112 protein-coding genes, 1 tRNA gene and 1 other annotated feature (2 of these 114 cut by a window edge) are annotated in these 115,343 nt (G+C 37.0%); of the genes, 38 read left to right on the top strand and 75 right to left on the bottom strand.

Features of this window, described 5'->3' with window-relative positions; genetic code table 11:
* Positions 1–18: the 5' end (the start) of a YwpF family protein gene (locus OSO01_RS13960; protein ID WP_147211054.1), read on the bottom strand. 384 nt of this gene lie to the left of the window's left edge; the window shows 18 of its 402 coding nt (coding positions 1–18); the start codon lies at positions 16–18; its stop codon lies off the left edge, out of view.
* 279 nt (positions 19–297) lie between these two features.
* Between OSO01_RS13960 and nfsA the strand changes: the two genes are divergently transcribed.
* Positions 298–1,044, top strand: coding sequence for an oxygen-insensitive NADPH nitroreductase (gene nfsA / locus OSO01_RS13955; RefSeq protein WP_147211053.1), 747 nt, complete (start codon positions 298–300; stop codon positions 1,042–1,044).
* A 214-nt stretch (positions 1,045–1,258) separates the two neighbouring features.
* Here the strand turns inward: nfsA and OSO01_RS13950 are convergent, their stop codons facing one another.
* Positions 1,259–1,582, bottom strand: a complete 324-nt coding sequence (locus OSO01_RS13950) for a hypothetical protein (RefSeq protein ID WP_147211052.1) — start codon at positions 1,580–1,582, stop codon at positions 1,259–1,261.
* A gap of 266 nt (positions 1,583–1,848) precedes the next feature.
* Here OSO01_RS13950 and OSO01_RS13945 point away from each other — a divergent pair, with 266 nt between their 5' ends.
* The 7 genes from OSO01_RS13945 (at position 1,849) to OSO01_RS13915 (ending at position 5,574) form a co-directional block, all read left to right on the top strand.
* Positions 1,849–2,052 (top strand): DUF1657 domain-containing protein, encoded by a 204-nt coding sequence (locus OSO01_RS13945; RefSeq protein ID WP_147211051.1) that lies wholly within the window; start codon positions 1,849–1,851, stop codon positions 2,050–2,052.
* Positions 2,053–2,137: 85 nt separating this feature from the next.
* Positions 2,138–2,581: a hypothetical protein gene (locus tag OSO01_RS13940; RefSeq protein WP_147211050.1), complete on the top strand. Its 444-nt coding sequence runs from the start codon at positions 2,138–2,140 to the stop codon at positions 2,579–2,581.
* Between the two features lie 63 nt (positions 2,582–2,644).
* A complete protein-coding gene (gene spoVAC / locus OSO01_RS13935; RefSeq protein WP_147211049.1) occupies positions 2,645–3,124 on the top strand; it encodes a stage V sporulation protein AC in 480 nt (159 codons plus the stop codon).
* Positions 3,124–4,140: a stage V sporulation protein AD gene (gene spoVAD / locus OSO01_RS13930; RefSeq protein ID WP_186813667.1), complete on the top strand. Its 1,017-nt coding sequence runs from the start codon at positions 3,124–3,126 to the stop codon at positions 4,138–4,140. Before spoVAC ends, spoVAD begins: the two co-directional genes overlap by 1 nt.
* Positions 4,137–4,487, top strand: a complete 351-nt coding sequence (gene spoVAE / locus OSO01_RS13925; protein ID WP_147211047.1) for a stage V sporulation protein AE — start codon at positions 4,137–4,139, stop codon at positions 4,485–4,487. Before spoVAD ends, spoVAE begins: the two co-directional genes overlap by 4 nt.
* 11 nt (positions 4,488–4,498) lie before the next feature.
* Positions 4,499–4,702, top strand: coding sequence for a DUF1657 domain-containing protein (locus OSO01_RS13920; RefSeq protein WP_147211046.1), 204 nt, complete (start codon positions 4,499–4,501; stop codon positions 4,700–4,702).
* 14 nt (positions 4,703–4,716) lie between these two features.
* Positions 4,717–5,574 (top strand): DUF421 domain-containing protein, encoded by an 858-nt coding sequence (locus tag OSO01_RS13915; protein WP_147211045.1) that lies wholly within the window; start codon positions 4,717–4,719, stop codon positions 5,572–5,574.
* 81 nt (positions 5,575–5,655) lie between these two features.
* Here the strand turns inward: OSO01_RS13915 and OSO01_RS13910 are convergent, their stop codons facing one another.
* From OSO01_RS13910 to citZ, 6 genes are all read right to left on the bottom strand, one after another.
* A complete protein-coding gene (locus OSO01_RS13910; RefSeq protein ID WP_147211044.1) occupies positions 5,656–6,201 on the bottom strand; it encodes a GNAT family N-acetyltransferase in 546 nt (181 codons plus the stop codon).
* Positions 6,202–6,226: 25 nt separating this feature from the next.
* On the bottom strand, positions 6,227–7,207 hold the full coding sequence (locus tag OSO01_RS13905; protein ID WP_147211043.1) for a zinc-binding dehydrogenase: 981 nt from the start codon (positions 7,205–7,207) through the stop codon (positions 6,227–6,229).
* A gap of 204 nt (positions 7,208–7,411) precedes the next feature.
* On the bottom strand, positions 7,412–8,824 hold the full coding sequence (locus OSO01_RS13900; RefSeq protein WP_147211081.1) for a hypothetical protein: 1,413 nt from the start codon (positions 8,822–8,824) through the stop codon (positions 7,412–7,414).
* Between the two features lie 209 nt (positions 8,825–9,033).
* Entirely contained in the window at positions 9,034–9,972 is a 939-nt protein-coding gene (gene mdh, locus OSO01_RS13895) for a malate dehydrogenase (RefSeq protein ID WP_147211042.1), read from the bottom strand.
* A 149-nt stretch (positions 9,973–10,121) separates the two neighbouring features.
* A complete protein-coding gene (icd, locus tag OSO01_RS13890) occupies positions 10,122–11,396 on the bottom strand; it encodes an NADP-dependent isocitrate dehydrogenase (protein ID WP_147211041.1) in 1,275 nt (424 codons plus the stop codon).
* 61 nt (positions 11,397–11,457) lie between these two features.
* On the bottom strand, positions 11,458–12,576 hold the full coding sequence (citZ, locus tag OSO01_RS13885) for a citrate synthase (protein ID WP_147211040.1): 1,119 nt from the start codon (positions 12,574–12,576) through the stop codon (positions 11,458–11,460).
* Positions 12,577–13,329: 753 nt separating this feature from the next.
* Here citZ and ytvI point away from each other — a divergent pair.
* Positions 13,330–14,436 carry a sporulation integral membrane protein YtvI gene (gene ytvI, locus OSO01_RS13880; RefSeq protein WP_147211039.1) on the top strand — a complete coding sequence of 369 codons (1,107 nt, stop codon included), beginning with the start codon at positions 13,330–13,332 and terminating at the stop codon, positions 14,434–14,436.
* Between the two features lie 4 nt (positions 14,437–14,440).
* Here ytvI and OSO01_RS13875 read toward each other — a convergent pair whose 3' ends face one another.
* The 7 genes from OSO01_RS13875 to dnaE all read right to left on the bottom strand — a co-directional run bounded on the left by OSO01_RS13875 (position 14,441) and on the right by dnaE (position 25,512).
* Positions 14,441–14,836 carry an FxsA family protein gene (locus OSO01_RS13875; RefSeq protein ID WP_147211038.1) on the bottom strand — a complete coding sequence of 132 codons (396 nt, stop codon included), beginning with the start codon at positions 14,834–14,836 and terminating at the stop codon, positions 14,441–14,443.
* A 301-nt stretch (positions 14,837–15,137) separates the two neighbouring features.
* Positions 15,138–16,898, bottom strand: a complete 1,761-nt coding sequence (gene pyk / locus OSO01_RS13870) for a pyruvate kinase (protein WP_147211037.1) — start codon at positions 16,896–16,898, stop codon at positions 15,138–15,140.
* A gap of 43 nt (positions 16,899–16,941) precedes the next feature.
* Positions 16,942–17,901, bottom strand: coding sequence for a 6-phosphofructokinase (gene pfkA / locus OSO01_RS13865; RefSeq protein ID WP_147211036.1), 960 nt, complete (start codon positions 17,899–17,901; stop codon positions 16,942–16,944).
* A 357-nt stretch (positions 17,902–18,258) separates the two neighbouring features.
* Positions 18,259–19,215 carry an acetyl-CoA carboxylase carboxyl transferase subunit alpha gene (gene accA, locus OSO01_RS13860; protein ID WP_147211035.1) on the bottom strand — a complete coding sequence of 319 codons (957 nt, stop codon included), beginning with the start codon at positions 19,213–19,215 and terminating at the stop codon, positions 18,259–18,261.
* A gap of 6 nt (positions 19,216–19,221) precedes the next feature.
* The gene (gene accD, locus OSO01_RS13855) at positions 19,222–20,076 is read right to left on the bottom strand and encodes an acetyl-CoA carboxylase, carboxyltransferase subunit beta (RefSeq protein ID WP_147211034.1); all 855 of its coding nucleotides are present in this window, start codon (positions 20,074–20,076) and stop codon (positions 19,222–19,224) included.
* A gap of 555 nt (positions 20,077–20,631) precedes the next feature.
* Positions 20,632–21,870 carry an NADP-dependent malic enzyme gene (gene ystJ / locus OSO01_RS13850; protein ID WP_147211033.1) on the bottom strand — a complete coding sequence of 413 codons (1,239 nt, stop codon included), beginning with the start codon at positions 21,868–21,870 and terminating at the stop codon, positions 20,632–20,634.
* Positions 21,871–22,194: 324 nt separating this feature from the next.
* The gene (gene dnaE, locus OSO01_RS13845; protein WP_147211032.1) at positions 22,195–25,512 is read right to left on the bottom strand and encodes a DNA polymerase III subunit alpha; all 3,318 of its coding nucleotides are present in this window, start codon (positions 25,510–25,512) and stop codon (positions 22,195–22,197) included.
* Between the two features lie 353 nt (positions 25,513–25,865).
* Here dnaE and ytrH point away from each other — a divergent pair, with 353 nt between their 5' ends.
* Together ytrH and ytrI are read left to right on the top strand one after the other, a co-directional pair.
* Positions 25,866–26,198: a sporulation membrane protein YtrH gene (gene ytrH / locus OSO01_RS13840; protein WP_147211031.1), complete on the top strand. Its 333-nt coding sequence runs from the start codon at positions 25,866–25,868 to the stop codon at positions 26,196–26,198.
* Positions 26,198–26,704: a sporulation membrane protein YtrI gene (ytrI, locus tag OSO01_RS13835; protein ID WP_147211030.1), complete on the top strand. Its 507-nt coding sequence runs from the start codon at positions 26,198–26,200 to the stop codon at positions 26,702–26,704. Before ytrH ends, ytrI begins: the two co-directional genes overlap by 1 nt.
* A 280-nt stretch (positions 26,705–26,984) precedes the next feature.
* Here ytrI and OSO01_RS13830 read toward each other — a convergent pair whose 3' ends face one another.
* The gene (locus OSO01_RS13830; RefSeq protein WP_147211029.1) at positions 26,985–27,929 is read right to left on the bottom strand and encodes a DHH family phosphoesterase; all 945 of its coding nucleotides are present in this window, start codon (positions 27,927–27,929) and stop codon (positions 26,985–26,987) included.
* A 247-nt stretch (positions 27,930–28,176) separates the two neighbouring features.
* Here OSO01_RS13830 and OSO01_RS13825 point away from each other — a divergent pair, with 247 nt between their 5' ends.
* A complete protein-coding gene (locus OSO01_RS13825) occupies positions 28,177–28,470 on the top strand; it encodes a YtpI family protein (protein ID WP_147211028.1) in 294 nt (97 codons plus the stop codon).
* Between the two features lie 162 nt (positions 28,471–28,632).
* On the opposite strand, the gene OSO01_RS13820 is transcribed toward OSO01_RS13825, so the two are convergent.
* The 4 genes from OSO01_RS13820 to OSO01_RS13805 all read right to left on the bottom strand — a co-directional run bounded on the left by OSO01_RS13820 (position 28,633) and on the right by OSO01_RS13805 (position 31,782).
* Complete coding sequence (locus OSO01_RS13820; RefSeq protein WP_147211027.1) at positions 28,633–29,940, bottom strand: DRTGG domain-containing protein; 1,308 nt, start codon at positions 29,938–29,940, stop codon at positions 28,633–28,635.
* A gap of 72 nt (positions 29,941–30,012) precedes the next feature.
* A complete protein-coding gene (locus OSO01_RS13815) occupies positions 30,013–30,240 on the bottom strand; it encodes a hypothetical protein (RefSeq protein ID WP_147211026.1) in 228 nt (75 codons plus the stop codon).
* A 100-nt stretch (positions 30,241–30,340) separates the two neighbouring features.
* Positions 30,341–31,024: a metal-dependent hydrolase gene (locus OSO01_RS13810; protein ID WP_147211025.1), complete on the bottom strand. Its 684-nt coding sequence runs from the start codon at positions 31,022–31,024 to the stop codon at positions 30,341–30,343.
* A 92-nt stretch (positions 31,025–31,116) separates the two neighbouring features.
* The gene (locus OSO01_RS13805; protein WP_147211024.1) at positions 31,117–31,782 is read right to left on the bottom strand and encodes a PspA/IM30 family protein; all 666 of its coding nucleotides are present in this window, start codon (positions 31,780–31,782) and stop codon (positions 31,117–31,119) included.
* A gap of 184 nt (positions 31,783–31,966) precedes the next feature.
* On the opposite strand from OSO01_RS13805, the gene OSO01_RS13800 reads away from it, so the two are divergent.
* Positions 31,967–33,064 (top strand): M24 family metallopeptidase, encoded by a 1,098-nt coding sequence (locus OSO01_RS13800; protein WP_147211023.1) that lies wholly within the window; start codon positions 31,967–31,969, stop codon positions 33,062–33,064.
* 236 nt (positions 33,065–33,300) lie between these two features.
* Positions 33,301–33,729 (top strand): universal stress protein, encoded by a 429-nt coding sequence (locus tag OSO01_RS13795; RefSeq protein ID WP_147211022.1) that lies wholly within the window; start codon positions 33,301–33,303, stop codon positions 33,727–33,729.
* Positions 33,730–33,838: 109 nt separating this feature from the next.
* On the opposite strand, the gene OSO01_RS13790 is transcribed toward OSO01_RS13795, so the two are convergent.
* The 6 genes from OSO01_RS13790 to OSO01_RS13765 form a co-directional block, all read right to left on the bottom strand.
* A complete protein-coding gene (locus OSO01_RS13790; RefSeq protein WP_147211021.1) occupies positions 33,839–34,684 on the bottom strand; it encodes a DUF2785 domain-containing protein in 846 nt (281 codons plus the stop codon).
* A 255-nt stretch (positions 34,685–34,939) separates the two neighbouring features.
* Positions 34,940–36,124, bottom strand: a complete 1,185-nt coding sequence (locus tag OSO01_RS13785; protein WP_147211020.1) for an acetate kinase — start codon at positions 36,122–36,124, stop codon at positions 34,940–34,942.
* 22 nt (positions 36,125–36,146) lie between these two features.
* Positions 36,147–37,139: a class I SAM-dependent methyltransferase gene (locus OSO01_RS13780; protein WP_147211019.1), complete on the bottom strand. Its 993-nt coding sequence runs from the start codon at positions 37,137–37,139 to the stop codon at positions 36,147–36,149.
* 299 nt (positions 37,140–37,438) lie between these two features.
* Complete coding sequence (gene tpx / locus OSO01_RS13775) at positions 37,439–37,939, bottom strand: thiol peroxidase (protein ID WP_147211018.1); 501 nt, start codon at positions 37,937–37,939, stop codon at positions 37,439–37,441.
* 93 nt (positions 37,940–38,032) lie between these two features.
* A complete protein-coding gene (ytfJ, locus tag OSO01_RS13770) occupies positions 38,033–38,584 on the bottom strand; it encodes a GerW family sporulation protein (RefSeq protein ID WP_147211017.1) in 552 nt (183 codons plus the stop codon).
* On the bottom strand, positions 38,584–39,141 hold the full coding sequence (locus OSO01_RS13765; RefSeq protein ID WP_147211016.1) for a DUF2953 domain-containing protein: 558 nt from the start codon (positions 39,139–39,141) through the stop codon (positions 38,584–38,586). The genes ytfJ and OSO01_RS13765 overlap by 1 nt, the downstream gene beginning before the upstream one ends.
* A 279-nt stretch (positions 39,142–39,420) precedes the next feature.
* On the opposite strand from OSO01_RS13765, the gene OSO01_RS13760 reads away from it, so the two are divergent.
* Entirely contained in the window at positions 39,421–40,218 is a 798-nt protein-coding gene (locus tag OSO01_RS13760; RefSeq protein WP_147211015.1) for an NAD kinase, read from the top strand.
* Positions 40,219–40,383: 165 nt separating this feature from the next.
* Here OSO01_RS13760 and OSO01_RS13755 read toward each other — a convergent pair whose 3' ends face one another.
* The 5 genes from OSO01_RS13755 to refZ form a co-directional block, all read right to left on the bottom strand.
* The gene (locus tag OSO01_RS13755; protein WP_040979745.1) at positions 40,384–40,581 is read right to left on the bottom strand and encodes an alpha/beta-type small acid-soluble spore protein; all 198 of its coding nucleotides are present in this window, start codon (positions 40,579–40,581) and stop codon (positions 40,384–40,386) included.
* Positions 40,582–40,704: 123 nt separating this feature from the next.
* Positions 40,705–41,907 (bottom strand): tRNA uracil 4-sulfurtransferase ThiI, encoded by a 1,203-nt coding sequence (gene thiI / locus OSO01_RS13750; RefSeq protein ID WP_147211014.1) that lies wholly within the window; start codon positions 41,905–41,907, stop codon positions 40,705–40,707.
* Positions 41,908–41,912: 5 nt separating this feature from the next.
* Entirely contained in the window at positions 41,913–43,058 is a 1,146-nt protein-coding gene (locus tag OSO01_RS13745; RefSeq protein ID WP_147211013.1) for a cysteine desulfurase family protein, read from the bottom strand.
* Between the two features lie 218 nt (positions 43,059–43,276).
* A complete protein-coding gene (gene ezrA / locus OSO01_RS13740; RefSeq protein WP_147211012.1) occupies positions 43,277–44,971 on the bottom strand; it encodes a septation ring formation regulator EzrA in 1,695 nt (564 codons plus the stop codon).
* Positions 44,972–45,145: 174 nt separating this feature from the next.
* The gene (gene refZ / locus OSO01_RS13735; RefSeq protein ID WP_147211011.1) at positions 45,146–45,769 is read right to left on the bottom strand and encodes a forespore capture DNA-binding protein RefZ; all 624 of its coding nucleotides are present in this window, start codon (positions 45,767–45,769) and stop codon (positions 45,146–45,148) included.
* 143 nt (positions 45,770–45,912) lie between these two features.
* Here refZ and msrC point away from each other — a divergent pair, with 143 nt between their 5' ends.
* Together msrC and rpsD are read left to right on the top strand one after the other, a co-directional pair.
* The gene (gene msrC, locus OSO01_RS13730) at positions 45,913–46,392 is read left to right on the top strand and encodes a free L-methionine (R)-S-oxide reductase MsrC (protein ID WP_147211010.1); all 480 of its coding nucleotides are present in this window, start codon (positions 45,913–45,915) and stop codon (positions 46,390–46,392) included.
* A 368-nt stretch (positions 46,393–46,760) separates the two neighbouring features.
* Positions 46,761–47,363, top strand: a complete 603-nt coding sequence (rpsD, locus tag OSO01_RS13725; protein ID WP_147211009.1) for a 30S ribosomal protein S4 — start codon at positions 46,761–46,763, stop codon at positions 47,361–47,363.
* Between the two features lie 168 nt (positions 47,364–47,531).
* Here rpsD and OSO01_RS13720 read toward each other — a convergent pair whose 3' ends face one another.
* From OSO01_RS13720 to OSO01_RS13660, 13 genes are all read right to left on the bottom strand, one after another.
* The gene (locus tag OSO01_RS13720; protein ID WP_147211008.1) at positions 47,532–48,767 is read right to left on the bottom strand and encodes a dicarboxylate/amino acid:cation symporter; all 1,236 of its coding nucleotides are present in this window, start codon (positions 48,765–48,767) and stop codon (positions 47,532–47,534) included.
* Positions 48,768–49,131: 364 nt separating this feature from the next.
* Positions 49,132–50,226, bottom strand: a complete 1,095-nt coding sequence (locus tag OSO01_RS13715) for a zinc-binding dehydrogenase (RefSeq protein WP_147211007.1) — start codon at positions 50,224–50,226, stop codon at positions 49,132–49,134.
* A 62-nt stretch (positions 50,227–50,288) separates the two neighbouring features.
* Positions 50,289–51,863 (bottom strand): FGGY-family carbohydrate kinase, encoded by a 1,575-nt coding sequence (locus tag OSO01_RS13710; RefSeq protein WP_147211006.1) that lies wholly within the window; start codon positions 51,861–51,863, stop codon positions 50,289–50,291.
* Between the two features lie 116 nt (positions 51,864–51,979).
* The gene (locus OSO01_RS13705; RefSeq protein WP_147211005.1) at positions 51,980–52,966 is read right to left on the bottom strand and encodes a sugar-binding transcriptional regulator; all 987 of its coding nucleotides are present in this window, start codon (positions 52,964–52,966) and stop codon (positions 51,980–51,982) included.
* Positions 52,967–53,345: 379 nt separating this feature from the next.
* Positions 53,346–53,771 (bottom strand): GNAT family N-acetyltransferase, encoded by a 426-nt coding sequence (locus OSO01_RS13700; protein WP_147211004.1) that lies wholly within the window; start codon positions 53,769–53,771, stop codon positions 53,346–53,348.
* A 7-nt stretch (positions 53,772–53,778) separates the two neighbouring features.
* Positions 53,779–54,291, bottom strand: coding sequence for a YjcG family protein (locus OSO01_RS13695; RefSeq protein ID WP_147211003.1), 513 nt, complete (start codon positions 54,289–54,291; stop codon positions 53,779–53,781).
* A 92-nt stretch (positions 54,292–54,383) separates the two neighbouring features.
* Positions 54,384–55,109, bottom strand: a complete 726-nt coding sequence (locus OSO01_RS13690; RefSeq protein ID WP_147211002.1) for an alpha/beta hydrolase — start codon at positions 55,107–55,109, stop codon at positions 54,384–54,386.
* Positions 55,110–55,183: 74 nt separating this feature from the next.
* Complete coding sequence (locus tag OSO01_RS13685; protein WP_147211001.1) at positions 55,184–56,989, bottom strand: ABC transporter ATP-binding protein; 1,806 nt, start codon at positions 56,987–56,989, stop codon at positions 55,184–55,186.
* Positions 56,979–58,706 (bottom strand): ABC transporter ATP-binding protein, encoded by a 1,728-nt coding sequence (locus OSO01_RS13680; RefSeq protein ID WP_147211000.1) that lies wholly within the window; start codon positions 58,704–58,706, stop codon positions 56,979–56,981. The genes OSO01_RS13685 and OSO01_RS13680 overlap by 11 nt, the downstream gene beginning before the upstream one ends.
* A 178-nt stretch (positions 58,707–58,884) precedes the next feature.
* Entirely contained in the window at positions 58,885–59,349 is a 465-nt protein-coding gene (locus tag OSO01_RS13675) for an NUDIX domain-containing protein (protein WP_147210999.1), read from the bottom strand.
* Between the two features lie 131 nt (positions 59,350–59,480).
* Positions 59,481–60,026 (bottom strand): DUF2441 domain-containing protein, encoded by a 546-nt coding sequence (locus tag OSO01_RS13670; RefSeq protein WP_147210998.1) that lies wholly within the window; start codon positions 60,024–60,026, stop codon positions 59,481–59,483.
* 76 nt (positions 60,027–60,102) lie between these two features.
* Positions 60,103–61,374: a serine hydrolase domain-containing protein gene (locus OSO01_RS13665; RefSeq protein ID WP_147210997.1), complete on the bottom strand. Its 1,272-nt coding sequence runs from the start codon at positions 61,372–61,374 to the stop codon at positions 60,103–60,105.
* Positions 61,375–61,527: 153 nt separating this feature from the next.
* Positions 61,528–61,600 (bottom strand) — tRNA-Val (locus tag OSO01_RS13660).
* A 628-nt stretch (positions 61,601–62,228) separates the two neighbouring features.
* On the opposite strand from OSO01_RS13660, the gene OSO01_RS13655 reads away from it, so the two are divergent.
* The 3 genes from OSO01_RS13655 (at position 62,229) to OSO01_RS13645 (ending at position 65,019) form a co-directional block, all read left to right on the top strand.
* Positions 62,229–62,984, top strand: coding sequence for an SDR family NAD(P)-dependent oxidoreductase (locus OSO01_RS13655; protein WP_147210996.1), 756 nt, complete (start codon positions 62,229–62,231; stop codon positions 62,982–62,984).
* 29 nt (positions 62,985–63,013) lie between these two features.
* Positions 63,014–63,955, top strand: a complete 942-nt coding sequence (locus tag OSO01_RS13650) for a DUF7973 family transport facilitator (RefSeq protein WP_147210995.1) — start codon at positions 63,014–63,016, stop codon at positions 63,953–63,955.
* Positions 63,956–64,305: 350 nt separating this feature from the next.
* Entirely contained in the window at positions 64,306–65,019 is a 714-nt protein-coding gene (locus tag OSO01_RS13645) for a YetF domain-containing protein (protein ID WP_147210994.1), read from the top strand.
* A 106-nt stretch (positions 65,020–65,125) separates the two neighbouring features.
* Here OSO01_RS13645 and OSO01_RS13640 read toward each other — a convergent pair whose 3' ends face one another.
* Positions 65,126–65,374, bottom strand: coding sequence for a hypothetical protein (locus tag OSO01_RS13640; protein WP_147210993.1), 249 nt, complete (start codon positions 65,372–65,374; stop codon positions 65,126–65,128).
* A 224-nt stretch (positions 65,375–65,598) separates the two neighbouring features.
* Here OSO01_RS13640 and OSO01_RS13635 point away from each other — a divergent pair, with 224 nt between their 5' ends.
* Complete coding sequence (locus OSO01_RS13635) at positions 65,599–66,069, top strand: CotY/CotZ family spore coat protein (protein WP_147210992.1); 471 nt, start codon at positions 65,599–65,601, stop codon at positions 66,067–66,069.
* 139 nt (positions 66,070–66,208) lie between these two features.
* Here the strand turns inward: OSO01_RS13635 and OSO01_RS13630 are convergent, their stop codons facing one another.
* Together OSO01_RS13630 and mgtE are read right to left on the bottom strand one after the other, a co-directional pair.
* Positions 66,209–66,655: a CotO family spore coat protein gene (locus OSO01_RS13630; protein WP_147210991.1), complete on the bottom strand. Its 447-nt coding sequence runs from the start codon at positions 66,653–66,655 to the stop codon at positions 66,209–66,211.
* Positions 66,656–66,803: 148 nt separating this feature from the next.
* Complete coding sequence (mgtE, locus tag OSO01_RS13625; protein ID WP_147210990.1) at positions 66,804–68,183, bottom strand: magnesium transporter; 1,380 nt, start codon at positions 68,181–68,183, stop codon at positions 66,804–66,806.
* Between the two features lie 573 nt (positions 68,184–68,756).
* Between mgtE and prpE the strand changes: the two genes are divergently transcribed.
* The gene (gene prpE, locus OSO01_RS13620) at positions 68,757–69,503 is read left to right on the top strand and encodes a bis(5'-nucleosyl)-tetraphosphatase PrpE (protein WP_147210989.1); all 747 of its coding nucleotides are present in this window, start codon (positions 68,757–68,759) and stop codon (positions 69,501–69,503) included.
* On the opposite strand, the gene OSO01_RS13615 is transcribed toward prpE, so the two are convergent.
* The 3 genes from OSO01_RS13615 to yjbM are packed head-to-tail and all read right to left on the bottom strand — an operon-like array spanning position 69,490 to position 71,838.
* On the bottom strand, positions 69,490–70,404 hold the full coding sequence (locus tag OSO01_RS13615) for an RluA family pseudouridine synthase (protein ID WP_246145166.1): 915 nt from the start codon (positions 70,402–70,404) through the stop codon (positions 69,490–69,492). The two genes, prpE and OSO01_RS13615, sit on opposite strands and share 14 nt — an antisense overlap.
* 1 nt (position 70,405) lies before the next feature.
* Positions 70,406–71,209, bottom strand: a complete 804-nt coding sequence (locus OSO01_RS13610) for an NAD kinase (protein WP_147210988.1) — start codon at positions 71,207–71,209, stop codon at positions 70,406–70,408.
* Positions 71,210–71,229: 20 nt separating this feature from the next.
* On the bottom strand, positions 71,230–71,838 hold the full coding sequence (yjbM, locus tag OSO01_RS13605) for a GTP diphosphokinase (RefSeq protein WP_147210987.1): 609 nt from the start codon (positions 71,836–71,838) through the stop codon (positions 71,230–71,232).
* Positions 71,839–72,156: 318 nt separating this feature from the next.
* On the opposite strand from yjbM, the gene OSO01_RS13600 reads away from it, so the two are divergent.
* From OSO01_RS13600 to OSO01_RS13585, 4 genes are all read left to right on the top strand, one after another.
* Entirely contained in the window at positions 72,157–72,738 is a 582-nt protein-coding gene (locus OSO01_RS13600) for a CYTH domain-containing protein (RefSeq protein WP_147210986.1), read from the top strand.
* 157 nt (positions 72,739–72,895) lie between these two features.
* Entirely contained in the window at positions 72,896–73,285 is a 390-nt protein-coding gene (locus tag OSO01_RS13595; protein ID WP_147210985.1) for a globin domain-containing protein, read from the top strand.
* Positions 73,286–73,300: 15 nt separating this feature from the next.
* Positions 73,301–74,164, top strand: a complete 864-nt coding sequence (locus OSO01_RS13590; protein WP_147210984.1) for a ClpXP adapter SpxH family protein — start codon at positions 73,301–73,303, stop codon at positions 74,162–74,164.
* Between the two features lie 375 nt (positions 74,165–74,539).
* Positions 74,540–74,719, top strand: a complete 180-nt coding sequence (locus OSO01_RS13585; RefSeq protein WP_077600936.1) for a hypothetical protein — start codon at positions 74,540–74,542, stop codon at positions 74,717–74,719.
* Positions 74,720–74,849: 130 nt separating this feature from the next.
* Here the strand turns inward: OSO01_RS13585 and pepF are convergent, their stop codons facing one another.
* The 4 genes from pepF to spxA form a co-directional block, all read right to left on the bottom strand.
* Positions 74,850–76,661, bottom strand: coding sequence for an oligoendopeptidase F (gene pepF / locus OSO01_RS13580; RefSeq protein ID WP_147210983.1), 1,812 nt, complete (start codon positions 76,659–76,661; stop codon positions 74,850–74,852).
* Between the two features lie 96 nt (positions 76,662–76,757).
* Positions 76,758–77,957 carry a competence protein CoiA family protein gene (locus tag OSO01_RS13575; RefSeq protein ID WP_147210982.1) on the bottom strand — a complete coding sequence of 400 codons (1,200 nt, stop codon included), beginning with the start codon at positions 77,955–77,957 and terminating at the stop codon, positions 76,758–76,760.
* A gap of 204 nt (positions 77,958–78,161) precedes the next feature.
* Complete coding sequence (mecA, locus tag OSO01_RS13570; RefSeq protein WP_147210981.1) at positions 78,162–78,860, bottom strand: adaptor protein MecA; 699 nt, start codon at positions 78,858–78,860, stop codon at positions 78,162–78,164.
* Between the two features lie 526 nt (positions 78,861–79,386).
* Complete coding sequence (gene spxA / locus OSO01_RS13565; protein ID WP_077600932.1) at positions 79,387–79,782, bottom strand: transcriptional regulator SpxA; 396 nt, start codon at positions 79,780–79,782, stop codon at positions 79,387–79,389.
* Positions 79,783–80,207: 425 nt separating this feature from the next.
* On the opposite strand from spxA, the gene OSO01_RS13560 reads away from it, so the two are divergent.
* Complete coding sequence (locus tag OSO01_RS13560; RefSeq protein ID WP_147210980.1) at positions 80,208–80,549, top strand: P-II family nitrogen regulator; 342 nt, start codon at positions 80,208–80,210, stop codon at positions 80,547–80,549.
* 18 nt (positions 80,550–80,567) lie between these two features.
* Complete coding sequence (locus OSO01_RS13555; RefSeq protein ID WP_147210979.1) at positions 80,568–81,938, top strand: ammonium transporter; 1,371 nt, start codon at positions 80,568–80,570, stop codon at positions 81,936–81,938.
* A 111-nt stretch (positions 81,939–82,049) separates the two neighbouring features.
* Here OSO01_RS13555 and OSO01_RS13550 read toward each other — a convergent pair whose 3' ends face one another.
* Both OSO01_RS13550 and OSO01_RS13545 read right to left on the bottom strand, forming a co-directional pair.
* On the bottom strand, positions 82,050–82,646 hold the full coding sequence (locus tag OSO01_RS13550) for a GNAT family N-acetyltransferase (RefSeq protein ID WP_147210978.1): 597 nt from the start codon (positions 82,644–82,646) through the stop codon (positions 82,050–82,052).
* Between the two features lie 196 nt (positions 82,647–82,842).
* Complete coding sequence (locus OSO01_RS13545; RefSeq protein ID WP_147210977.1) at positions 82,843–84,069, bottom strand: putative glycoside hydrolase; 1,227 nt, start codon at positions 84,067–84,069, stop codon at positions 82,843–82,845.
* 758 nt (positions 84,070–84,827) lie between these two features.
* Here OSO01_RS13545 and trpS point away from each other — a divergent pair.
* A complete protein-coding gene (trpS, locus tag OSO01_RS13540; protein ID WP_147211079.1) occupies positions 84,828–85,817 on the top strand; it encodes a tryptophan--tRNA ligase in 990 nt (329 codons plus the stop codon).
* Positions 85,818–85,895: 78 nt separating this feature from the next.
* Here the strand turns inward: trpS and OSO01_RS13535 are convergent, their stop codons facing one another.
* The 6 genes from OSO01_RS13535 to OSO01_RS13510 form a co-directional block, all read right to left on the bottom strand.
* Positions 85,896–86,657 carry a DUF3603 family protein gene (locus OSO01_RS13535; RefSeq protein ID WP_147210976.1) on the bottom strand — a complete coding sequence of 254 codons (762 nt, stop codon included), beginning with the start codon at positions 86,655–86,657 and terminating at the stop codon, positions 85,896–85,898.
* A gap of 412 nt (positions 86,658–87,069) precedes the next feature.
* The gene (locus OSO01_RS13530) at positions 87,070–87,276 is read right to left on the bottom strand and encodes a YuzI family membrane protein (RefSeq protein WP_147210975.1); all 207 of its coding nucleotides are present in this window, start codon (positions 87,274–87,276) and stop codon (positions 87,070–87,072) included.
* 285 nt (positions 87,277–87,561) lie between these two features.
* Entirely contained in the window at positions 87,562–88,803 is a 1,242-nt protein-coding gene (gene fabF, locus OSO01_RS13525; RefSeq protein ID WP_147210974.1) for a beta-ketoacyl-ACP synthase II, read from the bottom strand.
* Positions 88,804–88,994: 191 nt separating this feature from the next.
* Positions 88,995–89,933, bottom strand: a complete 939-nt coding sequence (locus OSO01_RS13520) for a beta-ketoacyl-ACP synthase III (protein ID WP_147210973.1) — start codon at positions 89,931–89,933, stop codon at positions 88,995–88,997.
* A 132-nt stretch (positions 89,934–90,065) separates the two neighbouring features.
* Positions 90,066–91,022: a BMP family ABC transporter substrate-binding protein gene (locus OSO01_RS13515; RefSeq protein ID WP_147210972.1), complete on the bottom strand. Its 957-nt coding sequence runs from the start codon at positions 91,020–91,022 to the stop codon at positions 90,066–90,068.
* 19 nt (positions 91,023–91,041) lie between these two features.
* On the bottom strand, positions 91,042–91,644 hold the full coding sequence (locus OSO01_RS13510) for a hypothetical protein (RefSeq protein ID WP_147210971.1): 603 nt from the start codon (positions 91,642–91,644) through the stop codon (positions 91,042–91,044).
* Positions 91,645–91,883: 239 nt separating this feature from the next.
* Between OSO01_RS13510 and OSO01_RS13505 the strand changes: the two genes are divergently transcribed.
* Both OSO01_RS13505 and OSO01_RS13500 read left to right on the top strand, forming a co-directional pair.
* A complete protein-coding gene (locus tag OSO01_RS13505) occupies positions 91,884–92,060 on the top strand; it encodes a DUF2929 family protein (protein WP_147210970.1) in 177 nt (58 codons plus the stop codon).
* A gap of 296 nt (positions 92,061–92,356) precedes the next feature.
* Entirely contained in the window at positions 92,357–93,178 is an 822-nt protein-coding gene (locus OSO01_RS13500; protein ID WP_147210969.1) for an undecaprenyl-diphosphate phosphatase, read from the top strand.
* Positions 93,179–93,279: 101 nt separating this feature from the next.
* Here OSO01_RS13500 and OSO01_RS13495 read toward each other — a convergent pair whose 3' ends face one another.
* Together OSO01_RS13495 and OSO01_RS13490 are read right to left on the bottom strand one after the other, a co-directional pair.
* Positions 93,280–93,591: a metal-sulfur cluster assembly factor gene (locus tag OSO01_RS13495; protein WP_147210968.1), complete on the bottom strand. Its 312-nt coding sequence runs from the start codon at positions 93,589–93,591 to the stop codon at positions 93,280–93,282.
* A 208-nt stretch (positions 93,592–93,799) separates the two neighbouring features.
* Positions 93,800–94,585, bottom strand: coding sequence for an alpha/beta fold hydrolase (locus OSO01_RS13490; protein ID WP_307725848.1), 786 nt, complete (start codon positions 94,583–94,585; stop codon positions 93,800–93,802).
* A gap of 132 nt (positions 94,586–94,717) precedes the next feature.
* On the opposite strand from OSO01_RS13490, the gene OSO01_RS13485 reads away from it, so the two are divergent.
* Both OSO01_RS13485 and OSO01_RS13480 read left to right on the top strand, forming a co-directional pair.
* Positions 94,718–95,560: a Cof-type HAD-IIB family hydrolase gene (locus OSO01_RS13485; RefSeq protein ID WP_147210967.1), complete on the top strand. Its 843-nt coding sequence runs from the start codon at positions 94,718–94,720 to the stop codon at positions 95,558–95,560.
* Positions 95,561–95,675: 115 nt separating this feature from the next.
* The gene (locus tag OSO01_RS13480; protein WP_077600915.1) at positions 95,676–95,939 is read left to right on the top strand and encodes a NifU N-terminal domain-containing protein; all 264 of its coding nucleotides are present in this window, start codon (positions 95,676–95,678) and stop codon (positions 95,937–95,939) included.
* Positions 95,940–96,104: 165 nt separating this feature from the next.
* On the opposite strand, the gene OSO01_RS13475 is transcribed toward OSO01_RS13480, so the two are convergent.
* Together OSO01_RS13475 and OSO01_RS13470 are read right to left on the bottom strand one after the other, a co-directional pair.
* Positions 96,105–96,536 (bottom strand): putative periplasmic lipoprotein, encoded by a 432-nt coding sequence (locus tag OSO01_RS13475; protein WP_147210966.1) that lies wholly within the window; start codon positions 96,534–96,536, stop codon positions 96,105–96,107.
* A gap of 15 nt (positions 96,537–96,551) precedes the next feature.
* Complete coding sequence (locus OSO01_RS13470; protein WP_077600913.1) at positions 96,552–97,394, bottom strand: YitT family protein; 843 nt, start codon at positions 97,392–97,394, stop codon at positions 96,552–96,554.
* 256 nt (positions 97,395–97,650) lie between these two features.
* Here OSO01_RS13470 and OSO01_RS13465 point away from each other — a divergent pair, with 256 nt between their 5' ends.
* A complete protein-coding gene (locus OSO01_RS13465; RefSeq protein WP_147211077.1) occupies positions 97,651–98,508 on the top strand; it encodes a DegV family protein in 858 nt (285 codons plus the stop codon).
* Between the two features lie 99 nt (positions 98,509–98,607).
* On the opposite strand, the gene tyrS is transcribed toward OSO01_RS13465, so the two are convergent.
* The gene (tyrS, locus tag OSO01_RS13460; RefSeq protein ID WP_147210965.1) at positions 98,608–99,885 is read right to left on the bottom strand and encodes a tyrosine--tRNA ligase; all 1,278 of its coding nucleotides are present in this window, start codon (positions 99,883–99,885) and stop codon (positions 98,608–98,610) included.
* Between the two features lie 168 nt (positions 99,886–100,053).
* Positions 100,054–100,276: a binding site (T-box leader), on the bottom strand.
* 124 nt (positions 100,277–100,400) lie between these two features.
* On the opposite strand from tyrS, the gene OSO01_RS13455 reads away from it, so the two are divergent.
* The 4 genes from OSO01_RS13455 to OSO01_RS13440 all read left to right on the top strand — a co-directional run bounded on the left by OSO01_RS13455 (position 100,401) and on the right by OSO01_RS13440 (position 105,528).
* Positions 100,401–102,899 (top strand): transglycosylase domain-containing protein, encoded by a 2,499-nt coding sequence (locus tag OSO01_RS13455; protein WP_147210964.1) that lies wholly within the window; start codon positions 100,401–100,403, stop codon positions 102,897–102,899.
* A gap of 168 nt (positions 102,900–103,067) precedes the next feature.
* Positions 103,068–103,700, top strand: a complete 633-nt coding sequence (locus OSO01_RS13450) for a GNAT family N-acetyltransferase (RefSeq protein ID WP_147210963.1) — start codon at positions 103,068–103,070, stop codon at positions 103,698–103,700.
* A 29-nt stretch (positions 103,701–103,729) separates the two neighbouring features.
* A complete protein-coding gene (locus OSO01_RS13445) occupies positions 103,730–104,377 on the top strand; it encodes an acetoin utilization AcuB family protein (RefSeq protein WP_147210962.1) in 648 nt (215 codons plus the stop codon).
* Complete coding sequence (locus OSO01_RS13440) at positions 104,374–105,528, top strand: acetoin utilization protein AcuC (protein ID WP_147210961.1); 1,155 nt, start codon at positions 104,374–104,376, stop codon at positions 105,526–105,528. The genes OSO01_RS13445 and OSO01_RS13440 overlap by 4 nt, the downstream gene beginning before the upstream one ends.
* Before the next feature lie 105 nt (positions 105,529–105,633).
* On the opposite strand, the gene ccpA is transcribed toward OSO01_RS13440, so the two are convergent.
* The 8 genes from ccpA to OSO01_RS13400 form a co-directional block, all read right to left on the bottom strand.
* Positions 105,634–106,629 carry a catabolite control protein A gene (gene ccpA, locus OSO01_RS13435; protein WP_147210960.1) on the bottom strand — a complete coding sequence of 332 codons (996 nt, stop codon included), beginning with the start codon at positions 106,627–106,629 and terminating at the stop codon, positions 105,634–105,636.
* Positions 106,630–107,322: 693 nt separating this feature from the next.
* On the bottom strand, positions 107,323–108,399 hold the full coding sequence (locus tag OSO01_RS13430; protein ID WP_147210959.1) for a bifunctional 3-deoxy-7-phosphoheptulonate synthase/chorismate mutase: 1,077 nt from the start codon (positions 108,397–108,399) through the stop codon (positions 107,323–107,325).
* Positions 108,400–108,695: 296 nt separating this feature from the next.
* Complete coding sequence (locus tag OSO01_RS13425; protein WP_147210958.1) at positions 108,696–109,292, bottom strand: YtxH domain-containing protein; 597 nt, start codon at positions 109,290–109,292, stop codon at positions 108,696–108,698.
* A gap of 19 nt (positions 109,293–109,311) precedes the next feature.
* Positions 109,312–109,725, bottom strand: a complete 414-nt coding sequence (locus OSO01_RS13420; RefSeq protein WP_147210957.1) for a DUF948 domain-containing protein — start codon at positions 109,723–109,725, stop codon at positions 109,312–109,314.
* Positions 109,726–110,241: 516 nt separating this feature from the next.
* Positions 110,242–111,537 carry a UDP-N-acetylmuramate--L-alanine ligase gene (gene murC, locus OSO01_RS13415; RefSeq protein WP_147210956.1) on the bottom strand — a complete coding sequence of 432 codons (1,296 nt, stop codon included), beginning with the start codon at positions 111,535–111,537 and terminating at the stop codon, positions 110,242–110,244.
* 382 nt (positions 111,538–111,919) lie between these two features.
* Entirely contained in the window at positions 111,920–114,478 is a 2,559-nt protein-coding gene (locus OSO01_RS13410) for a DNA translocase FtsK (protein WP_246145165.1), read from the bottom strand.
* Positions 114,479–114,610: 132 nt separating this feature from the next.
* A complete protein-coding gene (ytpR, locus tag OSO01_RS13405) occupies positions 114,611–115,216 on the bottom strand; it encodes a YtpR family tRNA-binding protein (RefSeq protein WP_147210955.1) in 606 nt (201 codons plus the stop codon).
* Between the two features lie 11 nt (positions 115,217–115,227).
* A protein-coding gene (locus OSO01_RS13400) for a DUF1444 domain-containing protein (RefSeq protein WP_147210954.1) crosses the window boundary here: on the bottom strand, positions 115,228–115,343 show its final stretch. Its footprint extends 694 nt past the window's final position; 116 of the gene's 810 nt are visible here — the last part of the coding sequence; its start codon lies beyond the right edge, outside the window — the gene reads right to left on this strand; it ends in the stop codon at positions 115,228–115,230.

Below are 115,343 nucleotides of genomic sequence, written 5' to 3'. Positions count from 1 at the left end.
CAGTTTAAATGTTTTCATACAATTCACTCCCCAGTATGAATCCTAATAATTTTACAACACTTCTCTTTGACAGTCCATCTCATTTTAATGTGAGGGCTTATGCTGCCCTTATAATAACACAGTTTTTATATTTCTTTCATGTAACAAAAATAATATTCTTTTCTGCAGCATATATGGAAGCAAGATTATTGGAATCAAAGGTAGTCCCATGATACACTTACTAGCAAATATTGTTTTTTTACAGGTTAGAAAATTTTAAAATTCATTTTTACAATATAGACGAAGGAGAGCAACTACATGAATCAAATCATTGAAACAATAATGAATCACCGATCTATTCGAAAATTTGCAGATAAACCTTTAAATAATGTTCAAATAAAAACAATTGTAGAATCTGCACAACGCGCATCGACTTCCAGTAATGTAATGGCGTATAGTATTATCGGCGTGTCAGACCTCGCGATAAAAGAAAAACTCTATGCAGTTTCCGGACATGCTCATGCGAAGAATAATGGTCATTTGCTGATTTTTTGTGCTGATTTGCACCGAATTAATCAATTAGAAGGAATTGAACATACAGGGACTTTTCAAAATAATATTGAAAGCACGGAACAATTTATAGTTGGCACAATTGATGCTGCTTTAGCTGCCCAAAATGCTGCCATTGCTGCAGAATCTTTAGGGTTAGGTATTTGCTACTTAGGAAGCCTGCGTAATGATATTCAGGCTTTTAACGATATTCTTCAATTACCGGCTCATGTTGTCCCGTTGTTTGGGATGGCAATCGGCTATCCAAAAGAAATACCGGATATCAAGCCGCGCCTCCCTCTTGCCGCAATCTATCACGAAAATCAATATATTCCTTTTGAAAAACAAAAGCACTTTATTCAGGAATATGATCTAACTATGAAAGATTATTATGAAACACGAAATTCCAATAACAAACAGGAAACATGGACAGAGCAAATCCGCCAAAAATATGAAAAACCAACTCGGATGGATGTAGGTCCATTTGTAAACGCAAAAGATTTAAACAAACACTAGAAACTGAATATATCCTTGGAGAAATTAATAAATCCCTCCATCTTATATCAAAAAACGACAGATAGCTGAACTGCACCTCCAATTGTTAATACATTTTACATTTGGAGTGAGGTTTAATAAACTGTCGTTTTTTATACATCAAAATTCAATTTTTCTTCAAACGTAAACTTTATTTTCCCCATCCAATTGATAATAAACTTGAAAATAAATGATATTAATCCCAAAAATCAACATCTTCTATCTCAAATGCAGGCTGATAATAAATATAATTACTGTCTAAAGTTCGATAAACATATCCGCCCGATAACCGATGTACACCCTTATATGCAGATATGGAAACTAATGGTGTCTGGTGACGGATAGTTATATCCTCTTTTCCAATATACTGAAGAGAAGATTCCATATGAATATGTAATAAAAATAAATCATCAAGAGGAATTGTCTCTGTCCAATCAATGTTGTCAAAAAACCATAGGATTATTACTGCTGTTATGATGGTAAAAGCCGATATACTTCCCCAAATCGTAAAACGTTTCATAGCTAATCCCTCCTGCACTGCCACTTTTCTATTTAATGCTCTTATCTTTTTTTATTCAAAAATTTTTTCCATTATTATCAAATAAAAAATACTTAAACAGCAGCTAACCTTTTTAACTTTATTTACCTCTACTTATCCGTTTTCTTATTTCTTTACTAATCCTTGACTCCGTGTATATAGGCAGGTTTTTGGAAATTGTTTACAAGCATAAATAATGGCTTTTTTATCAAAATAATAAGTGCAAGATATGAAAAGGAGTGAAGGTAATGACAGTAGGTACGCAAGTTCAACAAACTATTTCAGGTTTAAAAAGTGCACAGGCAAGCCTTGAGCAGTTTGCACTTCAAACAGATAATAAACAGGCCAAGCAGCTGTATAAAAATGCAGCACAACAAACACAAGGTATTTTAGATCAATTAGAACCAAGAATACAACAAGTAATGCAGGAAGAGCCTCAGTACAAACAGTAATAAGATATGTTAGACAGTACAGTAAAACCGGGGACTATTCATACAGTCCCCTCTACATATCAGATAAAGAACAGGATGTGAGTATATGAATTCCAGAAAAATTACACTGTTGTTATTCTTTATTATTTTTTTAGCCGGTTGTAATCATAATGAATCTTCTTATTCCGATAATCCCAATATAACGCATTTATCCACGAGTTCTAATCAAGAAGCCGCTATCCAGGCAAAAGAATTATTTACGGATAGAGAGGATATTGAAGCTGTTCATGCAGTAAATACAAAAGACACACTGCTGGTCACTATTGAAATCCCTCATCATGAGCGATTTTCACTGGAAGAAAAAAGTAAAACTTATCAAAAAGAACTGGAACGGGCTTTTCCCGATTTCACCATAGAATTGTCAACCGACAAAAAGATAATCATTGAAACAGCGAAGCTCGAGGAAAAAATAGTAAAAAATAATTTAATTGAAGACGAAATAAAGAAACAGATGGAGAAAATAATCCATTTATCCAAGGAACAGACTTAATAGGAGTGAATGCTTCAGCAGCCCTCCGTTTGTTTCATATAAACCCGAAAAGGAGTGTCTTAAATGGGAGATAAAAAGAAACAAAAATTACAGCCAAACCAGCAGCAATATCAAGCTTTCCAACAAAAACGTGAAATAAAACGGCCCATCTTTAAAAATTGTATTAAGGCTTTCCTTATAGGCGGTTTAATCTGTCTTATCGGCCAGCTTATTTCTACCTTTTATATTTATCAATTTAATTTCACAGAAAAAACCGCCGGGAATCCAACCGTTGCCACATTAATTTTTATCACGATGCTGTTAACCGGTTTCGGTGTTTATGATCGTATTGCACAATTTGCAGGAGCTGGTTCTGCAGTTCCTGTAACAGGATTTGGAAACGCCGTTATCTCTTCAGCAATTGAGTACCGATCAGAAGGATTTATTCTCGGTGTAGGCAGCAACATGCTCAAACTAGCCGGACCTGTCATTGTTTACGGTGTGTTTTCTGCATTTATCGTAGCCCTCATTAAAACGATTCTCACGCAATGGGGGGGATTTTAATGCTACAAGGACACCAATCCTGGATTTTTGAAAATCGTCCATCTATTCTATCTACAGGAACTGTCGGCGGGCCTTTTGAAGCAAAAGGAAAAATTCCAGAAGCATTTGATATTCTTCATGAGGATATGTGGATTAATCAGGATTCCTGGGAGAAAGCTCAGCAAAAAATGTTGGAAGAAGCAATACAGACTACTTTGAAAAAAGGCCGTATTGAAAAGGAAAAAGTGGAATTTTTAATTGCCGGTGATTTAATTAACCAAATGACCCCGACCAGTTTTGCCGCAAGTACAAGCAGCATCCCTTTTTTAGGGACCTTCAGCGCTTGTGCCACCTCTATGGAAAGCCTGGCACTCGCTGCTTCTATTATTAATGCTAAGGGGGCAAATTATATTCTTTGCGCAGCTTCCAGTCATAACGCAGCGACAGAAAAGCAGTTTCGTTACCCGACAGAATATGGCGGACAGAAGCCTCCTACCTCTCAATGGACAGTTACCGGGGCAGGATGTGCGCTTGTTACTCAAAATGGGGCCGGACCCTCTATAACATCTGCCACAATTGGAAAGGTAGCTGATATGGGAATGACTGATCCATTTAATATGGGCGGAGCTATGGCTATTGCTGCCGCTGATACGATTGAAGCTCACTTTCGAGATATGCAAATTGATCCATCTTATTACGATTTGATAATAACTGGTGACCTTGGTCATGTTGGAAGGGAAGTTTCTCTGGATTTATTACACGACCGTAATATCCCGATTGATGCAGAAAAATATGTTGATTGCGGCATCGCTATATATCGTGAGGATCAGCCGGTACTTGCCGGGGGAAGCGGGGCAGCTTGTTCAGCCATTGTGACCTATGGGCACTTTCTTCAAGAAGTAATGAAAGGAAATTTAAAAAGAATTCTTGTCGCAGCAACCGGATCTCTTCACTCTACACTAAGTATTCAGCAAAAAGACCCCATCCCATGTATTGCACACGCTGTGTCAATCGAAGCAAGAGGTGAACACATATGATTTTTTTCTGGGCATTTGTTGTAGGAGGTCTTATCTGCGTTATCGGGCAAATTATGTTTGATGTATTTAAGTTATCTCCTGCACACACATTATCGATTTTGGTTATTGCCGGGGCTGTTTTGGATGGAATTGGCTGGTATGAACCGCTTATTGATTTTGCCGGAGCAGGAGCAACAGTACCAATCACAAGCTTCGGGAACTCTTTAGTCCACGGAGCAATGCAGGAAGCGGAAAAGCACGGGTTAATTGGTGTGGTAACAGGAATGTTTGAGGTAACAAGTGCAGGTATTTCTGCTGCGATTATATTCGGTGTCATCGGTGCTATTATTTTTAAACCAAAAGGATAGGGAGATGCTTTATGACAGTAGGATCACAAGTAAAAACATGTTATGCTACCTTAAAATCCATTGAAGCTGGATTAGATCTTTTACATGCCTCAACAACAGAACAAGATTTAAAAACAACTATAGACGAGACTTCTCAGTTAATTAAGATTGCACGTCAGGATATACATCAGCAAATTATTCATATTGACAAACAAGAACCGCAATATAAATCCTAAAGGGAGGGAAAAGCATGCCTGAATGGATATCTATTATTATTCGGTCCATTATTTTAATCACAGTCTTATTTTTCTTTGTAAAATGGCTGGGTGCAAAGCAATTATCTCAGCTCAATATATTTGAAACCATTTCTGGAATTGTACTCGGAGGAATCGCCGCCTTCCATACTGTTGATCCATACAATAGCTTTTATTATGCATTATTAGCCATGTTTGTCTGGTTTATTGCTGCATTCACAATTGAAAAGTTATCCTTGAAAAGCAAGCGTATACGGGACTTCACAGATGGAAAAAGTACTGTTTTTATTCAAAATGGGAAGGTGATGGAGGAAAATTTAAAAAAAGAAGGCTATTCTACCGATGACCTGTTAGAAAAGCTCAGGAATAACGATCAATTCCTTGTTTCCGATGTAGAATTTGCTGTTTTAGAGCCGACTGGAGAATTAAATGTTCTGCCAAAACGGGAAAATCGGCCAATAACCTTAAAAGACTTAAATATCGCTCCAGCACCTGACAAAGAACCGCAAACCGTTATTGCAGACGGTAATATACTGCTGGAGCCTCTGGCTAATGCTTCTTTAAATCCAACCTGGCTTGAAGCTGAATTAGAGAAACAAAACGTCACAATAGATAACGTTTTTCTCGGTCAAGTTGATCATCAGGGACAGCTTTTCCTTGATCTGTATGATGATCATATTGCCGTGCCTGAACCTGCACAGTCTGCTCTTTTATTAGCCAGTATGAAAAAATGTCAGGCAGATCTAGAACTGTTTGCTTTAGCTACAGATAACCCTCAAGCCAAGGAATTATACGACCGGAACCAAAAACGGCTTCAGGAAGCAATAAGACGAATAGAGCCTTATTTAAAATAATAGGAGCCCAATATTAAATAAGCAACAAAAATAGGCAGTGAGACTTTTTCAGCTATATGAAAGCCTCCTGCCTTTATTGTTTTATCTTTGCTCCCATTCCTCTTTTAAAAATGAATAAATACAGGTATCCTGAGAATACTCCGGCAGATTAATATAACTTCTTAACAATCCTTCTTTTTGAAATCCAAGCTTGTCTAATAACTGATTAGATGCCTTGTTTTCAGGATAGGTAATGGCGCCGACTCTTTTTAAATTCAATTGCTGAAAGCTATATTCCAGTATTTTTTTAACAGCCTCACTTGTATATCCCATTCTCCAAAAATCAGGATGCATATCAAACCCAATTTCAGCCCGTTTATTCCATATCTGCAAATTATTTAATCCGATAGTGCCTGCTAACTCTTCCGTATCTTTCGGTACTATCCCCCAACGAACAGCTCTATTTTCCTGAATATGTTTTTGGAAGGAATCAATCATTTTTTCGGCTTGTTCTATTTTTTGAAATGGCTCTATTCCATAATAGCGGGTAACTTCTTCCTTAGAAAAAATCTCAAATATCTTCTGTTTATGCTCCTGATTGATTTCGATTAAGCGCAGCCGCTCCGTCTCCATACTTGAAAATTCCATAGGCCTGCCTTCTTTCTTATTGGATTTAAGAAATACGAATAATTACCTTTCCAAATTGCTTTCCTCCGTCTAAATAGCTGAGTGCATCTAAACTTTGATCGAGAGAAAAAACACGATCGACCACCGGATGTAATTGGTATTGTTCAGCATGCTCAAGAGCAGCAATCAATTCTTCTCTGCAGCCCATCGTGGATCCAATAAGCTTGTACTGCCCATAAAAGAAAGAACGCAGATCAAACTCCACAATATCGTCCGTAGTTGCACCGAACGTTACAAATCTTCCTCCCTTCTTCAAAATAGTTAAAGAACGGCTAAAGGTTGCTTTTCCGTTACTATCAATAACCATATCGATTGTTTCATTCCCCAGTCTTTCCTTCCAGTCATCAGCTGTATCAATAACAACATCTGCTCCAAGTTTTACAGCCTTTTCTCTTTTCTCAGCACTTCTTGATGTTGTAATAACCCGCGCACCAATATTTTTTGCAAATGCAATTAGATAAGTTGCCACCCCTCCGCCTGCTCCAGGAATAAAAACAGTCTCTCCTTTTTGAAGCTGACCTTTTGTAAACATCGCCCGATAGCCTGTCAAGGCAGCCAATGGGAAGGCCGCTGCTTCTTCCCAGCTCATAAAGGATGGCTTGGGCTCTACCTGATCTTCGGAAATAACAATTTTTTCAGCAAACGTTCCATGATCCGGCATCCCTAAAATATCAAATTCTACCGGTGGAGCTTCATTATTTTTTACCCAGCGTAATGCAGGATTAATAATTACTTCATCTCCAACCTTTACATCTGTAACGTTTCTGCCTACTTTTTCAACAATTCCGGCCCCATCTGAACCAAGTATCAGAGCCTTGTCTGTTCCCTTTCTGCGATTAGGGATACCTAAATCTCGCCGGTTAAGGCCTGCTGCCTTCAGGCTAATAACTACTTCTGATCCCCCAGGCTCCTGCAATTCCATTTCTTTCATTTGTAAACTGCCGTTTTCATGTACAAGCGCTCTCATCAATCTAACCCCTCTCCATTATTCATATAATATTGTGATAGTTCTGCTGGTTTTGGAATATTATTTTTTCACAAAGAGATAATATTCAGCCTATATATTCATTTTAAAATACTAATGATTCTTTTACCCAATTATAAGCTCACGAATTTATTATGTACAAGAGCTCTCTTTATAATAAAAAAGAAAGCTCTTTATCTTAAAAGCCTAAAATATAAAAACAGCTGCAATTGTTGCAATAACTAAACCAATAACTACTGGAAAGAAATTTTTCCTCACTAATTCAATTGCAGAGACACCACAGAATCCTGCTACAGCAATAAGAGATGACCAAGCGATTAGTGCACCTCCGCCTGACCAAATTGCCCCAAGCTGACCAATTGCAGCTAATGTACTTGCATCTATAGAAGAAGATTGTAATGATGCAGCCAAAGCTCCTGTTAAAGGTAAGCCAGAAAAACCAGATCCATCTAAACCAGTGATAATACCAACTAACAATAAACTAAAAGCAACAAAGACCGTACTTTCTGGAAGAAAAGACTGGATAGAGGTAATAATTTCAAATAAAAAAGATGGCGCTTCTTCTACAAGCAGGATATCCTTGGAAAACTCAGCACTTCCTAAAAAGAAAAATCCGGCAATAGGAATGACTGGTCCCATTGCTCTAAAAGCAAAGACAAACCCATTCGTAATGTGATTACCAACATAATCCAATGCATTTCGTTTTCCGAATACACCTGTAGCGAGTAATAATAAAATAACCGCTACTCCTCCTACAAGAGCAGCACCTTCTCCGCCTATTAAATCACTGGATCCAAAAAATTTATTATAGAGCATATACCCAACTACGGCCAGTAAAACAACAGGCACCAGCCAAGCAAAAATACGGCTCCATTTGATCAGATGCTTTGAAGCTGCTTTATGCCCGGAAGAATCATAGTCTTGAATTTGTTCTGCTTCTACCTGATTTCTCGGGTCTTCTTTTGAACGGATAGATTTCCGATAAAATAAATAGGCTAATACAGAAGCAATTACTCCAGTAATAAGAGATAGAACCAAAGACCGGTCTGCAACTACTGAAGTTTCTACACCGGCAGCTTTCGCGGATAACGCCGGAGCTACCTGAACAATATAATCAGAGGACAGCGCCATCCCTTGGCCTGCAATGGTAATTGCAACTGCAGCTGTAATAGCGGGAAGCCCGGACCTTATTGCCGCAGGAACAAGTAAAGCGCAAATAAGCGGCACGGCTGGTGTTGGCCAGAAAAATAAGGAGATACAATACGTAACAATAATCAAAACAAAATAAGAAAGGTGTCCATTAGTCATGACCTTTTGAATCGGCTGAATCATAAGCACATCTGCCCGTAAATCCTTTAGTGCGTTTAACAATGCAAGCATAAAAGTAATAATCAAAAAGATGCTGAAAAGCTCTTGGGCAGCAACTAAATTAGCGTAAAAAATAGCCATAAACCCACTGACTATGCTTCCCTTATAGACACACGCAATAACAAACGTTCCCAGCAAGCTTGGAAGGACAATCCCTCTCCGAAAAATCATTGTCACCAAAATAAGCAAAGTGAAAAATCCATACAGTAAATGCGGGATAGTTAAACCCATCTTATTCATATCCTCTCCTTCAATGTGTACAATAGCCTATGCAGCAATGAAGACAGAGGGTACAAAAATAATAGAAATAGATGTAAGGGCTGTTTTATCATAGTAAAGAACAGAAAATCATGCGTAATAAAGTTTCGTTGTATAATATCTTACTTACTAAGGAAAAAACGCAGTGGTTTTGGAATTTACCACTGCGTTTTAACTGAAATTTATTCTAGAATATCTATAACTTTTTTTACTGAGTCTGCAGATTTATCTAATTGTATTTTCTCTTCATCTGTTAAATCCAGCTCGATAATTTCTTCCATTCCTTTTCCACCGAGAACAGTAGGAACTCCCAGATAAATCTCCTGATATCCATATTCTCCTTCTAAGTAAGCAATGGATGGCAAAATACGCCGCTGATCCTTGAGAATTGCCTCTGCCATCACTGCTAACGATGCAGCAGGTGCGTAATAAGCACTTCCGTTTCCTAAGAGATTTACAATCTCCCCTCCGCCAGTCCGGGTTCGCTGTACAATTTCTTCCAGCCGTTCTGGAGAAATAAGTTTTTCAAGCGGGATCCCTCCAGCATAGGAATAACGGGTAAGCGGCACCATATCATCACCGTGTCCACCAAGAACAAACCCGGTTATATCTTTTACAGAAATATTTAATTCCTCTGCAACAAAAGCTCTAAAACGAGCTGTGTCCAGCACACCTGATTGTCCTATTACACGTTCTCTAGGAAAGCCCGATGCTTTATAAACTGTATATGTCATTGCATCAACAGGATTAGTCAGAACAACAATAATTGCATTCGGGGAATACTTCACAATTTCTTTTGTAACCGACTTCATTATTTTTGCGTTTGTATTTACTAAATCATCCCGGCTCATTCCTGGCTTACGTGCAATTCCGGCAGTAATAATTACTAAGTCAGAATCTTTTGTATCGGCATAATCCGACGTTCCAGTTACTCTCGCATCAAAACCTTGAACCGGAGCTGCTTCCGCCATATCCAATGCTCTTCCCTTTGTTGGGTTCTCCATATCCGGGATATCAACGAGAACAACATCTCCTAATTCCTTTTGGGCAACCATTAATGCAGTAGTTGCTCCTGTAAAGCCAGAACCGATAACGGAAATCTTTTTACGTACAGAAACCATCAAACTACCTCCTACTATTTGTTCCTTTATTTGAAGAAAATGTTTGCAGCAAATGATAATTTATATCGTTGCTGCAAACATTTTCTCAAGATTAACAGAATTAATTACTCTGTTTCAATATTCTTTTTTAGAATAGAAAGCTGTCTTTTTTATGCTTCCATATTTTTAATAAGTTCATCAGCAAACTCAGAGCATTTCACTTCTGTTGCACCATCCATAAGACGGGCAAAGTCATAAGTCACCACTTTAGAACCAATTGTTTTATCCATTGATTTTGTAATTAAGTCAGCTGCTTCTCTCCATTCTAAATGCTCAAGCATTAATACAGCAGAAAGAATAACAGAAGACGGGTTAACTTTATCTAATCCTGCATATTTCGGAGCAGTACCGTGAGTTGCTTCGAAAATTGCATGTCCAGTATCATAGTTAATGTTTGCTCCCGGAGCAATACCAATACCGCCCACCTGTGCAGCAAGTGCATCAGAAATGTAATCACCATTCAGGTTCATTGTTGCTACTACGTCAAACTCTTTTGGACGAGTAAGAATTTGTTGTAAGAAGATATCTGCAATAGAATCTTTTACAAGGATTTTACCTGCTGCTAATGCATCATCCTGAGCTTTGTTTGCTGCATCTTTACCTTCCGCCTCAACAATACGGTCGTATTCAGCCCAAGTAAATACTTTATCACCAAATTCTTGTTCAGCAACTTCGTAACCCCAGTTTTTGAAGGCTCCTTCAGTAAATTTCATAATGTTACCTTTATGTACTAAAGTAACACTTTTGCGGCCTTCACTTAATGCATAATCAATAGCAGCACGAACAATACGTTTTGTACCTTCTTCAGATACCGGTTTAACACCAATGCCTGATGTTTCAGGGAAGCGAACATTTTTAACGCCCATTTCATTTTTTAAGAAGTTAAGAACCTTCTTAACCTCGTCAGTGCCTTCCTGCCATTCAATACCAGCATAGATATCTTCTGTATTTTCACGGAAGATAACCATATCAACATCTTCCGGACGTTTTACTGGAGATGGAACACCTTCAAAATAACGTACAGGACGCAGGCAGGTAAATAAATCTAATTCTTGACGTAAAGCTACGTTCAGAGAGCGAATACCGCCACCTATTGGTGTAGTTAATGGACCCTTGATAGCAATCTTATATTCATTAATTTTATCAAGCGTATCCTTTGGTAACCATTCACCTGTCTTATCAAAAGCTTTTTGCCCAGCATATACTTCTAACCAATCAATAGATTTTTCACCATTATAAGCTTTCTCTACAGATGCTTCGATAACACGGCGGGCAGCAGCCCAAATATCCGGGCCAGTCCCATCTCCTTCAATAAATGGGATTACTGGTTTATTTGGTACATTCATTTCGCCGTTTTCTACTACAATTTTTTCACCTTGTGTCATAGATAAAAACCTCCTATTAATGATTCCTATTACATTCTACTACATTTTAAAGATATTATCATTATCCTCTATCTTCAATAGCAACATAATCCTGTAAATCCGGTCCGTTATATTCAGCACGCGGGCGGATTAAGCGGTTGTCAGCATATTGCTCTAAAATATGCGCTATCCAGCCGGAAGTTCTGCTGACAGCAAATATCGGTGTAAATAAATCCTCATCAATTCCTAAGCTGTGGTAAACAGAAGCGCTGTAAAAATCAACATTTGCAGGAAGACCTTTATGCTCTTTTACATAGTCCTCAATTTTGATAGACATGTTATACCATTTTTCCTGCCCGGTACGTTTCGTCAATTGCTTAGACATTTCTTTTAAGAATTTAGCCCTTGGATCACCATTACGGTATACACGGTGCCCCATTCCCATAATTTTTTCTTTGTTTTCCAGTTTTTCTTTAATATAAGGGATAGCATTTTCTTCTTCACCAATTTCAAGAAGCATCTTCATTACATTTTCATTTGCACCGCCATGTAACGGTCCTTTTAAAGCTCCGATGGCTGCTACAAGTCCGGAATAAATATCGGAAAGTGTTGCTACACAAACCCTAGCTGTAAAAGTAGATGCGTTTAATTCATGGTCAGCATGAAGAACAAGTGCTTTATTAATTGCTTCTACTTCAATGTCCTCCGGATCTTTTCCATTCAGCATAAATAAGAAGTTTGCTGCATAGCTTAAGCCTTCTTTTGGCTGAACTGGATCTTTTCCATCACGAATTCTGGCAAATGCAGCTACGATAGAAGCAATTTTTGCCTGAATACGAATTGCTTTTCTCTTATTTGCTGCTTCATCCATATCGTCTGCTTCTTCGTCATAAATTCCTAATAATGAAACCGCTGTCCGTAGAGCTGCCATCGGATGAACACTTTTTAAATCATATGAACGCAAATGATTAATAATTGCATCTGAAACGGTCATATTCTTTGCTAAATCAGCTTTTAGCGCATCTAATTCTGATTTCGTTGGAAGCTTTTGATTCCAAAGTAAATAAATAATTTCTTCAAAGCTGGAATTTTCAGCTAAGTCATCAATTTTATAACCAACATAGGATAATTGATCATCAATGATCGAACTGATTGCTGATTGTGTTGCGACAATATTTTCTAATCCTTTTGTTGTTGACATATTACCCTCTCCCTTTCCAGTTAATCAGAGTATTACATATTTCTACATTAAATAAATAATACAAGGGTGACAAACTAAATTTTGGCTGTTTAAAGCTATGTAGGAATAAATTTAAGCAAATATTATTACATTCGCTTAGTATCAATCAGGTGATGGAACTCGCGTTTCGTGGACGATTAAACGTGGAACCAAAATCTTTTGAAAGTTACGAATCAAATAATTTATTATTCTACTTTTTAAACAAACTCAGAAAAACTTTATCTTTATTTGTACCCTGATTTGATTAAAGCAATCCTTTTTGCCTGCCCATTTATCATTATAAATGATAATAAGCAGAATGTGAATTGAAACCGTTTAAATTTTGTAAAATAACTGCTAACGGACTCTGTAATTGATTTTCTCATTATTTGCGTTAAATAAGCCCGGTTTATTAAGGGTTATTTCTTGAGTACGGTTTTTTACTTCTCTACAATGTGTTTAATTTTTTTCTTTTAACTTTGTATGATAATCATTCCGCCTGAATCCGCCGTGTATTTTGAGATAAAAATCCGGTATCTTAATGACACATTCCAAACAGTCGCATTAGTATTTAAAATACCTTTGGAACAAGTTTCCTATACTTTTTTTGATGGAGCAATATTCTCCGCAGAACGAGTAATCCCAGCCCCAAATGCTAATTCAAACTCTTAACACTTCTACTTTGCTATCTAAAATCATAGATTACAATAAGGTCGTTTATTTGGGGGAAATATAATGCAATCAAAAATCGTTGGACAACTTATCCGCAGTCTTATTATCATTATCATTTTATTCGGCAGTATTTTTCTTCTTTATATGCTTTTCCCTTATATATATCCTATTCTGATAGCATTTTTACTGTCACTTCTCTTTCAGCCCTTCATCAGATTTTTTGCAGAAAAGCTAAAAATGCCGAGATTACTTGCTTTAGTCAGCACGTTTATTCTTTTTTTCAGCTTGTTCACTTTCGTTTTGTTCTTTTTAGTAAGTGAGGTCTACCAAGGTATTCTTTACTTATCGGACAGGCTGCCAGCTTATTTTCACCATATGATGGAGCAGTTTCAACAACTGTTAGATACCCAAATATTACCTTTATATGATCAATTGCTTTCTCTTTTAACTACTTTACATGTTGATTATCGTTTGGAGGTCTATGAGTATATAAATTCCTTTACGGAATCTGTTACTGCAGCCTCAACCCGGTTCTTTCAAATGCTGTTACAGCAGACGGCAAATTTTCTTATGATGCTGCCAAATTCCTTTACTGTTTTTATTTTTATTATATTGGCTACTCTTATGATCAGCTATGATTTTCATAACATCCAAAATAAGTTTCGCGAAATTATACCTTCCAATTGGTATGCTCTTCATAAAAAAATAGCCTCTCATTTAAAAGAAGCTGTAATTGGCTATTTTAAAGCACAACTCATATTGGTCTGTATTTCTGCAGTTATTTTATGGATTGGGCTTTCCGTTCTCGGTGTAGAGCATGCATTTACGATTGTTTTATTTGCTGCGATTGCCGATTTTATCCCTTATTTAGGAATTGGAATTATTATTATACCCTGGATTCTTTTCAGCTTTTTAACCTTTAATTATCCTTTAACAATCGGTTTATCTGTTCTTTATGGCCTTATTATTATCATCAGGCAATTGATAGAGCCTAAAATTGTGGCAACTTCTATTGGTATTTCGCCTTTAATGATGCTCATAGGGATGTTTTTAGGTATCCAATGGCTTGGGGTCTTTGGATTTATCCTTGCTCCTGTGATTTTAGTAGTTATACTCGCCATCAAAAAATCAGGCGTATTCCAGCAATTATTTCTTTATATTAAGGGATAATTTATCACCATCGGCGGTAAATTATTGTGTTTCTGCCTACAAACTGCATTGCTATTTTCTTTAGTTGCTTTTTAAATTGATTTCTTGTCCAGGGTATCAGTAACAATAAACCAACTATATCTAAAACAAAACCAGGGATAATAAGCAAAAATGCTCCAAGCATCGTTGCCAGTCCATCGAGAATTTCATCGGTTGGTGGTGTACCTCTCTGTATTTGCAGCTGCGCACGTCTAAAAACTTCCATTCCCTGATACCTGGCTAGGAAAATACCCAATATAGCTGTTCCGATAATTAATCCAACTACCCATAAAACACCAATAAGCTGGCTTAACCAAAGAAAAACACCAATCTCTACTGCCGGGATAATTATAAATGCCAGAAGAAGGTATTTATTTCTCATTTTCAACACCCTTTCTACTTTGATACGGTATTTTTATCCGTTCCCAGAATATATATCCTAAATATATAAACATAGAAATACCAATATTATCTATCCATTGAATTGTATCATTGAAAATGAGTTATTTCACAGTAATAAAAATGAAACAAAGTATTGGCAATCCAATATTTTTTTGAACATATTACCTTCCCTTCGCAAATAAGTCTTTTCACTAAAATCAATAAATGAACCAGTTATTATTTTACCATGTTCAATACAGCCTTAAAAATAAAACCCCCGAATCGGGGGTTTAACTTATTTTTTATAGTACGCCTGCATGGCCGGCATATACCTGTCCACGGCTGCTGTCTACAGTAATATCTTGACCGTCTTCTAATACTTCAAAAACATTCTCTACGCCGACAATAACTGGTATTCCTATACTAACACCAACTACTGCCGCATGAGAAGTCAGACCGCCTTCTTCTGTAATAATTGCAGAAGCTTTCTCAATTGCCGGCATCATTTCTTTTTCAGTGGCATGGGTTACAAGAATATCACCCTCATTCATACGGGTTAATGCTTCTTCATTATTTTTAGCGAAGACAACATGCCCATATGCTTTACTTCTGCCGATACCTTGTCCTTTTGCAACAACATCTCCAATAACATGGACTTTCATTAGATTTGTTGTACCCTTTTCTCCAGCAGGTACTCCTGCAACAACAAGCACTGTATCTCCGCGTTTGCATACTTCCGCTTCAAGCCCCCGTTTTACTGCTACTTCTAACATTTCGTCTGTAGATTTTGTCGGTGTGCCCATAACTGCATGGACGCCCCATACTAGCGAAAGCTGACGATTTACTATTTCATCCACTGTTACAGCAATAATCGTTGCTTTAGGACGGTATTTTGAAACCATACGGGATGTTGACCCGCTTTCTGTCGGTGTGATAATCGTACCGATATTTAAGTTATATGCTGTATGAGAAACTGATTGTGTAATAGCTTCTCTGATTTCCATATCAACATTTTTAGAACGCTCTTCTAAAATAGCTTTATGATCTAATGCAGATTCTGCTTTTAACGCAATATTACTCATGGTTTGTACAGATTCTACCGGATAATTACCAGCAGCTGTTTCACCGGAAAGCATGATTGCATCTGTACCATCAAATATTGCATTGGCAACATCGGAAGCCTCTGCACGAGTCGGACGAGGATTCCGCTGCATAGAATCTAACATTTGAGTTGCTGTAATAACTGGCTTTCCGGCTGTATTACATTTTTTAATAAGTTCTTTCTGTACTAGAGGTACATCTTCTGCAGGTATTTCCACGCCAAGGTCTCCACGTGCAACCATTAGACCATCACTAACTTCCAGGATGCTGTTAATATTATCTACACCCTCCTGGTTTTCAATTTTAGGGATAATTTTAATATGATCTGCATTATGCTGCTCTAATACTTCTTTAATTTCTAATACATCTGAAGGACGGCGGACAAAAGATGCTGCAATAAAGTCTACTCCTTGCTCTACCCCAAAGATAATATCATTCGTATCCTTTTCTGTAATTCCAGGAAGATTGACGGATACATTTGGAACGTTAACACCTTTTTTATTTTTAATTTCTCCAGAGTTTAACGCAACAGTTATAATTTCTCCATTATCCTGGTTAATTCCTGTTACTTCTAATTCAATAAGTCCATCATCCAGCAGAATTTTTGAGCCTTCATGAACATCGTTGATTAACCCATCATACGTAATGGAGAATCGTTCAGAAGTACCTTCTACTTCCTTCATTGAAATAATCACTTCTTCACCTTGAACAAGATCCGCTCTTCCTTCTTTAAAGTTCCCTGTACGAATTTCAGGTCCTTTTGTATCAAGAAGAATAGCTACTGTTTTATTTTTCTTAGCTGCTGCTTCACGAATATTATTGATTCTGGCACCATGCTCATCAAAATCCCCATGCGAGAAGTTTAATCTGGCAACATTCATTCCTGCATCAATAAGTTGCTCCAATTTTTCTATTGATTCCGATGCCGGACCAATTGTACAAACGATTTTTGTGTTTCTCATTTTATTTCCTCCTTAAAATTCAACCAAAATCTATCTTTGTATGTTAGATAGAAAGTTCTTTAGATAGCTGGAACATTTCATTATTAATATGATGCTTCATTTTCAAGATATCATTAATATCATTATCCACGATTTGGTTGTTTCTAATTCCAACCATACGTCCGCCTTTATTATTTAGCAGCAGCTCTACAGCTGCAGCACCAAGCCGGCTTGCCAGCACTCTATCCTGGCCAGTCGGTGAACCGCCTCTTTGAATGTGTCCTAATACAGTTACCCTTGTTTCCAAATCGGTAGCCTCTTCAATTTTCTTTCCAACGTCAAATCCGCTGCCGACACCTTCTGCAAGCAGGATAATACTATGCTTTTTCCCACGCTTATGTCCACGGTTTAATCGATCAACGATTTGAGAGAATTCATCCTTCTGTTCCGGGATAAGGATACTTTCTGCACCAACTGATAACCCGGCCCAAAGCGCTAAATCTCCTGCATCGCGTCCCATTACTTCTATGACATATGTACGCTCATGAGAAGTAGCAGTATCACGAACCTTATCCACGGCATCTATAATTGTGTTAAGAGATGTGTCAAAACCAATTGTAAAATCAGTTCCTGCAATATCATTATCAATTGTTCCCGGTACACCGATACAAGGAACACCTTTTTCTGTCAGCTTCTGTGCTCCTTTAAAACTGCCATCACCGCCAATTACAATTAAACCTTCAATGCCGGCTTTCTTCATTTGTTCAACCGCTCTTAGCTGTCCTTCATCCGTTTTAAACTTCTCACTTCTTGCTGAGAATAGAATTGTTCCTCCACGATGAATAATATCGCCGACAGAGCCAAGATGCATCTCTTCAAAGTTACCATCCATTAAACCTTGGTAGCCGTTTTTGACACCAATTACTTCCATCTCATGATAGATTGCTTTTCTCACAGTTGCTCTGATAGCAGCATTCATACCAGGAGCGTCTCCTCCACTAGTCAAAACACCAATTTTTTTCATTTATTTATTCACCTCATTGTTAAAATATCGCCATGTTCAGCTTATTTTTAAGCATTTGCGAAATATTGGAATCATCACTCCTGCTGTTTGGGGAATACAGGCAACTGTTATCAGACAGTTATACTAATTTGTCGAATTCCCTTTTCTACAATTTTAAAACACCTGAACACGCTTCTTAATATAAATAAAAGATAAAGAATATCGTTAGACATAGTAATTATAAATCAAATTAAATCAATAATCGATTATTGATTTCTTATCTTTCATCCACTACTCTATCTATTTTACATGATTCTTTCATTATAATCCAAATTAAAATAAAGGCTGATATTCATTCTCAGCCTTTATAAACGATACTTACACCGTTTGAAATGAACCTATCTTTTTATATTTTTGCCATCTTTCTTCTACAATATCCTCAGATGACAATTCTTTTAACTCTTTTAATGACTTTTCAAGTACTTGATCGATAAATACAGCTTGTTCGTCAATATCCCGATGTGCTCCACCTTTTGGTTCTGGTATCACTTCATCAATGACGCCCAATTTTTTCAAATCTGGAGCTGTAATCTGCATCGATTCAGCGGCCCGCTGCGCTTCTCCTGCATCCTTCCACAGTATTGCGGCAGCTCCTTCTGGAGATATTACGGAATATGTAGAATTTTCCAGCATGTGAACATGATTTCCTACACCGATTCCTAATGCACCACCGCTACCGCCTTCACCAATTACAACACACACAATAGGGACGGTTAAACCAGCCATTTCCATTAAGTTTTTGGCGATGGCTTCGCTTTGTCCTCTTTCTTCGGCTGCTTTGCCTGGATATGCCCCTTTTGTATCAATGAAAGTGATAATTGGACGGTTGAATTTTTCAGCCTGCTTCATATGACGCAATGCTTTTCTATAACCTTCAGGATGCGGCATTCCAAAATTACGTTTAATATTTTCTTTCGTATCTTTTCCACGTTGATGACCAATTATAGTTACCGGTTGATTTTTATAATAAGCAATACCGGAAACAATTGCTTCATCTTCACCAAATAAACGATCACCATGAAACTCAATAAAATCTTCAAACAGTCTTTCTACATAATCTAATGTAGTAGGACGATCTGGATGTCTTGCCATCTGCACCCGGTTCCAGGGCTTTAAATTGCCATAGATATCTTCTTCCAGCTTCGCTAAGCGCTCTTCCAGTGTTCTAATTTCATCCTTCAAATCAATTTCACTGTTTTCTGTGAATGCTTTTAGTTCTTTAATCTTTTCTTTTAAATTTACAATGGGTTTTTCAAATTCCATTATTGGCGCCACTTATGATTACCTCCCATCTGCATGCATGGAAAGAATTTTTCCAAGCGTTTTTTTCATGTCATGACGGTGAATAACCTTATCTATCTGCCCATGCTCTAATTGAAATTCAGCTGTCTGAAAATCGTTTGGTAATTTTTCACGAATAGTCTGCTCGATAATTCTTCGACCAGCAAAACCTATTAGTGCCCCCGGTTCGGCAAAATTATAGTCTCCAATAGATGCAAAACTTGCGGATACACCGCCGGTGGTTGGATGGGTCATAACAGAAATCATTAAATTTCCGCTGTCTCTGAACCGCTTAACAGCAAATGATGTTTTCGCCATTTGCATTAAGCTTAAGAGCCCCTCCTGCATACGGGCACCGCCGGATGCTGTAAATATAATAAACGGGATAGATTCTTTTCTGGCTTCCTCAATTGCTCTGGTTATTTTTTCTCCGATTGCGGAGCCCATACTCCCCATACGAAAATGTGAATCCATAACTGCAAATGCGGTCTGTTTACCTTCAATCGCCCCTGTGCCAGTAATAATCGCTTCGTTCAAGCCTGTTTTCTCACGGTCTTTCTTAATCTTCTCCTCGTAATCAGGGAATTTTAATGGATTTGCAGATGTTAAACCAGCATCCCATTCTTCAAATGTCCCTTCATCGAATAAGCTTTCAATTCTTGTCCATGCTGTCATCGGATGATGATATCCGCAGTTGGGACAAACATATAAAGATTTAACTATTTCTTTTCGATAATAGATTTGTTTACAATTATCACATTTCTGCATTAAACCCTCTGGAACATCAACTTTCGCCTTCTCGCTCGGGATTGATGCATACTTCTTACGCTTGCCGAAAAAATCTTTAAGTGGCAAGTTTATCCCCCCTTTTTCTACTACTAGATTATCTGAGCATATATATACAGGCTGTGTATATTATCTAGTATTCAAATAGAGCTTTCAATAAGAGCTGTTTCCTATTTTACTATTGTAAACTATTTTGCCGAGTTATAATAGTTATTCCATAAAATGAAAGTATTTTTAGTTTTAGAATCCCAACAAATAGATTACCACCTGATTCCAAGTCGTGCAATCACGTTTTTCTTATTAAACATAATTTTTTCTCAAATGTAAGGTGAATTATGCTGTTTAACGAACGGCTAAAACGCCTTCTCCCACTGGAATTAACTTAAGATTTAAAAATAAAATAAATGCGTATGAAGAGGATATTCAAAAAAAAATGAAATAATAAGCTGCAGGGTATCAGTCTATTATTAACACATCTATAATCATTTGTCGGGCATCTTATTTCCAGAACTTTTGAACATGTACTATGAGAGCAGTATTCTTTTGAAGAAATTTGTCCTAAAACAAAATATCCCCAAAAACACTTTTACTAAAAATGTTTTCGGGGCTAATTATCAGAACAGATTATTTATTGATTTCTTTTGTCAGATTTCTTGTCTTCTCTGCTACTTCCTCAGGGTCTACTTGGACACGGGCCACACCGGATTTCATTGCCGCTTCAGCTACGTGCTTGGCCACAAGCGGGGCAACTCTATCATCAAAAGGAGAAGGAATAACATAATCCTCATTCAACTCATCTTCTGAGATCAAAGAAGCGATTCCTTCTGCAGCAGCAATTTTCATTTCTTCATTAATTCGTGTTGCTCTGACATCCAACGCACCCCTGAAAATCCCTGGAAAAGCAAGTACATTATTTACCTGATTTGCAAAATCAGACCGGCCGGTTCCAATAACCCTTGCCCCTGCTTCTTTTGCATCATCTGGTAAAATTTCCGGATCAGGGTTTGCCATAGCAAAGATAATTGCATCATCATTCATCTTCTTTACCATTTCTTTTGTTAATGCTCCGCCTACTGAAACACCGATAAATACGTCTGCACCCTCTAAAACATCTTCCAGGCTTCCTTCTATCTTCTGTGCATTGGTATATTTTGCAACAAGTTCTTTCACCCGGTTCATCCCATTAGGACGCCCTTCGTAAATTGCTCCTCTGGAATCACACATAATCATGTCATGAACGCCCAGGCTCTTTAACAGCCGAATGATTGCAATACCTGCTGCACCCGCCCCGTTAGCCACAACTTTTATATTTGAGAAATCCTTATCTACCAATTTTAAAGCATTCATTAATCCTGCAACAGTTACAATTGCTGTACCGTGCTGGTCATCATGAAAGATAGGGATATTTGTTTCACTTTTTAAGCGGTCTTCTATAATAAAACAGTTTGGTGCTGCAATATCTTCCAGGTTGACTCCGCCAAAGGTTGGTTCCATTAATTTCACTGTTTCTACAATTTTGTCTACATCTTGTGTATCCAGACAAATCGGAAAAGCATCTACTCCTGCAAAGCCTTTAAATAATACCGCTTTTCCTTCCATAACAGGTAAAGAAGCTTCTGCACCGATATTACCGAGGCCTAATACAGCAGATCCATCACTTACTACAGCAACCATATTTCCCTTCATCGTATAGTCATAGACAGTTTCTTTCCGTTCATAAATTTCTTTGCAAGGTTCTGCAACACCAGGGGAATACGCTAGACTTAAGTCCTCTTTGTTTTTCATGGGAACCTTTGATTTTATTTCTAATTTCCCCTGCTTTTGTTTGTGTAAATGTAACGCTTCGTCTCGTAGGTTTGCCATCGAATCCCGCTCCTTTGAATACTGTAAGTAATATGTATAATTATTACGCTTACAATTTGGGCCAGGCCCTTTTAAATCCCTTTTATTATAACAGATGATGAACCTGTGTAAAGTAACTCTGCATACAAAATTACTATCTTTTCTATCATTTGAATATTAGCTGATATATTGCCAAAAACACTCTGCTGCCGACAGTGCTTCACGACTCTTATGATAACTAAAAGCCAGGAGAGTCACTTCAGCAAAAGTAACTCTCCCAGGATTCATTCCAATCAATACATTTCAATTTATTTATCACTTTAATTTACATTCAGGCTGCAGGTACTACCTTTCTACCACATTCTCATTTCCAAAATAACTTTTCAGCTGTCTCATTTCTTTTTCCGTCAAATATAAAGCATAATCATTTGAAAGACGGTAGGTTTCCTTGTTTACAGGATTATAAACAATCACTGGTATTTTACCCGGATGCTGATCAGCTAATTGCTTTAAATACTGTAGAACATTGCTTTTATCCTGATTTGTCATTCGTACAAATAATTTTTTTGTTTCAGGTACACCTATCTCTGAAAGATCTAAAGCTCCAATTTCTTTTATAACAAGCTGAAGCTTTTGGTTTCTCTCTTCCACAGAAACACGCATCCAAACCATCTGCTCTTCCTCCAGCTGGTTGGAAATTTGACGGAATAAATCGGGGAAAATCACAGCATCCAACTTTTTATCCTCATCTGATACAGTTAAAAAGGCCATTCTTTCCCTATTTTTTGTTCGAATAACTTTTACCTCTTCCACAACACCAGCCGTATAAATTTCTTTTCTCTTACCAGTGAATTTGCCTGCCTGTTTGAGTGAAATAATTCCGTTCGCCCTTAAAACATCCCGGCAGCTTTCAAACGGGTGATTTGATATATAAATACCCATTAATTCTTTTTCAAAAGTGAGCTTCTGTATCGTTGAGTAATCTTCTATATCTGTATATTCCAATGCATCTTGAAATAAAGATGCATCTTCGTACATCCCTTGAAAAAGCTCTTTCTGTTCAAGAGCCGGTTCAATGGAAGCAATCAGACTTGCCCGGTTGTGGTGAAATGCATCAAACACGCCGGCTAAAACAAGATTTCGAATAGCCGCCCGATTTACTTTTTTAATATCAACCCGCATACAAAAATCAAAAAAGTTGGTAAAAGAAGCTTCCTTCCGAATTTCTAAAATATGAACTAATGCCTGATAACTGATTCCCTTAATAGCGGCTAATCCAGCACGTATCATCTTTTTTTCAACTGTAAACTGCTGATAACTTCTATTAATGTGCGGAGGGAGTATATTAATATCAAGTTCTTTTAATGACTCCTGATAAGCCGACAACTTTTCAGGCTGGTTCTTGGCATCGGTCAACAGACATGAGAAGAACACTGCTGGATAATGTGCTTTCAGAAAGCTTAACTGATAGGATATTTTACTGTAGGCTACTGCATGACTTCTCGGAAAACCGTAATTGGAAAAACGGACAATCCAGCTGAATATTTCTCCGGCCACAGCGTGAGAATAGCCATTCTTTATGCACCCTTTGATAAAAGCCTCCTCTTGCTGCTGCATAACACCCTGCTTCTTTTTGCTTACCGCTCTTCTTAAAATATCAGCCTCACCAAGGCTGAAACCGGCAATACGGTGAGCAATTTGCATAATCTGCTCCTGATAAATCAGAACACCGTACGTTGATTTTAAAATCGGCTCCAGATCTGGGTGCGGATAGCTTACAGGCTCTTGTTTATATTTCCGCCGGATATATACAGGAATAAAATCCATTGGGCCTGGGCGGTAAAGCGCATTTACCGCTACAATGTCCTCAAATGAAGATGGCTGCAGTTCTTTAAGTACATTTTGCATCCCTGCTGATTCTAATTGAAAGACCCCGCTGGTTTCTCCTCTTCGCAACATAGTAAAAGTCTTTTCATCCTGTTCTGGAATATCCGCTAATATCTCATCTTTTTTTAAAGTATATGCTACACCATTTGTTACTCTTTCAATTAGTGAAAGGTTTCTAAGCCCCAAAAAGTCCATCTTTAATAATCCTGCTGCTTCCAGTTCATTCATTGCATATTGCGTCAAATACGTTTCTCCTGTGCCGCTTGTTAAAGGAACATCTGCCACTAAAGGGTTCTCGCTGATTACTACACCTGCAGCATGTGTGGATACATTTCTGGGTAACCCCTCTAATTTAATCGCTATTGAAAATAAAGTCTTTAATTTTTCAGATGATTTCACATACGCTGCCAATTCTGTTGAATCTTGTAACAGTCTTTGGATACTTTTAGAAGATGCTCCCTTCAGCTCTCGTAAAATATAGCTGACATCCTGATCATGAACATCCATTGTTTTCATCAGTTCACGAAGAATAGAACGCGTCGCAAAGGTTCCAAAAGTAATAATCTGCGCAACATGCTCTCTTCCATATTTATCTCTTACATAATCAATTACTTCGTCACGCCGAATATCAGAAAAGTCCACATCAATATCTGGCATGGTAAGTCTTTCCGGATTTAAAAAACGTTCAAATAACAGATTATATTTTAAAGGATCTACCTCTGTAATCCCTAAAATGTAAGCTACAATGGATCCAGCTGACGAACCCCTTCCTGGTCCGACCATAATATGATTATCTTTCGCAAATTGAATAAAATCCGCAACAATTAAGAAATAATCACTGTAATTCATGTTTATAATTGTGTCCAGCTCGTACTCAAGCCGGTTCCGATGTACCTCTGTAATGTTTGTATAACGATCCTCCAACCCACTTTCACAGCACTGTCGCAAGTAAGTATCTGCAGATATCCGGTCTGGGGTTGGAAAGGATGGCAGATGCTGTTCATCAAAATTTAAGTATGTTGAGCATTTATCGGCAATTTCTTCTGTTTTATTGAGCAGCTCTGGCCAAGCGTGGAATAATCGTTTCATTTCTTCCGGAGAAGAAAAATGATGACCTTCAGGTAACTGTTCCTTCCGTTTTGGACCCCACTTCTCTCCAAAGCGCATCGATTGCAAGCAATCATATGCTAATATATCCTGTTCTTCTAAATACAGAACATCCTGCATAGCTGTATAAGAGAAGCCTGCTTCCTTCCAAACCTGGAGCTGATGTGCATCAGAATCAATTCCGACATAAAAATCACCTGGTTGAAAGTATGCTTCTACTTTTTTTAACTCTTGAAAGAATAAACCTGTATCAGCTTCTGCAGAATGATTACTGCCTTGAAGGAAATGTTTTCCTGATAAAACACCAATGACACCTTCTGTATATTTCGAAAGCTGGCTGGCAGTTAATATATCAATATGATTTGTTTGTAAATACGTACTTAACTTCAGCAGTTGTTGATATCCTGTCTTATTTTTGGCTAGTACAATAAACGGATTTCCTGGTTCATTTTCTTCTATTTGAACATTAACAGTCATTCCGATAATTGGTTTAATCCCTTGATCCATACAAGCTTTATAGAATGAAATGGCACCATAAAGAACAGCCTCGTCTGTTAAACACAGGCTTTGATAATGTAAATTTTTTGCTTTTTGAACAAGCTTTTGTATAGAAATGGTGCTCTCCATTAAACTATAGCCGCTTTTCACTGAGATATGTGTGTACGTCATTCTACTCCGCCTTCTTTCTAGAGGATGTTCAAAAAGTCTAATATGAATCGCATGTCGAGACGAGGAGTGTCTCCTAAAACCGCCCACATTGTGCAGGCAATATAGAAGTCACCGCTTCCTGAGAAGTTCGTTAGCTTACTTTTAGCTGTTCCTGCATCTAATAGTATAATTCTGCGCTGCCTCGAACTTTTTGAACACACATTTCTATGTCCATTATAACAAGATAGTACATATGTGCCTATAAATTTAGTTTTGCTCATATCCCGCCTATTTCATTCATAGGATAGAATATAGCACCTCCAATCATAAGGATTGCCAATTATAAGACAAGCTATAGCGCGAGGAGTGTCAATATGGAGGAAAGGTTTTTTGCTGCATTTATTCATTGTTTTTTCATTGCGTTAGGAGTTATCATCGGAGGCTCTATTATCGGGAGCATCGGAGATTTTGCAACAGGAGACGCTGCTTTAACTTCGATGAATCGAATCGCAGAACGCTTAAGGATATGGGGAATTGTTGCTGCTATCGGAGGAACTTTTGATGCTATTGCCAACTTTGAAAGAGGTTTATTTGATGGAACACCAATGGATTTAATTAAACAAATACTATTAATTTTATCTGCTATGGGCGGCGTAAAGGTCGGCCTGATTATTATCCAATGGTTTTCTCAAGGAGAGGTCCCATAATGCATATCCCGCCATATCATAAAAAAACAAACTGGCAGCTGATTTTTGTCGGTTTCTTTTTTGGCACTATTATTTCCTATATGGTTTTCACATATATGTACGGTACCATGTATGAAGAAGTGTTAAAAGAAAATATTGAATTGTCTAATGAAGTAACCGACCTTGAGCACACAAATCAAACACTGCTGAAAGATAAAGAGGATTTGAGTGAACAATCCAGACAACCACTTACCATCTCAAAAATCACGGTTGAAATAGAAGATCCGGATTCTATGAAAATTGATTTATTAATGCAGGATCAGCTCCGCGCTTTAATCCGCGATGAAATCAATCATGTCATCGGCCAGGAGGTAGAGCTTATATCACGTTCAGATGAGCTGCTTATTTCTACCATTGAAAATAAAGCTTTCACTCTTGACGGCATGAGCTACCAGTTCACTGTAAGTCAAATTATTGCATTGGGATCAGAATTAAAAATAGCTGTCTTACCCGCTTCAGTAAGATAATTTACGCAACTAGAACCGTTTCAGTTTAATCGAACACCTAAACAGATTGCTAAGGATGTTATTGCATGAGCTGCTCCCACTTTAATTTCTGTCAAAATTTGAAGCGGGAGTTTATCCAGTCCATGACAAAATCTCTTTATATTCCACGAGAGCGGAAATTCTTTAGTTAAAGTTCAGTAGATGTTTTATTTCAGCTCCTATTTTGAAACATAACGCCCTTAGCATTTTCTAGTAAAGCAGAAACTAATATTAACCTGAAGCTCCAGCATCTATAATCACTTTAAACGTATTCTCTGCATACTTTTTCTAAATCAGATACTAAATCGTTTCCTTCCTCCCATGAATACACTGTTGCACCAGAGGCTAATGGATGTCCTCCACCATTATACTTACCTGCTATTCCATTAATAATAACTCCTTTTGAACGTATACGCACCCGTATCTGATCTTCTTCTTCAATAAGAAAAACCCAAGCTTTAATCCCTTTCACATCTGCTACCACCTGAACCAGCTGATTGGATTCCTCTACGCTGACATCATATTTTTCCAGCAAATCTGCTGTTAACTTAATGACGCATAGTCCATTATCGGATAATTGAAAATGCTGTAAAATATAGCCGCTTAACCGCAGTACCTTTTCCTCTGCCTGATATAGTTCATCATAAAGACCTGATCTGTCAAAATCATAACGAACCAGTTCTCCGGCATATTGAAAGGTTTTTACAGTTGTGCTCGGAAATTTAAATCTTCCTGTATCACCAACAATTCCTGCATATAATAAACGGGCTGCATTATTATTCAGTGCCCAGCCCCGTGACTGTGCTTCTAAAACAAGCTCAACAATCATTTCGGAGGTAGAACTTGCATCTGTGGACACCCATTCTATGTCTCCATAAGAATCTGTAACCGGATGATGATCAATTTTTATTAATTGTTTTCCTGTATCATAACGCTCATCATCAATCCTCGGCTGATTGGCTGTATCACAGACAATTACCAGACTCCCATAGTACGCATCATCTGATACTTGGTCCATCTGCGCTAAAAAGGTTAAGGACTGAACATCTTCACCTACAGCATAAACTTCTTTTTCCGGGAAAGAGTTTTTGATTAGTGCTTTTAAACCCACCTGTGAGCCGATTGCATCCGGATCAGGACGCACATGCCGGTGTATAATAATTTTCCGACTTTTTTCAATCGCTTCAATAATTTTTGTAACTTCCATGACTATCTTCCTTTCCTATATATGGTATCTCAATTGGTTCTCTAAAATTAATTATAAATCAGAAAGGCGGGACACATTTGCAAGCTAAGAGCGCTTATACACCAGCTCCTTAGTTTTCGGCACTCGCAGTTGATTGCTGTCATTCCCGCATAAGAATTAATTTCCGCAAAAATATTATACTTTCTTTCACATCTAAAAAACGGTACAATAAACATAGAATTTAGAATATGTAATTAGGAGCATTTAAATGGTTATCTTCCCAATAATAATTATCGTTTCAGTTGTTTTTTATATCTATTATAAAGTATCCATCCTGAAAGAGAAAAGCACGTTAACCCAAAAATATTACAATGGCAGATCGAAATCCTGTCTGGGAGCGTTTATGATGGCTTTTGCTATCAATCAATATACGCTTTACCTTACACAGCTTAGCCTGTTTATCGGCCTAGTTATCTTCATTTTAGGTTTAATGCAATTTATCCGCGGTTTTAAAGAAGCACGTCACTATCAAAAAGAGTGGAGAAGATTGCATCCACAATAAGAAAAAACGTGAGCTGTACTTGTTAAAAAGCAGAAAAACATTCTTCTGTTCTCTCACGAAACTGATTCAGCCAAACTTTCCCGCCTTGAGCGTAAAAACAACTGGAATAATATGATTCCAGTTGTTTTTTTTATAGCCTGGCAACAGACAGATTTCCCTCAGTTACCGATTAATAAGCTGCGCCATAATCAATGCTCTGCCAACAGTAGTCTGTCCTTGCAGTACTTCTACATCTATTTTTGCATACAAACGTCCGACATCCAGAAGCACCGGCTTAATATGCAAAATACTATCAATTGGCACCGGCTTGCTGAAGTAAACTGTAATATTCTCAATCGAAATTTCTGCCTTCTTCTCGATTTTCATCATTTTATCACAGGCTTCCGTAATTAAAGCTGTAAAGACACCATGTGATAATGTCCCTAAATGATTTGTCATTTGCGGTATAACCCGTGCTTCAAACAAACCGCCCTCATCTGGATTCTGTGACATATTATTAGAAACAATATCTTCAATTGTTTCTCCAACCTGTGGCTGTCTCTGAATCTGCTGCATTGCCTTTAATACATCTTGTCTGGAAATAACGCCTTTTAACACATGAGATCCATCCACTACAGGAACAAGTTCAATTCCTTCCCAAACCATCATATGTGCAACAGATGCCAAGGATGTTTTTTCCTGAACAACTAATGGCTTGCGGCTCATGATACGATCAATAAAAGTACTCTGTTCTTTTCCGACAATGTCACGGGAAGAAACCATTCCTACTACCTTCATACGGTCATCAACCACCGGAAATCGTGTGTGTGAAGACACTTCATTATTAATATACCAATCCTTCACCTGCTGTTTTGTTGTTAAATAATATGAAGATTCAAATGGCGTTGAAATATCTCCTACAAATACAATTTCCTTCTTAATCAATTGATCATAAATCGCCCTGTTAATCATTGCCGCAACTGTAAAAGTATCATAACTTGTCGAAATAATAGGTAATTGTTTTTCATTCGCCAGCTGTTTGATAGAATCGTCAGTATCAAATCCTCCTGTAATCAGAACTGCTGCCCCAGCTTCTAAAGCCAGCTTATGTGCCTCATGGCGGTTACCGACAATCAGTAATGAATCTGCTTGTGTATAACGCATCATAGCATTTAATTGCATCGCCCCAATGACAAATTTGCTGAGGGTTTTATGCAGCCCGTCTCTGCCGCCGAGTACTTGTCCATCAATAATATTTACAATCTCGGCAAAGGTCAGCTCTTCAAAATTATCTTTCTTTTTCTGTTCAATCCTGATAGTTCCTACACGCTCAATCGTACTGACAATACCTTGGTTTTCCGCTTCTTTGATTGCGCGGTAAGCAGTCCCATCACTAACATTCAAATCTTTTGCAATTTGACGGACAGATATTTTGCTACCTACTTGCAACGATAAAATATGCTGTAATATTTGTTCATGCTTGGTCGCCATCTGCCATCACCTTCTTTCAACTGTACTATATAAAACGTAATAGTTTTATTATACAATTGATACAGGATAAACTCAATGGCTGCGCAGTTTCTTCTTATTTATTCCTTCCTGTTCCATAACCGGCGGACGAGACATCTTTAAAAGTGTTGCTAGATTTGCACCAATAAATACAAATGCAAATAACAACCAGCATCCCCAAAAAAGGAACTCTAAAGAGCTGGTAGATTGCGGAATCATTGGCCAGGCAATATAGAGAAAAAAGCCAACTAATAATAACCTTAAAATAATATTTGTTCTCAAAGTTACATCCCCCTTTATTATAAGTGTATGAGGAATGGTTATTTCTATGCATCAGAAAACCACAGAATATAGCGATTCTGTGGTTTTTCAGGTTAGAATATTATTCTAAATCAATTGTTTCTCCAACTTGCATTACATGCGCATTACCGGCCTTTACTTTAGATGCCCAGGCTTCCGGGTCCTGTTCAATTGGCGGAAAGGTATTATAGTGAACGGGGACAACCTTCTTAGCATTCACCCACTCAGCTGCAAGAAGCGCATCACTTGGTCCCATTGTAAAATTATCACCGATTGGAATAAAGGCAAGATCAATATCATTTAGCTCACCATACATTTTTAAATCCGTGAATAACGCAGTATCGCCCAAGTGATAAATGGTTTTTCCATTCACTGTAAGAAGTATTCCACCGGGCATGCCGCCATAAATAACTGTGCCATCCTCTTCTGTATAGGATGATCCATGAAAGGCTTGTGTAAATTGCACTTTACCAAACTCAAATTCACAGGACCCGCCGATGTGCATTGGATGTGTATTCAGGCCTTTTGATGCAAAATAATCAGCAAGCTCTGCCGTCGCCACAACCAGCGCATTATTATTCTTAGCAATCTCCACCGTTTCTCCAACATGATCATTGTGGCCATGTGTCAACAGAATAACATCTGCTTTTTCTGTACCTGGGTCTAAATCGCATGCTTCATTCCCATTGATAAACGGGTCAATAATGATTCGGTGCTTTCCTGTGTCTACTTTTACTACTGAATGTCCATGAAAAGATACCTTCACTCAAAATCTCTCCTTTGGTATAGTTGGATTATTATTAGATTTTGTACTGTGTTTTCCCGTTATCAATTAAATCTATGCATTTTTTTACAAATTTATTTTTTGAGTTTCTTTTTTAGTGCAGCCAGTTCATCATCTACACCATTGTCTTCAAGCTCTTTAAATTCATCATCTAGTGTTCGTGCACTTTCATTTAAATCTTCTGACGTCTCGGCTTCTGCTTCGTATTGAAGTACTTTTTCTTCCATTCTTTCAAATCCTTGACGGGACTGATCACTGCCGATAGAAGACATCGTACGATTCATTTTTGTTCTTGTTTTCGCAGATTCTGCACGTGCTTTTAAGGAGTCTTTCTTCAGCTTCATTTCCTGATATTCTTTTTTCATTTCAGATAATTTTTCTTTAAGAATTCTTACATCCTCATCAGCCCGTTCCCAGGAAGCCTGCAAAGATTCATACGACTTTTCCTGATGTCTTTTATCTTCTAATGCTTTTCTGGCTAAATCTTCATTATCTGCTTCGACTGCTTTTTCAGCTTGTTCCTGACGCTTTTCTACCATAGCTTTTGCATCATTTGCTTTCCGCTTCAGCATTTTTTCATTAGCCATTTGCTTTGCTACAGCTGCTTCTACGTCTTCGATATCCTTGCCCATATCTCTCAAGTATTGATCTAACATTTTGACCGGGTCTTCCGCCTTATCAATCATTGCATTCAATTCTGAACTGACAATTGTTTTCATTCTGTTAAAAAATTGAAACATACAAATCCTCCTCTTGGAATAAGTAATAGTAATGTACGATTCGTGTACAATAAGAAATACGATTGATTTCGCAAAAAGTTTCATTTTTATCGGATTTTTTCTTTCTATCTGCTATAATTTTTTAAAGGATGCTATTTATACATGCGGAATCGCAGCTATAATAATAAACTAGGAGGAAAAAATAATGTCAGAAAGAATTAATAAATTATTTGCCGAACTCAAAAAGCAGCAAGCGGACAGCTGTTTTATCAGTTCAAAAGCAAATGTATATTATTTAAGCGGGTATTACACAGATCCGCATGAAAGAGTTATTGGAATTATTGTTATGGATGGAATAGATCCTATTTTCCTATTGCCAAAAATGGAGGAAGAGGATGCTAGAAATGCCGGATGGAAACATTTAATTGTAAGTTATTATGATCACGAAAACCCTTGGCACGCTTTGCAGGTCTTTTTGAAAAAGCAAGAAAAAAATCCTTCTGTCATGGCAGTGGAAAAAGACCATCTGACTATTCAACGCTATAATCAGCTCCAAGAAGTTTTTCCGGAAGCTGCGTATATAGATGCAACACCGGCAATTCAAAATCTACGTCTAATCAAATCAAAAAAAGAACATGATTATTTAAGAACCGCTGCAGAATTAGCTGATTTAGGAGTTAAAACTGGGGTGGAAGCTTTAAAAGAAGGTGTCTCTGAACTAGAAGTAGTTGCTGCTATTGAGCACACTTTAAAAAAGCAAGGGATACGCGAGATGTCATTTCTAACAATGGCATTATTCGGTTCGAAAACAGCATCCCCTCACGGAAACCCGGATAAAACACAATTGGAGAAAAATAATTTTGTTCTCTTTGACTTAGGCGTTATCTATCAGGGCTATTGCTCCGATATTACCCGGACAGTTGCCTTCGGTAATATTACTGATGAACAAAAACAAATATACGATACTGTATTGGAAGCTCAAGAAAGAGCAATTGATGCAAGCAGAACCGGCACAGCAGTCGGAGAGCTGGATAAAATTGCAAGAAATTACATCACAGAACAGGGATACGGTGATTATTTTACACACCGCCTTGGACATGGTTTAGGAATCGAAACACACGAATATCCTTCGATGCATAGCGAAAACACATTGCCTATCGAACCGGGAATGTGTTTTACGATTGAGCCAGGGATTTATGTGCCAAACGTGGGTGGAGTCAGAATTGAAGATATGCTGTTCACAACTAATTACATGCCTTTAGAGCTGACAAAATATCCGAAAACATTACAAATCATTTCTTAAAAAATAATAAATGAATCAGTCTAACAATCCTCAAAACCCTGTTCTATATAAATCGGGTTTAAGTAACTTGCTACAGCCGGAAGCCTTAATAGCTTCTGCTGTCAAGCTCTTTACCAGATATTAAACTGATTCATTTATTTTTTGTCTTTTTTCCGAAATTTTATGTAATTTACTGATATTCGTTTGTAACGCTTTCAAAACAGGTATATAATAGTAGTAGAAAGGGGAGATGAATCATGGAATATAAAAATATTGTTGTCGCAGTAGATGGATCTAAAGCAGCTGAAAAGGCATTTAGTAAATCACTCGATATCGCAAAAAGAAATACTGCCCGATTAATCCTTGCTCATGTAGTGGATTCCCGTACTTTCTCAACAGCTGAAGCGTATGATCGTTCTTTATCTGAAAGAGCGGAAACTTATGCAAAAGAATTATTAGATGATTATGTAGCGCAAGCTGAAGCAGCTGGATTAACAGATATTATCCGTTGTATTGAATATGGATCTCCTAAAGTAAAAATCGCAAAAGAAATAGCTGGTAATTTTGAAGCCGATTTAATTATTTGTGGTGCAACTGGTATGAATGCTGTTGAACGTTTCTTAATTGGAAGTGTTTCTGAAAGCATTACAAGATACGCCAGCTGTGACGTACTTGTTATTCGTTAATCTATTGAACTTCCATCCTTTGGGAAACTCCTCTCAAGGGATGGAAACTAAATGCATAAAATCAAGAATAACACTGTATCTCAATGTCCGGTTTCTACTTAGAAATTCTTCACTTATTCAAGTTATATACTTCATCATGCCATTGCTCCAAAATAGCAGCAATATTGCTTCTTATCTTTGGATATGTATTTTTATACAGCAGCCGAAAATAAAATCCCCTCAAAAAGTTTATAACATTATTTTTTTTCCAAAAAAAGTTTAAACTATATCCTTCTCTTGTTTTTAACTCCTGCAGATCACCAGTAATATTTAACACCAGACAAGCAATGTCCTCCTCTTTGATACCTTTATCAATAAGTGCTTCTAATACAAAAAGAAGTCTTTCCTCCTCATCATCAACGTAAGGAGCTTTTGCTATACTTTCTTTAAATAGACATCGTTTGATTGTTTCAAGGCATTCAAAAGACAGCCTCCTATCAAAACAGGGATGTTTAACTGCTTCTGTTAATAAATCCGCTCCATGCGCAATACTATGTGCCCATCCCTTACCTTCTACATAACCGCGAATATCTTTTTCAAGATTTAAATACGCAATACTCTTTTTAATTGTCTTGATAATAATTGCTTCCTGTAAGAAGACTTTTTGTCTATCTTTATGTAGAATTATTCCGATAACTAAAGCAGAAAAAGAGCGTGTAAAAACGAGGTTGCTTTCATTTTCTTCAATCCCCAAAAATAGTTTATCTAAGCAAACTTCAAGAATATGCTTCATTTGTTTATCGGTTAAAGAATCTTCCATAATCAATTTTCCAAACGTATTAAAAATCAATGTATCTCTCAGCTCCGGATCAATAGATCCGATATTATCTAACATTTTATCGATAAGAACATTTAAATCTTTTTGCTTTAGATTTATATCATAGTCTATTTCCTTCAGTTCTGCTTTTAATGTCATGCTGTCACCACTTTTCTATCTTTAAAATATCCATATTAAGATACTAAAGTACATATTTTCACAGACATTATAGTTATAATAACACAAAATCACCTTCTCCCTATAAATTTTGGGGATGAGGAATAAAAAAGCTAACCTCTTTCCATGTAATTTTTCATTACACAGAAAAAGATCAGCTTTTTCATACCTGCTCTTGCGAAAATGGCTTTCATACGACCTGTGACAGCCGCTTACCCCAATAGCAATTGCCTTTTACTATTTACTTAAACGAACTGTATCCCGCGCAATCATAACCTCTTCATTCGTCGGGATGATCATTACTTTTACCGGGGAGTGCGGATAGTTAATAAACTGTTCTTTTCCGCGTACCTCATTAAGCTTCGGATCCCAATAAATTCCCATGAATTCCAGTCCTTTTAGAATTTTTTCACGGATAGTAATACTATTTTCTCCAATACCCGCAGTAAAAATAATGGCATCTACACCATTCATTTTCGCAGCATAGGATCCTATATATTTGTGGATTCTTCCAGCAAATACATCTAAAGCCAGTTCTGCACGAGAGTTTGTATCTGCTTCACTTTCGATATCACGTAAATCACTGGAGAACCCGGAAAGTGCCAGCATTCCACTTTCTTTATTTAAAACATGAAGTACTTCATCTACTGTTTTACCAGTGCATTGCATAATATACGGAATTAATGCCGGATCAATATTCCCGGATCTTGTACCCATTGTAACTCCTGCAAGCGGTGTAAAGCCCATAGACGTATCCATAGATTTACCATCTTTAATTGCTGTTACACTAGCGCCATTACCGATATGGCAGGATATTAAGCGAAGGCTCTCTAACGGTCTGCCCAAAAGCTCTGCGGCCCGTTCAGAAACATATTTATGGGAAGTCCCGTGGAAACCATATTTACGGATGCCATAGTCTTCATAATAATTTCTCGGCAGGCTGTAAAGATAAGATGATTCCGGCATTGACTGATGGAAGGCAGTGTCAAACACAGCTACCATTGGAACATTTGGCAGAATTTCTTTGAAAGCACGAATTCCTGTTAAGTTGGCAGGGTTATGCAAAGGCGCTAATTCAGAAACTTCTTCAATTTTTTGAATTGCTTCGTCATCTAATAAAACAGAATCAGTGAAATACTCTCCTCCGTGAACAACTCGATGTCCAACTGCATCAATTTCATCAAATGATTGAATAATTCCTGTAGAAATCAAAGCATCTAATAGCATTTTTACTGCGACACTGTGGTCTGGAATATCTGTTACCGTCTTATCCTCTTTGCCGTTCGCCTCAATTTTAAAAATCGATTCCGGCATCCCGATTCGTTCTACCAGACCGATTGCAGCTACTTCTTCTTCCGGCATTTTAATCAGCTGAAATTTCAAAGATGAACTTCCAGCATTAATTGCTAATACATTACTCATTTTCATTCCACTCCTATATTCTTCATTTAATCCTGTTTGGATAAGATGTAAACCATTGATTAATCTGTTTGATGATATCTGCCGTTGCATGAGCATTCTTAAAAGAAGGTAATTGTACAAGTAACGGTTGCTTCGGTTCTTTTGTACCATACCCTTTTTTCTGCAGGATTAATACACTTTTCGCCTGATTTTTTGATTTAAAAGATGTTTCCGGCAATCGGATGACTCCGACAATATGTGCTGTTTCCTGTAGAAATGCATGTAATTTTGCCGATTGATCACTATCAAATAAAAATTCTGGAATCACGCCAATAAAAAATCCGCCATCTTTTATATATTTTAAGCTCTGCTCTATAAATAAATGATGTGAATAAGAATGACCTTCATCTGCCTTTAACTGATACTCCTCTGCTGTTACATCATCCGGATAATATCCCACCGGAAGATCTGTAACAACAAAATCCACCGGCTCTATCAGAAAAGGTCTCAAGCTATCCTGATGATAGAAGCTGATTTCTCTTTTCTGCAAATTTGCATTTAATACAGCTAATTCAATCAAAGTCGGATCTACTTCAGAAGCATATGCCTTCACAGGATTTTCTATCTGATTTAGCACAGCCGTAAACAGATTAGCTGTTCCGCTGGCAGGGTCAAAAATGGTTATCTGTCCCTTTTTATCAATCAATTTATTTACTAAGTAACTGATTAAAAAACTAACCGTATCAGGTGTCATTAAATGCTGCTGTTGGGCTGCACCCTTCATTCCTTTTAGAATGGAAAGTCCCAATGCTTTTCGATACGATTCTGCATCAAACTCTTCTTCATTAAAAGCCTGAACAAGTTTTGTAACCTTGCGCTCCGTAACATCGTCCAATTCATTCCGAGTCCCATCGTCCAAGATAGTATCTAACGATAAAATCAAACTTTCCAGATAGGTTTCATTTTTTGCGCTTTGAATAATTTCAGTTACTTCATCAATACATTTAAATAATTTTTCGACATTCGATTGCTCCATGGCATGTCCTCCTATCCAAGCTGACAACTTTCTATTTTAACAATTCTCATACCAGATGTAAAAGGAATTTAATTATTTCCAAATAAAATATTTGCTTAGATAAGAGCTGCGCAAGACATAACCATTTTTAAACCAGAAAAGTACAGCTTTATTTTTATATTACAGGATCCGGTAATTGACAATTTGTTTACTATTATATCCGCACTTTTGCTTATCGTTTTAAGTCTGTGATCTTAGCGTTATTTATGTATTTTATTTTAAAAAAAGCATGACTCAGACGGAATCATGCTTTTTTTTCATTATTTTGTTTTTAAATGCTCCAATACAGCATCGTAATTTGGATGGTTCGTTACCTCTGGTACGTATTCTACGTAGGTAATCTCATTATTTTCATCTACTACAAAAATTGATCTGGATAATAAACGGAGTTCTTCAATTAACACCCCGTAATTTTTGCCAAAATCCGCTAAGCGGTGATCAGATAATGTTTCAACGTTTTCAATTCCATTTGCACCACACCAGCGGGCTTGAGCAAACGGTAAATCCATACTGATTGTTAAAACAACTGTATTATCAAGATTAGCAGCTTCTTCATTAAAACGGCGCGTCTGCTCAGCACATACTCCTGTATCAACAGAAGGGACCACGCTGATTAATTTAACTTTCCCGTCATAATCGGCAAGCGTTTTCTCTGATAAGTCATTTGCAATTACCGTAAAGTCAGGAGCTTTATTCCCTGCTTTTTGTTCTTCTCCGAGTAAAGTAACGGTTTCTTGTTTAAATGTAACATGTTTTGGCATTATATTTCTCCTCCCCATCTTTACAATTCTGATTCACTTACTATTATGGGGCTTGTTTTATTAACTGTCCAATCATAGCTATTATTCTGCTATCTAAATTTCAAAACGGTTAAGAATAGACTCCAGCTCTTTTTTTTCTTTCTCAGGTTCATGGTCGGAAGCTTGATTTTGTTCCTTATGATCTTTATGCTCTTTATGCTCTTTATGTTCCTTTTCATCCTTTTTGTGATGTCTTTGCTCTACTTTCTTTTCTAACGTTTTTTCTTTATTAGGCATACTTGAGCGCTGCAGAAGTTCTGGAATCAAATCAATTATTTTCTCATATAGATGTGCATGCTGATCCATATGCACCAGCTCCATATTTCCCTCTCTTAATACTAAAAAAGCAACCGGCGTTATAGAAACTCCGCCTCCGCTGCCTCCCCCAAACGGAATTTCGTGCTCTTCAAAATCACTTGACTTTAATTCTCCCGGCATGAATTCACTTCCACCGGCTGCAAAACCAAACCCAACCTTTGATACCGGAATAATTACTGTATCATCGGAAGCTTTCAAAGGGTCCCCGATAATCGTATTTACCTCTACCATCTTTTGTATACTTTTCATTGCACTGGACATTAAACCTTCTATCGGATGTTCAGTCATTATTTTACCTCCTTTATTTTCAAGACGCGCATGATTCCCAGAATAGTTTTTCCTAAGCGGAAGGAAATCATACATGAAAATCTGGTCTCCAGACTGCTGCTTTTAAAGTCCGGCTGCACATGAATTTGCGGTTTTTCACAAAGCTGAAGATGCTGTGTGAGATATCCAATCAGCCAGCCTTTTATCGCCCAGATTGCACCGCTTGCTATAGATGTGGTAAAAGCATTACCAGTTCCTCCTTTGGTCTGCCATTTGAATTCAAGCACCTTTATTTCCTTTAATAAGGATCGAAACCGCAGTTGTTTTAGTAAATGAAGCTGTTTTCGGGACAATTGCTTATAAAAATGCATGTATCCTTTTTCCATTTCATTTTGATTTGGTATACGTAACTTCTTCTCTCTAAGAACACACCATTTATAAAAAAAGACAGAAATATGCAGATCATTCATTTCCGGAAATTGATAGTTGACTTTAATAATCCATTTGCTTTGGAAAAGAAATAGGATGATCAAAATACTAACCGCAATAAAAATTAACAAAATGTATAAACTATCCATAATCAACTCTCCTAAAATAATTAAAAATATACTTCACAATTGTTTGTTTTTCTTATACCAATTCACTATCCATACATATTTCTAAAGAGAAATAACACTTAGAAAATGTTATGATGAGAATAAGCAAATCATAATTTTTGAAGATTTGCCTATCTGTATTTAATCCATGAGCTAACACCGTGTTTTATATGTTCCTGTCTGACAGCATGCATCTCTACCACGAAAACGGGAACCTGACAAAAGATTACTGCACCATAAAATTTGTTTGGAGGTTATCGTATGCAAAATCGTAATAATATTTTCTTTTTTTATCACCCTCGTCAGGAAGGCGAAAAAACAGATTACTTAAAATCGATTGCTGAACAAAATGATTTACACGTTGTTAATAATCCTAAAGATGCGTCTATTATTGTCAGCTTTGGCGGAGATGGTACTTTCCTGCAGGCTGTCCGCAAGACTGGATTCCGCCAGGATTGTATCTATACAGGTATTACAGACGACGATCAAATTGGATTATACTGTGATTTTAGTATAACCAGATTCGACGAAATGATTGATGCAGTAACAAATAATAAAATTGAAGTTCGGCGTTTTCCGGCGATTAAAGTGAGTGTTGACGGTGAAAAAGCATTTTATTGCCTGAATGAGGTATCTTTGCGCTCCAGTATTATTAAAACTATCGTTATCAATGTCAAAATAGACGGCGAGCACTTCGAAACATTTCGAGGTGATGGTATGGTCGTATCAACTCCTACAGGAAGTACAGGCTATTCCAAATCTGCACGTGGAGCAGTTATCGACCCGTTACTTTCAAGCTTTCAGGTATCTGAGGTAGCTTCTTTGAATAATAATAGCTATCGAACACTTGGTTCTTCTTTTATTCTAAGTCAGGATAGAAAGCTTCAACTGGAGGTCATTCAAGACGGCAACGATTATCCTATCATCAGTCTGGATAATGAAGCATGGCCAGTACAGCGAATTCACCATGTTGACATTGAAATGGACGAAACAGTGATCAAAACTGTAAAAATGAAAAACAACACATTCTGGAATCGTGTACAACGAACCTTCTTATAAATATTTTCAAAAACCCGATGCTCCCCTATCAGATAGGGGAGCATCGGGTTTTAATAGTTGGTTTAATAAAATATATTGCCCAAAATCAAAGAATTCTCTTAGAGCGTTTTATATAAATATAAAAGCTGCCTCCACATTTGCAGAGACAGCTAGCCATGCATTTAATTATTTAGTTCCGCCAAATTGTTGCTCAGCCATTGTTACTAATCTTTTCGTGATTTCTCCACCAACAGATCCGTTAGCACGAGAAGTTGAGTCAGGACCAAGTTGAACACCAAATTCCTGAGCAATTTCGTATTTCATTTGATCAAGTGCTTGTTGCACTCCTGGAACAACTAATTGATTTGAGTTATTATTTGCCATGTTGTTCACCTCCTTGGTACTTATAGAATGCGTCGATTGAGGTGAAAACATGCATTTTATTTAATGGTAATTTTTTCTTTTTAATTGCTATTTAAAAATCGAATATAAGAAAAGGTAATCTGTTTAAAAAAGATCTGTAAAATCCTCATTGAATAAAGTTTTCTCTGTTACTTTTATTGTTTCTATACCCTCTATTGCTTCTTCAATCGATGGTGTAAAGTCATATTTTGATTCATAAAAATTAACTTTATCTCTTTTCGGTTTTGTTTTTGGAGATTTCGGTACAAAAATAGTGCAGCAATCTTCATAAGGTAAAATCGAAGTCTCATATGTTCCGATATCCTGCGCGATTCGGATAACCTCATCCTTATCCATTGCAATTAACGGACGGATGATTGGATAATTAGTTACCTCATTGATAGTGTGCATACTATCCATCGTTTGACTGGCCACCTGTCCAAGGTTTTCCCCTGTTGTCAGTGACAAGATACCTTCACGTTTGCAAAGCTGTTCACTGACACGAAACATCACGCGGCGCATGATTGTCATAGCATAGTCATTTGGCATCTCTCTAAAAATTTCCTGCTGTAATTTTGTAAACGGAACAATATGCACTTTTATGGACTTTCCATATTTCGTAAGCTGTTTGGCCAAGTCCAGTACCTTTTGCTTGGCGCGATCACTTGTAAACGGCGGAGAATGAAAGTGAATTGCTTCTAAATGAACGCCTCTTTTCATTGCCAAAAAGCCCGCCACCGGACTGTCAATTCCGCCTGAAAGCAAGAGCAGTGACTTACCAGATGTTCCAACCGGAAGTCCACCTCTGCACATAATTGTTCCACTGGTAATATAGGTCGCTTCCTTACGTATTTCTACTTTTATTTCCAAATCAGGATGGTGCACATCTACAGTAATGTCTTCTGTATTGGTTAATAAATGGCTTCCTAATATATGATTCATTTCACCGGAACGAATTGGAAAATCTTTTTTCGTACGACGGACACTCATTTTAAATGTTTTTACATTTGCTTCTTGCTTTAATGCATATAAAGCTGCTTCTTTTATTTCTTCCACATCGTTCTCAACACGAATTGCCAGACTTAAACTATGGATGCCAAAAACATTTTTTATTTTTTCTACAATCGGTTCTGGGTCATTACCGTTCAGTAAGACGAACATTCTTCCCTGTGTCCGCATGACCTTCACACCATCAAAATCCTTTATCTTCTGATGAATATTATCATGAAGCTTCAGTATAAATTGTTTCGCGTTTTTTCCTTTTAAAGCTAACTCTCCATAACGAATTAATATATGATCATATTGCATGTTATCTACCTCAATACCTCTTTAAATTGTTGAATTGCTTTTTTTATTTCCTTCACAAATATATCTACTTCTTCTTCTTTATTCTCATAAGAAAAACTTACCCGTAAACCTGAGGAAGAAACTTCCTTTGTTTTCCCGCAGGCAACCAGCACATGACTTTCCGTCAGATCCCGGGATGAGCAGGCTGACTTTGTGGAAATATATATTTCCTTTTGGCTTAAGCTATGAATAATAACCTCCGGCTTAATTCCCGGTACAGAGAAATGGATAATATGATTGGCACCGCCAGCAGGGCTGTTGATTTCAATACCCTCCAACTGGCTGAGCTCCTTCATAAGCTTATCATGCAGGGTTTTTAATATATTATCCTTCTTCTGAATATCTTGCTTTTCTTTGATTAAACGCAATGCTTTTACAAATGAAACAGCGCCAGCCACATTCTCTGTTCCAGAACGGATACCAGATTCTTGACTGCCACCATGAAGAAGCGGATATAATTTGGCCGTATGATTCACATACAGGAGTCCTGTCCCTTTTAGTCCATGAATTTTATGACCTGAAAAAGTACATAAATCAATACCAGTATCTGAAAGGTTTAAAGGAACCTTCCCTAACCCTTGGACAGCATCCACATGAAAAAGAACTTTAGGATGCTTTTTTAAAACATTTCCAATTTCCTCAATCGGCTGAATTGAGCCAATTTCATTGTTCACCTGCATCATTGTAACAAGAATAGTATCCTTTCGAATGGAATTTTCAACATCTGCCGCTGAAACAGTTCCATCTTCAGCTACCGGCATATAGGTTATTTCAAAACCCAATTTTTCTAAACTCCTGCATGTATCATGAATCGATGGGTGCTCCGCTTGAGTTGTAATAATATGTTTTCCACGTGATTGATGCTCAAGGGCAACTCCTTTAATCGCAGTATTATTTCCTTCCGTTCCTCCCGAAGTAAAGATTATTGTTTCCTTGGAAACGCCGATTAAATCTGCTGCCTGCTGTCTCGCAGCATCTAACAGTTTCTCCACTTGACCGCCCAGAGGATGTATCGATGAGGAATTTGCAAAATAATTAGCTGATACTTTTGCGAAGCTTTCAATCACTTCCGGATGCGGCTTCGTTGTTGCACTGTTATCGAAGTATATCAAGTTTTCCACCTTCTTTTTAACAAAAATGTAAGGCTGACCTAAGTTAACGAATATTCCATTCTTAGCGACAGCCTTTACCTTATATTTTTCATATTATATAGTATCTGAAATCTTCAGCGGATACAAAGCAGGCAACCTGTAAGCTCAAAAATTGTTCTTCCTGCTTTTGTTCTATCCAGTAAATAATCTTGTCCCTTCATAGAAAGAAACAACGATAATTATTGGCTTCTTTCCGTTTGATACGATTCTATTTTCTGTAACGATCCCGGCTCAATCTCTTCTACTGCTTTGGCAGCATGCTCTAAAGAAAGCTCATATTCATAATTACGGAATAATCTCTCCGCTTCCTTCAGCTTGTTGTCCAGATCAGAGTGCTTACTTCTGTAGCGGTTCGCATATTGAATCACCTGCTCTGTTAAATAAGCCTGATCCAGCATCATATCTACTTGCTCATATGCCTGCTCAATCGATTTTTTAGCTTCAGTCAACGCTTGCTGTACATTGTTCATATCTAATGGATAGGTTTCTAACGCTTCCATTACCTTATCATTTTTCTGTATTGCTGTTTCAAAACGGGTCCAAATGTAGCTTGGTACTCCCGGTATATTACTCTTTTTCAGTTTTCTATTCAAATCTGTAAGCTGTCCGCGCATTTCTACCAGTTTATCTCTTGCCTCCAGCTCATCTTTCCGTAAATTTGCAATAGACTTTTTAAAGGATTCATGCTCCTCTTCCAGCTGTGCAATTTTCTTAAATCCTTCTTCAATTCCTTTTTTCAATTCTGAATGTGATTGTTTATCGTCCTCTACACTCTGGTTTAATTCTTCTACATGGCCATTTAAAGCTTTAATTGCTTTACCCATAGTCTGGAAACGTTCCATATCATCGTCTTCTACGTAGTAAGCCTTCTTTATCTCTTCTACTTCTCTTTTCGCGGTTTCATACGTAGCACTTATCTGGTTTACAGAATCCTCATACTCCGGACCTTTCTGCTCTATATAATTCTTGGCTATCGCTTCCCCTTCCAGAGCTTCGTACATTTCTAAAATACGTGTCTCCATTTGCTGGAGAAGCTGTTCCACATCTGTTATATCAGCAGTTTCAAGCTGAGTTTCTATATCCCTCAATTGTTCCTGATATGTAATAATTTCTTTTTCAAAGCCTAAATGTCTAATCCGGTAGCCGCTTTCCCGCATCTCTTTCATACCGGAAGACAGGTTTGTTAATTGAGACGGCAGCTCCTGCTTCACTTGTTTAAGCAAATCAGGAAATGTATCTAATTTATTTTCTACTTTTTCAGTACTTTCCTTTAATTCACTAATACTTTCATTCGCTTTTAGATAGTCGCCATCATTAACGAATGCATCGTATTGATCCAATATTGCTTCCAGCTCATCGATTTCCTTGTCAAATTGCTTTTCGGCCTTCCCATATTGGTATCTGGATTGAGAAAGCATACTTCGTAACCCTTTAATTCTCGGTTTTAATTCTTCCGCACCGCCACGGCCTGTTTCTTCTGCATAGAGTAATTCCTCTAACTCACCGATAATTTCTTTGATTTCTTCCTCAATTTTTTCGAGATGGTTTTCTGCCTCTTTCAAAATTTTATTTGCCTTAGGCACAAGAAAGCGGTCAGCTGCCTCTTCTGCATCCATCAAATACTTCTCTATGTCAGGCAAAGATTTGGTTACGATTTTTTCCCATTCCTCTTTCCATTCTTCAAATTTCTCGAGTGTTTCACCGGATAGATTCAATGTTTTAATTTTTCCAATCTGTTTTGCAACATCCCTATCCGTAATATCCAATTTCCATTTTTCAATATGGTCTACTTGATCGTAAACACGCTTTCTTACAATTAAAGCAATCGTTAAACATACAATAATCGCTAAAATAATCCCAACTACGACAGCCATACTTTGCCTCCCAACCAATAAACATCTATATAAATATATCTATAATTACAAAATCACAATAATATATCCTTTATAATATCATGTATTCCGCCCTTTTGGCTAAAGAAAATACATTTTTCTTACTGATTCAACAACTTTTTGATATTTATACGGGGAAAAGCCAATTATTTATTATTATTTGCTTTTCTCGTTAATTTTTACATTTGCATTAAATTGAATCCATTTCTGTATACTTTTGGTATATTTTTTCACAAATTGTTCGTGAGCAAATTGCCCTAAAATTTGATCTTTCCAATCTGAATGTAAAATATAAGGGGTTATCAGCATGCCTTTCAGCTGCATAAACAGATACCTTTTCTCATCCTGATCAGCATTTCTTCCGATTGTTTCCTGAAACAATTCTTTTAAATAGTAATTTTCTTTCGCCAGATATGTAACCGTCATTTCTCTAACAAATACAGAATCAAGAGATAATTCACGCTGAATAAAACATGTTAATTGATGATGCGTTTGCTTATAATGTATAATTGTAAAAATTAGTTCATTTAATCGATCGATAGAAGAGCTTCCTTCTGTTGTTTCAAGTGACTCTTCTATTTTCTCTAAGTATGCTTCATAATAATTTGTTACAGCATATTCTAAAAGGCCCTGCTTTCCTTTAAAATAATAACTGATTAAGGAAACATTCACAGAGGCCCGATCAGCAATATCACGCACAGAAGTACCATGGAATCCTTTTTGAAAGAATAGGGAGGAAGCAGCGTCCACTACTTTTTGCTTGGTTACGTTATTTTTCATTCTTATTCAACTCCTTACTCTATTCATTTACGACAAGGAAGGGGATAAATCCTTTAATCGATTATCGACAAAAACTGTATTCATGTCGTTAAATGTCATTTTTCACAAAACTACTACACGCAACTTTTAGGAGGTAACACATAATGTTTCAACAACTTGATTATTCTGGAGAAAAAACAAAAGATTACGAGCTTCTTATCAAACAGCTGGATGCCTTATCCACAGGAGAAACAAATCAAATCGCGCTGCTTTCAAACGCTTCGGCACTTCTCAATCAGTTTTTAGATGAAGTAAACTGGGTTGGATTCTACTTGTCCGAAAAGGAAGAATTAGTGCTCGGTCCCTTCCAAGGTCTCCCGGCGTGCATCCGTATTCCTTTTGGAAAAGGAGTTTGCGGAACTGCCGTCTCAGAGAAGAAAACACAGCGTATAGCAGATGTTCATCAATTTCCTGGTCATATCGCCTGTGATGGAGCGTCAAAATCTGAAATTGTCATACCTGTCTATCGTGATAATGAGATTATCGGTGTTTTAGATATTGACAGTCCTATTCATGACAGATTCGATGCTATTGATCAGGAATGTTTAGAAAAATTTGTTGCAGTGCTTGAAAAGCATTTATAATTACCTCATTTTATTACAAAATAGAATTTTAGACATATTCATATTATAACGGATACTTTTTTGTTATGAATTATTTTTGCTTCTAAACAAAAATAATATCTTTCCAAAAAGACTTTATACTGTGTTTTTTCTTTTTTCTATTGACAGGTGTACATGCAAATTATATACTAGAATTTGTGTAAAATAATAAAGTGGCCTAAGTGAGTCGACGCTTGCACTCATTTTGTTCCTTTCAAAGATGAATCTTATAAAGGTGTATCGTGTAACTCTCTGCTACTGGAGCGATGGTACATGAAAACAAAATGAACAACGAAACGATCACGCGCGTTTTATTTTATACAAATAAAACATAAAGGAGGAAATGTCCTATGTCACGTTATACTGGATCAGTATGGAAGAAATCACGTCGTCTTGGCATTTCATTATCTGGAACTGGTAAGGAATTAGATAAACGCCCTTACGCTCCTGGTCAACATGGACCGAACCAAAGAAAGAAAATCTCTGAATATGGCTTGCAAATGCAAGAAAAGCAAAAATTACGCTTTATGTATGGATTGAACGAGCGTCAATTCCGTAACCTATTCAATAAAGCCGGCAACATGAAAGGTATCCACGGTGAGAACTTCATGATTCTTCTTGAATCTCGTCTTGATAACCTTGTTTACCGCCTTGGTCTTGCTCGTACACGCAAGCAAGCACGTCAGCTGGTTAACCATGGTCACGTTACAGTAGATGGTTCTCGTGTAGATATCCCATCTTACTCTGTAAAACCTGGTCAAACAATCGCTCTTCGTGAAAAATCTCAAAAGCTGGATATCGTTACAGAAGCTATTGAAGTAAATAACTTCGTACCAGAATATACTACTTTTGATGCTGAGAAAAAAGAAGGTACTTATGCTCGTTTCCCTGAGCGTTCTGAACTTCCAGCTGAAATCAACGAACAGCTTATCGTTGAATTCTACTCTCGTTAATAGCGGGAAATATAATTTAACAATATTTAAAGCCCTAGAAACCTTGTATATCAAGCGTCCTAGGGCTTTTTTTATATTTTAAGTTTAACTAAAAAAAGAAAATGTAGATAAATAAAAAGATGTTGTATCTTATATTTACCGAGATACAACATCTTTTTATTTATTTTATTAAGTCCCGGCAGCATCTGCCTTTTCCATCCAGTCTTTCCCTTCAATATGTCTTGCCACAACCATACTTGAAACGGTATCACCTGTCGAGTTAACCATCGTAGCCGGCGGATCAACAACAACTCCGATCGCAGTAATGATTGGCAGAGCTTCGATTGGAAAACCGTACAGCGTAATTATCATTAATTCTCCCGTAAAACCTCCGCCCGGGATTCCACTCATAACAATACCGGATAATAAACAAATACCAATAGCAGTTAAAAATGTATCAATCCCGGTGAAGTCCTTGTTAAATACTCCAAAAATAAAAGCGATTTTTAACATAGCTGATAAACAGGAACCATCCATATGAATAGTTGCTCCGAGAGGCATGATCGTCTCACGGATATCTTTTGGAACTCCAATTCGTTCGGCTGCCTGCAGGTTAACCGGAATGGTTGCCACACTACTGCCTGTTCCCAGCGAGGTAGCAGCAGGACCTAGTATATTCTTCCAAAAACGGCTTATTCCTTTTCTTCCTCCGGCGATGAATGCATATAATGTAAAGCCGATAGCAAAATACAGTATAGCAACTGGATAATAAATAATCACTGCTTTTGCATAATCACCAATCAGTGCTGTTCCGAATTCTCCTACCAATGAGGCAAAGTATGCACCCAATCCAATTGGCGCATAGTACATAATCAGCTGAATCAGCTTCATAAATACGTCAGAGGCGCTGGTCAGGAACCTTGCAAGTGGTCTTCCTTTCTCTCCTGTCAATCCTGTTGCGACACCAATCAGTATCGACATAACAATAAGAGCCATCATATTATCTCTTGAGAACAGTTCAACAAAATCAGGAACAGTAAATGTATTGACTAGTTGATCTGCCAAGCTCTGTTCTTCAACATTATCTGGGGCACTCAATGGAATATCTACCCCTGAACCCGGCTCAAAAATAACTACGGCAACAAGCATAAATACAGCTGCAATCACTCCAGTTATGATAAATACCGTAATCATGGAACCCATGATTTTCCCAAGTCTTTTCATACTGTCCATGCTGGCAATAGCAGACGATATAGAGAAGAAAACAAGAGGGATGACAATCATAAATAATAAATTAATAAATAGATCTCCAAACGGCTTTATTACTGTTGCATCTTCTCCAAAAATCAAACCGATTATCGCTCCAACAATAATAGAAGCTAAAAGGATAAGCGGAAACCGGTAGGCTTTTAATTTTTCTAACATCTTTTTATTTCCTTTCCCTTTACAATATGATTTTAATAGAATCTATTTTATTTTACAGGAATGATGAAATGATGAAAAGTTATTAAATATTCATATAATTATTAAATTCTCTTTCGGAAAGGTTTTTATAAAAATTTTTCTGCTCATCATCAAGGAGCATTAAAGGTAAAGAAGATTACCAAATAAAATAATCAAACTATACAAAAAATCACTATTCTATACGACCGTATAGAATAGTGATTCCTTAAGACAAGTTGTATTTTATTTTCACCGGTGATAAAATGAAGCGACGGACATATTGGTCTGGAGACATGGTAGAGTGGAATCAATCAGTCTTATTCCAGAACGATATGTCAGTCCTCAATTATTTTACATAAGCTGCATCTTCTTTATCCTTTGATGCTTTACTGCTTAATTCTGGTTTTACAACGATTTTAATATGCTCCGGCTGTGGACCTGCAACTAATATATCTCTTGCTTCTTCTAAATCTACTACCTTAGAAATCATAAAGTCGGTTTTTATTCGGCCAGTTGTAATTAAATCTGCTGCAATACGTAATTGTCTTGCTGTCGAATCCGATGTTCCTGTAATTGTAATTTCATTATAGTGAATTACATTCAAATCAAGAGTGGCTTCAGGCTTTTGCTTAGGCATCCCCCCAAAAACATTGATTCTGCCTCTTCTCCTTACCCATTGCAATGCGTCACTAACTATTCCTGGTACTGGTACAGCAACAACCACTACATTAACCCCTAATCCACCCGTAAGCTCTTTTATTTTTTCAGCTGGATCTTCTTCTTGTGGGGAGAAAACAATATCTGCTCCATGTTTTTTTGCAATCTCTAAACGATTCTTATCAAAATCGCTGGCAATAATTTGTTTGGCACCATTTAATCTGGCTAATTGAATATGAAACAATCCCATCGGACCGCAGCCGACAACAAGTACACTATCTCCCAGCTTCACCTCAGCTATTTCCTGACCATTAATAGCACAGGACAAAGGTTCACTCAATGCAACCTGCTGCAATTTATCACTTGAAACCTTCAATACATTTCCGGATCGGATGGAACGTTCAGGAACTCTCATATATTCTGCAAATCCGCCATCATAATTATATGCGGTTGCTTGTTTGTCCAAGCATTGATTTTCATAGCCCTCCAGACATAATTCACATTTGCCGCAGGGACTTACTGCTGCAACAACAATATGCTCGCCGACTTCAAATTCATCCTTCCAGCTTTCACCAACCTTAACAATGGTTGACGCTATTTCATGTCCCATAACCCGAGGTAAGTCCATTCCATGCGCTGATCCCCCTGCTGAAATATTTCGAAAATCACTGCCGCAAATTGTGCAGGAATCAATTTTAATCAAAAGTTCATTATCGTTAATCTCAGGAACGGGGATATCATCTACTCTCATATCTTTTGGTCCATATAATCGTAATGCCTTCAATGCAAAATCCTCCTTAAATACTGATTTAAATCCTGCTATGCTTTTATCATCTTTTAATCTAGTTATACAGATTGTTTTACTACTTTTTCAGCAGCAATTCCATCAAGCTTGCTTGTAGCATGCATCCATTCTTTAAATTGCGGATAAGCTTTTTGATATTGCTCACTGTATAATTTATAGATTTCATGATTCTCCGGATTAGGCTCTATACGCTTCTTATAGCGTACCATATGACTTACTGCTTCATCTGCATTTGCATAAGCTCCCGCTGTAACCGCTGCCATAATAGCTGAACCTAAACAGGCTACCTGATTCGATTCCGGAACATTGATTGGTAAATTACTTACATCTGCATGAATCTGCAAATACAAATCACTGTTAGTTGCTCCTCCTGCTAAATATAACTCTTCTACCGGAATACCATTTTCTTTAAAGTTTTTAATATTTAATTCAGTACCATACGCAATCGCTTCCATAATAGCCCGGTAAATATGTGCCCGTGTATGCTTTAAAGTCAAACCGGAGATAAAACCGCGGACATTCGCATCAACATAAGGTGTACGGTTTCCCTGCCAATACTCCAGCACAAGAAGACCTTCTGATCCTGGCGGCAGCTCAGCAGCCTCTTTATTTAAGATATCGTAGACACTGATGCCTTCCTGTTTTGCCTGTTCCTCAATATCTATTCCAAAATGTGTTTTAAACCATTTAATAACAGAGCCTGAAGAAGCCTGGCCGCCTTCAGCTAATTTCATTCCTGGAAAAACAACTCCTGGATATGTTCCAAAGATTCCTTCTTTATGGATTGATTTATCTGTAAATGCCAGATTACAATGCGAAGATCCTGTAATTAGTGCAAGCTTTCCTGGTTTTGTCACGCCAAGGCCAATCATTCCATTTAAGCAATCTACTCCCCCCTGGCCGACAGGTGTACCTTCTGCTAATCCTAAATGCTCCGCTGCATAAGGAGTGAGGCCACCGATATATTCCCCCAGATATTTAATTTCTTCAGGAAGCTTATCAAAAATATCCTCTAAGCCAATTGTTTTATAAAAGTCCTCAGGAACTCCACCATTTTCCTGGTCATAATACCATCTCAATGTAGTCGTACTTGCTGAACCAGTGTTTCTCCCAGTCATCATAAATGTATACCAATCTACATAATCCATAATTTTTTCTGTTTCATGATAATTCTGAGGCTCATGATTTTTAACCCATAGTACTTTACTAGGCATCCATTCTGCCGAAACATTACCAAAGCCGTTATATTTTAATGCTTCATGACCTGTTGCAGCCATCTTCTCCGCTTCTTCTGATGAACGGATATCCATCCAGATAACAGCTTTTCTTACAGGTGTTCCATCTTTTTTACAGAACACAACGCTGGAGCAGGTAGTATCTAAACCGATACTGATAATTTCATCTTTAGAAGCATTTGCATCCTTCATTGCTTTTTTTATACTTTCTGCCAGAGACGCCCACCAATCGTTTGGATCCTGTTCAGCCCAGCCCGGCTTCGGGTAATATGTTTTATAAGGTGTTATTCCCTCTCCGACTTCATTTCCTTTTAAATCAAAAATTCCTACACGAACACTTTCTGTTCCGCCATCCACACCAATAACAAGTTCTCTTTTCACAAATACCCTCTCCCCTATATTTTCTTTTAAAACATGTCTATGAAAAACAGGTGAAAACTATTAGAAGCTTAAAAGAAATATTTTGATGAAGGTTGCCAGATATATATAGAGTTCATTTATTTTATTTCGATCTCTGATTCCATACCTTGTTTTACCTTTTCTTTTTGGTTTCTCAACAAGTATTCTGCAACATGTTCATCGGTAATTAACGTATCCACCCATTCCCCTGCAAGTGCTGAATCAATTGCTTCTTTCTTATAATCATTTCCAGATACTAATACAACTTTAGAATGTTTGCTGATCTCTTCAATGCTTGATCCAATCACCCTGTTATGGATGTCAATATTGGGAATTCTTCCATCAGAATCAAAGAACCAGCAAGCCACTTCCCCCACGACATTCTCTTCTTTCGACTGTATTTTTTCTTCTTCCGTTAATAAATGAATATGGGCATAAGAAGAGGATTCTACACCAACGCTAATAAAGGTTATATCTGTTTCTAATGATTTTTTAAATACATTTTGAACAGTTAAGTCACTTAGAATAGATTCTTTTAATTCCTGGTTAGAAACAATAGCTGGTGCGTATAGTGGATAACACTTTGCCCCTAATTTCTCTGCAACTCTTTGGGAAATGGTATTGGCATCTAAACCATAACCCATTCCCGGCCAATTCCCACCCATAATTGGAACTACTTCACAATCAATTTTCTGCTCATCCCCTAAATAGTAAGCAAGCCTCTTTAACGTTTCCCCCATAGAAAAGCCAACAGTCATACCATCGTTCACCTGGTTCACAAGATATTCTGCTCCTGCCTGCCCCAGGGAATTTAATATATTCTCCTCTTTCGTTGAATATACTGGAACTACAATGGCTTCACTTATTCCAAATACTTCCTCCAACTGCTGCTCTAAGTCAAAACAGCGGGTTACCGGGGTCGTTACATTTATCTGAACAATACCTTGCTCCCGCGCCTCTAGTAAAAGCCTTGATATTTTACTTCTGGAAAAATTAAGCTCCTGAGCAATATCATGCTGGGACATATTATCGATATAATACATATATGCAATTTTTGATAATAACCTCAAATCTACTTTAGACATAATGAAAATATAGCCTCCTGCTTATCTCAATTATTTATTTTTTATCATATCACTCCTTTGTCATTTTTTGAACGAGGTTATTACCGAATAACAAATGAACAAATGTGCAAAATATAAATCATTTGTTCATTTTTGATTAGTATAAATCAATAAAATTTTAATGTCAACGCTTTCATTAGATTTTTTATTTAAATATTTCCTAATTAATAGAAATTTATTCGGGTTTTCTTGACTTTTTGATAGAAAATTGCATTTGTTCCACTTTGTGAACGTTTTTTGAAATATTTATAAAATAAATTTTCATTCATAAGAATTTTACAGTCATTTAATCTGCAATAAAAAAAGGTCTTATCCCAGAGAGATAAGAGCCTTCTTAAAATTATAAGTATTTAACCATTGTAACATGCGGAATACCTGCATCCAGAAATTCTCCAGAAGTAACCTCATAGCCCAGCTTTTGATAAAAATCCTGTGCATGTGTCTGTGCGTTTAGCTTAGCTTTATGAAAATCCCGGTTTTTGATTTCTTCTTCCATCTTAAGCATTAATTTTTTCCCGAGAGATTTTCCACGCTGCGATTTCAAGACACAGATTCGTTCCAGCTTACCGTAACCATCTTCCGTGAATCGTAAACGGGCGGCAGCAACAGGGAGTTCATCCTCATATGCAATAAAATGCGTTGCAGTTTTATCAAATTCATCTATTTCTCTTTCCGGCGGTACGTTCTGCTCCTCAACAAATACCTCTGACCGGATTTGATATACAGCTTCTAACTCTATAGGAGCAGTCGCAATCTTTACTAACATGAATATTTTATTCCTTTCCCAATAAAAATGTTTCATAAACCGTCCAGGAGCCATTTTCTAATTCATATAACAGCTGGAAACGGTCAATATAATCTTTGATTTCAAAGCCTTCCATTTTCAATCTTCCTACAATATCTCTGAATTCATCATGCACCAAGTCCTGTGCAATCGTAATGTGCGGCACAAAAGAATGGTCCTGGTTATTTTCAAATATCCCCTGCTGCAGCTGTTCGTTCAGCATCTTTAATTGTTCAATCGGTTCAACTTTTAAATAAATAGTGTTTGTTATTGGTTCAAAGGTACTGACTTTATTAATATGGATATAAAAAGGATCTACACTTCCCGCAACTTTACGCAATTCCTGAGTAACTTCATCTATCTTCTCAGGGTCTGTTTCAAACGGGTACTTTAATGTAATGTGTGGAGGGATTAAAGAGTACCTTGGGTCATAACGTTTTCTTAATGCATTGGCTTGATCCTGTACAGTTTTTGAAGGGAAAATCGCGATTCCATATTTCATTAATACAACCTCCTGGTATTATATTATTTATTATAAGCTATATATAATCTATATCTACATAAGTATAGCAAAAGAAAATGAAAATAGAAATTTTAATCAAACAATGTTGTCAATAGACGCCGCATATCATTTTGCCAATACTTCCAAGTATGAATGCCGTCTTCTAATTCGTGATACGTATAAGCTGCTCCGGCTTTTTCCAATGCTTTATTTAATTTCCGGTTGGGTTCTACAAAATCAGCTGTATTCCCATCACTCATTTGAACCTCTGTTTCTTTTGTACCAATTGTATGGTAAATATCCAGAGTGGACAAAGGCTTCGCCCGCTCTACATATGCTAATACCGTATCATCAACATATGGAGATTGAATACCTATCTTTCCAAATGTATGCGGGTATTTCATTGCTGTCATCAATGCAAGTGTACCTGCCAGAGAATCACCGATTAAAGAACGCGATTTCCCCATATGGTATGTCGGTATGAAATCATCTAAGTAAGGAACAACCTCACGAACTAGAAAATTTATATAAGCTTCATTCTGTTCGCCAGATGGGTGATATTTCTTCCTGCGGTCATATTTATCTTTATAGTGAATACCGACAAAGACAACATTGTGCATTTCTTTTTCATCATGAAGCTTATCGCTTAATGTAGCAATTCTTCCCATTTGAAAATAATCTTTTCCATCCTGCATAATACAGATTTCATATTTATACAGTTCAGAAAAAGTCTCCGGGTGATAAATCTGTAATGTCATGGTCTCTTTTAAAAAAGAGCTGTCTATTTCTTTTTCAATCATTTTTCCTTTTCTGCGCAAACGTCCCACCTCAGCCTTTTTATAATATAGCAATAGTCTATCATTGTATGATCGGCCTGTCACTTGAAGCATTTTTATTGATAAAGCTGATAATACTTTCCCTGCAGGTTCATTAATTCCTGATGATTTCCCTGCTCCATGATTTCCCCATTTTCGAGCATAATAATTTCATCTGCTTCCCGAATAGTATTAAGCCTATGGGCGATAACAAAACTAGTTCGCCCCTTCATCAGACGTTTTAATGCTTCCTGAATTTTTAATTCTGTTACGGTATCAATATTACTGGTTGCTTCATCAAGTATTAAAATTTTAGGTTCTGCTAATAATGCGCGTGCAATGGTCAATAGCTGTTTTTGACCTTGGCTTATACCGCTTCCATCCTGATCCAGTATCGTATCATATTTATCCTGTAAAGATAGAATAAAGTCATGGGCATTGGCATCTTTAGCTGCCTGCTCTATTTCCTCGTCAGTTGCTTCCAGTCTTCCGTAACGAATGTTTTCACGGATGGTTCCGTGAAATAAGAAAGTATCCTGTAACACAAAGGCCATATGTTTACGAAGGCTGGAGCGTTTTATTTTTTTGATATCAATACCATCCAATGTGATCTGGCCGCTATTATAATTATAAAAGCGGGAAATAAGGTTAATAATAGTTGTTTTTCCGGCTCCGGTATGCCCTACAAACGCAATCATTTCTCCCGATCTTGCCTCAAAGCTGATATCATTCAGAATTTTAGCTGATTCATAGCCAAAGCTTACTTGATTAAAAACAAGATGACCTTTTGTATCTGGAATCTCTACAGCATCTTTCTCATCGATTTCTTCTCCAGTTTCATCCATTACCTGAAAGACTCTTTCTGCACCGGCGATAGCGGATAATAATAAATTAAATTGGTTGGATAGTTCGTTTAAAGGTCTAGTAAATTGTCGTGCGTATTCTGTAAAGATAACAATTGTCCCTACAGTCACCAGTGATCCATCTGAGGTGATAACAAGTACCCCGCCTACAAAGGCAATCATTGCAAAGCTTAAAAAATTCAACGTATTCATGATTTTAGGAATAAACCCGGAGATTGTTAATGCCCAAAAACCTGTGTTCTGCAAGGATTTATTTCTTTGCTCAAACTGGCTGGTTACGTAATCTTCCTGTGAATATGTTTTGACAACGTGCTGACCGGAAACGATTTCTTCCACATAGCCGTTTACATCACCTAAGTCACGCTGCTGCAGTTTATATAATGGCCCGGTTCTTCTAGTAATCCAGCGCATTGAAAAAAACATGACAGGAATAATAGACATCGTCACTAGTGTTAAAACAGGACTCAAATAAAGCATAATACTGACTGTCCCTAGTAAGGTAAGGATACTGGCAAAAATTTGAATGACAGACTGGTTCAATGTGTTATTAATATTATCTATATCATTTGTTAACCGACTCATTAATTCTCCGTGCTGCCTCTTGTCAAAATAGGAGATAGGCAGCCGGTGAAATTGTTCAAACAGGTTTTTCCGCAATGTATATACCGTTTGCTGTGAAATATCGACCATCCAATAGTTTTGGAGAAACAGTGACAAAGAATGGATAATATATACAATAACCAGCCCCACAAGTAAAAGCCCCAGTCCATTAAGCTGCTGGACCGCAATAAAATTATCAATTGACATCCCTACGAGAAATGGTCCCAAAAGAGCAAATATCGAACTGATAAAAACCATCAAAATGACAAGAAATAATTTTCCCTTCTCCATCTTTAAATAATTCCAAATCTGCTTTAAGGTTGCTCCCATATTTTCTGCTTTTTTAGAATCAAATTTGTTCACATTCGATAAATCAATCCGTTTATATTGAAAGGCCGCTTTTAAAGAGTTATTTCGCATGGAGAACCTCCTTTTCCTGCTGTGATTCCGCGATAGCCCGATACAAATTAGAACGGCTCAGCAAATCTTCATGTGAGCCTATGTCCAGAATCTTTCCCTGATCGAGCAGGAGAATGCGATCTGTTTTTTTAGCAGTGGCTATTTTTTGTGTAATTAGGAGTACAGTACACTGATAATTATTTAATGCCTTCAGGAATCGTGCTTCTGTAGCTAAATCAAGAGCACTCGTGCTGTCGTCAAGCATTAAAATCTCCGGTTTACGGATAAGTGCTCTTGCAATGGATATACGTTGTTTTTGTCCACCTGAAAGATTAACTCCTTTTTGACCGACTCTTGTTTCATATTGATGTTCCAAATTTTGAATGGTGTCATGGATTTGTGCATCCTTAGCAGCTTGAATCACTTCTTCCATCGTTGCATCCTTTTTTCCAAAAGCGATGTTATCAAAAATGGACCCGGTAAATAAAAGCGGTGACTGGGGAACATAGCCGATACTATTTCGTAAAGCTTTAAATGAATAGTCATCTAAAGGTATGTCATCTATATATATCCTCCCTCTTGAAACTTCATAAAGCCGGGGCATTAACTGGAATAAAGAAGTCTTCCCGGAACCGGTTGCTCCTATAATCGCAAGGCGTTCACCAGAATTTACGGAAAAAGATATATCGGACAGTGTTTCAGCTAATTCATCTGGATAGCGGAAAGAAACATCTTCATAAACAATACAGCCTTTAGATACAGAATAATCCGTCTGCTTCTGTTTCTCCCCTTCTCCATCATCCTCTATCAGTACCTCATTAATTCGCTCAACAGATGCTTTTGTCCTAGAAAGAGCCATAATAATGAAAGAAAACATAGAAATAGACATTGCTACCCGTAGTGCATAATTAATCATCGTAACGACTTCTCCTATATTTGCCTGACCATTAATCGTTTGAATACTTCCAAACCAAACAATAAAAATTAAGCTTAAATTCATCACAAAAAGTAAAATTGGTCCAGTTGATTCAACGATTCGAAAGGTTTTCCTTGTCGTTAAAGCAAGCGTACGGTTAGCATTATCAAACCGGTTTTCTTCTGTGTAACGACGTGTAAAGGCTTTGATAAGTCTCATGCCGGCAAGGTTTTCCTGCATCACTCGATTGACACTGTCCACTTGACTCTGGACCTGCTTAAATAATTTACTTGAGATTTTTAATACCCACAAAAGGAATAGAACAAGAAGCGGTACAGTAATTAGAAAAATTAACGCCAGCCGGGCATTTACCATAAAAGCCATAATAACACCGCCAATTACAGTCAAGGGTGCCTTTGCCATAATACGAAGAACCATGAAAACGGTATTTTGAATCTGCCGGATATCATTTGTAAACCTTGTAACCAGAGAGGATGTAGGATATTTATTCAATTTTGCATAGGAAAAGCTTTGAATCTTTGCAAATAATTCTTTTCGTAAATCATAAGCATAGGAAAAACTGACATGAGATGATAGAAAAGAATTCAGAACTCCTGCAAGGAATGATAATAAAGCCAAACCAATCATAATTGATCCCCAGAACACAATATTCTGGATATCCTGATTCACAACCCCCTGATTAATCATTAACCCTAAGAAAAGAGGGAGCAATAACTCTACTGCCAGCTCGATTAGCATAAGTGAAAATGCAATAATCGAAGGAAATTTATATGGACCTAAATAAGAAAAAACTTTTCGCAAATAATCCACCTACCAACCAAAAAGTAAAAGTATTCAGAAATTCAATTAAAAATAAATTATTTATTTTATTATAGAATGAACGCTGATAAATAAGCCAGTATTTAGTTCGGGTTTCGAAATGATGTTTAAAGTCATCATAACCCGCTGTTATTTGGAGTATTTCTGACATTATTCTAAATTAATTGATGTCGCCAAGATACACTGGGAATTCTTTCCTTGAAATATAAGCAATAATCTTATCTCTTATTGCCTGAGGGTATAAACGATAATTCATTAAATCTGATATCGTCAGCCGTTCAACACTTATTTGCCCATCATCAGGCACAACACCATTTCCTATCTCTTTATTACTGCTTTTAATTTCACATGAAAACATATACTCTATCTGATGCAATTCAGAATCAAACTCAAAATGCTCATGATTTTTCCCGATATATTCTCTTATAAACAGGAGATTACCTATTTCGACAGCTGCATTAATTTCTTCTATACATTCTCTTTTTAATGCTTGATGCAGTGTTTCTCCATGTTCTTGACCACCGCCAGGTAAAATAAAATAATATCCATCTTTATCTAGTTTTTTTATGGCTAACAGTTGTTTATCCTGAATAATAATTGCTTTTGCTGAGTTTCTTATGTTCATTGGAACCCTCCTTTGAAATAATATAAATTGAGTACTGTTAAGATACATTTAATTCGGTAAGTTTCCTTATCCCCTTAAAGGCTTCATAGTGTCATTTCCAAATTATAGATTCATTATAGAACTTCATTCAGTTAAGAAAAGTCCTTTATAATTTCGTCAACTTCTATGCGACCGTCGATTAAGGTTTCAACTAACGGTTCTTTTCCAAATCTATTAGGTTCATTAGCCCAATAGTAATCTGCGTTTTTGTTATTTACTTCCTCATCGCCAGTACCATCAAAAATATTATAAGCATCGCCATTAAATGTTCTGCCGTCTGTTCGTAATTTTACGATTTGATAAACCTTTCTGTTACTATTTATAAATGAAGCGGCCCACATTTCTGCATCTGATAAAGTTTTTGAGGTGTATAAACAAGACATTCTCGATGGATAGTTTGTATATTTTTCCTTTCTGACTTTTTCTAAAGCTAATTCTCTATATGTTCTGGCTGTCCAATAATCTAAATTTGAATTTATAAATTTTGAAAGTTCATCCACGGGATGATCACCGTCTAATATTTTTTTACAAGTCATGACCCGATTATAAATTCCATTATAGTGATTTTCGTCAAAAATGATTACTTGCCCTGGCTGCATAGACTTTTCAGTAACGACATGATACAAATACAATTCCAAGAGTATTGTACTCCCTTCCTTCTTATGTTTTTATTGAGAATCAGGAAAACACAATTGCTTCTATATTAAAGTTTCATCATTTTACGAGATTATCCCTGACATATCCAAAAAACGTCATTTCGCCATGTTCATCCTCAGAAATACGATAAGGTTCAATCTGATCAAAGTATCGCCGGACAAACCTTCCTTCACCTACCGGATAGATTTCAATATAAAGATTACCTGAGAATCTTACAAAGTATAATTTGCCATTAATAAGTTCTACTTTGATCTTATTTTTTAAATAGGTACCGCAATACTTTTTAAGTTCGTTCTCACTAAGAGGGATTTCTTCAAACTTTGCTGGAATATCTACCTCAACATGATGGAGAATATCTGCAATTGCGTTGCCCAATCTATATTGATTGATAGCTTCATTATTTGAAAGTATGATAATACAAATATTTCCATCAAAATAATTCTGCATATAAGTACTTATTCCAAGATGGTCTCCCCCATGGGAGTATCTTCCCATTTCATAAACATGATGATATTCCAACCCATAGCAGTAATTATTTTTATTCTCATTGAAAAATCGATTATACGCTTTCTGTGATAGTATTTTTCTATCACGTAAGCAGATGTACCATTTATATAAATCATCACAGTTAGAAATAATTGCTCCAGCACCGATACTAAATTTTTCGTTATAATATGGACTTTTGATCATCACATCAAAATCTTTCACATAATTACCGGATCTGTTTTTAATAATTTTACATCCGTCATCAATATCGCTATTCATCATATTCAAAGGTAGAAATATGCTGTTCCGGATATAGTCCTCATACCTCTCTCCCGTTACATTTTCAATAATCCATGCAAGCAAATTATAATTTACATTATTATAATCATATTTCACATCTGGTGGAAAAACAGGTTCTTTATTTATATACCGTTGAAAGAAGTCGTTTTTGGAATAGTCCATTCTATTGTATCCAGAGAAAAAATCATTTTCAAAATTATAGAAATTGCTTAAACCTGATGTGTGTGATAATAAATGATGTATAGTTATTGATTTGTCAATCTTCATATCACCAGGAAGAAATAAAGATGCCGGCTTATCAATATCCAATACACCCTTATCATGCAGGAGCATAATCGCAAAGGCAGTAAATTGCTTGGTCATGGAGGCGATTGAAAAGCATGAACTTATATTATTTTTGATTCCAAACTCAATATTCGCATAACCGTATGCGTTTTCAAAAAGAATGTCATCATTTTTTATAACTTGAATAACCCCGTAGAAGTCCCACAATTCCAAATATTCGTTGATATATGCATCTATTTTTGATCTTATTTCCTGCATCAGCATCCACTCCTTAAAAATAAAATTAAATACTCTATTGATTCCCGCTCTCTCTCTAAAAAAACCTTCAAAAACGAAAAAAGACACATCCATAAATAATGTGTCTTCACGCAATTAGAGAGAAATTATTCTCTATGAACCGCTTTAAGTAAATGACTCCGATTGGGCTCGAACCAACGACCTCTTGCCTGTCAAGCAAGCGCTCTCCCAGCTGAGCTACGGAATCGTATGTAGGTACAATACATATTATACAGCCTAATGGAAAAGAAAACAAGCTAACAATATTTGTATCAGCATTATAATTTTGTAGTTTAATGAAATTAGTAGAATACTACAACTATCAAACTGATAAATACACTTAAATTAAGAAATTATCATTCATAAATATAATTATTTCCTATGCCTTATTTTCAGCACTATAGTACAGGCGTTTCCTTAATAAATCAGGATTATTATAATATTAAAACACATAAATGAAAGCGTTGACATAAAATTCCCATTCATTTATACTAACCAAAAATGAACAAATGACTTTTTATTTGCACTTTTGTTCAAAAATTAATGAATAAGTTTCTTATACGAAATAACAAGGGAGTGATTTGATTACCAAAATAAGTATCGGAACTAACGAGAAGTTTTATTTTCATTATACTTAAAGCAGATTAGAGATTATTATCAAAAATTACTTCATATGGATTACCTCGTCTTTGCCTATATTTATATGACTGTCAGAGAGAATTTACACTAGCATGTCGATTCTAGCCTAATTAATGGAAATAAATGAAGTGTACAGCAGCTATTCAATCATAATAGATATTTTATAGTAAATTGCTGAAATGAGGAGGAATAAGTAAATGGATTTAGGAATTAAAAATAAAACAGCACTTATCACTGGGGGATCCAGAGGTATCGGAAAAGAAATTGCTTTATCTCTCGCTAATGAAGGTGCAAATGTTGTTATTACCTATCAAAGTAATCAGGCAAAAGCTGATGAAGTGATAAAAGCTGTGGAAGCTGCCGGACAAAAGGGACTTGCAATTCAAGCCGACCTGGCAAATATGGATGACGCTGTGTCTATTATTTCCCAAAGTATCGAAGCATTTGAGACAGTAGATATTCTCGTAAATAATGCAGCAATCTGGCCTACAGGCTACGTGAAATCCATTAAACTAGAAGATTGGAAAAGAACCTTAGACGTAAACCTCACTTCTGTATTCCTGACATCCCAGGCGTTTTTAAATCATTGTTTAGAAAAAGAACTGCCGGGAAATATTCTAAATATAACATCTCAGGCAGCTTTCCATGGTTCAACTACCGGTCACTCACATTATGCAGCCAGCAAAGCCGGAATGGTTGCCTTCACAAAATCTATGGCACGCGAACATGCAAAGGATAATATACGTGTTAACAATCTGGCACCTGGTATTGTAGAAACAGATTTGATTCGGGAAAAATTAGAAACTGACGCCCCTTCTTATTTAAACCGTGTTCCGTTGGGCAGAGCTGCACAACCTGATGAGGTTGCTGATATAGCCGTCTTTTTTGTTTCCAAAAAAGCCAGCTATATTACTGGAGCAACAATTGATGCTACCGGCGGAATGCTGATGTGATAAAATTCGAATTTTAGGGAGGAATTAAAATGTCCTTAGTTGCAATTTTAGCTGCTTTTGGCGGCGGCGTATTCGGTGCACTCATTGGTGGTACAACAGCCTTTATCTTTACAGGATTTTTAGGAATGGCCGGAGTTGCTGCAGCTGTAGCAGCAGGCAGTACATTAATTTTAGATTATGTTGCTTTTGGTCCATTTTTCGGCCCGCATGTAGCCTTCGTCGGAGCTGTTGCGGCAGCGGCTTATGCAGGAAGGATTAGTAAGAAACATTTAGAAAGCGCTACCTTTATTGACAATCCAGTTAATGCAAGAACAATTCTTGGCGACCATGAAGATAAAGACAAAATTTTTGCCGAAGATGACAGGCATGTTGATGGCGCAGATACAACTGTTCCGTTATTCAAAACAACAGACCCAATGGTACTTATCGTCGGCGGTATATTTGGTATTTTAGGCTATTTCGTTGAATATCTATATGGACCTATTTTAGGTATACCAATTGATACAATTGCTTTAACAGTGGTTACATTCGCTATTATTACCCGTTTCTTATTTGGTCATTCCGGTTTAACAGGTATTTTCCCTACAGATGAAAAACGCTTTCCTTTTTCGGGAAAAATGTTACTCTTCAACGCTATTTGGGGATTTGCATTTGCCGGCCTTGTAGGTTATGCAGCAATTGCGTTAGATATTGATAATATTGGTTTCACTATTAGTGCAGCCTCTCTTATTTTCTTATACTTCGGATTAAAATTTCCTGTATCCCACCACGTATCTATGGTGGCCGGTCATGCAGCAATTGCATTAGCAAGTCCATGGTTAGCAGCATTATTCGGTTTATTCGCTGTTATTACAGGGGAATATGTGCAGCGCCTTTTTAACACACATGTTGATACTCATATTGATATGCCAGCAATTGTAATCGCATTCTGGAGTTTTATTGTTTTGGGAGTTATTGCACCATTTATTTAAAATCATTAGAAAGCTCATATTTGCTAAATCATCAAAAGCGAATATGAGCTTTTCTTATCTGCCGGATTGCTGACAACATGTTTTCTTACCCGGTACGAAGTAACCCCCCACTTTCGTTTTTTTATTACTATTGCAGAAATCCAATATATCTATACTTAACTTGTACCTCTCAGTATAGATTTCTATCTTCAGAAATTCAGTGCCCGCTCAAAGCTTCTTTTACAGGATGATTATTTGATAAGAGCAAACATCTTTCATTCAGCTTACATTCCTTTTCTTTTTAGGTACATTTTTTATCCGCTTCTGTACACAATATAAAATACTGTGTAAAAGATAAAGGAGCGTATCATATGTCTAGTTACATGAGTATGTTTGTAGAGGTTATCTTTGGATTTTTTGCTTTGTTTTTAATCACAAAAATCTTAGGAAAGACTCAAATTTCTCAAATTACCCCATTTGATTTTATTTCTGCATTACTATTGGGGGAATTAGTTGGGAATGCTTTATTTGATCCAAATGCAGGAATAGGAGAAATAGCCTTTGTTGTAGCTCTTTATGGTATTCTTATGTATATTGTGGAAATTATTTCACAAAAGTATAAGCGGACACGACATTTACTTGAAGGAAGTCCAACAATAGTAATTTATCGTGGAAAGCTTGTCAGGGATATGATGAAAAAAACCAAGCTGGATATTAATCAGCTGCAGCATCTTTTGAGAGAAAAAGACGTATTTTCCATCAGTGAGGTTGAATTTGCCGTGTTAGAAGCAAACGGAACCGTATCCGTTCTCAAAAAAACAGATTATCAAACGCCTACACGCAAGGATTTGAAATTATCTCCTCAAGATGTAGCTTTACCAATTACTCTTATTAATGATGGGGAAATTATAAAAGATAACATGGAAGAGAAAAACCTTCCAGTTTCCTGGTTGGAGGAATCTATTCGCGAACAGGGTTATAAAGATATTTCAGAAATTTTCTATGCAGAATACACAAAAGGAAATCCCTTATATATTGTCCCTTTCTTTAACCGGGAGCATCAAAAATATAGCGATTTTGATTGAGTTTAATCTTAAAACTCATAGAAGACGCTGTGAATGTCTGCCCCGTCGAAAATATTTTCTTAACGTATAAATAAAAGAAGCATTCCTCTTATAATAAGATGAATGCTTATATATATTTGTTTACATATCTTCCTTTACCTGTGATTAAGGATGAGTCTAGTGGCAGGTCTAACGGTTTTTGAGGTTCCGATCTATTGCGGTAATAACGGTCATATGTTGCACTAAGCTCCTGATGTCTCCGCTCTAACTGAACTTTAAAGGAACCTTCTATATGATGGTCTTTTCTCTGTGTCGGCTGCAGCCTTTGCTGATAATCAATATATTGTGAGTTCTGTATCGGAAGAATATATCCCATCCTCTGCACCTCCCTTATATATTCATTTATATATACCCCGTGCAAGAAAAATGAAACCGTTTTATTTATACATTATTATATACAGATTATTTTATGTTGTATAGTCAGAATTTTATTTTTATTGAAATAGCCCTTCCTCATAGCTACACTCGCCCACACCAACACTGGGAAGACACATATCCTATAAGGAAAGAAAATTCAAATTGTGAAAGGAGCATTTTCTCATGGGTTGTGGAAAAAATTATGATACTGGAAGTTGTGTTGCAGATATTTTAAAAGACATTGTTGATGCTCAAAACGATATTGTAGAAAACTGCTGTGATACGAGCTGTGAACAATCAATTAATGACCTTTTATGCACAAATGAGGTAACTAATGATTTAGACACGGTGCCTGTTATTTTATACTGCAAAGATTGCAAACCATTTAAAGGGTTCGGCACAACAAAAAATCATCACAACAAAATGAATCCAATTTTATCTAGTTTTATTTTCAGAGTAAAGAAAGTAGATAAAGACAATTGCGCTATTCTTGAGTTACTACTCAGTGATGGAGAAAGCTGTGGATTTGATCATATGAAGGACCCTACTGATCAAAATACAGAAGACCTGGAAGCAACAGGTATTTGTATCACAGTAGATTTAGATTGCTTTTGCCATGTTACCTGCCTGCCGGCAATCAGAGCATTTCATTAAAATAATTTTCATTAGAAAACTTGGTTGTCACCAAGCCTTTAGGTGACAACCTTAGTTACACTTATGCAGTAAGAAAGTATAAACTTTCTTAACTGCCAAAAGATACACCATCCAGGGAGGCCCTCCCGGATGGTGTCTTTTAAAATCCTAATAAATGAATGTTTTCAATATCTTTTATTGCAATCTCTATTTTGTTTTTTCGATTATTTAATTGTAAAGCCAGTGTATCCGAATTGTTTTCACGAATTACACCGCGATACTTCTTCTTGGAAACTGTGATTATTTCACATTTTATAGGAGGAGCAAATTCAGAGCGGTTTGTTAAATAGCTTATTTTTTCTATAATTGTCATTTCCATAAACTTCTTCTTACTTGATTGCTGTTCAGTTGTTTTGGAGCTGTCCCCATCCGAATTTTTCCCGTCTTTGGACTGCTTTCTTTTCGCCTGCGGAACAGATTTCATCTCCGTTTGCCTTTTTCGCCTGTAATCACCAACATAGTTTTCTTGCATTGGAGCTGAAAATTCCTTCAGCTGAGGCTGGCTAATATAGAGTAAAGGAGCCTGCGCTTTGTTTTTATTTGTCATCGTTCATCCACCTCTTTTGGCTTTCTTAGCTTATCTTTTATAGTGTATGAACCTAGAAATTGATTTGTGTCTGGCCTGATAATTACTCTAATTAACCAAAAAAAGACTGTCGCCAAAAAATAGCGACAATCCTATTTCATCCTTATTATCAAATTAAATAACTCATAAATGCAGTTGCCATTCCGAAATAAATCAATGTGGAAATAAGGTCATTGATTGTTGTAATAAAAGGTCCTGACGCCACTGCCGGGTCAATATTCAACCGGTTCATCAGCATTGGAATAAGAGCACCTGCAAGTGTTGCTACGAGAAGAGAACCCATAATAGATAAGCCTAAAAGAATACCTAAATAAATATTGCCCTGCCAGATAAAAATGATAGTAGCAAGAATGATTCCGCAGAATATACCATTAATCAGTCCCGTTAATGCCTCTCGCCCCAAAAGCTTCCATTTCCCGGTATTTTCGAACTCACCTGTCGCCATACCACGTACGGATACAGCAAGTGCTTGTGTTCCTGAATTACCTGCCGTTCCACCAATTAAAGGAATAAAGGCCGCTAAAATAGCTACTTGCTCCAAGGTCTGTTCAAAACTGGCAATTAACGTAGCAGTCAGCATACCTAAAAATAGCAGGATAACCAGCCAGGGAAGTCTTTTTCTTGCAGAACGGATCGCTGTGTCATCTTTAATATCCGTATTGGACATCGCTGCTAATTTGGAGTAGTCTTCACTTGCCTCTTCTTCCATAACGTCTAAAATATCATCGACTGTGATAATACCAAGAAGATGATCTTGAAAATCAACTACCGGAAGTGCAAGGAAATCGTAATCTCTAAACATCTGTGCAACATCTTCCTGGTCTTTTGCGACTGATACAGCAACCACTTTGGTACTCATAACTTCTTTAATCAAAGTATCACTATCTGCAATAATTAAATCTCTGATAGATAAGACACCTACTAGGCGTTTGCTATTATCCAGGACAAACAAGTAATAAATTGTCTCTGCATCGGGTGCTTCTTTTTTTAATTGCTGCATAGTCTCTGCAACGGTCTGATCCTCAAAAAGTACAACATACTCCGTGGTCATGATACTACCAGCGGTTTTTTCCTCATAATGAAGAAGCTGTTTTATATCATCAGCAGATTCTTTATCCATGATGGTCAAATAGCTTACTACTTTTTCTTTATCCAGTTCATTTAGAATATCTACTGCGTCATCGACAGGCATTTCACTAAAAATCATCGCAGCATATCTCGGATCCATCTCCTCAAAAAACTCAATGACATCATCTAAATCAATGTTAATTAATATCTCTGACATTTCTTCAGGAGATAAATACGTGTATATCTGCGCTCTTCTGCCTTCATTCTGCTGTTGGAAAAATACTGCCTGATCATATGGGTGGATTTCGAGAAATTCTGTCCGAAACTCCTCCATATTTTCATTTTCTAATGCTTCTTGAACTTTATCAATGTGTTCTTGAAACTGTTCTTCATATTGAACATCATATTGATCCTTTTTCATAGCAGTTCCTCCTTTCTTTTCGCTAATTTTTATATACTTACACATCCTACCCTATTTTACAAGAAGCGAAACAAATAGCAAGCCTTATCTATAATAAAAAGACTTTCCATTGTGATTTTATCAGTTGTTATTTTGCTGATCATTCACTTAAAATTAATCATTATTATTAGATCTATAAGCTGCCGAGAACGCTGCTTCTATTAGTATAGAAAAGGGTAATACCTCCTTTTTATATCTTTCACCCTCTCTTTTTTGTTGGCTAAGGTAAACTTTATTACCCATCACTCACTTTATGTATTTCGTTTCTATTTGTCAAGTATATTTTGTAAATGCTATTATTTTGCATTAAGGAAACATTTTGTTCTGCTAATTTATTTTAATGATTAGGCTGCTATATTAAATATGTTTAACACCAATAGGAAAGAAACGCTTAAAGGCAAGAATACGTTTTATATTGAATATGAGGTTGATTACAGCGAAGGAAAATAATTGTATTCAATATTACATGCATTAGCTAAAAAAAGTTATACTATAGAAGTAAAGCTACATTCATCGACAATAGGAGGATATAGGATGCAATTAGATATTATTGGAGATGTGCATGGATGTTTGGACGAGCTTCTGGAATTGCTGGAAACACTTGAATATCGTCAGGAGAACAGCTCCTATGCTCATCCTGGAGGTAACAAGCTAGTATTTGTAGGAGATTTGACAGATCGCGGACCAAATTCCACAGCTGTTATCCAGCTTGTCTATCAATTAGTTAGAGAGCAGGAAATAGCCTATTATGTACCAGGAAATCACTGCAATAAGCTCTATCGTTATTTTTCAGGAAACCAGGTGCAGGAAAAACACGGTTTAGAAACGACGGTTGCTGAATGGAAAAGCTTAAACGAAGCTCAAAAAAAGAACATTCAGGAAAAGTTTATGACACTTTACGAGAATGCTCCTTTGTATTTATATTTTGAAAACCTGAAGTTAGTTGTAGCCCACGCAGGGATTAAAGAAAATTTAATCGGGCAGATGAATTCCCGCACAAAGACATTTGTTCTCTATGGTGATATTACCGGTAAAACAGATCATCTGGGCCGCCCCATCCGCCGGGATTGGGCAAAGCATTATAAAGGAGAGCCTTGGATTGTTTATGGTCATACGCCAGTTTTAGAGGCACGCCAAATTAATCGGACAATCAATATAGATACAGGCTGTGTCTTTGGAAATAAGCTGACCGCTTACCAGTTTCCAAAGCAGAGGATTGTTTCTGTACCCTCAAAACAACCCTTCCAGCCTGATCGTTTTACAGATTTCACTGCTGATTAACGGCTAATTTTTCTTTACACGCAGCAATATCCAACGGGAGCCCGCAATTAAATTTCATTCTTTTATTTTGAAAAGGATGCAGCCATTCTATTTCCGCACAATGCAGTGCCTGGCGGGAAATAACATCTGCCTCTCCACCATAGAGAGTATCACCAAGCAGCGGATGGCCTGAATAGCTGAAATGAACACGAATTTGATGCGTCCGCCCGGTTTTCAGCTGAATACGCAATAGAGAAGCTCCTTTTAATACCGACAATGTCTGATAGTCCGTAACTGCTTCCTTCCCTTCTATCCAATTTACCTCCCGTTCTATTATCGAGGTTTTCTTCCGGGCGATTGGTGCATTTATAGTGCCGGCAGGAGGATTTATTTCATCTGAAATAATCGCTTCATACATACGTTGAATCTCATTCTTTTTTTGTGCCTCTGACAACAAGGCGTGGACATAACGATTTTTTGCAACTAAAACAAGACCAGACGTGTCTCTGTCTAATCTTGTTACAATATGCACTGTTGCCGGGTGCCCAGATGATTGATAATAGGCCTGAATTCCATTTGCCAGCGAATAATGACGGTCATTCATAGAGGGGAGGCATGCCTGTCCAGCCGGTTTGTTTAATACTAAATGGTCTTCATCCTCATACTCAATTGAAAGGTCCATTTCTGTTGCCTCAATACTGCCTATAGCTTCTTCCGGAAATATAACAGTTAATTGATCATTCAGCTTAAGCTTTTCTGTTATATAACTGTCCACTGTATTAATTAAAAATTTGCCGCCCTCTTTTTTCATTGCAGTCAGCAGTCTTCTTGAAAAACCTTGTTTTTCCTGTAAAAATTCCTTAATGGTAAGCTTGGCGCTCGTTTGATCAATCACCCAGCTTTTTTGTATGCTTGCAGTCAACTTAGTCCACCTCAGTAACAAATGAATCTCTCACGCGATGCCAAAAAGGAAATTGTCTGAATCGTGCAAAGCGTATTTTATCCTTTGCCACACGGCATTGAATCGATTTGACTTCATGATAATTTTTCGTAAAATGGTCGATTTGAATTAAGAAAGAATTATCTACCATCGGTTTTAAAAAACATGTATGGTGTTTAGGCAAGACTAATGGTGAACCGATAGTACGGAAAACACGATTATTGATCGAAGCATTTTCCGTTATTTGAATTGCTTCTAAGGATGGATGAATAATCGCCCCTCCTAACGCCTTATTATAAGCTGTACTTCCAGAAGGCGTGGATATACAAATTCCGTCGCCGCGAAATGTTTCGAAATGTTCACCTTTCAATTCCACATCTAAAACAACAGATGATCCATCTGCTGTTTTAATCATTGCTTCATTTAAAGCAAGATGCCTGTCTTCCTTTTTACCTAAATCATCCCGAATGATTACTTCCATCAATGGATATTCTACAGTTTGAAATGGAGTTCTAGCAATCTCAATCAAGAGCTTCTCCACTTCATCCTGCGTCCAATCCGTATAAAATCCTAAATGTCCGGTATGAACCCCGATAAAAGCTGTTTCCTTTAAACGATGAGTGTAACGGTGGAAGGCTTCTAAAAAGGTCCCGTCGCCGCCAACTGAAATGGCTAAATCGGGCTCTTCTTTATCATATTCCAATCCAAAAGACTCCAAATATTGCCGCATCATGGTTTTTATTTTATTTGATCGCTTGTCTCCTCTAGAAACAATTTTAAACTTCATTATATCTTCCCATCCTTTATCTATGATTTACGATGAAAAACACGTTGGGCTTCATGGATTTCGCTTCTGATTTTAGACATTTCTTCATCTAATTTAAAAGCAGCTTCGGCAGCTTTTTGCAAACGTAACTTAACCTCTGAAGGTAATTTCCCCTCATATTTGTAATTTAAGGAATGCTCATTGGTTGCCCAAAAATTCATCGCAAGTGTACGTATTTGAATTTCAGCTAAAACCATAATTTGACCTCTGACCGTTTCAACTGGATATTCGATAATCATATGATAAGATCTATAACCGCTGTCTTTTTTATGAAAAACATAATCTTTTTCTTCAATAATTTGAAAATCACTGCGTTTTCGCAGCATCTCAACGATAGGATAGATATCATCAACAAATTGACAAACAACTCTTATCCCTGCTATATCCTGTAATTTATCTAAATTCTCAAGAGGAATCTGCCTTTCCCGTGCCTTTTCAATAATGCTTGGTATCGGCTTTACCCTTCCTGTTACAAATTCAATTGGTGAATTGCTGGATTCTCTTTCGTATTCAGAACGAATCCCTTTTAACTTTACCTTTAATTCTTCTACTGCCTGTTTATAAGGCGCTAAAGTTTTTCCCCAGTCCATCGAACCACCCTATATGTAAACTAATATAATCCTCTTTATTTTATCACAGAGTAGCATTAGTACAAAGGAAAGAGGAAATTAAAAAAATACTGTCTATATTACAACCTGTTTCCCAGAAAATACAAGCTGCTATTTTCTATAGATATAGCCGTCGTTTCTCTGTCCGTTATACAACATTGACTATTGTATAGAGGTTTTCTTTTTCCAGCCGTGTCATTTAAACTGTTTGTTAAGCCTACTCTCATAGTTATTTTTTGCAATGCTTCTCAATACAAGCCATAATAGAGATAATCTAATTTTAGAACTGGAGATTTATGAATGAGCCAAGAAGTAGAAATTGAATTTAAGAACCTGTTAACTATCCAGGAATATAATCTATTAGCCGAGGATTTATTCTCACAGGCGGAAATGATAGAGCAGACAAATTATTACTTTGAAACAGATTCCCTTGATTTAAAAGCAAACCGGTCTGCATTACGAATACGTAAAAAGAACGAAACATATACTTTAACATTAAAAGAACCTCATCCAGACGGATTATTAGAGACACATGACACACTGTCAGAAAAAGAATTTCTGTCATGGACTTCTGGGAGACCAACAGAAGCTCCGAATGTAGCAGAACAGTTGAGACAGCTATCTGTCAATTTGTCATCCCTAAATTATGCAGGAAGAATGACTACCTTCCGAAAAGAAATACCTTATCAGGATACATTAATTGTTTTAGATAAAAGTATTTATTTAGATACAGAGGATGCTGAACTGGAATTAGAAGCAGCTTCAAAACACTATGGAGAAAAGGTTTTTAACAGCTTATTAGCAAACTATCATATTCCTGTCCGGAAGACGCCTGCTAAAATAGCACGTTTTTTTCACCAAAAACAGAAAAATTCTTTGTAAAATGAGATCATTTATAAACCGGTATTTATTCTCAGTAAACAACAATTATTATGTATCTATTGTAATAACTAATAAAACTTAATCTATCTGTTACGGTACAGATTATTTGATGAAGTGAATCCATATTGCTACAATACTATTACAAGGAGCACTAATTATGAAACAATTTAAAAGAGAAACTGTATATAATGGAATTGGCGGTTATGAAAAGATGGAGGAGATAGTGGAAACATTCTATGGATATGTTAAGCAAAACCCTGTTCTGATACCACTATTTCCAGAAGACTTAACAGAAACAAAGCATAAACAGAAATTATTTCTCACACAATTTTTTGGCGGCCCCAGGCTCTATGAAGAAGAACGGGGACACCCTATGTTAAGAAGACGGCACCTTCCTTTTCCAATAACACCAAGTGCCAGAGATGCCTGGTTAGCTTGTATGAATCAGTCACTAGTAGAAAATAAAGTAGAAGAACCATATTTTACGGAAATGATTGAGCGTTTGACATTGACCGCCAATCATATGATGAACACCCCTGAATCTTAGAAAGGAGCATTCAAAATGAATGGGAATCAACAAGAACTATCATCTTCTAATCAAACAGACCCTACTTTTAACTACATGAAATATGTGCAAAAACCGATTGAAATGTATGTTTTTATTGATCCATTATGTTCTGAATGCTGGGCACTGGAGCCTTATCTAAAAAAATTGTATGTTGAATACGGACGTTTTTTTACGATAAAGCATGTAATCAGTGGACAATTGACTGCATTAAATCCAAATGGATTAAATAAAATCAAACAAAAAAAACCATCTCGATTAGCTCCTTTTTCAACCAGCTACGAGGATCTTGATTATCCCTGGGTTCCTGCTCTTGCTATTAAAGCTGCTGAATTACAAGGTAAAAAGGCCGGAAAACAATTTATCCGAAAAATTCAGGAGACTTTGTTTTTTGATAAACAGAATATCTGTAATGAAGAAATTCTATTAAAATGTGCAGCGGGTGCAGCCTTAGATTTAGAAGAGTTTCATAGGGATCTATTCTCTGAAACTTCCAAACGTGCATTACAATGTGACTTGAAGCTCGCATGTGAAATGGAAGTAGATTATACACCTACCATTGTTTTATTTAACCAGGAAGTGGAAGAGGATGGTGTGAAGCTTTCCGGTCTTTATCCATACGATATATATGAATTTGTCTTAAAAGAAATTTTACAGCGCACACCAATCCCATCTGTGAAACCTCCTTTAATTAACTATCTGAAGCTGCAGCAGACAGTAGGGACCAGAGAAGTGTCTGTTATCTATGACTGGTCTATTGACCAGACAGAAAAAGAACTGAAAAAACTGCAATTCCAGCAAATTATTGAAAGGATACCTGAAAAAAATGAATCGTATTGGAGATATCTCGGAACGGTGTAAATGGTGATACAGGCAGATTTAACAGACCTGTTAAATGCACTTTTTATCTTCTAATACTATAAATAAAACCTGATCCGGATGAAGAAGCCAGGATTAGGTTTTATTTATATAGTGCAAAAAAAGATACACGGGGCAGCGTGTATCTTTTTTTTCCGTCTTTGTATAATTACAAAGGGGGGATGGGAGAAAGTTTCATGATCAAACAAAAGGGGTATTTGTTTGTAATCAACTTACAATTATATTTTAGCAAGTTCCTTTTCAAATTTCAATAACTATGTTCATCTTTTCACAAAATATTCACTTCTAAGATAACAACTCGGACATATAATTCAATACTAAGAAGCAAAAGCCATTTTTAATAAAGGAGGATTTTTTATGCGACGCAATTATTTTCCTCTCTTATTCGTATTATTAGTTATTCTTGCCTTTTTCTTCAATTTATTAGGATTTATGAATATGGTCCCGATTTATATAACGCTCCCTTTATTACTCGCATCTATTTATTGTATGCTTTCTTCCATTGCTTATCAAAACACAAAAGGATATCGGCGATAAGATTAAAAATGAAATCAACTATATATCAAACGGCCAGGCAACCTTCATAGCTCATCTGGCCGTTTGATTTTCTTTGTTTTTCTTACGAAGCTATTCGTAAAAACTTTTTATTTCAACAACAGACAATCTTTTACTTATCCAGCAGTTCTTCCATTTCCGTCAGCTTTTCTTCAAAGACATCCAGAGCATCTAAAATAGCTTGTTTATGCGTCATATCTACACCAGCTTTTTTCAATACATCAATAGGGTCTTCACTGCTTCCTGATTTCAAGAAACCTAAATAACGATCTACAGCCCCTTCTTCACCATCTAGGATCTGTTTCGATAATGCAGTGGCTGCAGAATATCCTGTTGCATATTGATATACATAATAATTCATGTAAAAATGCGGAATACGTGCCCATTCCAAGCCAATCTTCTCGTCACTTACAACATCTTCACCATAATACTTTTTGTTTAAATCATAATAAACTTCTGTCAGCCTATCTGCAGTTAAGGCTTCACCATTTTGAGCCAATACATGAATATCATGTTCAAACTCAGCAAACATGGTCTGACGAAATACAGTTCCACGGAAGCCTTCTAAAAAGTGATTTAGAATATACAGCTTTTCTTTTTCATCATCAAGATGCTTTAATAAATAATCGTTTAATAAGGCTTCGTTTGTTGTAGAAGCAACCTCTGCCACAAAGATAGAATAATTCCCATAGCGGAACGGCTGATTCTTTCTGGAATAGTAGCTGTGTACGGAATGCCCAAGCTCATGAGCCAGCGTAAATGTATTGTTCACATCATCCTGCCAATTCAAAAGAATATATGGATTCGTTCCATATGTTCCGGACGAATATGCACCACTGCGCTTCCCTTTATTTTCTTCGACATCAATCCATCGTTTACCAAAAGCTTCTTCTAAAATATCTGCATAGTCCTCACCCAAAGGTTTGAGACCTTCCTGCACATATTTTTTAGCTTCATCATAAGTAACAGGCATTTTCACATCTTTGACCAACGGTGTGTATAAATCATACATATGCAGCTCATCTACACCAAGAATTTTCTTTCTTAATTTTGTATAACGGTGTAATAAAGGTAATTTTTCATGAACTGCTTCAATTAAATTATCATACACTTCTTCAGGAATATGATTATTATCTAAAGCTGCCTGACGTGCACTTTCATAATTTCGAACTTTCGCATTGAAATTATGTGATTTTACTTCTCCACTCAATGTGGAAGCAAATGTATTTTTAAATGAGCCGTACGTGTCATACATTGCATTGAAGGCCTGCTCACGCACATTCCGATCGGATGATTCTAAAAAGGTAGAGTATCTGCCATGTGTCAGTTCTACTTCTTCTCCATCTTCATTTGTAATAGACGGGAAGGTCAAATCTGCATTATTCAGCATACTGAATGTTTGTGATATTGCTCCAATTGGTTCGTCCGCTTCTGCAAGTAGTACCTCTTCCTTCTCACTCAACACATGCGGGCGGCTGCGGTTAATATCATCCAATACCTTTTTATAATTTTGGAGCTCTTTATTTTCTTCTATAAACTGCTTGAGCTGTTCTTCCGGTATTTCCAGAATTTCTGGTACAAGAAAACTAAATTGGCTGGATGCAGCAGTCAGCAGATTTTCTGCTTGTGCATTTAAGCCCTGATAATAAGAATTTGTTGTATCCTGGTCTGTACGCAAATGTCCATAAACATACAGCTTACCTAGACGCTCTGATAACTCATCCTGCAGCTTAAATGCTTCTAATAGCGTATCCGAGGAGGTGTTTAATTTTCCTTTATACGCTGCCAATTTTGAAATATCATTTTTCAAGCTTTGGAATTCTTCTTTCCACTTTTCGTCTGTTTCAAAAATATCCTCCAGACGCCAGGTTAATTCTTCAGGTATTTCATCACGCTTTGGTAATTGCTTTGTTGCTTTTGCCATACGGTTATTGCCTCCCTTTTTACAAATGAACAGTATTTTCAGTATTTGACTCGTCTCAGGATGCTAATTTAAAAAGTTATACTGTTTTTATTCTTCTTATTTAGTATAACGAAATAAGTGGTAATCATGCTCGTATTTTGCTTTTTTTTCCGTGAAAAACTGTTTAAAAAAGGATTGATCTCCCAAAAAGGCTTGTTCTTGAGAGGAATAGTAAATGATTTCCTGGTTTGTTCGAAGAATCGTGGAGGATTGTATTTCAATATAACCTGATTGTTGCAGCTGACTAAGGTAAACCCCGAGCGCATCTGAAAAATCTGAGTTTTCTTTGCTGTAAAATGAGTAAAGTACGTTTTTCAGCACAGCTATATCAATCCTATCACCTGCTTTTAAATCCGCTATACAGCAAACATATAGTTCTGTTTGCCATTTATAGTATGGGACAGCAGTTGAAGCCTGATACGGAAGAGGCAAAAAACAAATACTCGGTAAATGCTGAAAGATATAGCCCTTCTCATACAACCACCTGCGCAGTTTAAATGTTTCTCCATAGAAACCTTCCACTTTTGTACGCTGGCGATACAGCTCTTTCGCCCAAACTGCAGCAAAACTGCCAGGCATTTTTGCTTTTTGAAAAAGATGTTTAAAATGAAGCTTGTGAAGAGGGTATACCAGCTGCTTTGCAAAAAGCTTTGAGGTTTGAAGCGGATATAAATGATGAAGAACGGCTATTTCTGATATAAAGGGATCATAAAAGAATAATTGAGGATATTTCTTTTGAGGTGAAAAACGGATAAATGTATCTAAAAATTGATTAGTCCGAAACGTATACGCTCCTTTTTGTTTTAAATATTTCGCTCCAAGAATCCAAATTGACTCAATGCCTAATGATTTATAGCCTTGCATCCGGCTTAAAATTACTTCCTGCGATATTTTAGAGCATTGAAATTCTACAGCTATTTTCTTCCCGCCAACGTTGAGAAAAATATCAGCTCTTTGGCAAATTTCCGGGAAATATACTTCTAATTCTACCTGCATATTAAACCGGTTTAACCAATTAAATAATTGCTGCTTCCCTTTTTCATGATAAGGACCTTCCCCGCCTCCCGAAAGCAGACATTCTGTATGTGGCAAATGGGCAAAATGAGCTGCTACTCTTTCACCAGACCTGATAATCACTCTCTCCTTACATGCGGGGCAATAAAATAAATCTTTTTCTTGTTTCCATTCTGCAATTTCCTTCTGTGAATGCTGAAACAGCAGAATAGATTCTTCTTTTTTGTTCATAGCCCGTTGCAAATTTTACCACCTCCAGTACTATGTATTTCGACAGCATCCCTTCTTTTCCTGCTAAAATAGAAAAGAATTTATTTTTGCTGCAGCATAGTCTGTGTAGTAGCGTGTTTTTCTCTTCAATATGTATGCTGGAAGATGTTAATAAAAAAGATTCCATAAAAAAAACCTACAACAAATCGTTTCATATGATTTCTTGTAGGCCTCATATTATACGTCTTTAGGAAAATACTGACGAATCTGTTCAAACGCATCACTTTCCATAATTCTCTTTCCATACTCTTCAAGCAAATGAACAGAAATTGATGAATCTGTTGCAAATTCGAGTACTTGACTGATGACATCTTCCTGACGATGCTCATCTAATACATCATAGGAAAATTCGATATATAAATAGTATTTGTCATTGTAGGAATATAAAGTTTCTTCTCCAAAATCACTTACATTCTGCAGCTGGTGACTAAGCTGAATCATATTCTCAAATTCTTCAAATTCTACAATAATCCACAAATTTTCTTCCATCAAATCATCCGTCTTCTCGTCTTCATCTTCGTCTTCCTTTTTGCTATCCCCAAACTTCTCATCTAAAATATTTTCAAGCTGATCGTCTACTGGTAAATCAATATTTCCATCCTCTGTTTCCAGCTCTAGATGTTCGCCGTTTTTAGAGACTTTTGCTTTTGTAACAATAATTTCAAGTCCTTTTTCCATAGCTTGAACTTGTATCCAAAGCGGCCCGTCAGGATTAAAATCTTCACGATAATTTACTTCATCCATCATCTGCCAAAATAATTGCTCGCTTCTTTCACGATTGTACCAAATTTCTTCTTTTTCAAAACCGAGTTCTTCTATATCAACATAAGAAATATAAAATTTGATGGTGTTTTCATTAATTCTTTCTATCTCCACAGTAAGCTCCCCCTTGTCATTAAGATAGAATCATCTCCTGCATGTTCATCTTACACAATGCCTGAGCCGACAGCATGTAATCAATATTTATATAATAGATGTACCCAAACCAATATAATCCTAATCATGAATTCCTTTTATCATATTGTATGCAAAAATGCAATCCACAAGAAATGAATATGCCTAGTTATCATTAATTTTCTGAAAAAACAGTTGATGTTCCCTGATTATTTCCTGCTAAATATCATTGTGTTTACACTTTTTATTTAGTTAGTTATTCTAACGTATTTCAGATGTTTTGTCATTTATCAGGGCTTTTTCATTAGAAAAAAGTTTTTTGTTTTCTGCTAAAAAGAATTGTTGTGTCGGAAAGCTTGTCCTATTACAGCCTTCGGGATATTTGCATTTCAGGTGCAGGCGTCTAAAAGAGAGGCTCCCTAAAAAAACTCTCTCTTCCAGTCTACAATCATAAGTAAAGGCACAGAAAAAAATCTGCGCCTTTACTTATTTATTTATTTTTTTATTATTAATTAACCATTCGTTGTGCTTCACGCAATTGGAATGTTCTAACTGTCCTTGGTAAGAAACGACGAATTTCATCTTCGTTATAACCAACCTGCAGCCTTTTTTCATCTAAAATAATAGGACGGCGTAATAAGCCGGGATTTTCTTGAATTAAATTAAATAAATCTTTCATAGGCAGCTGATCAATATTTACATTCAACTTTTGAAAAACCTTCGACCTTGTTGAAATAATCTCATCTGTTCCATCCTCAGTCATACGCAATATCTCTTTAATTTCATCAAGAGATAAAGGCTCAGAAAAGATATTACGTTCTGTAAAAGGAATATTATGCTCTTCCAGCCATGCTTTTGCTTTTCTACATGAAGTACAGCTTGGTGAGGTATAAAGTGTTACCATAAAACTTCACTCCTCAATCTATTTTATATTTTCGGCAATCCTACCTGACTTTATTAAATAATAATAAGTCTAATCTATATGTACTTATTATACACCAAATATCTAATAAAAGGTAGGGGGTGCGATAAAATGATTTATTTTATTTATCCTACCGCTTCTCACATTTTTAAGATTCCCTTATCCAATTGATAATAAACCCATATTTATAAATAAATTTCATCTGAATAGCTCATCCAATAAAGTTAGCCTGCCCAATCTCCCTTCATACCAATACTTATCCTTATTTTAACATTTCTCAATTGAAAACGCTTTATAGAAATCATCTCAAAAAAACACTTGCTTTTTTAATAAAAGGACATTATGATAATTAACATAACTTTTGATGTTAGGTTTCTTGACATATATTTTTAAAAGGGGGATATTCATTGAAAAAAGTAGAAGCAATTATACGCCCAGAGAAATTTCAAGATTTACGGGAAAGATTAGCATCTATCGGGTTTGACGGCCTGACGGTTACAGAGGTAGCAGGAACAGGCAAGCAAAAAGGAAAGGTTGGTGTATACCGTTCTACAGAATTCGAGGTCACCTTACTCTCTAAGCTGAAGGTGGAATTAGTTGTTTCTGAAGAAAGAGTAGATGATATTGTCGGCCACATTATCGATGCTTGCAAAACAAATCAAATTGGCGACGGAAAAATTTTCATACATCCAATTGAGCAGGTAATTCGAATTCGCACTGGAGAAAGCGGGACAAAAGCAATTTATTAAATTTCAGGAGGAATCCCTATGTTCAGGAAAACATTTATATCAGCAATCTTATTATTTTTATTTACCACGCCAGTATATGCAGCTGCACCAACTGTAGAATCATTAGAGCTATCCATTAATCTTGTGTGGGTAATGCTGGGAGCCTTTTTAGTTTTCTTTATGCATGCTGGCTTTGCGATGGTTGAATCAGGTTTTACCCGTTCTAAAAATACATTGAATATTTTAATGAAGAACTTTTTAACTATTTGTATTGCTTCTATTCTCTTTTTTGCAGCCGGATATGGAATTATGTTTGGTTCCTCAGCAGGCTCAATTATTGGAACAGATGGTTTCTTCTTAACTGGTGTGAATGATATCGGCTTCTTCGTATTCCAGGCTATGTTTGTTGCAACCTCAGCAACGATTATGTCTGGTGCAGTTGCTGAACGAATTAAGTTAGGCAGCTATGCACTTATCGTTGTTGCAGTAACTCTATTTATCTACCCTATAGTCGGACACTGGATTTGGCAAGGAGACGGCTGGTTAACCACTCTAGGATTCAGTGATTTCGCCGGTTCTACAGTAGTTCATTTAACTGGAGCAATCGCAGCATTAATGGTTGTATTAATTCTTGGTCCAAGAATCGGAAAGTACAACGGTAAAAAAGTAAATGTTATTCCGGGACACAACTTACCTTTAGGGGCACTCGGAGTATTTATTCTATGGTTAGGATGGTTTGGGTTCAACGGAGGCAGCACATTGGCAGCTGATCCATCTCTTGTTCCCAGTGTTATTGCAACAACTTTATTATCTACTTCTGCTGCATTAGTATCTTCTTCTTTCTACACAAAATTACGTTTTAAAAAGGTAGATGCATCTTTATCAATGAATGGTGTTTTAGGTGGACTCGTAGGTATTACTGCTGGAGCAGCAGAAATTTCACTAGGCGGATCTATTATCGTGGGTCTCGTCTCTGGTATTTTACTCGTGGAAGCCATTCGCTTTATTGATACCAGACTACGCGTCGATGATCCGGTCGGAGCTATCGCAGTCCATGGTGCCTGCGGAATTTGGGGTACACTAGCTATCGGATTTTTCTCTGTCGATACAGGTTTATTTTACGGAAATGGATTTAACCAGTTAGGAATCCAAGCAATCGGGATATTAGCAGTAATTATTTGGGTATCTATAACAGTTGGCGGTTTTACTTATCTGCTAAACAAAGTCTCTCCTATTCGTGTTTCTGCTGAAGAAGAAAAAGCCGGACTGGATTTTGCTGAACATGGTTCCAGCGCTTATAATTTTAAGGATAGCTATCTGGAAGGAACTTCAAGCACCAAAGCCCCACTCGCTCTGGCCGATCGTCTTAATCACTCTGGACCATCTTTGGAAAGCCCGACAAAACCATAAATACTAAAAAAGCTGTAGAACAGATTTTTCTACAGCTTTTTTAATTAAAATAAAAGACATCATCTCCCCAGGAATGATATTCTTTTTAAAATATACACTTTTCATTTACGTTTAATTAGATTTTTTCCGTTTTTGCATACCAGCTAAAAGATTATCTGATTTTTCATCCTCATTGTAACGCAATACCTCTTCAGAAGGCTGATATTTTTTCCCGTAAATTTCTTTGTCTTTATATGTATGAATATCTTCATACATTTTTTTCATTTGACCATAAATCACTTCTTCTGAATCATCCTGCGGTGACCAATATAAAATCTCCATTGGTGTTTCTTCATTTGTTGCCAATGACCTGCGGTTATAGCCGATAGATCTTGCATGATGAAAACCTTCCCGGGAATAAAATTTTAATCTTTTTTCCGTATCTGTATCATCATAATCAATTGGCTCCACTTCCAAAATAATTGCCTTATTTTTTTCCTTGAGTTTATTCATCAATTGATGACCGATACCTTGTCCACGCGTGTTCGATGACACCCAGAGGTAATCGATAAAAATAAACGTATCAAATTCTGCATACATCAATACATGCTTTGGGCTTTCATCTTTAAAATAAACATCACCCTTTTCTTCCAGCAATAACTCCATATGCTTCTTAGATTTCATTTCTTCTACTGGAAAATAATCGTTCAGCTTTTCATACCAATTCATTCAGGTTGCTCCTTTTCGATTATTGTCGTTTTATTATAACCGATATCATTTTAATTGTGAAATGATACCGGGGCAGAAGGGTGGAACAAAGACTTCCAGGTAAAAATAACAAAAGGGAATAACTGCGGGCAGTACAATAAGATTAATGATTCAGAGTAATAAAAGAGCCACAGAATAAGGATCTGCGGCTCTTTTATTACTCTTCTTTACCAATTAAATAGTCTACATTCTCTGTATAATTATTACCTGCATTCCATAATAAATACTCATCAATACCATTCTCATACAATGCTTTAATTTGCGCTTCTACTTCCTCTTTTCCGTACTGGAATGTCGGTCCGCTGTATAGCCAGGGAGCACTGAAATCCTGCAGCCAAGGGCGTGATACTGGCGGCTCTTCTAAAGCACCCAATACTTCGTTTTCAACTTTGGAGTATTCATCGACAAGGGCATATGGTTCTTCATCCGGATTAGAAATTCCAAAATAAGAATCCCAATGGCTTGGATAAATCATAGATGAAATAATATCCACATTCTCTGAGATTTTCGAGAAGTTTTGACCAATTCCCGGTGTTTCCTCAATCGTTGCTGCGTATCCAAAAATATCAACAGATACATCAACATCGTAATCGCTTAGTTCTTCACGGGCGTAAGCAACAAAATCAGTCACTGCTTCAACACGCTTTTGAATATTATCCATATCTAAATCTGCATAATCCCCCATGGAATATTCCAATTCTTCATCCCTTTCTTCAAAACCTTCCGGGAAACGGACATAGTCAAATTGAATTTCTTTAAAGCCCATTTCTGCTGCCATTTTAGCAATCTCTACATTATACTCCCAGACTTCTTTTTCAAATGGATTGACAAAAGCGTCCCCTTTATTATTCTTCCATACTTCTCCGTTTTCTTTATAGGATAGATCAGGACGGGCTTCAGCTAAAATATTATCTTTAAAAACAACGATACGCGCAATTGGATAGATCTCTTCCTGCTCCAACCGTTCCATCATTGCATCAGGATCAGAAATAAATGTTGTTCCTATATCTTCATATACTGACCCTTCTTCAGGAGCAAAAGTGATATGTCCGTAATCCTCTTTCACATCAATTACCATTGAATTTAAATCTGTAGAGGATACCAAATCTATTAAACTTTCCATCTTTTCTCCACCAGCAGAATTTCCAGTTACATAGATTCCCCGTACTGCATCTGGATATGTAAAGTTATAATCAGATGTAATGACGAAGCGGCTAAACCGTTGAGACAGATCAATTTCTGTTAAGCCGGTCGTTCGCTCTTTATGCGATTTTGCTTCAACATCCACACCATCCTCTGCATGAACTACATTTGCTTGTCCCAGCCCAGTAAATGCCGCACCAGCAACAGCAAAACTTACTAACAAGCTCTTCCATTTCCTCATCCAATCAATCTCCTACATATGTATTTTATTATTAGTATAAAGGAATGATAGTATTTTTTAAAAGGAAAACTCGAAAAAAGTGGAAAAAAGTTTTATTTTAAAATAGGACCTAACATTTTGTCATTTTCCAAATACTTGCATAGGCTGCTTGCAATTTGTCAAAAATAAATTTATAATAAACTTAATTTAATATTAGAAGCATTGAAGAAGTTATAGTGTGTGTTTAAAAAGTCCGATAAATAGGATCAAGAAGTTCAAGGCGACTAACTTTTTACGAACGGAGCGTATGCTTTATAATACGTGAGTAACGCTTTTGGTGGGGCGGGTAATCGCAAATGTTTTCGATGGGACGAGTAATCGCAGTCCCAGTCCCATTGGAAAAAGTTAATCAACATAGAAATTCCCCGTGTCATCTTTATTGGATTTTTTGAACATCCTCTTATAGTACATCTTTCCCGCTGATTTTTAGAGAGCTTGTGGTGCTGGAAACAAGTATCAAGGTTAGATGGAATTGGGCTTTGGAGCTTTGTTTTAACAATGAAGTGATTCTATTTATAGAATAATCAGGGTGGCAACGCGGTTCATTCGTCCCTATTTTTGGGAATGAGTGGGCTTTTTTTATTGCCTGGGAAATACTTAAACCAATCCCGGCTTATATCAAGTAAAGGAAACTGCTTCTTTGAAAAATGCTCCAGTCAGCTGAAGCATGGATAACAAATATCTTTTCTGCTTTTAAATAAATGAATGAGGTGAGGACATTGCAAACTATTTTTTCAGGAATTCAACCTAGCGGTACATTGACACTAGGAAATTATTTAGGTGCACTTCAACAATTTGTCGAATTACAGGACGAATATGATTGTTATTTCTGTATTGTTGATGAGCATGCAATAACTGTTCCACAGGACAGATTAGCTTTAAGAAAGAACATTAAATCATTAGCTGCGCTTTACTTGGCTTCGGGTATTGATTCAAATAAAGTAACACTTTTTGTCCAATCAGAGGTTTCAGAGCATACACAGCTGGCTTGGATTTTACAATCCATTAACTATGTCGGTGAGCTGGAAAGAATGACACAATACAAAGATAAGTCAAAAGGACAGGAAGCAGTTTCTTCTGCTTTATTGACTTATCCTACACTGATGGCTGCTGATATCTTACTATACAACACCAATGTCGTTCCTGTAGGAGATGATCAAAAGCAGCACTTAGAGTTGACTCGTAATTTAGCGCAGCGCTTTAATCATCGCTTTAACGATATCTTCACTATTCCAGAAATTCGCATCCCTAAAGTCGGTGCCCGTATTATGTCTTTACAGGAACCCACTAAAAAAATGAGCAAATCTGATACAAATCAGAAAGGCTTTATTTCTATGCTTGATGAACCAAAACAAATCGAGAGGAAAATTAAAAGTGCTGTTACAGATTCAGAGGGTATCGTAAAATTTGATAAAGAAAATAAACCAGGTGTCTCCAATTTATTAACGATCTATTCCGTATGTACAGGAGAGTCCATCGAGAGCCTCGAGCAAAAATATGCAGGTAAAGGCTATGGAGACTTTAAACAAGGTGTAGCAGACGCTGTTATCAGTGTTTTAAAGCCAATTCAAGACAGATACGAAGATTTAATTGATTCTGAAGAGCTTGACCTTATTCTTGATAAAGGGGCTGAAAAAGCTTCATTTACTGCTGGAAAGACATTAAAAAAAGCCAAAAAGGCTGTAGGGCTTGGCAGAGTTAGAAAATAAAAAAACAGCATATAGAGCTTAAATCCGAACTAATGAAAAATCCAAGGAAACAGAGATTGCCCATTTCCTTGGATTTTTTCAATTTTGTTTAGAGGTATTTTCTTCAGATTCCATTTCAGACTCCCACATCTTTTCCAAGAAAGCCTGCCCCCGGATTAGTTTTCTGCAAAGCTCTTCATGTGCTTGGCTCCAGCCATCCTTCAAGCCATTATATAGTGCCTCCCAAACTTCCTCTTCATCCATATATTTGATATAAGGATATTTTTTGGGGTCCCATTCCGTAAGCCAGTATCTCAGCTCTTGCTTATTATTCGTTGTCTTTAATTGATCTAATCCAATCATTAACAGCTGCTTAAGCTGGCGCTCTCTCCTTGTCAGTCCATGAATAAAGGATGGCGGCATGGATAACATATGATAATCCTTTTGATAATTCTCACTTTTAAATGCGTATGATTTTTGTTCTGCTTTTTCAATCATGCTATACACTAATTGTTCCTGCCTTGGAATTAATCTGCTTTTTCTTACAGGAATATAATATCCCGCCGTATCAAAAGCTAGTATTTCCATACCATCTGTTACTACAGCAGCGTATTCCAGTACCGTTCTTTTTTGACCTTTTCGTATTGTCGCTCTTTTGTAAATACTATCGAGTAAATCTTTCGGGAGTTCACGAATATCGTTTTCAATGTATTCGAAAAGCTCACTCGATATGTACAGCAGCGGAACTTGATCTAACAATTCAATTGAATCAGACTTCCGCCATTCATGGAAGGGGCATACATTATACCCGTTCTCTTCCCCTTCAAACCAATTTACCCAAGCATCATGTAAATATAACATTTCCTAACCCCACCTTATCTTCCATTTAATATCTCTTAGTTCAAAAGAGGAGTATGTTCAACCTTTAAGATACGCTGTAATATCTATTAGTACGTATTCAAAAAGTTCGATAAAAAGGACCAAGAAGTTCAAGGCGGCATGTTTTTTACAAACGGGCTTCCACAGGATGTGGTGACTTCTGTGTTGTCCACAAATGTTTTCGGCGGGACGAGTAATCGCAGTCCCAGGACGTGGACGATTTTAATAGAAGTTCCCATATGTTTTCAAATACGTGAGTATTGAAAAAACATGTCAACGAAGAAATTCGCCGTGTCATTTTTGTTTGACTTTTTGAATGTCCTCTATTACTTCCTTTTGAACATGAAGGTTAAAATACATTATGACCATCTCCCATATTTTTATGCGAAATCCCTTATTTTTCTATGTTAAAATGACGGAGTGAAATCAATAAAAGCAGCAATCCTAAAGGAAAAAAATAACACTCCAGCCTTCCTGCTATAAAAATAAAGTAGTCTGCCCAGGTTAATCCGGCGGGGAGAAAATTAAAATATGCTATGATAGTAACACTTCCTGTAACTGTCATTCCAAATCCGACTAAAAATAAAAAGAAAGACCCCATGGTTTCGCCTCACTTGCTTGTCCATTTACTGTCATTCTATGTGCTTGTCCACCAAAAAATACGAAGTTTTATAAAATCCAAGAAAATCAATTGGTCTTTAAAAGATTGGTGTTCTTACCTAGGAGATGAGCTCGGGGTCCATGGAAAGCGCAGTGTATTTCTGGGCCTAAGATCTAAAATTACTCACCCCCAAGAAATCCGTTGCAGCGGCTATCTCCAGTATTTTATATACTTTCTTACTCTTTAAAAAAGCCTATCTCTAAAAAAGAGATAAGCTTTTTATCATTATGCTTCATATTTTTTAAACACAAGTGCTACATTATGTCCACCAAAGCCTAATGAGTTACTTACAACCGCATTAACTTCCTGATGCCGGGCTTCATTTGGTACATAGTCCAAGTCGCACTCCGGATCTGGATGTTCATAATTGATTGTTGGAGGAACAATTCCATCAACGATTGCTTTAATGGAAATAATCGCTTCAATTGCTCCTGCAGCTCCCAATAAATGGCCAGTCATTGATTTGGTTGAAGAAATTGCTAAGCTGGAGGCTTTTTCACCAAAGACCGTTTTAATCGCCTCCGTCTCATATTTATCATTCAAATTCGTGCTTGTGCCATGTGCATTCACATAATCAATATCATCAGAATTCAGCTCTGCATCATCAATAGCATGCTGCATTGCACGGGCTGCACCTTCTCCATTTTCTGCCGGTGCTGTTATATGAAACGCATCCCCTGTTGCTCCATAACCTACAATTTCTGCATAAATCTTGGCTCCGCGTTCTTTGGCAGATTCCAGTGATTCTAAAATAAGAATACCTGATCCTTCACCCATAACAAAACCATTTCTTTCTTTATCAAATGGACGGCTTGCTTTCTTTGGATCTTCTGTTGTGCTTAACGCTTTCGCTGAAGTAAATCCTGCAAATGCCATGTCGCTGATTGGCGCTTCTGTACCACCGGTAATCATTGCATCCGCATCTCCGCGCTGAATTACTTTGAATGCATCTCCTATGGAGTTCGCACCAGAAGAGCAGGCAGTTACTGTACAAGCATTAATTCCTTTGGCACCTAATTGAATGGAAACTTGTCCTGCAGCCATATCAGGAATCATCATTGGCACGAAGAATGGACTGACACGTTTAGCTCCCTTATCCAAAAACTTTGAATGCTGATCTTCCCACGTCTTCATTCCGCCAATACCAGATCCAATCCATACACCGATACGATCTGCATTTTCATCGGTAATTTCTAATTTTGCATCTTCCACTGCCATTTTCGCAGCCGCTACAGCGTATTGTGTAAATGGGTCCATCTTACGTGCGTCTTTCTTCTCCATATACGCAGCCGGGTCAAAACCTTTCACTTCTGCCGCCGCTTTAGCTGTAAATAGTTCTTTATCCACCTTTGTTACAAAATCAATACCCGACTTTCCGTGAATGATGCTTTCCCACATCGTAGAAACATCATTACCGACGGGAGTTACTGCCCCTAGTCCAGTTATTACGACTCTTTTTCCCACGATTTATATCCTCCTTTTTAGTACGTGTTCAAAAAGTAAGATAAAAAGGACCGAGAAGTTCAAGGCGACGTCATTTTTACGAACGGAGCGTATGCTTTTAAATACGTTAGTAACGTAAAAATGACGTCAACGCAGAAATTCGATGTGTCATTTTTATTTGACTTTTTGAACATCCTCTTTTTACTAGATGAGACTTACCTGCCCCAGCGCATCGCAACCGCTCCCCAGGTCAAGCCTCCTCCAAATCCTACTAATACTATTAGATCATTATCTTTTATTTTACCCTCTTTTACTGCTTCAGATAAAGCCATAGGGATTGAAGCAGAAGAATTGTTTCCAAAACGTTCAATGGATTTCGCCATTTTATCCTCAGAAATTCCTAACCGCTCTCTTGCTGCCTCCATGATTCGAATATTTGCCTGATGTGGAACAAGATAGTCAACATCTTCGCGGGACAGTCCTATTTTTTCAACAACATTTATCGTAGACTCAGGCATCTGTCTCACTGCAAATTTAAAAACTTCTCTTCCATTCATTATTATATGTTCTTCCTTATTTAAGTATAGTTCTTTGCCACCGGCACCATTTGCACCAAGTTCAAAAGAAAGTATACCTTTCCCTTCAGATACTTCACCAATTACTGCAGCTCCAGCACCATCACCAAATAAAACACATGTAGAGCGGTCTGTCCAGTCTGTAATTTTGGATAGCTTTTCAGCTCCGACAACGAGTACTTTTTTATACGTGCCAGCAGCAATAAATTGATTTGCTGTAATAACTCCATACATAAATCCTGCACAGGCTGCACCTATATCCATTGCAGCGGCATTTACAGCACCTAATCTATCTTGAATCAGACAGGCAATTGACGGAAAAGCTGTATCTGGTGTTACTGTCGCCACCAAAATTAAATCAATATCCTCTGCTTTAACATCAGCTTCTTTTAAAGCTTCTACAGATGCATGATACGCCATATCAGAAGTATCAATATCGTCTGTAGCTAACCTTCTTTCAAGAATTCCTGTTCTGGTTCTAATCCATTCATCATTGGTATCAACGATTTTCTCTAAATCATGATTTGTAACTACATTTGTAGGTAAATAATGGCCGGCCCCTAAAATACCGATACTCATTTAACCGCGCTCCCCTTCTATATTACATTACTATCAAACATTATGACTTGGTACTAATTTTAAGACAAAATGAATTGGATAGCAAGTTACAATTTTAGCTTTACTCATGAACTGTACTATCCAATTTCACCGTTAATATTCGTTTGGTAACAGACCCGATTCAATATATTCTTCAATATCTTCCTCTACTTGCATTTTCACATATCTTGGAACAGAGGAATGGAACGCCCCGAGAGAAATATAACCATCTCTGAAATCATAGGTGTAAATTTTCCCTTCCAGGTCTTGTTTATTAAAATCATCTGCCGCTGATTTATACAGATCGCCAATCTGCTGAATGGTGCTTGTTAAAACAGCATCAGGAGCAACCTCCATCTGATCCATCATATAGCCAATTGCAAAAAGGCCATCATTTTCTGCCTCTTTTATAATACTTTCACTAAAAGCATCGCCGATCGGGTAAAAAATATCTACTCCTTCATCCTTCATTACATTATAATTATTCAGAGCAAGATCAACATTATTCCAATCATTTATATACTCCAGCTTTGTTTCCGCCTCTTTGTTTACGTAGTTAACTCCTTCAAAGAAGCCCTCTATCTCCGGCTGCCAGAAATAAGCAGCTATAATGCCTATTTCGTTACTGTTCGTCATATGTCCTGCAACCATCCCTGCAAAAAATCCCATTGCATGAGCATTAAAGTTAAGAGAAGTTACATTTTCCCGCGATTCTCCTCCGTTTACATACACAAAATGAACATCAGGGTAACTTTCTGCCAACGACATAAAATACTCTCCATAAATATTACTGTGGCCGTAAATTAAATTAACACCATCATTCACAAATTGGTCGACAGCTTGCTGCACCTGATGCATTGTTTCTATATTCTCTTCATAAAACACATCGACATCGTACTCATCGCCAATCTCCTGCATCGCCTGGTATCCTTGTTCTGCCCAAGGATTATTATCTATTTCTGCATCCGTTATAAACCCGACATTTTGTATTTCACCTGTCTCAAAATAGGAACAAGCTGGCAGCGTGCAAAATATGAATAGAAGGATTATTGAATAGTAGATATATTTCACCTATAGCACACCCATTCTCTTACAGAAATCGCTTATTAAATTTTTTTATTGTTTTTATTGCTTCCTTTATATTTCTATTTTCCAGCAGAACCTGTTTTTTTTCAACTTTTGTGTTTGTTAAGTTATTGTTAACTGAAGTTACTTCAATTAATTTAGGCAAATGAGTCATTTGTATCCATTGCATAAATACGTTTAAAAAATCTTTAATATAAATGGCTTTATCCTCCCATCCTTTATCTGCATAAGGAATATGTGTGCCATCCATGACTAATCCGGCCTCATCTATTTCCATGCCTTCCCCAATAAGATAAGGCGCTGAAATCACGGAACTGTCTGCATTATCCGATACAATTTTCAGGCTGGAATCTGTTTGAATGTAAAGTATTTTCTCAGCACTTTGTTTTATATTCTTTATCTCTGAACCATCAATGATAATAACAAGATCATAATGATTTGCTATCTGATCTATTTCCTTGAAATGACTGTTCCTACCAAAAAAATCTTCCAGCCCAGTATCAATTCTTGTATCCCGGATGCCATCAACCTGACAGCCTTCATCCAACAACCTCGTCACCACATGGTAACCAACCCAATGGTTATGGGGAATAACTAATATACGCATGGAAAAACACTCCTTTATAGAGATAGGCTTCTAGTTTGCTCCTTTTTGAACAAATTCTAATAGAAACAGCATCACAATTTTTACAAACAGCTATACCTGTAAAATTTAAAAACCAGCCAGTTTATATTAATATTAATTTTTCATGAATTTTTTAGAATGTTTAAAGCAACGAAAAGCTTTTCATGTTAGAATAATATTTATAATGTGTCTTAGACAAGTTAGTAAAGTGAGGTGGACTTATGCGTTATATTATGACTATTTTTTGGGCTGTCGCAATTTCTTTAGCAGTCTCTTATGTACTGACAAGCATGGGTGCAGAACCGTTTGTTATACGTGATGCACTTATTTTAGCGGGAATTTTTGTTTTAGCTGTTTTTGCTTTAGCCGGTTTTGTTTTGAAAGAAGATACCGAGTAAGTAAAACCCCTTGTCTAAATATATGCGACAAGGGGTTTCTATATTTCTAAAAAACATTTGTGAAGCTTATTTGTTAAATGAAAGTTCTATGTCTATACTCTGTAGCATATTTACATAAAAGGACATGCTTCTAAAAACAGAATGCATGGATGCCGGTTCTTAAGCTTTTATCCCTAATAGACTGCAGGGTTAAAATGAAAGTCTACGGCATTTGTAAATTGATTGTACTTCAGCTTTGTCCATTTTAAAAAATAACTGTACAATCATAGAAGAAAAAATAAAGGAAGGTATAAAAAATGGATGCTTTAAGTAATTTATGGACACTGATTCAGTATTTAATTCTTGGTGTTGTTCAGGGAGTTACCGAGCCAATTCCGGTATCCTCCAGCGGACACTTAATCATTGTCAGAGAACTATTCAATATTGAAGCCAGAGGACTTTCTTTTGAAATCTTTGTAAACTTTGCCTCCCTTCTGGCGGTTATGCTGATTTACCGCAAAGATATTGTGCGTCTAATTGTTAACACATGGAAATTCTTATTCAAAGGGGATAAAACCGTTAAAAGTGACTTTATGTTTGTTATTTATCTCGTCATTGCCACCATTCCCGTGGGTGTTATTGGCGTATTATTCGGTGATGCACTGGGCGAGGCATTAAGCGGTACAAACGTAGTTGGTATCACATTATTAATTACAGCACTTTCTCTTTGGATTATCCGTAATCTGCGCGGGCGTAAACAGGATGGTGATTTATCAACAAAAGATGCCATCATTGTCGGACTCGTACAATCTATTGCTGTAACACCGGGAATAAGCAGATCTGGAGCGACTATCGTAGCATCCATGCTTGTTGGAATGAAGAAGGAAACAGCTTTACGATTTTCTTTCCTGCTTTACATCCCGGTAAGTCTAGGAACAGCTATTCTTGAGATTCCTGAAATCGCTAAAGATCCGGCAATGAGCTATCTATGGGCTCCTTACCTGGTAGCATTTATCGCTGCTTTCATCGCCACCTATTTTGCTCTAAAATGGTTTATGAATATTATGCGTCACGGAAAACTGGAGTATTTTGCATACTACTGTGTAGTCGTTGGTATCCTGGTATTGATTTTCTTATAGAGGATGTCCACACTTATAATACTTAATAAACGAAGGCATCCGCTTTAAAAATTGCGGATGCCTTTGTTATATTTTGCAGTAATAAAATAGCTTCTCTTTTATCAATCCGGAATTCCTAAGGCAATTTTCGCATAACGAGACATGTTCTCTTTACCCCAAGGCGGATTCCAAACAATATTTACTTTTGTTTCTTTTACTTCTGGAATGTCTGATAGAGCATGCTTGATATCTGCTTCAATATGCGCAGATAACGGGCAGCCCATCGCAGTCAATGTCATCGTAACTACACATAAACCATCATCATCCAAATCCACGTCATATATTAAACCGAGATTGACAATATCAATACCTAATTCCGGATCAATAACATTTTCTAATGCACCCATTAAATTCTCTTTCATTGCTTCTTCCATATGTCATCCTCCTTTCCCTATTGCTATTAAACCATAATTTCAGTACGTGTTCAAAAAGTATGCTAATGCGATATTCTTTTTACAGAAAGTGCAATAGAATGCTGAACAGTTTACACAGCATCCGATTAATTCTCCGTCTGTCATTAGTATAAAATTCTCTTCTTAATACATGTTATATTGTCCTTCTCAAACATGTAATGGAATAATTTTACACCAAATGCCGTTCAAACCAGTCTGTTGCATGGTGCATTGCCGGAATGCTTACTTTATGCTCTCTGCCCTTCTCTCCAATAAATTGAAGATGGTCTCCTTTTTTATAGAAAGGCTTTACAGTTTGATAAAAAGAGCTAGAATGCTCAAATGGAACTACTTTATCATTCTCTCCATGCCAGAACATTAATGGCCGTTCATGAAGAGATTCCATGTGATAAGATAAATCAATTTCAGCCAGCTGTTTAAATAAATCATCTAATTCTTCTTTTGTAAACGGGGACTGGCCATTCTTCTCAACATAATACAGCAATTGTTTAGCGTATTCTTGTAATTTAGGTGTCCCCATCATAACAGCAGCTGCGTTCACCCATGAATATTTTACAAGTGCTGCGCTTGTTGTGATACCTCCCATGCTGGTCCCGGCAACTCCGAGTCTATTTTTCTTTAAAAGCTTATTTTTCAATAAGTATTGACGAATTATATCCAGTTCACTAATATTTTTTAATACAATTTCAAAGAAAGCCAGCTGCCGTTCATTATCAGATAATCCGCTGCTTCTCTCGCCATGGTGAAGTGCATCTGGTAAAAGCACACGAAATCCTTTATCTGCAAGCATATAAGCTATTGGCAAATTTTGTTCTTTAGCACTTGTAAAACCGTGAAAATAAACGACGACCGGCCGCTCTTCTTCCACAAACTTTTGATTAATAACATGTAAACAAGGTATGTCCCCGATTGGTTCCTGATAAATTCCTATCATCTTTGACACGCTTCCTTTCACTTATCAACATCCTACCTCTATTGTAAAGTTTTTGTAATATCTTTCGCAAATAAAGCAGCTTTTATTTAACTTTTCTTTACTTTACATATTTTCAAATCATGGTAACATAAAATCATAATGAGAGGTGACAGAATGGAAAATAAAAACAGACACTTAATCGCACTCGATTTAGACGGTACGTTATTGACAGATGATAAGAAAATAAGCGCAAGAAATAAACAGGCTGTATTTCAAGCGATAGAAGCCGGCCACATTGTTGTAATTGCCACCGGAAGACCCGGCCGCGCCAGTATTCAGTACTATCAGGAACTCCAGTTAAAAACGCCCATGGTAAATTTCAATGGAGCGCTTGTACACCATCCTTTGGATACCAGCTGGAAAGGTATCCACACACCGATGCCCCTGACTACTGCCCATCGAATTATTGACATCTCCAACGATATCGAAGTGAAAAATATATTAGCAGAAGTACAGGATCAGGTTTATCTAGACCAGTACAGTGAAGATATTATGACTATCTTTAAAGGCTTTCCTGAGGAGTCCCCTTATATTATTGGTGATATTAAATCAAAATTACAACATGATCCTACGTCCGTTCTTATTCATCCAGATGTTTCACAGGTGGAGGAACTGCGGGATCATTTAAATGATTATCACGCTGAAGTCATTGAGCATCGTAAATGGGGAGCACCCTGGAATATAATTGAAATCATAAAAAAAGGAATGAATAAAGCGGTTGGCCTCAAACGTATTGCTGATGAATATAATATCGACCGGGAAAATATTATTGCTTTTGGCGATGAGGATAACGATTTAGAGATGATTGATTACGCCGGCGTCGGCGTTTCGATGGGTAACGCCATTGATGAACTTGTCTCTGTTTCCAAACATCAAACCTTAACCAATGAAGAAGATGGTATCAGTGTATTTTTAGAGGAATATTTAAACCTTAAAATGAAAAAAATCATTATTTAATCATCCTTTTATAAGGAAGGCTGGCATTCGAAATTTAAGCAGCCTTCCTTTCTTTATCTCTTCTAGATTTTCTGTTAATATGAACTTATGAACAATTACATGAGGAGGTACTCACATGGCAGTACATATTTCCCCCACACCGAATCCAAACGCAATGAAATATACATCGGATAAGGTTATTTTTTCTGGGACAAACAGTATTTCTGTTATGCCCGGTGATGTAAGTGAACATGAAATATTAAATGAATTAATGAAGCTTGAAGACGTTGATAATGTATTTGGTTATCAAAATTTTATTACAGTTAACAAACATTTTGACGCGGACTGGGAAAATATTAACCCAAAAGTGGAAGAATTATTTGTGAAATTTGGTTATTAAAAAGAGGCTGGGGATCACCCCGCCTCTACTTTTTTTATTAACTGATTAATTTCCAAATTGTTTCCTATAACAGGTAAGTCCGAATAACTCACAATTTCTAAAAATTGTCTAATCATCCGGCATCCTTATTTTCATACTATTTCAGGTCCATATTTATTCTGTAGATTACTGTTCTGTATCTATCGGTACAAAGTTTGCGTTAATTTCTTTATTATCTTCGTTTTTTCCATACATAATAACAATTGGCGGCTCCTCATGCTCTAATATATCGCCTGAAAAAGTCTCCATGATTCCAAAGTTTTGAAAAGCCTCTGGATCCTCCCCTTCAAGCTTTACACTTTCTTCCTCTTGAATAATTTCTCCACCCTGCTCAATTCTGTAGAAAAAAACATCTGCCGAAGTCTTCACCTGACCAATAATATGGAATTGTTCTCCTTCTGCTGTAACATCAATTTCCTGAAACATTACTGCATCCGTTGTCTGATTCTCTGTTTCAACACTGTCTTCAGGACCAGCCGGTTCAATAACTTCCTCTTCTCTATTCCCACAGCCTGCTAACAGCAGCGCCACAGCAATAACAACATACCAACGTTTCATACCATACACACCTTTTTAATCTTTTCTAAAGAACCCATAAATTCCGGCAGTTTCTACAATGTTTGTAAATGCCTCCGGGTCTACTTCATTAATTATTCTTTCTAAATCATACAATTCATATCTTGTAATAACAAGGTACATAAGACTTTTATCTGTTTTTGTATAAGCTCCCTTTGCAGGTAAAATTGTAATACCTCTTATCATCTTATCGTGTATAGCTTTTTGAAGCTCATCTGTTTTCTTTGTAACAATCATCGCTGTAACCTTCTCATAACGGGTATGGATTGTATCAATGACACGGGTAGTTACATAAAGAGTCAGCATCGTGTACAAGGCATTTTCAGGCTCGTACATAATACCTGCTATAACAATAATCAAGGAATTCATAATCAAAAAATAAGTTCCAATCGGTTTATCTTTCAGACGGGATAAAATCATTGCAACAATGTCCATCCCGCCGGTAGAAGCTCCGGCTTTTAATGTTATACCAACACCAATACCTGCAATAACGCCGCCAAAAACAGCGTTTAATATAATATCATTAGAAATTGAAACCAGCGGCAAAATTTCTAAAAAAAGTGTTGAGAAAAAAACAGATATAACACTATAAATGGTAAATCCTTTTCCAACCTTTACCCAGCCTAAAATAAGAACGGGTATATTTAAAAGAGCCAGTAAAATACCTGTAGACAGACCAATACCTAAGAAATCATTAAAAATACTGGATAATAGCTGGGCTGCTCCTGTAAATCCACTGGCATAAACATTTGCTCCAATAAGGAAAAAGTTTAAAGAAATAGCATTTAATAATGCCCCAATTATAACAATACTTATCCTTTTTGCTTCAATATAAAACACAAAACAGCCTCCTTTATTAAATTTTTTGACTAAACATTCAATTAAACGTAAACTTGATATACAATACTTATTTTAAGAGGATGTTCAAAAAGTTCCCAAATGATAAGCGGCGAATCTCTGCGTTGACGTAAATTTTCCGATACTCACGTATTTAAAAGCATACGCTCCGTTCGTAAAATTCACGTCGCCTTGATCTTCTTGCTTCTAATTCGAAACCTTTTTGAACACACATTTTAAAGAAATGGATGTGATTATAATGTCAATCACCATTCTAGCTGACAGTGCATGCGATTTATCCGAACATTATTATAACGAATATAATATTGAAATGATACCATTAACTGTTCATCTAAACGAAAAAGACTATCGGGACAGTATTGATATTAGTCCAAAAACGATCTATGATGCTATGCGGGAAGGCCAGACTCCAAAAACATCCCAAGCATCTGTCAATCAGTTTAAAGATATTTTTACTTCCTATGCAGAAGCGGAAAAACCTTTGCTCTATATCGCTTTTTCATCAGAATTATCAGGAACGTATCAAGCCGCAAAGATTGTTGAGCAGGAAATCAAAGAGAGCTATCCAGAAGCACAGCTACATATTATTGATTCCAAATGTGCTTCACTGGGACTTGGTTTAGTAGTATTAGAAGCTGCGAAAATGACCCGGCAGAATATCTCTTTTGATGAGCTTATTGCGCAAACTGATAAAAATGCTGAACGAATGGAGCATATATTTACTGTAGATAATTTAGAGTATTTATATCGCGGCGGCCGTGTAAGCAAGACCGCAGCTTTAGTCGGAGGCTTATTAAATATTAAGCCTCTCCTGCATGTTGAAGATGGAAAACTCATTCCTTTAGAAAAAATTCGCGGATCTAAGAAAGTACTTAAGCGAATGATCGAGGTAATGGACAAGCGAGGCAATAATTTAGAAAACCAAATCATTGGTATCAGCCATGGTGATGATCTGCCTCGTGCACAGGAGCTTTCAAAAATGATACAGGATAAATTTGGCGTGAAAAAAGAGAATATTATTATAGAAATGGTTGGCTCTGTGATTGGCGCACATTCCGGTCCAGGAACTCTGGCCTTATTCTTCTACAATAAATAATAATCTATTCTTACTTTTTTACAATAAATGGATAAAAAATAGATTTGACGATAAAATAGTGTCAAATCTATTTTTTCATTTACTCTTTGAACAGTCTTTTTATTGAAAACGAATTAAGTAGTATTTTTTCTTTCCTCGGCGAATTACTGTGAAGGCATCCCCTAAACGATCCGCCTCATCTACAATGTAATCCAAATCCTGTACACGGTCTCCATTAATATAGATAGCTCCATTTTTCACATCTTCTCTTGCCTGACGCTTGGATGAAGAAATAGAAGCATTTACTAATAAGTCAATCAGACCGACAGGCTCCTTCAAAACATCATGATTAGGAACATCCTTAAACGCCTGTTCTACTTCTGTGACATTCAACTGCTTTATATCTCCGCTGAATAATGCTTCAGAAATTTTTTGAGCCTGAACCAGTGCAGCTTCATCATGTATGCTGCGAGTCATTTCTTCTGCCAGACGCCGTTGGGCAACGCGTTTTTCCGGCTGACTTTCCACCTCTTTTTCCAATTCTGCAATTTCTTCATCAGACAGGAAGGTAAAGTATTTAATAAAACGGATAACATCGCGGTCATCTACATTAATCCAAAACTGGTAAAATTCATACGGGGATGTTTTTTCTGGATCTAACCATATTGCATTACCAGCAGTTTTCCCAAATTTCACTCCATCTGCTGTCGTAATAAGAGGTACTGTTAAGCCGTACACTTCTGCTGTTTCACCTTGATTTTCTCTGGAGCGGCGGATAAGCTCCAGTCCGGCAGTAATATTACCCCATTGATCACTTCCGCCAATTTGCAGTGTACAATTTTCTTCTTCGTACAGCCGTAAAAAGTCTAAAGACTGCAGAATCATGTAACTGAATTCAGTAAACGTAATCCCCTGTGCAAGCCTTGCTGAAACGGAATCCTTTGACAGCATATAATTGATGCCAAAATGCTTCCCTGCACCGCGAAGAAAATCAATAATTGTCATATTCCCTAACCAGTCATGATTATTACGGGAAATAACCTGATTGTCATTGGATGTATCATCCATATCAACTATTTTTGCGATTTGATTTTGTATACTTTCCGTAAAACCAAAAACAACCTCTTCCGTATTTAGGCTTCGTTCACTTGACCGCCCGCTTGGGTCTCCAATCATCCCTGTTCCGCCGCCGACTAAAGCAATAGGCTTATGCCCTGCCCGCTGAAACCTGCGCAGCATGGTTAAAGGAACCAGATGACCAATATGCAGACTGTCCGCCGTCGGATCAAATCCACAGTATAATGTTACCTGATTATTTTTGAGATGGTTTTCTAAACCTTCTCTATCAGTAACTTGATTAATTAATCCTCTGTTTTCTAGGTCTTGTAAAATGCTCATGATTCTTCCTCCTTGATTTTTGTTTCACCTGTAGCTCTTGCTGTTTGGTCTCATAATTAGAATGTTCAAGTGTTCTCTATTCTTAAAGGAGAGTCTTACAGCCAGCTCCAGCTGCGATAAATCCATTTTTTAGATAAGAAAATAAAAAACCCGTCTCCTCTCATGAAAGAAAGGGACGAGTTGGATTCGCGGTACCACCCTTGTTGCTGTAATTTACAGCCACTTAAGGTTTGTTAACGATGTTTTACACCGTTCTTCTTATGAGCAAACAGTCAATAAGAAGAATAGCTCCAGATTGTAATTCGCATGTGAATGTATGCTGACTTGCACCAACCGTCAGTTCTCTAAAATAGGGACTCACAATACTACTCCGATCCTTCAATGCTTTTTAATTATATGATACTATTCATAGCACAAATAACATTTCTGTGCAACTATTTTCTTATCATCCTACTACCAAACTCCATTTTCTCTATGTTATAATAAATATAGAATTAGGAGGTCTAATGTAGATTATGAAAGAAAACCTGCAACGTTTTTTTAATACGATAAAGAACTGGTGGAAAAAAGGTGTTCTCCAGCAGGCATCAAGAATTACATATGACGTTGTTTGGAATATTGTATTATTTGTCATGATTATTGGTGTCATCGGAGGAATTTTCGTCGGTGGAATTGGACTGGGATACTTTGCATCACTGGTCCATGATGAACCATTGAGAAGTGAAGCATCTATGGCAGATGATATTTACAATTATTCTGAGACGTCCAGTATTTATTTTGCAAATGATGTTTACTTAGGAGATATCAGAAGTGATTTATATCGTGAGGAAGTAAAGCTCGATAATATCTCTCCTACATTGGTTGATGCTGTTATCGCAACAGAGGATGAGTATTTTCACGAGCACGAGGGTGTTGTGCCAAAAGCTATCTTAAGAGCAACGGCGCAGGAATTTCTAAATTCCTCTGTACAGACAGGAGGAAGTACTCTCACACAGCAGCTTATTAAGAATCAAATTCTGACTGACGAAGTATCATTTGATCGAAAAGCCAAAGAAATATTATTAGCAATGCGGCTGGAAAATTACTTTACAAAAGATGAAATCATAGAAGCTTATTTAAATATTATCCCTTACGGAAGAAATTCATCCGGCCGCAATATTGCAGGTATACAAACTGCATCCAAGGGTATTTTTGGCGTTAATGCTTCCGAACTGACTCTTCCACAGGCAGCCTATCTGGCAGGGCTCCCACAGGGGCCTTCCTCTTACACACCTTTTACAGCTGAAGGAGAACTAAAATCAGAGGAAGATTTACAGCCTGGTATTAAACGTATGAAAACTGTTTTAAACCGTATGCATGATATGGAGTATATAACGGATGAAGAACTGGAAGAAGCTGCAAATTATGATATTGCCGGTGATTTTATAGATGCTGTCCCTTCTTCCACAGATCAATATCCTTATGTCACATATGAAGTGGAAAAACGGGCGAAAGAGATTATTCAGGGTTTATTGATGAAAGAAGATGGAGTTACAGAGGAAGATTTGGCAGAAGATGATGATTTAAGGAAAGAGTACGCAGAACGCACAGAAAAAGAATTACGCGATGGCGGCTATCAGATCCATACTACGATTAATAAAGAAATGTATGATGCTATGGAGGATGTCGCAAAAAATTATTCAGACTATGGTTATGCCCAAACCTATACGGCTACAAACAGTGACGGAGAAGAATACGAAGTAACACAGCCTATTCAAGCAGGGGCTATCATGGTTGAAAATAATACCGGCAAAATTCTTTCCTTTGTCGGCGGCCGCGGTTTTGATGAAGAGCATCAGGTAAATTTTGCTACAGATACTAAACGATCTCCCGGCAGTACGATTAAACCTTTACTTGACTATGCACCAGCGATGGAGGAAGGCGTTATTCAGCCTGCAACATCTATTGCAGATTATCCACAGTCATTTCCAAATGGGGGCCCTCCGATAAGAAACTATGGCGGAGGGAATTATGGAATTGTTTCCGCACGCACTGCGCTTGCAAATTCATATAATATTCCGGCTGTAGATACGTATCTGAAAATCATTGATAAAGATCCTGCTGCTAAATATTTAGAAAAGATGGGTGTTACTTCTTTAACAGAAAGTGATCATACTATTCCTTCTCTCTCTATTGGAGCTATGGACTATGGTATGTCGGTAGAAGAAAACGTTAATGCCTTTTCTACATTTGGCAATAACGGCAAATTTGCAGATGCTTATATGATTGATAAAATTACTAACGCTGAGGGCGATGTCCTTTATGAGCATGAAACAGATCCTGTGGAAGTATTTTCTCCACAAACGACTTATCTGACTGTAGATATGATGCGTGATGTTATTGATAATGGAACAGCCAATTATATTAATTCCCAGCTTCAAAATACAAATGTTGACTGGGCAGGAAAAACGGGAACATCTAACGATTATCATGACGCCTGGTTTGTTGCGACAAATCCAAACGTCACATTCGGCACCTGGATTGGCTATGAAAAACCGGCATCGATTGATCATCCTTATCATCTCTCATACAGTCAGCGTAATATGAAGCTGTGGACAGAATTAATTAATGCCTCTGCAAAGGTCGATCCGGTTTTAGTAACACCAGAGAAGCGATTTGAGCGGCCGGACGGCATTGTCGAGCGAAGCTACTGTGCAGTATCAGGAAAGCTGCCATCTGATTTATGTAAAGAGGTGGGGCTTGTCAAAACAGATTTATTTGACTCGCGCTATGTACCTACGGAAGAAGATAACAGTTTAATAAAAGGCAGCAGGCTGGTTCTTAAATCAGACGATGGCGGAAGCTCATTCAGTAAAGGAAATGGAATTATGTTTAACCCTGACTGGCTGAGAGAAGAAGGCTACGATGATATGGGCGACTTTTCAATGCTCTATCCAAGAACAGAAACTGATAAATGGTTGAAAATAGGTATTCCCGCCAGTATGTCATCATCCGGCTCAAGCGATGATGATTAAAAAAATTATATTTTGAGTAAAACTTCAAACTATCAAGAGGTTCTTTGATAGTTTGAAGTTTTTTTGTCATCCGTTTCCTGTAATTATCAAAAAATACTAAAAAAACGTAACTATTTTCTGTATAATAGATGGTAAGAGCATTTTGTATTTCATAAAGGTGGTGAATGGATGAAACATACAAAGGAATTTGATTCAATCCTTTTAGAAACAGATGCAGGAGTATTAACAATTGAAGGGCCTGTTTCGCGCTCACAGCTGGAACAATATCATTTTCATGAGGAATTAACTGCATTTCGTCCTGCTGATAAGCAATTTGAAGCTCTCTTGGACATTTCAGAATTAAAAGAAGCACGGATTTTAATCGCCCGTACCACGGATACGATTATTGGGTATGTGACGTACTTGCACCCTGACCCATTAGAACGATGGTCCAAATTTCAAATGGAGGACTTAATTGAACTGGGAGCAATTGAAATTATCCGTAAATATCGCGGCGGCGGTGTCGGATCTACACTGCTCCGTCAATCTATGCAGGATCCATATATGGAAAATTATATTGTTATTTCAACGGAATATTATTGGCATTGGGACCTTGATTACAGTCAATTAAGTATCTGGGATTATCGTAAAGTGATGGAAAAGATGATGGCTGCTGGCGGCCTGCTTCCTGCCCCTACTGACGAGCCTGAGATCAACTCCCACCCTGCTAACTGCTTAATGGTCCGAATTGGAAGCAATGTTCCACAGAAATCGATTGAGTTATTTGATAAGATGCGTTTTTTAGGAGTAAACCATTATTAAAAGAGATATAACTGAAGGGGGATTTTACCATGCTGGTTGAAGAATTAATGAACCGAAATATGATAACGCTTCCACCAACAGCAACGATTAATGAAGCTCTGCAGCTGCTGGAAAAACATAAAATTAGACACATTACTATCGTTGACGACAATATGGAGATTCTTGGCATCGTTTCTGATCGTGATGTCAGAGATGCAAGTCCATCTACTTTTTTGGATACAAGTGACTTCCACATTCTCAACAAAGAAATCCAGACCATCATGACAAGCCCTGTTATCACCATTCATCCTATGGATTTTGTGGAAGAGATTGCTTATATTTTCTATGATAAAGAGATTGCCTGTCTGCCGGTTGTGAGCCGAAATAAGCTTGTTGGTGTTGTGACAGAAAAAGATATGCTTTATAAATTAATTCAGTTAACTGGAACGCATGAACAGAGCTCTCTCATTGAAGTAAAAGTGCCTGATAGACCTGGTGAGCTTCCAAGGGTTGCGGCTGTTTTCGGAAATCATAACGTAAATATTGTTTCTGTATTGCTCTATCCTTATAAAGACCCTGACTATAAAATACTTGTCTTTCGTGTCAAAACATTAAATCCTATGCCAATTATTAATGATCTCCGGGAAGCTGGTTATACACTGCTCTGGCCAAATAATATTATGGAGCCGAAAAAATGACAAAAAAGGCTGGTTTTATCTATACTCCAGATTTTTTAAATTATCAATTCTCAGCAGATCATCCATTTAATCATAAAAGGGTTCTGCTTACCAAAGAATTGCTGGAGGAGCAATCCACATTAATAACGGAGGATTTAATTACGCCGCGTATTGCTGCGGATGACGAGATTGCACTTTTTCATGATGCATCGTATATTGAAGCAGTGAAAAGAGCCGGCAACGGGGATTTAAAAGAAGATCGGGCACAGGAATATGGCTTGGGAACAGAGGATACTCCTATTTTTTCAAATATGCATCAGGCTTCCGCCCAATTAGTCGGAGGTACTCTCACAGCTGTTGATAAAATCTTAAATGGAGATTATAAAAAAATAGCCAATATTGGCGGCGGACTGCATCACGGGTTCCAGCGGAAAGCTTCCGGATTCTGTATTTATAATGATTGTGCGATTGCTATTAAATATTTACGTGAACAGGAGGATCTAAAAGTCCTCTATGTAGATACAGATGCCCACCATGGGGACGGCGTACAGTCGGGCTTTTACGATGATCCAAATGTATGCACCTTTTCCATACATGAAACGGGACGCTATCTATTTCCCGGTACAGGCAATGTAAGTGAAAGAGGAATAAAAAGTGGACATGGCTACAGCTTTAATTTACCTATTGATGCATTTACAGAAGATGGATCTTTCTTAGAATTATATGAAACTGCTTTACGTAAAATTGCTGCATTCTTCAAGCCGGATATTATTGTGACTCAAAACGGTGCTGACAGCCACTGTCTTGATCCTTTAACTCATCTTTGTGGAACTATGAAGTCGTTTGAAAGGATACCTGCTATTGCTGCAGAAATCGCTGATACGTATTGCAATGGAAGATGGCTGGCTGTCGGCGGCGGCGGTTATGATATGTGGCGTGTTGTTCCACGTGCCTGGGGACAGGTATGGAATGTGATGAAAACGGGTATACCATGCAAGGGACCGTTACCTGAAACATGGCTAAAAAAATGGCAGCAGGAATCTCCTGTCATTCTCCCTGCAAGCTGGCAGGACGGTACAGATATTCAGCCAAATATTCCGAGGAAAGCGGAAATCACGGAGAAAAATAAATTATTGTTGGAAGACATGCTTAAATATACTGCTATTATTTAAGCATGTAAGTATTCATAGTGCTAAGCATTATAAATTACTTATAGAAAAAGACAAAGCAGATTATCAGATGTCATCTCATAACTGCTTTGTCTTTTTAAGAATACTTTATTTCGTAGAATCTCTAAACTCCATACGATGCGGCAATACAACGTTCTTCTCTTCTACTTCTTCATCATTCATATACTTTGTCAGAAGCCGCATACCAACTGCACCAATATCATACGTTGGCTGAACAACTGTTGTCAGCTTCGGACGAACCATACTTGCCAGGCGGATATTATCAAATCCAAATACCTCAATATCTTCAGGTACATTCAGTCCATTATCCTGTGCACCATGAATAACGCCTAAAGCAATCTCATCATACATAACAAATACAGACGCCGGACGGTTCTCTAATTCTAAAAAGTGCTCCATTGCTTCTATACCAGTAGAATAAGCATAAGAACCTTTATAAATGTAATCTTCATTTGGCTCCATACCAGACTCTTTCAATGCACGCAAATATCCATTTGTTTTTAACGTATTCACACTTGTATCTGCCTGGCTCCCTACTAAAGCGGGCAGCTGGTTTGTTTTCTCAATCAATGATTTAGTAGCTTCATATGCAGCCAGCTCATAATCAATATTAACAGAAGGGATGGTATCTGTCGGATCATACGTAGAAGCAAGTACAACCGGAACAGAGCTTGTCTGGAACTGATGAATATGCTCTTCTGTTATATTTCCGCCCATAAATAGAATACCATCTACCTGTTTTTCGAGCATCGTATTGATTAATTCTATTTCCTTGTCCTTATTTTGATCAGAGCTGCTTAAAATAATATTATATTTATACATCGTTGCAATATCCTCTATTCCGCGAGCGAGCTCTGAAAAGAAAATATTAGATATATCAGGAATAATAGCACCGATTGTTGTTGTTTTCTTACTTGCCAGTCCACGAGCAACTGCATTGGGACGATATCCTAATTGTTCAATAGTTGCTAATACTTTCTTTCTTGTTGTTGGTTTTACATTTGGATTTCCATTGACAACCCGTGATACAGTTGCCATTGAAACATTTGCCTCTCTTGCTACATCATAAATTGTAACAGTCATATTTATCTACCTCCTAAAATTCAATTTAAACAAGAACTAATGCTGCATCTAATTATATATCATACGCTACCATGAAAAAAATTACAAAGTTTTCATGAAAACAAAATGAAAATTTTCATAAATACACTTAAGTAAGTGTCCAAAAAGTATCCAAATTAGAAGCAAGAAAGTCACGTCAACGTAGAAATTCGCCGCTTATCATTTGGGTACTTTGGATATCCTCTTAGTATAACATACCTTATTATTATTATATCCAAACCTGTACCTTTGAAAACCTTTTACATTATTTATAGATATACTCTTTTCTTGCATTAGAAAAACTAAGAAAATCATTTGGTCTTTAAAATACTGATGTTCTTGCCGTGGAGATGTCCGCTACGGGAAGTCGCTTTCCACGGGCAACGCCTCAGCCTCCTCGAAAGAAGACCACTTTCCGCGGGGACTTCACCTGTTGCTTTTCCCGCAGGAGTCGACAACATCCGCTCCCATCTTTGAAGAAATATGTTTCATTTGCTTTCTTTCAAAGAAATGAAGATAATTCTAGCGACGCTTTTTGATGGGGCTTAAGATTACTCGCCCCATGAAAACCGTTGGAGCGGCTATCCTCAGCATTTTATACTTTCTTACTCTTTAAAAAAACTACCTCAAAAATTATACCATTAATTTTTGAGGTAGTCTTTATAATAGTCTTTATTATTTTTTCAAACGATTTTCAACATCTTTAATTTCTTTAAAGAATTGATCAAAAGTAGGGATATCCATTTGCTGTGCCGAGTCAGATAACGCAACTGCAGGGTCTGGATGAACCTCGGCCATAACACCATCTGCTCCAACAGCAATCGCTGCTTTTGCTGTAGGCAATAATAAATCTCTTCTGCCTGTTGAGTGGGTTACATCAACGAAAACAGGTAAATGTGTTTCTTGTTTTAAAATAGGTACCGCAGAAATATCTAATGTATTACGTGTTGCTTTTTCGTATGTACGAATTCCGCGTTCACATAGCATAATATTTCTGTTTCCTCTAGACATGATGTACTCTGCCGCATTGATGAATTCTTGAATTGTTGCTGATAATCCGCGTTTTAATAGTACAGGCTTGCCAGCATCTCCTGCAGCCTTCAATAATTCAAAGTTTTGCATGTTTCTTGCCCCAATTTGTACAACATCAATATAATCTACTGCTTTTTCTAAATCAGCAGGATTTACAATTTCACTAATAACAGCTAAATCATACTCATCTGCTACTTTTTTCAGAATCTCTAACCCTTCTATTCCAAGTCCTTGGAAATCATATGGAGAGGTTCTAGGTTTAAACGCTCCGCCACGAAGCAATTTTAATCCTTTTTCTTTCACGGAAGCAGCTACTGCAGCTACCTGCTCATATCCTTCTACTGCACAAGGACCAAATACATAACTGATTCCACCGGCTCCAACTTGTTCACCCTTCAGATCAACCACTGTATTTTCAGCCTGTTTTTTTCTGGATACTAAGAGTGCTTTGCTGTTATCTTCTTCCTGAAGCTCAAGACTAGCTTTAAAGATTTCTTTAAAAATATGTTCAAGGGTCGAATCTTGAAAAGGACCACTATTATTATTTTTAATTTTATCTAGCATTTCACGCTCACGCACTGGATCAAAGCGTTTAATACTCTGCTTGGTTTTTAAATCACCAATCTCTTGATTAATACTTGCTCTCTTGTTAATCAATTCTAGTATTTCCAGATTAACCTTGTCCATTTGCTGTCTTAACTGCTCCATTTCATTACTCATTTTACACTCTCCTCAAATCTCTTAATCATTTAGAATAATTAGAGACCATTATAGCTAAGTTTTTTCTATTTGTCACCACTTAATTAATGTAAAATTTTAATTCTTAAAGAAAATCGGAAAAAAGAAGCTTCTTTTTCTGGATATGCCTGGAAATAAGATATTGAACGTTTCCGCTTTTAAGGGTATAAATACTGTATGTTTTCCTTGTGGAAACGATTGAGCTGTACTATTGTACCTGGAAAATTTATTCAAAAAAACATTGATGAGTATTTTCCTCATCAATGTTTTTTTAAGTATTATGATTTTTTATTTACTTCTTTTTTCACTTCATTGGCTGCCTGCTTTGTTTCTTTTTTTACTTCTGCTGTTTTTTTAGAAACTGTTTCTTCAGCTTCTGCTTTTTTATCTGCAGCCTCTTTTTTTACATCTTCTATTTTATCTGATATTTCTTCTTTTAAGTCAGATGCTTTATCTTTTGCATCGTCCAGCTTGTCTCCAGCAGTATCTTTTAAATCTTCTGCTTTATCCTGAGCATCACTTAGTTTGTCTTCTACAGCACCTTTTAAATCAGCTGTTTTCTGTTTTACGTTTTCTGTAATTTCCTGAGATTTACTCGCAACTGTTTTTGATAAGTCTGAAGTTACATCCACAGCTTTTTTTGTTAAATCAGAAGTTGCCGAGTATGCTTTGTCTTTTAATTCTGATCCTTTTTCTTGAGCTGTTCCTGCTAATTCAGTGGCACGATTTTTCACCTGAATTGCTCCATCATTAATATCCCCGCGCAGTTCTTTCCCTGATTTCGGTGCAAGTAATAATGCGGTAGCAGCCCCTACAAAGCTTCCTACAAGTGTACCAATAATAAAATCCTTCGTGTTAATTTGATTATCTGCCATCTTTATAACCTCCTGAGATTTAATTAGAATTCGTTTTGCGCTTATTCCAATACTCAAAAATCGAAGCGCCCCATTTAACTGCCTGAGCAGCTTTTTCCTGATCCTCTTTTGAGTGCTTAGAAATAATATTGGATAATTGCTGTAATGACTTATTAAAGTCCTCTACTGTATCACCTATTCCCTTTGCTCCCTGAATTAAACCATCAAGTTGAGAAGATTTTTGAGTTAAATCATCTACAAGTCCTTTAGATTTCTCAACAACCTCTGTTGCTTCTCCGGCAACTCCCTGCACTTGATGATTAATCTTACCTAAGGTGTTACGAACTTCGTCCATCGTTTTTTTAGTGTTAACTAATAAAATGACCATATAGACCATTAAAATGAGCAAGGCAACTATGGCAATCGCCAGTGCACTATAGAGGATAACTTCCATATACTATCACTCCTTTGTTCCTTATTCGTCTGTGCCGATTAAAAGCTTTATAAGGGATAAGTATGTACTTCTTAAAAAGGTTGTCCGAGCAGCCAGATATAATGCAGCAAACAGTACACGTTCCCTGTTTATACCCGTTCTACGGAAAAGCACAATTATTTACCTCTTTAAAGTATGCATGATGGATGCAGAATCATTTCTCAGAAGCAGCTCTGCTTCAGCCAAACCACATTTCATGCCAGTTCAATCTGTGCCATAATTTATTCTTACCCTGCTTTTTCTAAGAATAAACTACATTTCCTCTTAAAAAGATTTAATCCTTATTTCTATTGTATCTTATTTTTCTGTTTAAATACAACATCAACCTTATTTACTGGCTAAGGTTAAATAAATATTATATGCTTTTAAGGCAGATTTCTATTTCCTAATTGAGATACTATATACTCGATATTACCTCCTCATAAAATAACTTTGCATAATAAAAAAGCAGTGAACTCAGAGTTCACTGCTTTTTTATTATGCAAATGTTTTTTCGTAGGATTTCTGGAATTTTTGGATATCTCCAGCACCCATAAAAATTAACACGCTGTCTTTATATTCTTGTAGTACCTCTGTATGTTCTAAATTTAAAATATCACTCTCAGGAATAAGATTTTGTAAGTCTTCAATGGTTAATTGACCGGATTGTTCACGCGCCGATCCAAAAATATCACATAGATATACTTTATCCGCCTGATTCAGACTATCTGCAAACTCTTGCAGGAATGTTTTTGTCCGCGTAAATGTATGCGGCTGGAATATAGCAACCACTTGCTTTTGGGGATATTTTTTCCGCGCTGTTTCAATTGTTACCGCAATCTCTTTAGGATGATGCGCATAATCATCCACTACAACCTGAGAACCAATTTCCTTCTCCGTAAAACGGCGCTTTACCCCTTTAAATGTACTTATTTCTTTCATACATTCTACCGGCAAGCCTTCATAATGGCATATTGCTATGACTGCAAGTGAATTTAAAACAGTATGGTTACCAAATGTAGGAATAAAGAAATGTTCATAGTAGGTGCTTCGAACAAACACATCAAATTCCGTACCATGCTCTGTCTCTACAACATTTTTTGCCTGGAAATCATTTGTTTCATTAAATCCATAATAAATAATTGGTACTTTTGTGTGTATACCCTGCAGCTCTTCATCATCACCACAGGCAACAATTCCTTTTTTCACGCGGTCAGCCATTGATTGGAAAGCATCTACAACATCATCTAAGCTTGTAAAATAGTCTGGATGATCAAAATCAATATTTGTCATAATCGCATAATCCGGCTCATATCTTAAAAAGTGTCTGCGGTATTCACATGCTTCAAAGGCAAAATATTTACTATCAACATGTCCACGTCCTGTCCCATCTCCAATTAAATAAGAAATAGGATAAGCACTCTCTAAAACATGCGATAGTAAACCTGTAGTTGTTGTTTTCCCATGTGCACCCGTAACAGCAATACTTGTGTATTGTTTTAACCATTCTCCTAAAAATTCATGATACCAATAAAATTTGCAGCCTTGCTCTTTTGCTTCTTTAATTTCAACATGATCCTCCGGAAAAGCATTTCCAGCAATAATTGTGTAATCTGATTTAATATTATCCTTTGAGAAAGAAAAGATAGGGATATTTTTTTCTTCTAAAGAGACCTGTGTAAAGATACGATTATCAATATCTGATCCTTGTACCTTCTCACCTGAATCATGAAGGATTTGCGCTAATGCGCTCATCCCTGTACCTTTTATACCTATAAAATGGTAAGTTGTCATAAAACGAACCTCCAACGTTTTTTCATCTATTCATTTTCATGTCATTTTGTCTATAATTATTAGCATTTTTTTCCATGGTGTGGGTAACCGCTATCCCATTCAATGGATTATAACAAATAAATTACTTATTTTAAAGCAAAATTTTTTATTTCAAAGCTTTTGAAAGCAAATGTAAGAATACTGACCGTTCTTATAAAGAAAAAAACTATTTCTGCATAACTGAATGCCTATATCTCATTCTATACAGATAATGTATCAGATGTGCTTTTGCCTCAAAATTTCTTCCCTTTTTAAAAAGCTCCCTTTATATTTTAGTAACTTTCTAGAATTATAGCAACTTTTTTCGCTCACTTTTTTCTTGCATCAAGAAAGAAGAGACAGCTTACATACTGTCTCTCTGTGTTTTTGTAATTAAAATCTCCCGCGCACGGCTTCCATTTTGACCAGAAATAATTCCTCTTTGTTCTAATGAGTCAATTAATCTTGCTGCACGGTTATAGCCTATTTTAAAATGCCTTTGCAAGGAGGACGTGCTTGCACTATTCTGTTGTAATACAAAGTCGATAGCAGCATCTAAGAGGTCATCTTCCTCTTCATCTATCTGTATTTGTTCTAACAGCTCTTCCTGTTCAAACAGATACTGTGGTTCAGCCATTGATTTTGCATAATTTGCAACACGTTCTATTTCCTCATCGGACACAAACGGGCCCTGTAAACGAACACTTTTACCAGCTCCATTTTCTACAAGAAGCATATCTCCTTTTCCAAGTAATTTTTCTGCACCACTGGAATCAATAATGGTTCGTGAATCTACTTGAGAAGATACACTGAATGCAATTCTTGTAGGTATATTTGCTTTAATCAGACCTGTAATAACATCTACTGATGGACGCTGTGTTGCAAGCAGAAGATGAATACCGCAAGCTCTTGCTTTTTGAGCAATTCTGCTGATTGCATCTTCGACATCCTGTGGAGACATCATCATTAAATCTGCCAGCTCGTCTATGACAATAACAATATACGGCATTTTTTTATCCGTTCTTCCTTCACGCATCATTTTTTGATTGTATCTGCCAATATCTCTTACTCCTTCATTGACAAAACGGTCATAACGATCCTCCATTTCTGCTACAGCCCATTTAAGACTTTGTGTAGCAGCTTTTACATCTGTAATAACAGGCGAAACAAGATGAGGTATACCATTATATGGAGCCAGCTCAACCATTTTCGGGTCAATCAAAAGAATCCTTACATCCTCATGACTGGCATTGTATATTAAGCTCACTAGAATTGTATTGATACAGACACTTTTACCGGAACCGGTAGCTCCTGCAATCAAACCATGCGGCATCTTATTAATATCAATTACTTTGGGCATCCCTTCAATCGTGAGACCTAGGGCTACACTCAACGGAGACCGGCTGTCTTTAAAATCATCTGATTCAATAATACGCTGGATCCCTACCATTTCAGGATGCAGATTAGGAACCTCAATACCTACAGTGTTTTTTCCCGGTATAGGTGCTTCGATACGAATATCCTTCGCAGACATATTTAATTTTAAATCATCTGCCAAATTTTTTATTTTACTAACCTTCACACCCATCTCCGGCTGCACCTCAAAGCGTGTTACAGCTGGTCCCTGCGTTGCTTTCACTACCTTCGCCTTTACCTGGAAATGCTTCAATGTTTCTTCCAGCAGATTTTGCTGCTCTTCAAGCCATTCCTCATCCTCTTCTGTGGATTTAACAGGAGGATCATTTAATAAATGTAAAGGAACATCTCTCGTTTTTTGCTCAAGAGGCGTAGCAGTAATTGTATTAGAAGGTACTGTGTTTTCAACATGTGCTTTGTTGATTTTTTCTTCTGCTTTACGCAGCTCCCCTTCCCGCTTTTGATGTGCTTCCTGCAATCTCTGAAATGTTTCCTCACGTTTTTTCTGTTCATGTAAATTCTTTTTATCCCGCGGAGTCATCATTACATTAAAAGCCGTTGCAGTATTGGTTCGCTTACTATAATCAGGTTTTTGGTTACCGGCTGTTGTATGAATTGGATTTCTTTTTTGAGATTGAGCATCCTTTTCCTGTATGGAAGTTTTTTCCTGATCAGCTGTTTCTTTTATTTCTGTATCCTCTTCAGTACTGACTTCCTGCTCTTCTTCTTTTATTTGCTCTAATTCTGTATCCTCTGCTGAACTATCCTTCTGGAAGCTGTTTGATTTACTTTCTTCCTTCAATAAATCAGTTTGTTCTTCCTCAGAATGATATATTGCATTATTTGATGACAGCAGTATCTCCTGCTCTTTCGCCAGTGCTTCAGAATGGACAGCTGTATCTTCTATAGCAGCGGCTGCTTCATAATCTGTTTGATAGTTCGTTTCTTTTCTTTGATAAGCAGGCACTTCATGAAGTAATTTAGACTCTCTTGACTGAAAACCGTAAATTGGGGATGGAACCTCAGTCGGCTGAAAAGGAACATCCGGATTTTTCTTATAAACTTTTCTGCCCGTTTTATTTTCTTCCTGCAATTTATTACGTGTATGCAGCGAAGGTTCTTTTCTTCTTTGATTTGGCAATGTACGGAGATTCTTTGAGTTTTTATCTGAAATGGTTTCTTTTCTTTGCCTGTTCTCTTTGTTCTCTCTATTTTCTCTGCTCTCTCTGATTTGCCTTCTTTCTCTTCTTTCCTGTACAATTTCTTGATTTCTTCTTTTGTAGCTTGGTTGTTTGTCAATTGGCTGTTCTTTCTTTTGATCAACAGTATCAGGAATTACCGGAAACTTAAATGTTCGTCCGGAAGGATAATGGTATGTCATTTTTGTCTGGATATTTGGTTGTTTTTCAGAGTCTTCCACTTCAACCTCAATTAATTCTTCTACTTCCACTTCTTTTGTAAATATGTTTTTGAGCCGTTCTTTCCATTGCTCCCACCACATATGCATTCACTCATTTCCTTAATTGTTCATACTGTTTATTTTAGCAGTTTTTTACGGGTATTTACATTATTCCTGCGATAAAGTTCAGCTTTGATCTACCTGTTAAAAAATCCCCTGCCGGCACAAGGGATTTGTAAGTTAAAATGTAAATTCTTCACCAATTTGATAAGCATCGTCTAGTACGTAAATACCTTTTTCCTGCGGTGCATTTGGTAAGCCCAGTTCTTTTTGCGAACAAACCATTCCATTGGAAGGTACGCCTCTTAATTCAGATGCTTTTATTTTCATACCGCTTGGCATTGTCGCGCCTACTTTGGCTACCACAACCTTTTGGCCTTCATCAATATTAGGGGCACCACAAACGATTTGTAAGGTTTCTTCTCCAACATCAATTTGACATACACTTAATTTATCCGCATTTTCATGAGCCAGTTTTGACTTAACAAATCCTACTACAAATTTCGGACGCAAATCAAATTCAAGGGGGTCATCTATACCTTTTTGCTGGAAAAGTGTACGAATTTCTGCTAAAAAATCCTCTGTTAAAGGAATGGCACCCTTTTTTTCATCTAAATTAAAATATGTGGAAGCTTGAAAGATATTATATCCAAGCACTTCCCCCTCTATTGAAGTTATTTTTGTAATATCATCATTTGTTTCTTTCTTCCATTCGTATCGGTTTCCTTCTTTAATAGGGAGAATCAATACATCTCCGATTCCCTGGCGGTTATAAAAAACATCCATCACATTCACTCCTAATTTTTCTCAGGTCTATTTTTCGCCAATATAAATACTGGCTCTAATTTTTTATTTTCATAAACAAATGGCAAAGAAGTAATCGGAATTCTTCCATCTGCAAAAAACTTCATGG

The organism is Oceanobacillus sojae, from assembly GCF_007991515.1.
In the GTDB taxonomy this organism is placed as follows: domain Bacteria; phylum Bacillota; class Bacilli; order Bacillales; family Amphibacillaceae; genus Oceanobacillus; species Oceanobacillus sojae.
This window is presented reverse-complemented; position numbering and strand designations above follow the sequence as displayed.

Bases quoted from the DNA above. Each gene is read 5' to 3' on its own strand.
- OSO01_RS13545 (WP_147210977.1), bottom strand. From the start codon at position 84,069: ATGAGGAAATGGAAGAGCTTGTTAGTAAGTTTTGCTGTTGCTGGTGCG.
- OSO01_RS13700 (WP_147211004.1), bottom strand. From the start codon at position 53,771: ATGTTAGTAAAGATTGCGACTGCTCCTATAGAGTTAGAAGCTGTATAT.
- OSO01_RS13590 (WP_147210984.1), top strand. From the start codon at position 73,301: ATGAATGGGAATCAACAAGAACTATCATCTTCTAATCAAACAGACCCT.
- OSO01_RS13665 (WP_147210997.1), bottom strand. From the start codon at position 61,374: ATGCAGGAAATAAGATCAAAAATAGATGCATATATCAACGAATATTTG.
- OSO01_RS13550 (WP_147210978.1), bottom strand. From the start codon at position 82,646: ATGAATTGGTATGAAAAGCTGAACGATTATTTTCCAGTAGAAGAAATG.
- ccpA (WP_147210960.1), bottom strand. From the start codon at position 106,629: ATGACTGTTACAATTTATGATGTAGCAAGAGAGGCAAATGTTTCAATG.
- OSO01_RS13900 (WP_147211081.1), bottom strand. From the start codon at position 8,824: ATGGGTTTAACTATCCCGCATTTACTGTATGGATTTTTCACTTTGCTT.
- OSO01_RS13610 (WP_147210988.1), bottom strand. From the start codon at position 71,209: ATGAAGTTTAAAATTGTTTCTAGAGGAGACAAGCGATCAAATAAAATA.
- OSO01_RS13445 (WP_147210962.1), top strand. From the start codon at position 103,730: ATGCTGGTTGAAGAATTAATGAACCGAAATATGATAACGCTTCCACCA.
- OSO01_RS13910 (WP_147211044.1), bottom strand. From the start codon at position 6,201: ATGGAATTTTCAAGTATGGAGACGGAGCGGCTGCGCTTAATCGAAATC.
- OSO01_RS13905 (WP_147211043.1), bottom strand. From the start codon at position 7,207: ATGAGAGCGCTTGTACATGAAAACGGCAGTTTACAAATGAAAGAAATG.
- OSO01_RS13510 (WP_147210971.1), bottom strand. From the start codon at position 91,644: ATGCGTATATTAGTTATTCCCCATAACCATTGGGTTGGTTACCATGTG.
- tyrS (WP_147210965.1), bottom strand. From the start codon at position 99,885: ATGAGCATTTTACAAGACCTAGAAAACAGAGGATTAATTAATCAAGTT.
- spxA (WP_077600932.1), bottom strand. From the start codon at position 79,782: ATGGTAACACTTTATACCTCACCAAGCTGTACTTCATGTAGAAAAGCA.
- OSO01_RS13495 (WP_147210968.1), bottom strand. From the start codon at position 93,591: ATGGAAGAAGCAATGAAAGAGAATTTAATGGGTGCATTAGAAAATGTT.
- OSO01_RS13410 (WP_246145165.1), bottom strand. From the start codon at position 114,478: ATGCATATGTGGTGGGAGCAATGGAAAGAACGGCTCAAAAACATATTT.
- OSO01_RS13500 (WP_147210969.1), top strand. From the start codon at position 92,357: ATGGATGCTTTAAGTAATTTATGGACACTGATTCAGTATTTAATTCTT.
- pfkA (WP_147211036.1), bottom strand. From the start codon at position 17,901: ATGAAAAAAATTGGTGTTTTGACTAGTGGAGGAGACGCTCCTGGTATG.
- OSO01_RS13695 (WP_147211003.1), bottom strand. From the start codon at position 54,291: ATGAAATATGGAATCGCGATTTTCCCTTCAAAAACTGTACAGGATCAA.
- OSO01_RS13805 (WP_147211024.1), bottom strand. From the start codon at position 31,782: ATGTTTCAATTTTTTAACAGAATGAAAACAATTGTCAGTTCAGAATTG.
- OSO01_RS13830 (WP_147211029.1), bottom strand. From the start codon at position 27,929: ATGGAAGTTACAAAAATTATTGAAGCGATTGAAAAAAGTCGGAAAATT.
- OSO01_RS13765 (WP_147211016.1), bottom strand. From the start codon at position 39,141: ATGGATAGTTTATACATTTTGTTAATTTTTATTGCGGTTAGTATTTTG.
- OSO01_RS13755 (WP_040979745.1), bottom strand. From the start codon at position 40,581: ATGGCAAATAATAACTCAAATCAATTAGTTGTTCCAGGAGTGCAACAA.
- OSO01_RS13475 (WP_147210966.1), bottom strand. From the start codon at position 96,536: ATGAAACGTTGGTATGTTGTTATTGCTGTGGCGCTGCTGTTAGCAGGC.
- OSO01_RS13675 (WP_147210999.1), bottom strand. From the start codon at position 59,349: ATGAACATAAGAAACTCAGCAAAAGCAATTATTATTCAGGATAAACAA.
- OSO01_RS13505 (WP_147210970.1), top strand. From the start codon at position 91,884: ATGCGTTATATTATGACTATTTTTTGGGCTGTCGCAATTTCTTTAGCA.
- ezrA (WP_147211012.1), bottom strand. From the start codon at position 44,971: ATGGCTGTCGTAGTTGGGATTATTTTAGCGATTATTGTATGTTTAACG.
- ytfJ (WP_147211017.1), bottom strand. From the start codon at position 38,584: ATGACTGAACATCCGATAGAAGGTTTAATGTCCAGTGCAATGAAAAGT.
- OSO01_RS13950 (WP_147211052.1), bottom strand. From the start codon at position 1,582: ATGAAACGTTTTACGATTTGGGGAAGTATATCGGCTTTTACCATCATA.
- mdh (WP_147211042.1), bottom strand. From the start codon at position 9,972: ATGGTTTCTGTACGTAAAAAGATTTCCGTTATCGGTTCTGGCTTTACA.
- OSO01_RS13485 (WP_147210967.1), top strand. From the start codon at position 94,718: ATGGAAAATAAAAACAGACACTTAATCGCACTCGATTTAGACGGTACG.
- OSO01_RS13530 (WP_147210975.1), bottom strand. From the start codon at position 87,276: ATGGGGTCTTTCTTTTTATTTTTAGTCGGATTTGGAATGACAGTTACA.
- OSO01_RS13785 (WP_147211020.1), bottom strand. From the start codon at position 36,124: ATGAGTAATGTATTAGCAATTAATGCTGGAAGTTCATCTTTGAAATTT.
- OSO01_RS13635 (WP_147210992.1), top strand. From the start codon at position 65,599: ATGGGTTGTGGAAAAAATTATGATACTGGAAGTTGTGTTGCAGATATT.
- ytpR (WP_147210955.1), bottom strand. From the start codon at position 115,216: ATGGATGTTTTTTATAACCGCCAGGGAATCGGAGATGTATTGATTCTC.
- ytrH (WP_147211031.1), top strand. From the start codon at position 25,866: ATGGAGGAAAGGTTTTTTGCTGCATTTATTCATTGTTTTTTCATTGCG.
- OSO01_RS13945 (WP_147211051.1), top strand. From the start codon at position 1,849: ATGACAGTAGGTACGCAAGTTCAACAAACTATTTCAGGTTTAAAAAGT.
- ytrI (WP_147211030.1), top strand. From the start codon at position 26,198: ATGCATATCCCGCCATATCATAAAAAAACAAACTGGCAGCTGATTTTT.
- refZ (WP_147211011.1), bottom strand. From the start codon at position 45,769: ATGAAAAATAACGTAACCAAGCAAAAAGTAGTGGACGCTGCTTCCTCC.
- OSO01_RS13825 (WP_147211028.1), top strand. From the start codon at position 28,177: ATGGTTATCTTCCCAATAATAATTATCGTTTCAGTTGTTTTTTATATC.
- spoVAE (WP_147211047.1), top strand. From the start codon at position 4,137: ATGATTTTTTTCTGGGCATTTGTTGTAGGAGGTCTTATCTGCGTTATC.
- rpsD (WP_147211009.1), top strand. From the start codon at position 46,761: ATGTCACGTTATACTGGATCAGTATGGAAGAAATCACGTCGTCTTGGC.
- OSO01_RS13875 (WP_147211038.1), bottom strand. From the start codon at position 14,836: ATGAGAAATAAATACCTTCTTCTGGCATTTATAATTATCCCGGCAGTA.
- yjbM (WP_147210987.1), bottom strand. From the start codon at position 71,838: ATGGACTGGGGAAAAACTTTAGCGCCTTATAAACAGGCAGTAGAAGAA.
- OSO01_RS13940 (WP_147211050.1), top strand. From the start codon at position 2,138: ATGAATTCCAGAAAAATTACACTGTTGTTATTCTTTATTATTTTTTTA.
- OSO01_RS13685 (WP_147211001.1), bottom strand. From the start codon at position 56,989: ATGCGAAATAACTCTTTAAAAGCGGCCTTTCAATATAAACGGATTGAT.
- ytvI (WP_147211039.1), top strand. From the start codon at position 13,330: ATGCAATCAAAAATCGTTGGACAACTTATCCGCAGTCTTATTATCATT.
- OSO01_RS13780 (WP_147211019.1), bottom strand. From the start codon at position 37,139: ATGGAGCAATCGAATGTCGAAAAATTATTTAAATGTATTGATGAAGTA.
- OSO01_RS13800 (WP_147211023.1), top strand. From the start codon at position 31,967: ATGTCAGAAAGAATTAATAAATTATTTGCCGAACTCAAAAAGCAGCAA.
- OSO01_RS13535 (WP_147210976.1), bottom strand. From the start codon at position 86,657: ATGTTATATTTACATGATGCTTGGGTAAATTGGTTTGAAGGGGAAGAG.
- OSO01_RS13520 (WP_147210973.1), bottom strand. From the start codon at position 89,933: ATGAGTATCGGTATTTTAGGGGCCGGCCATTATTTACCTACAAATGTA.
- OSO01_RS13790 (WP_147211021.1), bottom strand. From the start codon at position 34,684: ATGACATTAAAAGCAGAACTGAAGGAAATAGACTATGATATAAATCTA.
- citZ (WP_147211040.1), bottom strand. From the start codon at position 12,576: ATGTCAACAACAAAAGGATTAGAAAATATTGTCGCAACACAATCAGCA.
- thiI (WP_147211014.1), bottom strand. From the start codon at position 41,907: ATGCAATATGATCATATATTAATTCGTTATGGAGAGTTAGCTTTAAAA.
- OSO01_RS13600 (WP_147210986.1), top strand. From the start codon at position 72,157: ATGAGCCAAGAAGTAGAAATTGAATTTAAGAACCTGTTAACTATCCAG.
- prpE (WP_147210989.1), top strand. From the start codon at position 68,757: ATGCAATTAGATATTATTGGAGATGTGCATGGATGTTTGGACGAGCTT.
- tpx (WP_147211018.1), bottom strand. From the start codon at position 37,939: ATGCCAAAACATGTTACATTTAAACAAGAAACCGTTACTTTACTCGGA.
- pyk (WP_147211037.1), bottom strand. From the start codon at position 16,898: ATGAGAAACACAAAAATCGTTTGTACAATTGGTCCGGCATCGGAATCA.
- OSO01_RS13420 (WP_147210957.1), bottom strand. From the start codon at position 109,725: ATGGAAGTTATCCTCTATAGTGCACTGGCGATTGCCATAGTTGCCTTG.
- OSO01_RS13425 (WP_147210958.1), bottom strand. From the start codon at position 109,292: ATGGCAGATAATCAAATTAACACGAAGGATTTTATTATTGGTACACTT.
- OSO01_RS13465 (WP_147211077.1), top strand. From the start codon at position 97,651: ATGTCAATCACCATTCTAGCTGACAGTGCATGCGATTTATCCGAACAT.
- pepF (WP_147210983.1), bottom strand. From the start codon at position 76,661: ATGGCAAAAGCAACAAAGCAATTACCAAAGCGTGATGAAATACCTGAA.
- OSO01_RS13760 (WP_147211015.1), top strand. From the start codon at position 39,421: ATGCAAAATCGTAATAATATTTTCTTTTTTTATCACCCTCGTCAGGAA.
- OSO01_RS13440 (WP_147210961.1), top strand. From the start codon at position 104,374: ATGACAAAAAAGGCTGGTTTTATCTATACTCCAGATTTTTTAAATTAT.
- OSO01_RS13915 (WP_147211045.1), top strand. From the start codon at position 4,717: ATGCCTGAATGGATATCTATTATTATTCGGTCCATTATTTTAATCACA.
- OSO01_RS13430 (WP_147210959.1), bottom strand. From the start codon at position 108,399: ATGAGTAATGAAATGGAGCAGTTAAGACAGCAAATGGACAAGGTTAAT.
- spoVAD (WP_186813667.1), top strand. From the start codon at position 3,124: ATGCTACAAGGACACCAATCCTGGATTTTTGAAAATCGTCCATCTATT.
- OSO01_RS13455 (WP_147210964.1), top strand. From the start codon at position 100,401: ATGAAAGAAAACCTGCAACGTTTTTTTAATACGATAAAGAACTGGTGG.
- OSO01_RS13640 (WP_147210993.1), bottom strand. From the start codon at position 65,374: ATGGGATATATTCTTCCGATACAGAACTCACAATATATTGATTATCAG.
- mgtE (WP_147210990.1), bottom strand. From the start codon at position 68,183: ATGAAAAAGGATCAATATGATGTTCAATATGAAGAACAGTTTCAAGAA.
- OSO01_RS13630 (WP_147210991.1), bottom strand. From the start codon at position 66,655: ATGACAAATAAAAACAAAGCGCAGGCTCCTTTACTCTATATTAGCCAG.
- nfsA (WP_147211053.1), top strand. From the start codon at position 298: ATGAATCAAATCATTGAAACAATAATGAATCACCGATCTATTCGAAAA.
- spoVAC (WP_147211049.1), top strand. From the start codon at position 2,645: ATGGGAGATAAAAAGAAACAAAAATTACAGCCAAACCAGCAGCAATAT.
- msrC (WP_147211010.1), top strand. From the start codon at position 45,913: ATGTTTCAACAACTTGATTATTCTGGAGAAAAAACAAAAGATTACGAG.
- OSO01_RS13480 (WP_077600915.1), top strand. From the start codon at position 95,676: ATGGCAGTACATATTTCCCCCACACCGAATCCAAACGCAATGAAATAT.
- OSO01_RS13920 (WP_147211046.1), top strand. From the start codon at position 4,499: ATGACAGTAGGATCACAAGTAAAAACATGTTATGCTACCTTAAAATCC.
- OSO01_RS13795 (WP_147211022.1), top strand. From the start codon at position 33,301: ATGGAATATAAAAATATTGTTGTCGCAGTAGATGGATCTAAAGCAGCT.
- dnaE (WP_147211032.1), bottom strand. From the start codon at position 25,512: ATGACGTACACACATATCTCAGTGAAAAGCGGCTATAGTTTAATGGAG.
- OSO01_RS13655 (WP_147210996.1), top strand. From the start codon at position 62,229: ATGGATTTAGGAATTAAAAATAAAACAGCACTTATCACTGGGGGATCC.
- murC (WP_147210956.1), bottom strand. From the start codon at position 111,537: ATGACAACTTACCATTTTATAGGTATAAAAGGTACAGGGATGAGCGCA.
- OSO01_RS13450 (WP_147210963.1), top strand. From the start codon at position 103,068: ATGAAACATACAAAGGAATTTGATTCAATCCTTTTAGAAACAGATGCA.
- OSO01_RS13705 (WP_147211005.1), bottom strand. From the start codon at position 52,966: ATGTCTAAAGTAGATTTGAGGTTATTATCAAAAATTGCATATATGTAT.
- OSO01_RS13820 (WP_147211027.1), bottom strand. From the start codon at position 29,940: ATGGCGACCAAGCATGAACAAATATTACAGCATATTTTATCGTTGCAA.
- OSO01_RS13585 (WP_077600936.1), top strand. From the start codon at position 74,540: ATGCGACGCAATTATTTTCCTCTCTTATTCGTATTATTAGTTATTCTT.
- OSO01_RS13720 (WP_147211008.1), bottom strand. From the start codon at position 48,767: ATGTTAGAAAAATTAAAAGCCTACCGGTTTCCGCTTATCCTTTTAGCT.
- OSO01_RS13595 (WP_147210985.1), top strand. From the start codon at position 72,896: ATGAAACAATTTAAAAGAGAAACTGTATATAATGGAATTGGCGGTTAT.
- OSO01_RS13555 (WP_147210979.1), top strand. From the start codon at position 80,568: ATGTTCAGGAAAACATTTATATCAGCAATCTTATTATTTTTATTTACC.
- ystJ (WP_147211033.1), bottom strand. From the start codon at position 21,870: ATGGCAAACCTACGAGACGAAGCGTTACATTTACACAAACAAAAGCAG.
- OSO01_RS13650 (WP_147210995.1), top strand. From the start codon at position 63,014: ATGTCCTTAGTTGCAATTTTAGCTGCTTTTGGCGGCGGCGTATTCGGT.
- icd (WP_147211041.1), bottom strand. From the start codon at position 11,396: ATGACACAAGGTGAAAAAATTGTAGTAGAAAACGGCGAAATGAATGTA.
- OSO01_RS13645 (WP_147210994.1), top strand. From the start codon at position 64,306: ATGTCTAGTTACATGAGTATGTTTGTAGAGGTTATCTTTGGATTTTTT.